The organism is Ornithinibacillus liuyingii, from assembly GCF_055550225.1.
On sequence record NZ_JBPWOS010000003.1, the window covers coordinates 1 to 115,343 of the forward strand.

111 protein-coding genes, 1 tRNA gene, 1 other RNA gene and 2 other annotated features (1 of these 115 running past the window's edge) are annotated in these 115,343 nt (G+C 35.4%); of the genes, 19 read left to right on the forward strand and 94 right to left on the reverse strand.

The annotated features are described in order from the left end of the window. Window positions 1–127: 127 nt before the first annotated feature. The gene (locus ACSKT4_RS04590; protein ID WP_465822891.1) at window positions 128–499 is read right to left on the reverse strand and encodes a VOC family protein; all 372 of its coding nucleotides are present in this window, start codon (window positions 497–499) and stop codon (window positions 128–130) included. 125 nt (window positions 500–624) lie between these two features. Continuing rightward, window positions 625–1,059, reverse strand: coding sequence for a VOC family protein (locus tag ACSKT4_RS04595; protein WP_465822892.1), 435 nt, complete (start codon window positions 1,057–1,059; stop codon window positions 625–627). Between the two features lie 342 nt (window positions 1,060–1,401). On the opposite strand from ACSKT4_RS04595, the gene ACSKT4_RS04600 reads away from it, so the two are divergent. From ACSKT4_RS04600 to ftsW, 3 genes are read left to right on the forward strand one after another with little or no spacing between them, the layout of a single operon-like run. Beyond that, window positions 1,402–2,010 (forward strand): helix-turn-helix domain-containing protein, encoded by a 609-nt coding sequence (locus tag ACSKT4_RS04600; RefSeq protein ID WP_211742495.1) that lies wholly within the window; start codon window positions 1,402–1,404, stop codon window positions 2,008–2,010. Then, complete coding sequence (gene rodA, locus ACSKT4_RS04605) at window positions 2,007–3,170, forward strand: rod shape-determining protein RodA (RefSeq protein WP_465822893.1); 1,164 nt, start codon at window positions 2,007–2,009, stop codon at window positions 3,168–3,170. Before ACSKT4_RS04600 ends, rodA begins: the two co-directional genes overlap by 4 nt. 27 nt (window positions 3,171–3,197) lie before the next feature. Then, on the forward strand, window positions 3,198–4,367 hold the full coding sequence (gene ftsW, locus ACSKT4_RS04610; RefSeq protein ID WP_246521651.1) for a putative lipid II flippase FtsW: 1,170 nt from the start codon (window positions 3,198–3,200) through the stop codon (window positions 4,365–4,367). An 82-nt stretch (window positions 4,368–4,449) separates the two neighbouring features. Here the strand turns inward: ftsW and ACSKT4_RS04615 are convergent, their stop codons facing one another. From ACSKT4_RS04615 to ACSKT4_RS04645, 7 genes are all read right to left on the reverse strand, one after another. Further along, complete coding sequence (locus ACSKT4_RS04615; RefSeq protein WP_211742494.1) at window positions 4,450–4,845, reverse strand: GyrI-like domain-containing protein; 396 nt, start codon at window positions 4,843–4,845, stop codon at window positions 4,450–4,452. 151 nt (window positions 4,846–4,996) lie between these two features. Continuing rightward, complete coding sequence (locus tag ACSKT4_RS04620) at window positions 4,997–5,509, reverse strand: HXXEE domain-containing protein (protein WP_465822895.1); 513 nt, start codon at window positions 5,507–5,509, stop codon at window positions 4,997–4,999. 33 nt (window positions 5,510–5,542) lie between these two features. Continuing rightward, a complete protein-coding gene (locus tag ACSKT4_RS04625; protein ID WP_465822896.1) occupies window positions 5,543–6,358 on the reverse strand; it encodes a lipid II flippase Amj family protein in 816 nt (271 codons plus the stop codon). A 78-nt stretch (window positions 6,359–6,436) separates the two neighbouring features. Then, window positions 6,437–7,231, reverse strand: coding sequence for a GNAT family N-acetyltransferase (locus ACSKT4_RS04630; protein WP_465822898.1), 795 nt, complete (start codon window positions 7,229–7,231; stop codon window positions 6,437–6,439). A 167-nt stretch (window positions 7,232–7,398) separates the two neighbouring features. Beyond that, on the reverse strand, window positions 7,399–7,842 hold the full coding sequence (locus ACSKT4_RS04635; protein ID WP_465822899.1) for a DUF5412 family protein: 444 nt from the start codon (window positions 7,840–7,842) through the stop codon (window positions 7,399–7,401). Window positions 7,843–8,275: 433 nt separating this feature from the next. After that, window positions 8,276–8,626 (reverse strand): hypothetical protein, encoded by a 351-nt coding sequence (locus tag ACSKT4_RS04640; protein ID WP_465822900.1) that lies wholly within the window; start codon window positions 8,624–8,626, stop codon window positions 8,276–8,278. A 352-nt stretch (window positions 8,627–8,978) separates the two neighbouring features. Beyond that, window positions 8,979–9,953 (reverse strand): peptidoglycan DD-metalloendopeptidase family protein, encoded by a 975-nt coding sequence (locus ACSKT4_RS04645; RefSeq protein ID WP_465822901.1) that lies wholly within the window; start codon window positions 9,951–9,953, stop codon window positions 8,979–8,981. 148 nt (window positions 9,954–10,101) lie between these two features. Between ACSKT4_RS04645 and ACSKT4_RS04650 the strand changes: the two genes are divergently transcribed. Then, complete coding sequence (locus tag ACSKT4_RS04650) at window positions 10,102–11,085, forward strand: DUF3231 family protein (RefSeq protein ID WP_186870528.1); 984 nt, start codon at window positions 10,102–10,104, stop codon at window positions 11,083–11,085. Window positions 11,086–11,684: 599 nt separating this feature from the next. On the opposite strand, the gene ACSKT4_RS04655 is transcribed toward ACSKT4_RS04650, so the two are convergent. The 4 genes from ACSKT4_RS04655 to ACSKT4_RS04670 all read right to left on the reverse strand — a co-directional run bounded on the left by ACSKT4_RS04655 (window position 11,685) and on the right by ACSKT4_RS04670 (window position 18,452). Then, a complete protein-coding gene (locus ACSKT4_RS04655) occupies window positions 11,685–13,214 on the reverse strand; it encodes a TniQ family protein (protein WP_465822903.1) in 1,530 nt (509 codons plus the stop codon). A 102-nt stretch (window positions 13,215–13,316) separates the two neighbouring features. Further along, window positions 13,317–14,435 carry a TniB family NTP-binding protein gene (locus ACSKT4_RS04660; protein WP_465822905.1) on the reverse strand — a complete coding sequence of 373 codons (1,119 nt, stop codon included), beginning with the start codon at window positions 14,433–14,435 and terminating at the stop codon, window positions 13,317–13,319. After that, the gene (locus ACSKT4_RS04665) at window positions 14,432–16,948 is read right to left on the reverse strand and encodes a TnsA endonuclease N-terminal domain-containing protein (protein WP_465822906.1); all 2,517 of its coding nucleotides are present in this window, start codon (window positions 16,946–16,948) and stop codon (window positions 14,432–14,434) included. The genes ACSKT4_RS04660 and ACSKT4_RS04665 overlap by 4 nt, the downstream gene beginning before the upstream one ends. 139 nt (window positions 16,949–17,087) lie before the next feature. Beyond that, complete coding sequence (locus ACSKT4_RS04670; RefSeq protein WP_465822907.1) at window positions 17,088–18,452, reverse strand: TniQ family protein; 1,365 nt, start codon at window positions 18,450–18,452, stop codon at window positions 17,088–17,090. Window positions 18,453–18,994: 542 nt separating this feature from the next. On the opposite strand from ACSKT4_RS04670, the gene ACSKT4_RS04675 reads away from it, so the two are divergent. Continuing rightward, complete coding sequence (locus ACSKT4_RS04675) at window positions 18,995–19,366, forward strand: hypothetical protein (protein ID WP_465822908.1); 372 nt, start codon at window positions 18,995–18,997, stop codon at window positions 19,364–19,366. A gap of 415 nt (window positions 19,367–19,781) precedes the next feature. On the opposite strand, the gene thrS is transcribed toward ACSKT4_RS04675, so the two are convergent. The 3 genes from thrS to ACSKT4_RS04690 all read right to left on the reverse strand — a co-directional run bounded on the left by thrS (window position 19,782) and on the right by ACSKT4_RS04690 (window position 23,820). Then, the gene (gene thrS, locus ACSKT4_RS04680; RefSeq protein WP_465822909.1) at window positions 19,782–21,701 is read right to left on the reverse strand and encodes a threonine--tRNA ligase; all 1,920 of its coding nucleotides are present in this window, start codon (window positions 21,699–21,701) and stop codon (window positions 19,782–19,784) included. A 56-nt stretch (window positions 21,702–21,757) separates the two neighbouring features. Next, window positions 21,758–21,987: a binding site (T-box leader), on the reverse strand. A 45-nt stretch (window positions 21,988–22,032) separates the two neighbouring features. Further along, window positions 22,033–22,260, reverse strand: a binding site (T-box leader). Between the two features lie 191 nt (window positions 22,261–22,451). After that, on the reverse strand, window positions 22,452–23,114 hold the full coding sequence (locus ACSKT4_RS04685) for an HAD family hydrolase (RefSeq protein ID WP_465822910.1): 663 nt from the start codon (window positions 23,112–23,114) through the stop codon (window positions 22,452–22,454). A gap of 13 nt (window positions 23,115–23,127) precedes the next feature. Beyond that, window positions 23,128–23,820, reverse strand: a complete 693-nt coding sequence (locus ACSKT4_RS04690; RefSeq protein ID WP_465822911.1) for a Crp/Fnr family transcriptional regulator — start codon at window positions 23,818–23,820, stop codon at window positions 23,128–23,130. Between the two features lie 300 nt (window positions 23,821–24,120). Between ACSKT4_RS04690 and ACSKT4_RS04695 the strand changes: the two genes are divergently transcribed. Then, window positions 24,121–24,315 carry a DUF7695 domain-containing protein gene (locus tag ACSKT4_RS04695; protein WP_465822912.1) on the forward strand — a complete coding sequence of 65 codons (195 nt, stop codon included), beginning with the start codon at window positions 24,121–24,123 and terminating at the stop codon, window positions 24,313–24,315. Window positions 24,316–24,456: 141 nt separating this feature from the next. Here ACSKT4_RS04695 and ACSKT4_RS04700 read toward each other — a convergent pair whose 3' ends face one another. From ACSKT4_RS04700 to secG, 12 genes are all read right to left on the reverse strand, one after another. Then, on the reverse strand, window positions 24,457–25,389 hold the full coding sequence (locus tag ACSKT4_RS04700) for a restriction endonuclease (RefSeq protein ID WP_465822913.1): 933 nt from the start codon (window positions 25,387–25,389) through the stop codon (window positions 24,457–24,459). 244 nt (window positions 25,390–25,633) lie between these two features. After that, window positions 25,634–26,413, reverse strand: a complete 780-nt coding sequence (locus tag ACSKT4_RS04705; protein WP_465822915.1) for a hypothetical protein — start codon at window positions 26,411–26,413, stop codon at window positions 25,634–25,636. A gap of 224 nt (window positions 26,414–26,637) precedes the next feature. Then, complete coding sequence (locus tag ACSKT4_RS04710) at window positions 26,638–28,458, reverse strand: ATP-dependent helicase (RefSeq protein WP_465822916.1); 1,821 nt, start codon at window positions 28,456–28,458, stop codon at window positions 26,638–26,640. A gap of 1 nt (window position 28,459) precedes the next feature. Next, window positions 28,460–30,457, reverse strand: coding sequence for an ATP-dependent nuclease (locus ACSKT4_RS04715; protein ID WP_465822917.1), 1,998 nt, complete (start codon window positions 30,455–30,457; stop codon window positions 28,460–28,462). 336 nt (window positions 30,458–30,793) lie between these two features. Then, window positions 30,794–33,826 (reverse strand): DEAD/DEAH box helicase, encoded by a 3,033-nt coding sequence (locus tag ACSKT4_RS04720; protein WP_465822918.1) that lies wholly within the window; start codon window positions 33,824–33,826, stop codon window positions 30,794–30,796. A 269-nt stretch (window positions 33,827–34,095) separates the two neighbouring features. Further along, window positions 34,096–34,456, reverse strand: a transfer-messenger RNA (tmRNA) gene (gene ssrA, locus ACSKT4_RS04725). 158 nt (window positions 34,457–34,614) lie between these two features. After that, entirely contained in the window at window positions 34,615–36,279 is a 1,665-nt protein-coding gene (locus tag ACSKT4_RS04730; RefSeq protein ID WP_465822919.1) for a M20/M25/M40 family metallo-hydrolase, read from the reverse strand. Window positions 36,280–36,339: 60 nt separating this feature from the next. Continuing rightward, complete coding sequence (gene smpB / locus ACSKT4_RS04735) at window positions 36,340–36,807, reverse strand: SsrA-binding protein SmpB (RefSeq protein WP_186870530.1); 468 nt, start codon at window positions 36,805–36,807, stop codon at window positions 36,340–36,342. 160 nt (window positions 36,808–36,967) lie between these two features. Then, a complete protein-coding gene (gene zupT, locus ACSKT4_RS04740; protein WP_186870531.1) occupies window positions 36,968–37,774 on the reverse strand; it encodes a zinc transporter ZupT in 807 nt (268 codons plus the stop codon). 324 nt (window positions 37,775–38,098) lie between these two features. Then, window positions 38,099–40,408, reverse strand: coding sequence for a ribonuclease R (gene rnr / locus ACSKT4_RS04745; RefSeq protein WP_186870532.1), 2,310 nt, complete (start codon window positions 40,406–40,408; stop codon window positions 38,099–38,101). Between the two features lie 40 nt (window positions 40,409–40,448). After that, window positions 40,449–41,195: an alpha/beta hydrolase gene (locus ACSKT4_RS04750; RefSeq protein WP_186870533.1), complete on the reverse strand. Its 747-nt coding sequence runs from the start codon at window positions 41,193–41,195 to the stop codon at window positions 40,449–40,451. Window positions 41,196–41,335: 140 nt separating this feature from the next. Next, a complete protein-coding gene (secG, locus tag ACSKT4_RS04755) occupies window positions 41,336–41,569 on the reverse strand; it encodes a preprotein translocase subunit SecG (protein ID WP_186870534.1) in 234 nt (77 codons plus the stop codon). A gap of 180 nt (window positions 41,570–41,749) precedes the next feature. Here secG and ACSKT4_RS04760 point away from each other — a divergent pair, with 180 nt between their 5' ends. Together ACSKT4_RS04760 and ptsP are read left to right on the forward strand one after the other, a co-directional pair. Then, window positions 41,750–42,691: an alpha/beta hydrolase gene (locus ACSKT4_RS04760; protein ID WP_186870535.1), complete on the forward strand. Its 942-nt coding sequence runs from the start codon at window positions 41,750–41,752 to the stop codon at window positions 42,689–42,691. Between the two features lie 99 nt (window positions 42,692–42,790). After that, a complete protein-coding gene (gene ptsP / locus ACSKT4_RS04765) occupies window positions 42,791–44,503 on the forward strand; it encodes a phosphoenolpyruvate--protein phosphotransferase (RefSeq protein ID WP_186870536.1) in 1,713 nt (570 codons plus the stop codon). Between the two features lie 89 nt (window positions 44,504–44,592). On the opposite strand, the gene ACSKT4_RS04770 is transcribed toward ptsP, so the two are convergent. Then, on the reverse strand, window positions 44,593–45,144 hold the full coding sequence (locus tag ACSKT4_RS04770) for an MFS transporter (RefSeq protein ID WP_186870537.1): 552 nt from the start codon (window positions 45,142–45,144) through the stop codon (window positions 44,593–44,595). 93 nt (window positions 45,145–45,237) lie between these two features. Then, window positions 45,238–45,666 (reverse strand): ArsR/SmtB family transcription factor, encoded by a 429-nt coding sequence (locus ACSKT4_RS04775; protein ID WP_186870538.1) that lies wholly within the window; start codon window positions 45,664–45,666, stop codon window positions 45,238–45,240. Between the two features lie 362 nt (window positions 45,667–46,028). On the opposite strand from ACSKT4_RS04775, the gene ACSKT4_RS04780 reads away from it, so the two are divergent. From ACSKT4_RS04780 to ACSKT4_RS04790, 3 genes are all read left to right on the forward strand, one after another. Continuing rightward, on the forward strand, window positions 46,029–46,583 hold the full coding sequence (locus tag ACSKT4_RS04780) for a TetR/AcrR family transcriptional regulator (RefSeq protein WP_186870539.1): 555 nt from the start codon (window positions 46,029–46,031) through the stop codon (window positions 46,581–46,583). A gap of 21 nt (window positions 46,584–46,604) precedes the next feature. After that, complete coding sequence (locus ACSKT4_RS04785; protein WP_186870540.1) at window positions 46,605–46,967, forward strand: DMT family transporter; 363 nt, start codon at window positions 46,605–46,607, stop codon at window positions 46,965–46,967. Window positions 46,968–47,074: 107 nt separating this feature from the next. Beyond that, the gene (locus tag ACSKT4_RS04790; protein WP_186870541.1) at window positions 47,075–47,482 is read left to right on the forward strand and encodes a YvaD family protein; all 408 of its coding nucleotides are present in this window, start codon (window positions 47,075–47,077) and stop codon (window positions 47,480–47,482) included. Between the two features lie 306 nt (window positions 47,483–47,788). On the opposite strand, the gene ACSKT4_RS04795 is transcribed toward ACSKT4_RS04790, so the two are convergent. The 12 genes from ACSKT4_RS04795 to ACSKT4_RS04850 all read right to left on the reverse strand — a co-directional run bounded on the left by ACSKT4_RS04795 (window position 47,789) and on the right by ACSKT4_RS04850 (window position 58,783). Continuing rightward, complete coding sequence (locus ACSKT4_RS04795; protein ID WP_343221476.1) at window positions 47,789–48,301, reverse strand: SGNH/GDSL hydrolase family protein; 513 nt, start codon at window positions 48,299–48,301, stop codon at window positions 47,789–47,791. Between the two features lie 29 nt (window positions 48,302–48,330). Beyond that, window positions 48,331–48,486 (reverse strand): hypothetical protein, encoded by a 156-nt coding sequence (locus tag ACSKT4_RS04800; RefSeq protein ID WP_246521645.1) that lies wholly within the window; start codon window positions 48,484–48,486, stop codon window positions 48,331–48,333. A 487-nt stretch (window positions 48,487–48,973) separates the two neighbouring features. Continuing rightward, window positions 48,974–49,534 carry a nitroreductase family protein gene (locus tag ACSKT4_RS04805; RefSeq protein ID WP_246521643.1) on the reverse strand — a complete coding sequence of 187 codons (561 nt, stop codon included), beginning with the start codon at window positions 49,532–49,534 and terminating at the stop codon, window positions 48,974–48,976. Between the two features lie 238 nt (window positions 49,535–49,772). Continuing rightward, window positions 49,773–50,744, reverse strand: a complete 972-nt coding sequence (locus ACSKT4_RS04810) for a nucleoside hydrolase (protein ID WP_186870543.1) — start codon at window positions 50,742–50,744, stop codon at window positions 49,773–49,775. Between the two features lie 225 nt (window positions 50,745–50,969). After that, window positions 50,970–52,259, reverse strand: coding sequence for a phosphopyruvate hydratase (gene eno, locus ACSKT4_RS04815; RefSeq protein WP_186870544.1), 1,290 nt, complete (start codon window positions 52,257–52,259; stop codon window positions 50,970–50,972). Between the two features lie 17 nt (window positions 52,260–52,276). After that, the gene (gpmI, locus tag ACSKT4_RS04820) at window positions 52,277–53,815 is read right to left on the reverse strand and encodes a 2,3-bisphosphoglycerate-independent phosphoglycerate mutase (RefSeq protein ID WP_186870545.1); all 1,539 of its coding nucleotides are present in this window, start codon (window positions 53,813–53,815) and stop codon (window positions 52,277–52,279) included. Then, on the reverse strand, window positions 53,812–54,570 hold the full coding sequence (gene tpiA / locus ACSKT4_RS04825) for a triose-phosphate isomerase (RefSeq protein WP_465822921.1): 759 nt from the start codon (window positions 54,568–54,570) through the stop codon (window positions 53,812–53,814). The genes gpmI and tpiA overlap by 4 nt, the downstream gene beginning before the upstream one ends. Window positions 54,571–54,600: 30 nt before the next feature. Further along, window positions 54,601–55,782, reverse strand: coding sequence for a phosphoglycerate kinase (locus ACSKT4_RS04830; RefSeq protein WP_186870547.1), 1,182 nt, complete (start codon window positions 55,780–55,782; stop codon window positions 54,601–54,603). A gap of 239 nt (window positions 55,783–56,021) precedes the next feature. Further along, the gene (gene gap, locus ACSKT4_RS04835; protein ID WP_186870548.1) at window positions 56,022–57,029 is read right to left on the reverse strand and encodes a type I glyceraldehyde-3-phosphate dehydrogenase; all 1,008 of its coding nucleotides are present in this window, start codon (window positions 57,027–57,029) and stop codon (window positions 56,022–56,024) included. A gap of 37 nt (window positions 57,030–57,066) precedes the next feature. Continuing rightward, window positions 57,067–58,095, reverse strand: a complete 1,029-nt coding sequence (locus ACSKT4_RS04840; protein WP_186870549.1) for a sugar-binding transcriptional regulator — start codon at window positions 58,093–58,095, stop codon at window positions 57,067–57,069. 153 nt (window positions 58,096–58,248) lie between these two features. Beyond that, the gene (locus ACSKT4_RS04845; protein WP_186870550.1) at window positions 58,249–58,500 is read right to left on the reverse strand and encodes a glutaredoxin family protein; all 252 of its coding nucleotides are present in this window, start codon (window positions 58,498–58,500) and stop codon (window positions 58,249–58,251) included. A 67-nt stretch (window positions 58,501–58,567) separates the two neighbouring features. Further along, window positions 58,568–58,783 (reverse strand): WYL domain-containing protein, encoded by a 216-nt coding sequence (locus tag ACSKT4_RS04850; RefSeq protein ID WP_186870551.1) that lies wholly within the window; start codon window positions 58,781–58,783, stop codon window positions 58,568–58,570. Window positions 58,784–59,180: 397 nt separating this feature from the next. Here ACSKT4_RS04850 and ACSKT4_RS04855 point away from each other — a divergent pair, with 397 nt between their 5' ends. Both ACSKT4_RS04855 and ACSKT4_RS04860 read left to right on the forward strand, forming a co-directional pair. Continuing rightward, window positions 59,181–59,516, forward strand: coding sequence for a hypothetical protein (locus ACSKT4_RS04855; RefSeq protein WP_465822925.1), 336 nt, complete (start codon window positions 59,181–59,183; stop codon window positions 59,514–59,516). Between the two features lie 62 nt (window positions 59,517–59,578). After that, window positions 59,579–59,779: a hypothetical protein gene (locus ACSKT4_RS04860; RefSeq protein ID WP_186870553.1), complete on the forward strand. Its 201-nt coding sequence runs from the start codon at window positions 59,579–59,581 to the stop codon at window positions 59,777–59,779. Between the two features lie 213 nt (window positions 59,780–59,992). On the opposite strand, the gene ACSKT4_RS04865 is transcribed toward ACSKT4_RS04860, so the two are convergent. From ACSKT4_RS04865 to ACSKT4_RS04925, 13 genes are all read right to left on the reverse strand, one after another. Then, window positions 59,993–60,847 carry an N-acetylmuramoyl-L-alanine amidase family protein gene (locus ACSKT4_RS04865; RefSeq protein ID WP_186870554.1) on the reverse strand — a complete coding sequence of 285 codons (855 nt, stop codon included), beginning with the start codon at window positions 60,845–60,847 and terminating at the stop codon, window positions 59,993–59,995. Between the two features lie 94 nt (window positions 60,848–60,941). Further along, window positions 60,942–61,220, reverse strand: a complete 279-nt coding sequence (locus ACSKT4_RS04870; protein WP_186870555.1) for a phage holin — start codon at window positions 61,218–61,220, stop codon at window positions 60,942–60,944. Window positions 61,221–61,260: 40 nt separating this feature from the next. Beyond that, window positions 61,261–61,479 (reverse strand): BhlA/UviB family holin-like peptide, encoded by a 219-nt coding sequence (locus ACSKT4_RS04875; RefSeq protein ID WP_186870556.1) that lies wholly within the window; start codon window positions 61,477–61,479, stop codon window positions 61,261–61,263. A 187-nt stretch (window positions 61,480–61,666) separates the two neighbouring features. Next, entirely contained in the window at window positions 61,667–64,447 is a 2,781-nt protein-coding gene (locus tag ACSKT4_RS04880) for a phage tail spike protein (RefSeq protein ID WP_186870557.1), read from the reverse strand. A 16-nt stretch (window positions 64,448–64,463) separates the two neighbouring features. Continuing rightward, entirely contained in the window at window positions 64,464–66,005 is a 1,542-nt protein-coding gene (locus tag ACSKT4_RS04885) for a distal tail protein Dit (RefSeq protein WP_186870558.1), read from the reverse strand. A gap of 10 nt (window positions 66,006–66,015) precedes the next feature. Next, the gene (locus ACSKT4_RS04890) at window positions 66,016–67,560 is read right to left on the reverse strand and encodes a phage tail protein (protein ID WP_186870559.1); all 1,545 of its coding nucleotides are present in this window, start codon (window positions 67,558–67,560) and stop codon (window positions 66,016–66,018) included. A gap of 102 nt (window positions 67,561–67,662) precedes the next feature. Further along, a complete protein-coding gene (locus ACSKT4_RS04895) occupies window positions 67,663–67,938 on the reverse strand; it encodes a hypothetical protein (protein WP_186870560.1) in 276 nt (91 codons plus the stop codon). 89 nt (window positions 67,939–68,027) lie between these two features. Further along, window positions 68,028–68,384 (reverse strand): tail assembly chaperone, encoded by a 357-nt coding sequence (locus ACSKT4_RS04900; RefSeq protein ID WP_186870561.1) that lies wholly within the window; start codon window positions 68,382–68,384, stop codon window positions 68,028–68,030. A 134-nt stretch (window positions 68,385–68,518) separates the two neighbouring features. After that, complete coding sequence (locus ACSKT4_RS04905) at window positions 68,519–69,037, reverse strand: phage major tail protein, TP901-1 family (protein ID WP_465822926.1); 519 nt, start codon at window positions 69,035–69,037, stop codon at window positions 68,519–68,521. Between the two features lie 456 nt (window positions 69,038–69,493). Continuing rightward, entirely contained in the window at window positions 69,494–69,985 is a 492-nt protein-coding gene (locus tag ACSKT4_RS04910) for a sigma-70 family RNA polymerase sigma factor (RefSeq protein ID WP_186870563.1), read from the reverse strand. Between the two features lie 162 nt (window positions 69,986–70,147). Next, complete coding sequence (locus ACSKT4_RS04915) at window positions 70,148–70,342, reverse strand: XtrA/YqaO family protein (protein WP_186870564.1); 195 nt, start codon at window positions 70,340–70,342, stop codon at window positions 70,148–70,150. Window position 70,343: 1 nt separating this feature from the next. Next, window positions 70,344–70,499, reverse strand: coding sequence for a hypothetical protein (locus ACSKT4_RS04920; RefSeq protein ID WP_186870565.1), 156 nt, complete (start codon window positions 70,497–70,499; stop codon window positions 70,344–70,346). Between the two features lie 24 nt (window positions 70,500–70,523). Then, window positions 70,524–71,405, reverse strand: coding sequence for a DnaD domain-containing protein (locus ACSKT4_RS04925; protein ID WP_465822927.1), 882 nt, complete (start codon window positions 71,403–71,405; stop codon window positions 70,524–70,526). A 515-nt stretch (window positions 71,406–71,920) separates the two neighbouring features. Between ACSKT4_RS04925 and ACSKT4_RS04930 the strand changes: the two genes are divergently transcribed. The 4 genes from ACSKT4_RS04930 to ACSKT4_RS04945 all read left to right on the forward strand — a co-directional run bounded on the left by ACSKT4_RS04930 (window position 71,921) and on the right by ACSKT4_RS04945 (window position 74,318). Next, on the forward strand, window positions 71,921–72,337 hold the full coding sequence (locus ACSKT4_RS04930) for a helix-turn-helix domain-containing protein (protein WP_255488148.1): 417 nt from the start codon (window positions 71,921–71,923) through the stop codon (window positions 72,335–72,337). Between the two features lie 164 nt (window positions 72,338–72,501). Then, entirely contained in the window at window positions 72,502–72,957 is a 456-nt protein-coding gene (locus ACSKT4_RS04935) for an ImmA/IrrE family metallo-endopeptidase (protein WP_186870568.1), read from the forward strand. 513 nt (window positions 72,958–73,470) lie between these two features. Next, the gene (locus ACSKT4_RS04940; protein WP_186870569.1) at window positions 73,471–73,872 is read left to right on the forward strand and encodes a UPF0715 family protein; all 402 of its coding nucleotides are present in this window, start codon (window positions 73,471–73,473) and stop codon (window positions 73,870–73,872) included. A gap of 119 nt (window positions 73,873–73,991) precedes the next feature. Next, window positions 73,992–74,318, forward strand: coding sequence for a hypothetical protein (locus tag ACSKT4_RS04945; RefSeq protein WP_465822928.1), 327 nt, complete (start codon window positions 73,992–73,994; stop codon window positions 74,316–74,318). A gap of 179 nt (window positions 74,319–74,497) precedes the next feature. On the opposite strand, the gene ACSKT4_RS04950 is transcribed toward ACSKT4_RS04945, so the two are convergent. After that, a tRNA-Arg gene (locus ACSKT4_RS04950) sits at window positions 74,498–74,573 on the reverse strand. Between the two features lie 255 nt (window positions 74,574–74,828). Between ACSKT4_RS04950 and clpP the strand changes: the two genes are divergently transcribed. Further along, window positions 74,829–75,416, forward strand: coding sequence for an ATP-dependent Clp endopeptidase proteolytic subunit ClpP (clpP, locus tag ACSKT4_RS04955; protein ID WP_186870571.1), 588 nt, complete (start codon window positions 74,829–74,831; stop codon window positions 75,414–75,416). 84 nt (window positions 75,417–75,500) lie between these two features. On the opposite strand, the gene ACSKT4_RS04960 is transcribed toward clpP, so the two are convergent. The 19 genes from ACSKT4_RS04960 to ACSKT4_RS05050 form a co-directional block, all read right to left on the reverse strand. Beyond that, complete coding sequence (locus ACSKT4_RS04960) at window positions 75,501–75,755, reverse strand: HPr family phosphocarrier protein (protein ID WP_465822930.1); 255 nt, start codon at window positions 75,753–75,755, stop codon at window positions 75,501–75,503. Window positions 75,756–75,859: 104 nt separating this feature from the next. Further along, a complete protein-coding gene (gene whiA / locus ACSKT4_RS04965; protein WP_186870573.1) occupies window positions 75,860–76,807 on the reverse strand; it encodes a DNA-binding protein WhiA in 948 nt (315 codons plus the stop codon). Between the two features lie 18 nt (window positions 76,808–76,825). Beyond that, a complete protein-coding gene (locus ACSKT4_RS04970) occupies window positions 76,826–77,785 on the reverse strand; it encodes a gluconeogenesis factor YvcK family protein (protein ID WP_465822931.1) in 960 nt (319 codons plus the stop codon). Window positions 77,786–77,788: 3 nt separating this feature from the next. Then, on the reverse strand, window positions 77,789–78,646 hold the full coding sequence (rapZ, locus tag ACSKT4_RS04975) for an RNase adapter RapZ (RefSeq protein WP_186870653.1): 858 nt from the start codon (window positions 78,644–78,646) through the stop codon (window positions 77,789–77,791). Window positions 78,647–78,982: 336 nt separating this feature from the next. Further along, a complete protein-coding gene (trxB, locus tag ACSKT4_RS04980; RefSeq protein WP_186870575.1) occupies window positions 78,983–79,933 on the reverse strand; it encodes a thioredoxin-disulfide reductase in 951 nt (316 codons plus the stop codon). Between the two features lie 78 nt (window positions 79,934–80,011). After that, on the reverse strand, window positions 80,012–81,022 hold the full coding sequence (locus ACSKT4_RS04985; RefSeq protein ID WP_186870576.1) for a tetratricopeptide repeat protein: 1,011 nt from the start codon (window positions 81,020–81,022) through the stop codon (window positions 80,012–80,014). A gap of 147 nt (window positions 81,023–81,169) precedes the next feature. Then, complete coding sequence (locus ACSKT4_RS04990; RefSeq protein WP_465822933.1) at window positions 81,170–82,831, reverse strand: glycerol-3-phosphate dehydrogenase/oxidase; 1,662 nt, start codon at window positions 82,829–82,831, stop codon at window positions 81,170–81,172. Between the two features lie 143 nt (window positions 82,832–82,974). Then, window positions 82,975–83,505 carry an acyltransferase gene (locus ACSKT4_RS04995; protein ID WP_186870578.1) on the reverse strand — a complete coding sequence of 177 codons (531 nt, stop codon included), beginning with the start codon at window positions 83,503–83,505 and terminating at the stop codon, window positions 82,975–82,977. 3 nt (window positions 83,506–83,508) lie between these two features. After that, window positions 83,509–84,144, reverse strand: a complete 636-nt coding sequence (gene ppaX / locus ACSKT4_RS05000; RefSeq protein ID WP_186870579.1) for a pyrophosphatase PpaX — start codon at window positions 84,142–84,144, stop codon at window positions 83,509–83,511. Next, on the reverse strand, window positions 84,119–85,078 hold the full coding sequence (locus tag ACSKT4_RS05005; protein WP_186870580.1) for a nucleoside recognition domain-containing protein: 960 nt from the start codon (window positions 85,076–85,078) through the stop codon (window positions 84,119–84,121). The genes ppaX and ACSKT4_RS05005 overlap by 26 nt, the downstream gene beginning before the upstream one ends. 26 nt (window positions 85,079–85,104) lie before the next feature. Further along, window positions 85,105–85,974, reverse strand: coding sequence for a prolipoprotein diacylglyceryl transferase (gene lgt, locus ACSKT4_RS05010; protein ID WP_211742461.1), 870 nt, complete (start codon window positions 85,972–85,974; stop codon window positions 85,105–85,107). A gap of 4 nt (window positions 85,975–85,978) precedes the next feature. After that, window positions 85,979–86,914 carry an HPr(Ser) kinase/phosphatase gene (gene hprK / locus ACSKT4_RS05015; protein WP_186870582.1) on the reverse strand — a complete coding sequence of 312 codons (936 nt, stop codon included), beginning with the start codon at window positions 86,912–86,914 and terminating at the stop codon, window positions 85,979–85,981. Between the two features lie 139 nt (window positions 86,915–87,053). Further along, a complete protein-coding gene (locus ACSKT4_RS05020) occupies window positions 87,054–87,413 on the reverse strand; it encodes a phage holin family protein (protein ID WP_211742460.1) in 360 nt (119 codons plus the stop codon). 357 nt (window positions 87,414–87,770) lie between these two features. Further along, a complete protein-coding gene (bshB2, locus tag ACSKT4_RS05025; RefSeq protein WP_465822934.1) occupies window positions 87,771–88,442 on the reverse strand; it encodes a bacillithiol biosynthesis deacetylase BshB2 in 672 nt (223 codons plus the stop codon). A gap of 27 nt (window positions 88,443–88,469) precedes the next feature. After that, window positions 88,470–88,823: a YojF family protein gene (locus tag ACSKT4_RS05030; protein ID WP_186870585.1), complete on the reverse strand. Its 354-nt coding sequence runs from the start codon at window positions 88,821–88,823 to the stop codon at window positions 88,470–88,472. Window positions 88,824–88,993: 170 nt separating this feature from the next. Then, a complete protein-coding gene (gene uvrA, locus ACSKT4_RS05035) occupies window positions 88,994–91,870 on the reverse strand; it encodes an excinuclease ABC subunit UvrA (RefSeq protein ID WP_186870586.1) in 2,877 nt (958 codons plus the stop codon). A 7-nt stretch (window positions 91,871–91,877) separates the two neighbouring features. After that, window positions 91,878–93,863 (reverse strand): excinuclease ABC subunit UvrB, encoded by a 1,986-nt coding sequence (uvrB, locus tag ACSKT4_RS05040; protein ID WP_186870587.1) that lies wholly within the window; start codon window positions 93,861–93,863, stop codon window positions 91,878–91,880. Window positions 93,864–94,245: 382 nt separating this feature from the next. Beyond that, window positions 94,246–94,443, reverse strand: a complete 198-nt coding sequence (locus ACSKT4_RS05045; RefSeq protein ID WP_211742457.1) for a helix-turn-helix transcriptional regulator — start codon at window positions 94,441–94,443, stop codon at window positions 94,246–94,248. 134 nt (window positions 94,444–94,577) lie between these two features. Further along, window positions 94,578–95,684, reverse strand: a complete 1,107-nt coding sequence (locus ACSKT4_RS05050; protein WP_246521639.1) for an MGDG synthase family glycosyltransferase — start codon at window positions 95,682–95,684, stop codon at window positions 94,578–94,580. Between the two features lie 97 nt (window positions 95,685–95,781). On the opposite strand from ACSKT4_RS05050, the gene ACSKT4_RS05055 reads away from it, so the two are divergent. Next, window positions 95,782–96,597: a metallophosphoesterase gene (locus tag ACSKT4_RS05055; RefSeq protein WP_211742456.1), complete on the forward strand. Its 816-nt coding sequence runs from the start codon at window positions 95,782–95,784 to the stop codon at window positions 96,595–96,597. Here ACSKT4_RS05055 and ACSKT4_RS05060 read toward each other — a convergent pair. The 19 genes from ACSKT4_RS05060 to flgK form a co-directional block, all read right to left on the reverse strand. Beyond that, on the reverse strand, window positions 96,590–97,138 hold the full coding sequence (locus tag ACSKT4_RS05060) for a YkoP family protein (protein WP_186870590.1): 549 nt from the start codon (window positions 97,136–97,138) through the stop codon (window positions 96,590–96,592). The genes ACSKT4_RS05055 and ACSKT4_RS05060 overlap by 8 nt on opposite strands. Window positions 97,139–97,276: 138 nt before the next feature. Further along, window positions 97,277–98,446, reverse strand: a complete 1,170-nt coding sequence (locus tag ACSKT4_RS05065; RefSeq protein WP_186870591.1) for a PDZ domain-containing protein — start codon at window positions 98,444–98,446, stop codon at window positions 97,277–97,279. Window positions 98,447–98,863: 417 nt separating this feature from the next. Then, window positions 98,864–100,339 carry a S41 family peptidase gene (locus tag ACSKT4_RS05070; protein ID WP_186870592.1) on the reverse strand — a complete coding sequence of 492 codons (1,476 nt, stop codon included), beginning with the start codon at window positions 100,337–100,339 and terminating at the stop codon, window positions 98,864–98,866. Window positions 100,340–100,529: 190 nt separating this feature from the next. Continuing rightward, window positions 100,530–101,876 (reverse strand): murein hydrolase activator EnvC family protein, encoded by a 1,347-nt coding sequence (locus tag ACSKT4_RS05075; protein ID WP_186870593.1) that lies wholly within the window; start codon window positions 101,874–101,876, stop codon window positions 100,530–100,532. Between the two features lie 114 nt (window positions 101,877–101,990). Then, window positions 101,991–102,884 carry a permease-like cell division protein FtsX gene (ftsX, locus tag ACSKT4_RS05080; RefSeq protein WP_186870594.1) on the reverse strand — a complete coding sequence of 298 codons (894 nt, stop codon included), beginning with the start codon at window positions 102,882–102,884 and terminating at the stop codon, window positions 101,991–101,993. Beyond that, the gene (gene ftsE / locus ACSKT4_RS05085) at window positions 102,874–103,560 is read right to left on the reverse strand and encodes a cell division ATP-binding protein FtsE (RefSeq protein WP_186870595.1); all 687 of its coding nucleotides are present in this window, start codon (window positions 103,558–103,560) and stop codon (window positions 102,874–102,876) included. The genes ftsX and ftsE overlap by 11 nt, the downstream gene beginning before the upstream one ends. Window positions 103,561–104,293: 733 nt before the next feature. Further along, complete coding sequence (locus tag ACSKT4_RS05090; protein ID WP_186870596.1) at window positions 104,294–104,647, reverse strand: c-type cytochrome; 354 nt, start codon at window positions 104,645–104,647, stop codon at window positions 104,294–104,296. Between the two features lie 162 nt (window positions 104,648–104,809). After that, window positions 104,810–105,908, reverse strand: a protein-coding gene (gene prfB, locus ACSKT4_RS05095) for a peptide chain release factor 2 (RefSeq protein WP_246521637.1) whose coding sequence is annotated in 2 segments (ribosomal slippage) — window positions 104,810–105,844 and window positions 105,846–105,908 — 1,098 coding nt in all. Because the reading frame shifts where the segments join, the coding sequence is not laid out codon by codon here. A 90-nt stretch (window positions 105,909–105,998) separates the two neighbouring features. After that, window positions 105,999–108,512 carry a preprotein translocase subunit SecA gene (secA, locus tag ACSKT4_RS05100; RefSeq protein ID WP_186870598.1) on the reverse strand — a complete coding sequence of 838 codons (2,514 nt, stop codon included), beginning with the start codon at window positions 108,510–108,512 and terminating at the stop codon, window positions 105,999–106,001. A gap of 262 nt (window positions 108,513–108,774) precedes the next feature. After that, window positions 108,775–109,323 carry a ribosome hibernation-promoting factor, HPF/YfiA family gene (gene hpf / locus ACSKT4_RS05105; RefSeq protein ID WP_186870599.1) on the reverse strand — a complete coding sequence of 183 codons (549 nt, stop codon included), beginning with the start codon at window positions 109,321–109,323 and terminating at the stop codon, window positions 108,775–108,777. Window positions 109,324–109,523: 200 nt separating this feature from the next. After that, window positions 109,524–109,877 carry a flagellar protein FliT gene (gene fliT / locus ACSKT4_RS05110; RefSeq protein WP_465822938.1) on the reverse strand — a complete coding sequence of 118 codons (354 nt, stop codon included), beginning with the start codon at window positions 109,875–109,877 and terminating at the stop codon, window positions 109,524–109,526. Then, the gene (fliS, locus tag ACSKT4_RS05115) at window positions 109,877–110,278 is read right to left on the reverse strand and encodes a flagellar export chaperone FliS (RefSeq protein ID WP_186870601.1); all 402 of its coding nucleotides are present in this window, start codon (window positions 110,276–110,278) and stop codon (window positions 109,877–109,879) included. The genes fliT and fliS overlap by 1 nt, the downstream gene beginning before the upstream one ends. A gap of 29 nt (window positions 110,279–110,307) precedes the next feature. Further along, window positions 110,308–111,840: a flagellar hook-associated protein 2 gene (locus tag ACSKT4_RS05120; RefSeq protein WP_246521636.1), complete on the reverse strand. Its 1,533-nt coding sequence runs from the start codon at window positions 111,838–111,840 to the stop codon at window positions 110,308–110,310. A 15-nt stretch (window positions 111,841–111,855) separates the two neighbouring features. Then, complete coding sequence (flaG, locus tag ACSKT4_RS05125) at window positions 111,856–112,203, reverse strand: flagellar protein FlaG (RefSeq protein WP_186870602.1); 348 nt, start codon at window positions 112,201–112,203, stop codon at window positions 111,856–111,858. 67 nt (window positions 112,204–112,270) lie between these two features. Next, window positions 112,271–112,498 carry a carbon storage regulator CsrA gene (csrA, locus tag ACSKT4_RS05130; RefSeq protein WP_186870603.1) on the reverse strand — a complete coding sequence of 76 codons (228 nt, stop codon included), beginning with the start codon at window positions 112,496–112,498 and terminating at the stop codon, window positions 112,271–112,273. 2 nt (window positions 112,499–112,500) lie between these two features. Further along, the gene (gene fliW, locus ACSKT4_RS05135; RefSeq protein WP_186870604.1) at window positions 112,501–112,944 is read right to left on the reverse strand and encodes a flagellar assembly protein FliW; all 444 of its coding nucleotides are present in this window, start codon (window positions 112,942–112,944) and stop codon (window positions 112,501–112,503) included. Between the two features lie 15 nt (window positions 112,945–112,959). Beyond that, a complete protein-coding gene (locus ACSKT4_RS05140; protein WP_186870605.1) occupies window positions 112,960–113,535 on the reverse strand; it encodes a DUF6470 family protein in 576 nt (191 codons plus the stop codon). A gap of 103 nt (window positions 113,536–113,638) precedes the next feature. Further along, window positions 113,639–114,523: a flagellar hook-associated protein FlgL gene (flgL, locus tag ACSKT4_RS05145; RefSeq protein ID WP_186870606.1), complete on the reverse strand. Its 885-nt coding sequence runs from the start codon at window positions 114,521–114,523 to the stop codon at window positions 113,639–113,641. Window positions 114,524–114,532: 9 nt separating this feature from the next. Further along, on the reverse strand, window positions 114,533–115,343 hold the 3' portion of the coding sequence (flgK, locus tag ACSKT4_RS05150; protein ID WP_186870607.1) for a flagellar hook-associated protein FlgK. It continues 662 nt past the right edge of the window; the window shows 811 of its 1,473 coding nt (coding positions 663–1,473); its start codon lies beyond the right edge, outside the window; the stop codon is at window positions 114,533–114,535.

Consider the following 115,343-nt stretch of genomic DNA (forward strand, 5'->3'; position numbering starts at 1 on the left):
ATCGTAATCACCAAGCTTATTTGTCATGCCAAAATTTATAATAAAAAACATTATTCTTTTTGGGCTAAATTTGTTGACTTTATATAGTTAGCCTCTTTCCTACGATTAGTCAAGTTATAGATTTTCTTTAATTATCATACTGTACACAAAACTTATTTCCGTCTAAGTCATAAAAGTGTAAAAATTTATTACCTAAACCATCATCCACTATATCTTCAACTTGTACTTCATTATTCATTAAATGATTATAAAGATGATCGATATTCGAAGTTTGAAAACCTATAACATTATGTACCTCACCATTTTTCAAAAAATTGGCCTTCGTATCCTCTATCGTTTCATTCAAAAAAACCATTTGGCCTGATGGTAGATTTAACTGTGCAAGCTTCTCCTCTTCTGAATTCCATATTAGCTCTAAACCTATTACTTCCGTATACCAAGCTATGGACCTTTGAATATCCTTGACAGGGATTTCATTAAAAAGAATTTGCTCTAACATCGCAACTATTCTCCTCCTTTAGCTATTCTTTAGGACATTATATTCATCATTTTTAAATAGACCTATTATTATGTTTTTCAAGATATGCTTAATATTTAACTTCTTTTATTTCTATCCGTATACTTCTATACTATTTCACGCATTGAACCTAATACGATGTTGTATCCATCAGGGTCTTCGATATATGCATTTTTAAATTCCCACTTACCATGCTTACCAATAAACGGTTCCACTGATATAGTTCCACCCTTACCACGTACTTCTTCAATAAAAGAGTCCAAATCGTCCCAGCTTATATGAATATATGTATCCCATCCGAAATCTGGCCCATCCCACTCTGTAGGATAATCAGAACGTTTTTTGGATATCGCGTTTGGTCGAACATCCTTTTCAGAATTAGATTGTTGGAGAATGACAATAAATTCATCTCTTTCTGCATGCCCCCAGTTATCCACCTTACACCCAAGAACATCACGATAATATCTCAGTGATCTTTTCAAATCAGAGACTAATCGCACTTGAATAGTTTTCCCTAAAATAGGTTTTGATCTTTCCTCCATCTCATCTTCCCACCATTCGGTTTTTTAGGTTTTCCAATTATTCTATCATTTACCGATTTACCTTGTTAAGATATCATTTCATATGCCTTCATCTTAATTAAATCAAATTATTCTAACAAATCAAAAGATCCATTCTCCCTATTGAATCAATTTATTTACTTAATAATATTCTTTATATCTAACTTTTTTCCTGCTTATAAATACTTTTTTTAAAATAATTATAGATTTATCTTAAGAAGCACAGATACTATTTCGAATTCATGTTCGTTGACAAATTGTCAACACTCTTTTAAATTTAATATATCGTATATAGCAATGTCACTCCAATTGAGGTGAGGACGAATGACAGAAGTGAATACTTCTTTACTTAAATTAAAAATTGAACAACAAAATATAAGTTTACGACAACTATCAAAAGAGACAGCTATTCATACATCAACCATATCAAGAATCCTAAGTGGAAAAAGAAAAGCAACACTAGAACATCTTCAAGCATTTTCCCGGTGTCTAGACATTCCATTATCAGAACTAATTCGTGAAAATAACAGTGACGAAGAGGAGATTCCAGGCTCCTTTTATCATATCCACTCGATTGTAAATGAAATGCAATTACCGATAGAAAACTTTACCTTTGATGCTTTAAAACAAAAATTAGCTATTTTCCAAGAAGAAAGTATGAAGGAATCCGGAAGAACGACGATATTACAGCAATTTAAAACGAAACTAGGCGAGCTAAATAGTCAAGGTCCTTTTATAAAGCAGCTTAAAGAGATGGAACAAATCTTTAAAGAACAAAAAGCAACAAGGAAGGATCTAATTCTAATAGGAAGTGCATTACTATATTTTGTAGCGTCCGTTGACATGATTCCTGACTATTTATTTCCAGTCGGATATTTAGATGACGCGTTTGTAGCACAGTATGTCATGCAACAGGTGTCAATAAAACAATGATGCGTTCAGTCAATAACAAAAAGTCATCAGTAGATTATATGATTCTAACCCTCCTTGTTGCTTTAGTTATTATTAGTGTCATCGCGATTTATAGTGGATCGGGACAATACACTAATAGTGATCCGTACTATTTTGCTCGTAGACAGCTGATGTGGTATATCGTTAGCTTCGGTATTATGATCGCTGTTGCCAGGTTCGATTATGAATTACTTGAAAAATGGGCTATATATCTCTATATATTTGGAGTTATGTTGCTTCTTTATGTGAAGTTCTTTGGTGTGACTACAAAGGGTTCACAAAGATGGATTGATTTAAAATTTATGGATTTTCAACCGTCTGAAGTTATGAAGATATTTATTGTCCTCTACTTGGCAGCTGTATTGAAAAAATATGGAACTGATAAATTATCATTTAAGAAAAGTATTCCAGTCGTCTTAAAAACGATGGTAATTACGCTTATTCCGTTTTATCTCATCTTAAAGCAACCAGATCTTGGTTCTGCTCTATTAATTGCAGTGACAGCTCTAGGAATATTATTTATCTCAAATACTAATTATAAGATAATTCTACTTATCCTATTTATGATGGTAGCCGGTAGTTCACTTCTATTCTATTTATTTAATTACCATCAAGAGTTAGTATCACCCTATCTGGAATCTCATCAAATGGGGCGTATCAATAGTTGGCTAAACCCTTCTGAATATACATTGAACTATAGTTATCAAGTTAAGAATGCCCTGGTCGGAATTGGCTCAGGTCAGTTTACGGGGGCAGGCTTTAATCAAGGGTACCAAGTACAAACTGGTCGTGTTCCTGAAGCACATACTGATTTCGTCTTCGCTGTTATTGGTGAGGAATTCGGTTTTGTCGGTAGTAGTATTGTTATTCTATTGTACTTCCTACTAATCTATCGAATACTATCGATAGCACTAAAAGCAAATAATGTATTCGGTTCTTATATTTGTGTAGGTGTCATTATATTAATAGCTTTTCAAGTCTTTCAAAATATTGGTATGACCATCAGTTTAATGCCAGTAACCGGTATTGCATTACCGTTTATAAGTTATGGAGGTAGTGCATTAATAACGAATATGATTGCACTTGGTTTAGTGCAAAGTATTAATAGAGAAACTAAGGAATATATGTTTTCATCAACATAATATGAATGATGTAGAAAGGAGTTAGCTTTGCAGTTTATTAAACGTATCGATTTATCATTATTTATAGCAGTGATTCTCTTTGTTATATTTGGGGTTGTCATGGTGTATAGTGCGAGCTTTCCCTACGCTACATTACGGTTTGAAAACCCCGAATACTATCTCTATCGACAGCTCTTTTGGGCAGGAATTGGCTTTATTCTCATGTTAGTAGCGATTGTAATCCCTTATAAAGCCTATGGTAAGCTAAGTGCTATTTTTACTCTCGCTACGATACTATTATTAATACTAGTCTTAGTACCACATATAGGTGTGGAGCGCAACTTCTCGCAAAGATGGATATCACTTGGTGGGATATTACTGCAACCAGTTGAATTTACTAAATTATCGATGCTGATCTATTTTGCCTATTTCTATAGTCGCAAAGAAGATCAGTTCGATAATTTCAAAAACAGTGTCTTGCCACCTCTGATTATGATAGCTATTGTATTTGGTTTATTACTTGCTCAACCTGATCTTGGCTCAGCTACGTTAATTTTATTTTCTTGCTGCTTAATTTTATTTTTTACAGAGATTCGTCTCCACCATCTGCTGTTATTAATTGGTGGTGCTGTCGTTAGTTTCGCTGCATTTGCGATTATGTCTCCTTACCGTCTACAACGGATCACATCATTTTTAGACCCGTTTGCGGATATTCAAGGAGCAGGTTATCAATTAATTAACTCTTATATCTCTATCCATTCTGGGGGGCTAACAGGATTAGGTCTCGGACAAAGTATTCAAAAGCTGGGCTACTTACCAGAGGCACATACTGATTTCATTATGTCCATTATTACCGAGGAGTTAGGTTTTATCGGTGTGCTACTAGTCATTAGCTTTTATCTTTTCTTTTTCATAAAAGGGCTTCTAATAAGCAAACGTGCCCCTAATTCCTTTGGAAGACTCCTTGCCATTGGGATTACACTACAAATTATTATGCAAATGTTTATCAACCTAGGAGCAATTCTAGGACTATTACCGATAACAGGGATTACGTTACCATTTATCAGTTATGGTGGATCATCACTGTTAATTAGTATGATTTCAGTTGGAATCCTATTGAATATTTCCAGTTGGTCAAAACAAGTGAACACACAACAAGCAACAAATTCAGGGCAACGTCTTTTTAAAGGAGAACGGAGCATGATTAGTCCGTATTAAAATCGCACGAGTATTCAAGTCGTATCTTGAATACTCGTTTTTTACATATTTTATATCACGTTTGTTCATATAGCTTCATTACTTATTGAACTGCTATATAGATTTCGATCTGACCATTTGGATAATATTTTTCAAAATCAAAAGAATAGGCTCTCTTTAATTCGCCTTTCTCTTCACGCTCCCATATCTCCTGCCATGCCTTCACTATGCCATTCTCATCTGATGTATCTACTGCAAATCGTTCATAATTAGCTTCTGGAATTTTAATCGTGGTATCACCTTCGCTACTTTCTATTGCAACAGTTAAAGTATAATCCCCCTTATAGTCACTCTCGTAATCAGAGTAAAGACCATATATAATGTCATCCTTATTTTCTAAAACCGTGGATGCCTCTTTCCACATAGTTGAAATTTTTTCCATCATGGCATCATCATTAAAATTATTCGTTCTAACACGCTTTACTACCGCTAAATACATAATACCTCTCCCCTCCGATTGTTTTATTACACGTATTATCTTCCAACCAAATAATAACATAATATTCCAAATTCAATACAATATTATGTTATATTGGACTCCTTAATTTAAAATCTATTAGTCCTATTTATTTCTATCCTAGTATACATGTTTATGATTTACTCCACTTCTCTCCAATACGATGACTAAGAAGGAATATTGGTATGAGTACTATCATCACTACTAGTGCACCGATAATCGAATTTAAAGCAAACAGATCGGTATTGTAAAAATGATAGAAAAATAAACTATAATACGGGATAATCAATAATACTGATGTGATAACTCCTGGCGTGTAGCTCTTTAAATACAAGGCTTGTAGAGGGTGGGTAAAAATGTTTAAAGCAAAAAGCAGGTTAACCCCCAAAAATAAGTAATCATACTGAGTCAATGCACTTATCATCACTAGGGAAGAGGTAAAAATAGAAAACACAAAAACAACGACCGCAAACTGAGCGGATGTAGTATCCTGATAATTCTTCAGTTCCTTTTGTACAAAGGAAGGAATCCTATCCCTAACCTTTGGATACGTTTTGCGAAACCATCTTTCAATGGTTATAATCTCCTCCAAATTATGAAGCATAAATATGATTAAAAATAATAAACTCCACACATAAATATCCATTTACTCCCCTCCAATCGTACAAATTTTCATATTTTATATCCATATTGCAAACCAGGCAACATAATTTGCCGCAGGAACAAATAAAAATTGAGCAAGAATGGTTCCACATAACTTGGAGCTTATCATCGTTAACGAGTAGCTCTTTAAATAAATATAACTACTTTCCTTCTTCATAACTCGATCTGCTAGCACGGAAGCTTTAGGGTCAATAAACAGTGTTAGGAGAATAGTCGCTATGCCATTAATAATCCCTGAGGACATTAATGCCGCTTGGGCATAATCATGCGGTACTATCATGGATGCATATATGGAAGACAGTACACCAATTGTAAATACAGCGGAAACAATGACATTCGTAACAAAAAGTCGCTTAGGAATCGTCTTATACGTAACCCCTTTTAGATAATGGAGTCTCGGTAACCTAAAGCATAATAATACTTTCTTTATTCCTCGAAGATTAATATGATTCATGAACAGCCCTATAATCGACCCTCGTTGGTTAGATAGTTGCACAATAGCTTTGGAGAAAATATTGATAAATGTTGGGAAAAGTAGGATACCTACTATTACCCCTACAGATGTTACACCAATTAGAATCCTATACTGCGCTTCTATAAATTCAAATCTATTTATTTCAGGGGCCTCAGCGATTAATTTTGCGGTTAAAGGCTGTTGAATCATTGTAGAGAAACGGGAAACAATCACTAATGTACTAAATAATGATATGGCCGTTGCAATCAGTTTTACTCTTGTTCCAGAAATTCTAGTAGAATAGGCTAACGTCTCAATCATTGTTATGATTAATAAAAAGATCGCTATAACCATAACTTTCCCTGTCATTAAATCCATAATATACTCCTTTAAATCTAGTATAACGTCATGCAAGCTAATTAGAACTTGATAGGATTAGTGTTTGTCTTCTAACCCTTAATCATTTTCTTGTATAGTACATGATTTCCTGCCATCAATAAAATAAGTATCATATGATTCCTTAAGTATGTAACCTAGCTTCTTTGCTAATTTAGCAGATTCCGAATTCGCTCCATCCCAGCTTGGGTAAAATCCTCTTTCTAGACAATCTAGTATTAAAGCAGATGCCGCTACTTTAGCTAATCCTTTCCTTCTGTGTTGTGGATGTGTAGCAATTTCAATCTCGATACCTTCATCATAAATACTATAAGATGTTGCTGCACATACAACTTTGCTTTCATGTAAAATTGCATAACCTATGCCTCTATTAATAAAATCTTGAATGGAATCAAATACACTAACGAAGTCTTCAGAAAGCTCATGGAATGCCGGTTCATTAGCTATATGAGTATCAACTTTCATTAATTCATATCTGGTTGGCAATGAAGACAATACGTTCTGTAAATGCATTCTATTAAAATGATTTGAGTTCTTTTCAAATCGGTACCGCTGAAACTTTTCCCAACCACTATGAATAGATTCGATACGATTCTTCCATTCCTCAGAATCCACAATTGCCAACGTGAATTCTGGTATATTGTAAAGCATTTCCTCGGCTTCTTTCGTATTGGCATCACCTGCAAAAAACACAAAAATCCCAACAGTTATTTGAGCAACCGTAGGATTCTCTAGGTTATCCACATAAGCCGTTCCCATATGACCTTGGAGACACGAGAGGATAATCGTACTATCAATAGGTGCAAACATCGTTTCTAGTTTATTTCTAACATCAGCATTTGCTTTATATATCATTCCATTCCTACTTCCTTAAACGTAATATTAAATCCACCCTTTTATTTTATCATATCAATAGGTAATTATTTCCTATTATTTTAAAATTATGTATACTTCTGTATACTGTCCTCCAACTAAATCAATACGCATATCCAATTCAATATTGCACTCGTTCATAAAAGGATTTAATTATGGTAGCAAGTCTCATATTCGTCCTTCATTAACAAACTTCTACAAGCCAAACCATTTTCGTGATAAATCTCTTTACCAATTTCTAATTGAATACTTCTATTCGATTCTGGATAATGAGGTTCATCATTTAGAATATATAAGGTGTTCTCATCTACCCATTCCATAGTAAACTCACTTTTTGCATCGCTATAGTAAACGGTTTGAACCTTATTCTTCTTCCCATTATGCGTAACCTCCACCCATACATTCACACCACCTGCTGCTCCACCATATGGCTCATAATAGGCATTAGCCGTATACGCTTCAGTTGGCGACGGAATAGGTCCAGGTCCCTTTTGAGTATGAGTTTTATCTATATAATTAAATGTAAAAAAGTATACTTCATATATATAAATGATAGCTACTAGGAGAAAACCTATACACGTTGCAATTAGCATTTTTTTCGGAAAGGCTTTCTTTTTCACTAGAGAATGTATCATATTCACACATAAGATTAAACATAAGATACAGGTTATGCTAAATACGATAGAGCCAATTAAAATAAGAATAAAAATTCCCCTTTCTATGGTTGATTGCCTAAAACAAATCTCATAACGATATTACTTTTTAATAAACACGTACAAAACTTGAATAGCATCATAATAAATATTACCATCCCGTTTAGTCGAATTATGTAAAAAATAGGTTAATTATTCCTTTCACCTATACTAGTTGTTGTGAGTATTCAAGGAGCAACTGTTCCAAAGGGAAGGTAATAACTTGAGAGGACACTGTTTAAACATTGGATAGCCGACTACTAAATATAGAGTTCGCTATTTCTGAAAGTAGAAATAAAGCCCAGCTGATTAAAAATCGCTGGGCTTTCTATCCTCATAACCTATTAGAAAAATCATTCGTACTACCTGCTACAGCAACAACTACATTTCTTGCACTTATCATCATGCCCATGCCTATTGCAATGATCATGATAGTTGTCCTCTTGGCATTTATGGTGGCTATACTCTTTCTGACATCCGCATGGATAATGGGTTTTCTTTCTGCAGCAGCAATCACCATCATATTTTTGCTTTTGACAGACAACACAAGATTGGTTTTTTTCATCACATTTATGGTGATAGTATTCCTTTTGGCAACTACATGAACCATGGGATTTGTTTCTGTAACAATCATCACAGCATCTTTGCTTTTGACTGTTGCAAGTGTGATTTTTTTCGTCGTCATATTTATGCTTATCATATTCTTTCTGACAACCACATAGACAATGAGATTTCTTTTTATAACATTCATCAAAGCGATATTTCTTCTTTAAACATTCACACATAATAGAATGATACCACATCAATTTCCCCTCCCTTCTTTACTATCATCCTACGCAGTAAAGAAGAGAGAATCTTGGACTAGTTTCGTAGTCACTACAATCATTTTATTAATGTGAGAGATAATACGATAGATTAATAGACCTTCCATGGATAAACGTAGAAAAGCCCAACCACTATTCGACAGTCGGGCTTCCGTAGTTAATTCTAGTTACTTGAGTTAGATATGTCCGTTGCTAAATTCACGTCACTTATTCTTACGCAATTACAGCACCAGTTGATGGATGTACGTAAATATTCACTTTGCCAAAATCTCTAGTTTGAATCGTTACAACGTGAGCTTGTGGTTTACCAAGTACTTCATATTGTAAACCACCGAATTTCCTAGGATTTAAAATTCCTTTCTCATTCCCTTTTATTGGTGCTTTATTTAAAGGATATACTCTCCATCTGGATATTGTTCTTGGTAGATATAGTGTTTCTTTCCTAGATGTACTATTTTCAGGCAGTTTAATCCTTTGACCAATTAATATCAAATTCCTTTGGCTAATGCCATTTAGCTTAGCAAGTGCATCTACGCTTGTATTAAACTTATTAGCAATCTTTGTTAACGTATCACCAGGTTTAACTACATACACAGTTTCAGATTTTGTATCATTATCTGTAGCATAATATTCTTCAAGATATTTAGTAGGATCATGCGTTCTTGCGATAGGGTCATCTATCCAACCCAGTGCAGGACTTGACTTTTTACGGACTTCGTAATGCAAGTGAGACCCTGTTACTCGATTCCCGGTTGCCCCTTGGCGTCCTATTATATCTCCTTGACTAACCCTTTGACCTTTACGAACTGCAACAGAATCCAGGTGTGCATATATATGTGCGCAACTATTCTTATCTTGGATGACTACCACTTTACCATAGCCTCCGACCCCTGTTCCAGACACCCCGTCAGCCGCATATAACACGGTACCTCCAACAAATGCTTCTAATGGTGCCTGATGAGCCCTTACTAGGTCAATACCACTGTGAAATACATTTATTTGCCCTGTAATCGGATCCGTTCTATATCCATATGGGCTTGTTATTCTAAAACCTAATTCTGCAAATGGCAAGCTTTCCACCTCCTTATTCATTTTATTTATTTGTTGATATTTTGATTGGTCGAACAATCCAGTTGTACGTAATCTAGTCATTGGACCATACTTTTTTTCTTGGATATTCCCAGTCACATAAAAAAATACTTGCTAACAATTCTCGTATAAAGGATGCTTCAGGTAGATACTTATTTAAAGGCGTCTAAAACGTTCAGTGAGGGTTACATAATTGTCGATAGGGAGGAAAAAATATACTTATAATAGAAAGTTGGAGGTTTATATAGTGACAAATAAAACTAAAATGAGCTCCGCAGAACTTGGTGCGCTTTGGATGACATATCATAAAAAAACGATGATATTGAGGATGCTGGAATACTTCATTGAAAAAGCTGATGATGAAGAAGCTAAAAATCTCATGTCAGGCTTGTGGGAACAACTTCATTCAAAGGTTACCGTAATGGAAACCATGTTTCAAAATGAGGGGGCGGCTCTTCCGGAAGGCTTTACCAAAGAGGATGTCAATCTAGATGCACCAATGCTATGGGAAAATGGCTTCGATATTTTGTTTAGCCGGATTTTAAAGGAAATCAGTACAGGGATGTACGCACTCCATTTATCCATATCCTATAAAGAAGACATTGTTCAATTTTACAAGCAGCTTTCTGAAATAACAGAGACTTATTATAATCAATTTACACAATATCTTCTTGAAAAGTCGTTTCTGCCCCGTCCTAATTTTATCACTATGCCAAAATCAATTGATTTCATAACGGATAATCAATATATGAAAGGAACTAACATTTTGGGGCATAAGCGACCATTAAATACTATTGAGTTCGGCGTACTCTATCGTGCGTTAGAAAACAATATAATAGGGACGCAATTAATGAAGGGTTTTGCACAATGTGCCAAAGATAAAGATGTACAAAAGTATTTCACAAAAGGAATGGTACTTTCCCAAGAAATTAAGAAAGAAATTGAAGGTATCCTTCTAAAAGATAATATCCAACCCCCTTCTTCATCAGGAGGAACCGTTACGAGTTCAACTATAGCTCCCTTTTCAGAAAGGCTTATGATGTTTTGCAATTTTCTCTTGGGTAGCTTTAGTTTAGGAGGTCAAGGCTTTAGTGCTACATTCTTGTGGAGAAACGACGTTACAACGAAAATAGGAGCGCAAGGCAAAGATATACTTGGATACACCAGGGAAGGTTTAGTGCTTATGATGGATAAAGGATGGCTTGAGGAACCACCTAAAATGGAGCTTTAAATCCATCTTAAGTAGCTTCCGTACTACAGGTGGTCAATCGGATAATAGAAAATTATTAAGAGGATTGCTACGTAGTATATGTGTTCTCTTGATGTTCCATTGCCAACAGAAGTAATGAATCTTATATTCATTATACTCTTACTTAAAAGTTCAATTACAGAGGAGCTCAATACATTACAACCGTTATATCAACTCCACAGTGATAGTGTACTATCTACAAAGATATGGCTTTTATAAATTTCCAAACCCCTGTTATTGTAAAAATTAGGAGGGTTATTTGTCTATTTATGTCTCATTCTCATTAATATAATCTTTCATATTTTAAAGACTTATGCTTGAAGTCACAATAACTGTGACAGAACCCATATAATTTCCTAAGCGTTACCCATAAAGTTTCCAACTCAACAATCACAAGGGTTTAATGCGTTTTAAAGGTATTAATTTTTTTATAAAAATAGGATTTAAAAATAGGAATGAGGTTAAATCGCTATAATTTTATACTTTAGGAAGCTTTATGAGTAATTTTTTTACTTTAGGAAATTTTATGGTTCATACTGTTATTCTGTTTTAACCATCCCATTCAGTACCCCTAGAATTCTCTATCTAATGGAGTACCCTAGTGAAGTTAGAGTTATTTTCCAAAGTTCATTTTCTACTTCTTTTACAAATAGGAATGGATGATTCATTCTTTGAATTATTTGATGCTTACTCGGATAGTTTCCTTCCAAATGCAGTTTAATTATAGTTTTTTCTATTTCGATTAAGATTTTTCCCTCTCTTTTTTCTTGAACTTTAGCATTATATTTTTGATTATTATTAATTACCATTTTCCATAAATCGGGTAGTTTTTCTTTTACCGTATTAGCAGACATGCCAAATTGTTTTACAACTTCATATGGACTTATATATTTGCTATTTTCCACAGCACCTTTTAATATTCCTTCAATTTCTTTTAGCTTATCCTCAGTCACTTTATTTTTATAATCATTATATCTTTCTTTTATGAAGTCACATAATGAGGGGCAGTGTCTCTTAGCTGTATTAACAGAAAAACCACTTTCTGTACATATTTTCCAAAGGCTTTTAGGAACATCTAAAGCAATTGCATCTTTTAAGCAATTTTCAATTTCTGACTTTGTGTATCTATTTTGGTGGCTAGATCGATTATTATATTTTTCAACGTTAATTGTTATATTGACTTTAGATCCAAATAATAAATCATAGATTGTACAGTTCAACTTTTTGCAAACTTTTATCAAATTGTTATTAGAAAGCTTTTCAGTGAAAGACTCATTATTATAAAGACCAACTTGCGCAACTCCTAAAAATTTAGAAAAGGAATTTAAGCTGTTAAAACCCAGTCTATCTCTTACAATTAATAGCATTTGACGCAAAGAATTTCTGATAGGGTAAGACTTTAGATAAGGAGCGTTTGCAAATAATTGTTTATAATATCTGATTATAAACTTTTCATTTTCGCTTAGCACCCTCTGTTCTGTGAGTCTATTCGAAATCCCTAACCATGTATGACAATATTTGCAGTAACCATTTTTATTTTTATCGCTTATAAATGGTAGCCTTTTCCCACATTCAGGGCATTTTTCGCATAAGGAAGTCCCATGAATATCACACTTATCAATATCAGACATATACCAAATTAAAGGTTCATATATAACATCCTCTTCTTTTTTCATATTATCTAGACAGTAGGGACACCATTTCTTATATTTCCCAACAGGATTACTTACAAAAATTTCCGACCAGTTAAGTAATGTCAAGAACTGAATATCCTTTCTTGCAGTTAATTTTTCCAATGCTTTTACAGTTTCTATACATGAAAATCCAAATCCATTAATATATGATAACGAATTGTACTTTATAGATGATTCTCCATACTTCTTTTTGAAAAACTCTTTATCAGTATACTCTCCAATCAATCTAAATAATGACGATACTTTAACATTATGTTCATTTGCCAACCTTGAAATATAGCTAGTAAGACTTTCAACATAAGGGGTCCCCACTCCAACTGGTTCCAAATTATATAAAACACTTCTTGTTGACAAAAAACGTTCAATTATATGAGTATCTTCTTCACTTTCTAGTAATCTATCTAAAATAGCATTCATAGTTGCATTCCCCTCACTTAATTTAAATAACAAAAACTGAGCAGTAGAAACCACTCAGTTTTTGATTAGTATTCTTCTCTTTATATGATTACACATTAAAAGTTAGCCAACAGCATCCCGTTCAGGATTTCTTTTTCCGGGCGTTGGATTACCCTTTCTTTGCTGTTTTGTTGTTTTGATTTCTTTTGTTCCTAATAATGCTTTTAATTCCTCTCTATCTTCTTTACTATATATAAAATTTAATTCACCACTATTAGCTTCCTTTGCTAATGTGAGTAACTTTTTAGTGTTCATAGCATTTTTTTCTAAGTTTTTAAGGGTTATAGTCTTTTCATTATTATCAATTGCTTCCGAAAGGCATCTTTGCAACCAGTTTTTTACGATGCCTGCACACCCTATAGAATTTTCATAAATATACTCATGAAGTTTCACTAGATTGGGTTCTTCTTTTAAAGGCAATGCTCTTTGGAATGAAAACAGCATATTTTTAAACATTTTAATTTCTTCGTCTTGACTATAGTCGTATCTTGGAAAGTGAATTTCATGAACCCTTCTAGACAATTGTCCATCTAGATTTATTACTGAATTAAGGTCATACGTACCAAATAGGACAATTTTTGTATTGGCCATATTTGATAAAGATTTTATTGAATTAAACTGCCTTTGCATTTTAACCGCTGTACCAACATCAAAAAAATGTTGTGCTTCATCAATTAGTAAAGCTTTAGTTTTTCTATATAGAAATGCATTTTCCAGAGATCGACGTAATTCTGGTGCAGTTTCAGCCTTTTTAGTATTTATTCTTTTCTTATTTGTATTTCCTAAAACCTTTTGAACATCTATTTTATAATCAATTAATGGTTCATTTAAAGATGAAAGAACACGATAATAAAAATCTTTCCAATTAAATTTCCCCAAGTCAGGATTCGGCAGCTCTATTCCAGTTATTGGAATTATACTTTTGTCCTGTTCCATATCTTCTACCATATCTTTTAAAACTGATTTTAATGTTTGCTCAAACAATCTAGACTTTCCAACTCCAGAAGGGCCAACAATCATAATTACGTTAAAATTCTCAGGTGAGTATATTGCTTTTTTTAATTCTATAAGTGCTTTTCCTAATTTTGGATGTGAAACGGTATAATTATTAAAGAAGTCGAGTCTTTTTTCTTTGGAATCTAGTAACAGCTCTTCACTAAATCTTCTATTAGCATTTTTCATATAGATAACTCCCCATAATCTACTAATTCATCTTCATCTATGTCCTCATCTACTCTGATTTCCTTTTTACTATAATCCTTGTCTATTCCATTTTGTGCTTCAACGATTTTAAAGTCTCTTTTTACTTCGGCAGCTTTGTTTTTTTCAACATTTAATTTTTCTTCTATTGACTCAGATTCTATGATAAATCTAGCAATCATTTTAGCCGTTATTGAGTTAGATCTTGAATATACGCTCTTTTTCTTTCTGATTTCTTCTGCAATTAATTTTATTTCTTTTTCAGTTTTTCCATTTAAATATTTATATTCCTCTGATAAACATTTGACCCATTTGTTGTTTATGAACGCATAGGCAACACCGATATTATATGGATCATACTTAACTTCTACCATTGTATTTTCAATTAGTGGATCTCGGAATTCATTACACCAATAATACGAATACAATAATTTTACACCTTGTCCCGGATGAACTTTACGTGTTTTTCCACTAGGAGAAGGTAACGTCATTAAGATAAATGTATCATTATAAGGAATATAGGTATTTGGTCGACTACCTGAAATTGCAATTGATTCCTCAAAAGCTTCTTTTGGCGTTTGACCAAGTGTTGGGTTTTCCATATTATCATGTACATCTTTGATCCAACTATCTATTCTTTCATGTAATAATTCAAGTGTCCATACAGCATGATTTTTTGGATTAACTGATTTAGTAACTTGTCTTACATTTTTTGTTATTTGAGTATTACCTTGTAAGTTATGAATAAAGAACTCGTTTGTTGTCCCAAAGACCCTTTCGACAACATTTCCAAATCTAGCTTTTGCTGCTGGTCTTTCTTTTTTATGAACTTTATAAAATGCAAGCAGGGACTCAAAATATACACTATTAAATTCTTTTCCTCCGTCAACCACAATATAATTGGGTAATCGATTATAATTTTTTACACATTCTCGAATAACCATCATACAGGAGCGATACGATGGTGCCTCGAACGTTAAATAGAAAGCAAGAATACGACGAGAAAAAGCATCAATCATTAATGTGAGCCACGGTCGGACTGACTCCTTTCCATTAATGTCTAATTCTATATCTAATTCGGTGTGGTCAATATGCGCTTGATTAAAGACTCGTTCTCCATGTTTTGGAGTAGTGAATTCCAGCTCAAAATAAAACTCTTCATATTTATAAGCTGCTCTTCTCCCTTTTCTATCTCTTTCCATATCATATTTAGAACGACGCTTAATCGCTTTCCAAAAAGCCTTATAAGATGCATCAGGTATTTTTAAGTCTTCACATTTCACTAAAAATTCACGGTAAACTTCTCTTGCGGATTTAGACTTGATGGTTGCATAATTATCAGTTATCATTTGTTCCATTAGATCCTTCGTTTCTTTAGGAAGTTTATCTTCTCGGTTACCTCTTTCTTTTGTTTTAGGTAAGAGACCAACAAAACCATTACCATATAATTCTTCTGCATCTTTATATTTTTTTACCCAATTTCGTACAGTTCTTTGTGTTACACTTTCTAGCTTCACTTCTTCTCCATTTAACACTTTAATCACAACTTCATATCTTTTATTTGCAGTTTTTAAATCCTTTTCATTTGCTTGAATAATTAATTCTGTAACCTTATCATTATTAGAAACATTTTTATTAATCCCTTCAATATAACCATCAGAAATTAATGATTCAAATACTTCGAGAGGCATTTCTTTATGCTCTTTTTCTCCATCTCGAAGTAAAAAGATAATGTTATTGCTTTGATCATAGTGTAGAATCTCCCAAACTGTATCTCCCCACAAGATCTTTTGACCGTTCTTTAATTCAATTTTACTCGAACTTTTACTTTTTCTTCTTGACTTTTCTACAATTGAGAACCCTTTAAACTGCTCTTTATTTAAATACACGGTTACATTTTCTGGTTCGGAAATTAAGTCATTATATAAGTCAATATAGATAGTATTATTTGCAATTAAGGCGTATATATCATCAGCAGTAAATTGTTCCTCTCCAAGTTGTATAAGTTCTAATAAAGTTAAACCCGGTGCTGATAATATGGACTCCTTTATCTTCAAGATCGTTGAATTTTCGAGTGTATGCTCATTGATAATATAATCTTCCAGAAATTCAAGATTTCGTTGAAGTATCCAATTAATCTCTGAATTCGATCGTACTAGAAAATCTAATTCAAACTGTGTAGCATAATCTTTTCCGGGTGCAAATTTCCATCGCCCATTTCTTCTAAAATATCTATCTGGTTTTTCCTGTGACTTTTTAATAAGTTCTTCCTCTGTTTTCCACTCAACCCAGTAAGCTCTTTCCTTTTCAATTACAAAAAAATCAGCGGTATACCAATAAGCCATTTTTTTATTTTTGTCTTTTTTACTTTGAAAATAATTAACCTTAATTTTTGGGGGCTGATCATAATATTCTAAAACATCATCATTAAACTCCATCATGTAGATGGCAGGCAATTCTACCTTATGGCTTTCAAATTGAATGGTAACCCCCATCTTTTTACTACTATATCTCCCACTAACATTATACCTACCTCCCCCTACCCGTCTTTCCGGAGGGGACTGTCTTATCCGTTGAATTTCGGATTTTGCCTCCTCCGTTAAATTCAATCTTGCAGCCCACTCTTCAAACTCACTAGGACTCATCATTGAAAAACTCCCTTCCTTTCTTCCCCTCATAACCACTTTGAATTAATAGAACCTTCCAATAGTCTTGCAAAACCTTTTCTTTTAAAACTCCTATCTTGTTAACCTTTTGTTCAATTTTCCTGCGGCTTGGATAAATTCCTTCATTTCTTAATTCATTGAAGGCTAATTTAATTTGTTCTTTTAAACTTTTAATTCTTTGCTCTGACCTTTCATTAATATAATCGTTATATCTTTTCGATATTTGTTTACAAAGATCTGGAAAATTCCTGTATAGCACTCGTCTATCTCTACCAACTATTTTTGCCACAGAATTCATCGATAAAGGAGTTTCCATTGTCGAAAGTTCTATCATTTTTTTCTCTATCACATCATAATTAAGTGGCTTTCGAGTGTGATTTGTTTTATTATTAATGACCTGCTTGTCATTAATTTGAAATATATTAGCATCCAATTTCTTAGATTTTAAGAGTAAATCTAAAATTTTTTTATTTATTTTAAAACAAACTTTTAGCACATTTTCTATAGATGGGAAGTTTATTCCATTTAACCAGTATCGGAGAGTACTCTTCGGAGTATTTAGATATCTTGAAAAACTTGCAACACTATTCTTGAAATATTCCTCATTTATAAAGTTCAATTCATTTATAAACCTACGTTTAAATCCCTTTATATCTATTTGATTTGGATTCAACGTAAGAAGTTCTTCCATATTTTCACAAACAAAAATTTCCCAGTTCATTTCTGCTTGATTAAATCTATTGGTTTCATCACCTTTGAACAATATAGAGCAACAGTTAGGACAATAGCCGGGAATCATCTGTCTGCGTAATATATCAACAGTTCTATTGCATACATGACATCGTTCAATTAAAAAACGATTATGTTCTTTGCAAATCTTTACCGGTTTTAATAGCCATATTAGAGGGTAATATATTACCTTTTTATCATTCTTCCAATTTCTAATACAGTCAGGACACCAAGCAAGCGAATCCTTTAATAAATTTCTTAGGGATATAAATTCTTTTAATTTAAGTAAAGTTAGATTGGATAAGTCATTTCTAGAGGTTAGCTTTTCCAATATCCCAACCACTTCAATTGCATTTTCCATATATCCATTTATGGTTTTTGCCCCTTCATAAAAGCGATTACCGCCATAATTGGAACTCCTTTCTAAATAATTTTTATTCATGTGTGGGAATACCATCTTATTGAATAAATGGCCAACTCTAATGTTGTGTTCACATGCTACTCTAATTATATAACTGCTTAGACTTTCAACTTGACCTGTACCTAAACCAATGGGTTCAATATTGTATAAAATACTTCTTGTGTGAAGGTTTAATTCATACACTGAATACACCTCATTCCTTTCATTATCTTCATTATTGACAGATCAAATCTTCAGTTATTCAGTTCCTCCTTAACAGGTCATTTTATGGTCATAAACAGTCGTTTCATGGTCATATTCAAAGTTAAAATTCATTTTATTTGATAAGATTTACATTGTTTATGTATTAGAGAAAGACTTAAATATACAAAATTCTGGGTATATTTAATCCTTATATGTTTGGATAGTTATTTATTTGGAAATCATAATATTGTTGTTAGTGCAATTTTTCAGTCAAAAAAGGGAGGAAGTTAAAACTTCCCCCCTTTTTTCCGTTTCCAATTCTAAGAAATTCCTATCTACTCAAAGAGTGTTGCTACTGGATTCCCCTATAAACAATATTTAGTTGTTTTACTGGATCATGAAATCAATTTATTATAAAAAGTTGACATCTAAAAATTTTTATACTTTTTGTGAGGGCCTGTTATACAAATATGTACACTGTTAATACTTAAACAACTTTAACTTTCCAATTAAATTGAGGTAAATAAGGAGTTGTGTACAAAGTGAATATTGAACATATCTTTAAGCATGGATCTTTTGAGGAATTTCAACATATAACAACTTTAAGGGAAAATCAGCTATACTGGTTAAATTATATTGTGGGTTCAATTGAAAAAAGGCGTGTAGCGGAAATTTTATTTGTTAAGGGAAATTCAGTTAAAGATGTAGAAGATGTTTTAATATTATCTGACGGTGAGGCTTCATTAATAAAAGAACATTTAAATAGATACGGAACAATTGATATAGATAATATAATAAGAGCATTAACTAAAATTTATCAAAGACAAACGTTAGAAGCAGTTATTGAACGTTTGTTAGATAAAAATTTTAAAAAAGGTGTTTTAGATGATGTTATACAATTGTTTAATGAATAAATTGCCGAATTTATAAGAATTCTAAAGGTATGTGGACACTCACACACTCTACTGGGAATTATGAAAAAGAAAAAATCCAACACTCAAAGCAAGTGCTGGATTTTTTCATGCTTTAGACATTTTATGAATGTCATTCTAGTTGCAATTCATAAGACAACTAATTAACGATTAGTATACATAATCCCCAATTATATTCCTCATTAAACATATTATTTCAGTAATTCTGGTATATCTAACTAAACTGTATTCCTTATAATCATTTAATATTTTGCAGTTTTATTTTTCTCCCATTTCTATAACATATTTGTAATGATATTCTAACCCTTTAAACGAAGAGAAATCCACTTTCAAAATTGCAACTCCATGTACAATCAAAGCCCACTCTGCATCTGTCATCTTTTTTTTCCTTGTTGAGTTAAAGTCTACGTTCCTTTATTTGTTGAATAACCTTATCTTTAAATTCATCTAATAGTTCACTCTTTGACTGCTGTTCTCCGTATTTTCTAATATTTATTGTATCTTCTTTCATTTCTTTATCCCCTATAACTACAATGTAAGGTATCTTTTGTATCTGTGCTTCTCTTATTTTATACCCAAGTTTTTCATTACGATTGTCAACTTTTACTCTCACACCCAATAGGTTAAGTTCCCTTTGAACTTTTAAACTGTAATCCATATGAACTTGTGAGACAGGTATTATCTGTACCTGTATCGGTGCCAACCATAACGGAAAAGCTCCTGCAAAATGCTCAATTAAAATTCCAAAGAAACGATCAATTGAACCAAAAATTGCACGATGTATGACAACTGGACGAACCTTTTCATTTCTTTCATTCACATAAGTAAGGTCAAATTTTTCAGGCATTTGAAAATCAAGCTGTATTGTTCCACATTGATGACTTCGTTTCAAAGCATCCTTTATATGGAAATCAATCTTTGGACCATAAAATGCCCCGTCCCCTTCATTTAATTGATAATCAATATTAAGATTATCAAGCACATTTCTTAATGCTGTTTCAGAAATCTCCCAAAGAGCATCATCACCTAGTGAATCTTCAGGACGAGTCGAAAGTTCAACCGAATATTCAAAACCAAAAGTTTGATAAACTTTGTCAATTAATCTAAATACCTGTGTAATTTCACTTTCAATTTGATCCTCTCTGACGAATATGTGAGCGTCGTCTTGGCAAAATGTACGAACTCTAAGCAGCCCATTTAATGCTCCGCTATATTCATGACGATGAACTTGACCAAACTCTGCCAATCTGATGGGTAAATCTCTATATGAGTAGAGGTTATTTTTAAATATGAGCATATGTCCCGGACAATTCATCGGTTTTAAAGCAAATTTTGTGTTATCTACGTCCGAAAAATACATATTTTCATGATAGTGATCCCAATGACCTGATTTCTCCCATAGTTTCTGATTCATCATGTAAGGTGTACGAACTTCATCGTAAAAAGCACTACTTTGTACTTCCCTAGAGAACTTTTCTAATTCATTCCTTACAATTTGTCCTTTGGACAAATAAAAAGGCATTCCCGGTGCTTCCTCTGAGAACATAAATAATTCTAGTTGTTTTCCTAACTTACGATGATCTCGCTTTTCTGCTTCAGCCAGAAAGCTCAAATGTTCATCCAGATCCTTTTTAGTTTTAAACGCAACTCCGTAGACTCGTTGCAAAACATCATTATTACTATCACCTCGCCAATAAGCACCTGAAACTCGTGTTAGTTTGATTGCTTTTATTAAACCTGTAGTGGGCAAATGCGGACCACGGCAAAGATCAATGAATTCTGCTTGTTTATATAAAGTAATTTTTTCATCTTTAGGAAGCCCTTTTAATATTTCAATTTTATATGGCTCATCGTTTTCTACAAATATACTTTCGGCTTCTTCGTAAGAAACCTCGATTCTTTGGATTTTGTAATTTTCACTAATGATTTTTTTCATCTCGTTTTCAATAGCATTTAATTCATCTAAATTCAAACTTTGCTCTAACTTCAAATCATAGTAAAACCCATCCTCAATAACAGGACCTATACCCAATCTTGCATTGCCATATAATCTTTTGACCGCTTGTGCTAAAACGTGTGCTGATGTATGACGTAATACATTTAACCCCTCTTCAGAATCAAGAGTTAAAATAGAAAGGCTTGCATCCTTTTTTAATTCATAACTCAAATCTACAAGTTGATCATTAACTTTCCCTACAACTGCTTTTTTTCTTAAACTTGAGCTAATTCCCTCGGCTACCTTCGCTACAGTAGTACCTACCGGAAATTCCTTTACCTGCCCATCTGGTAATTTAATTCTTATCATGTTTTCACTCATAGTCATTACACTCCTTTATGATTTGGTTAAATAAAAAAACACACTCATCCCTAATAAAAAGGGACGAATGTGTTGTGTTATCCGTGGTTCCACCCAAATTCCCATAAGTTAAATTATATTCTTATGGCTCTGGTGCTGTAACGTAGCATAAACGGTATTGGATACTTCGGTTCACCAATACAGCTCAAAGGTGGTAAATTACTTCCCTAAGTTAGGAAGATCGCAGCAATATTCTTCCCTCTCTGGAAACTGTAAAAGTAATTCATGTCCTTATCATCGCAATAATTTTATTTTTATGATTGTAAAATAAAAAAACGCACACATCCCTATAACAAGGGACGAGTGCGTTTTACTCGTGGTTCCACCCAATTTCCCATAAGTTATATAACAATAACGTATGGCTTTGGTGCTGTAACGTAGCATAGACGGTATTGGATACTTTGGTTCACCAATACAGCTCAAAGGTGGTAAATTACTTTCCTAAGTTAGGAAGATCACAGCATATTCTTCCCTCTCTGAAAACCGTAAAAGTAACTCATGTCCTTATCAGTGCCTAATATATTTCAAACTAATTAGATTTTTATATAATATTACAATGAATCTCTAAAAAAAGCAACAATCCAATTTAAACTCCTTTTCTTTATATATGTTTGTTACATTAACCTGCCCGCAATTTACTATAAATGATAAGCGATCCTTTGCTTCGTTTTGAAGAATCGCCCTCCGATTGTTGAAGAGTATTTTGAATAATTACATCCCAACTGATTTCAAATTTGTTAAATGGTATAAATCTTTTACTTCATGAGCGAAAAAGCTCGGTTCTTCTTTTAGCAATTGTTCCTTGGAATGACTACCCCAATTTACTGCTACTGTTTCACAGCCTGCAGCTTTCCCCATTTTTATATCGAAAATCGCATCGCCAACCATAGCGCATTCTGTAACTTTTAACGAATATCGCTCAACAATTTTTAAGATACCATCTGGATGTGGTTTGTAATGCTCTACTTGATCGGAACCGATCCAGTCTGTAAAAAAATGTTCTAACTGTAGCTTTTGTAAGTTTCTATATAATACATCTGTCTTTTTACTTGAAACAACAAATAGTAATAAGCCTTGCTTACGCAAAGTGCTTAATACTTCATCTATATGTGGGAAAGCGGTAATGGTTTGTTCCTCAAATGTTTTATAAGCTTGGCGAAAAAGTTGTAATAGCTTAGTAAATTGATCCTCGTTCAAAGTATGACTTGTCATTTCATGAAAAGATTGTTCAATCGGAATCCCCATATAATAATCGACCTCTTTTTTGGTCGGAATGGGCAATTCGCATTCTTTAAATGCCTTCTGTGTAGCCAAAAAACCACATTCCCCAGAATCGGCTAATGTACCATCAAAATCAAAAATAATTGCTTTCATAATTAATCAGCTCCTACTGCATTTCATATATATTTTGTTTCGCATATTTTAATAATTGTTTCGAGTCTATGATTTCGATAAATCCCGGTACCCGCTTGATAATACCGCACCTCTCAAATGATTGGATACATCGATTTTGGTGCCTAACTGTTATCCCTATAAATTCAGCAATCATCTTCAATTCGCTCTTTGGTATTAATGGGTTAATAAAAGCTCCTTGCTCATCATGGGAAATGGATGTTAAATAGCTAGCTAGCCTTACATCTGCTTCATGTAACAAATTAAAAGAGAGGATCGATGATTTCGTTAAAAATTTTCGACTTATTGATTGTAGCAATAATTCATTAAAGGTTGGATTTTCTCGCCAGATACGTGCCAATCTTAATGGTATTACAGCGATATGAACTGGTGTCACTGCTTCTACGGTATGTATTGTATCAACTTGTTGTACAAGCTCTAAATCACCAAATAGTTCAAGTGGTTTGTTAAATGTAACAATCAATTGTTTTCCTTCTTTTGAAGTGGTATAAATTTTTACCTTTCCCTTTACTAAAAAAGATAGAAAAGGCAATGTAAAACCTTGTTCATAAATACATTCTCCCGGAGAAAAGGATCGCCATTCAAGGACATCTGTTTCTATAGGAAACTTTTTATAAATTTGCTTTATGTATTGTGCAATTGCATCCGTATCATTCAAAAGATTCAATGAAATCAAACTCCAGTCTCACATTATCAATATACTTCATTTCAATAATAACAGAAAGGACATATGTCCATAAAAGTTAATTGTCAATTTGCTGAAGAATTGAATTTACTAGTGAAATGTTAATTAAGAAAATATAACCTCATTGTTGAATACCTGTTGTATTACTCACGCACAACATGCTACCCTAACATAATCAATTGATTTCTATATACATTCATGTGATACAGTATAAATACATACATCATTTATAATTTTAACAATATATTAAACTAAAATCTTATAAGGAAAGGCAGTTTGAGAATGCAAAAGAAATTAAAGAGAAACCGAATTCGTTGCAAACATTGTGATGATATTATTGAATCGAAAAGTACAAATGACTTTCAAAAATGTAAGTGCGGTGCAGTAGGTATAGATGGCGGGTTAGACTATGCTAAACGTATTTATGGTTCAAATCCAGCCGAAATACATTATGAGGAATTATCCGAATATGAATAATTAAAAAGAGAGGTCCGAAAATTGGTATATCCGCTGGATAGGTGAAAAAAGGAAAAAACCCAAGAATTCTAAATTCTTAACATTTCTTGGGTTTTTAGATTTAATAAATTTTACTTTTAATGACCATTATAGATTGAAACTTTAAGTAAGTTTATCCTTCATAGTATTTACATCAATGTAAATCCTCCCCATTGTTTGAGCTGCTTTAATTTTTCGGTCAAGAATTTCTTTAAAGGTAAACAAGCCTTCTAATACAAGGATTATGTCAGATCCATCAATTAAAATTGTATTTAATGCCTTCCCTCTTACTAAAGCATCAACTGAATCATTTGAAAATCCATTTATTGAAATAAATATCCCTCTCCCATATAATTTACCTTCAACTTTATGTGCAAATTGATATAAAGCATCAGATGCGGTTAAATTATCTTGCCATTTCGCTTCCAAGATATAGTTTTCTCCATCAAACTTTATAGTTCCATCAATCTGTTCACCTCTAAGCTTGATAGGATCAGATACAGTTAGAGATTCATAGATTGATAGACTTTTCAAAAAAGTCTCTAGTAAATATCCCCTTTGTTGTAGTGAGATACTTTTACCGGATGAATCCTTACCTTGATAAAGATTTATGAACTGATTATGTAACTCTTTTAGTGTATTTTTCCTCGTGTAAAATTCCTTTTCCTTTCTCTCACGGACTTCTCTTTGTTTCTTTAACTTAGAATCCCTTATTTCTTGTAACTGTTTTAAATGATTAATATTTCTTTTAGCTTCACTTTCATCTAACTTTTTCAACTTATTAAAAAAGTATGGGTCAAAATGATTCCAATCAACTAGTGCTTGAATCATACTTCTATATTGCCCTATCCCACCATCGACACGGTTATTCAGATTACCAAAAACCATATCAATTATTTGAGATCTGTTTAAACTTTCATTCACATTTTTCAGGTCATTTTTTGTACAACCATTATTAATAAAAAAATCAATAATATCTTTTTTAGGCCAAAATATAGATAAGATGCAGGTTCTCATAGAATCTGTTATGTCTTTTGGAAAAACAACTGTATTCATTTCAACACCTCTATACTTATATTAGCTCATATATTAGGAGACGAACCTTAATATTTCTAATTAAGAGATTTATAAAGAAATGTATTTCCGCTTTAAACTAACTTTACTCTTCTAATAGAAGTTTATATTAAGTCCTTATTTTAACTAAATAATCTTGATGGGCTTTAAGGCTATACTAGCATCAGTATTTATAAAATCTGCTATTTAGTCCATTACCTTACTTTAAGACTTACTTATTAAACCCTTACCATTTCAGACCAAATTTAAAAAAGCATATTAAGGAAATAACAAAAATCACTAGAAAAACAATAACGGTTAACTGGTTATATTGAAAGATTAAAAATAATAAAGAAATGAAAATTAAAATAATAGAGGTAATACTATTCTTCTTTAGCTTTTTCTTTAAGAAAAAATCAATGAAACCTACAGTAAATATGAGTAGAAACAGCATCGCTGTAAATCTTATAAAACTAAGTAAAATGTTCTCACCGCTTGATATTAAGATAAAACTTACCAAAGCTACAAATAGAGTAAAAAAAGCTTGTCCAATCGGAAATACAATATCCTTTAGCTTATTAAAGCCATAGTCTAATATTTCCATTCCAGACTTAACAGCATTAATTTCCTTATTTTGCTCACTATAATAAAGAAGTTGTTGATATAGTTTTTCTGATATTTTCTCTATTTTTTCTTTTTCATGTAAAGAACTATCATTTATAATCTCCTTTATATCTCTAATATCCGATGAATCCAATAATGGAAAACAATCAAATACGGCTAAGAAAAATTCCTGCCCTTTAGTAATGTCAGATTTGTATTGATAGGCAATAGCTAAGGCCTTACTTATATTTGTCATAGATATATTAGTTTTAGCAGTTTTTAAGTCCTTATTTTTTTGATATTGTACTTTAAACTCCTTATAAAACCATACAAATAAAGCTACAATTATTAACCAAACGGTGACTTCTAAAGGATTCATATTTGTGACTTCAGTAATACTTTGAAAAACCGTTTGTACGTCCAAAATTTCTCTCCCCCAAGTATCGTTTAGAATAGATTTCCATTTTTTAGTTATTAGATATTAATATCAAGGCATGTCGCATTATTAACAAAAAGCATCTCTACAGTTGCTTTATAGTTCACTTAATCAATTTGAAACAGAACGGGCAATTTTCTAGATTATCATTAAGATTATTGTATTTTCTATTAATAGTTTAAAAACTTTAATCTTTGTATGTTCCATTGATATCAATTTAATACATATTTTTGGATGTGTTCGTTTTGATATAATTCTTCCCAGAACATAGATGGTTTTGGATAAAATGTTTTTAAACCGTACTTAGTCATCCGGGTGTATTTTTTTGAACGTAGTAAATAACAAACACGTTTTGCACGTGAAACACAAACAAAAAACACTCGGCGGTCCTCATTTAACTTTTCAGGATTATTTTCATTTAAATAGTAAGGAAAAGTTCCTTTTTCCAAACCAAGCATTATTACAACCTCAAATTCAAGACCTTTTGAACTATGTCTTGTTGAAATTGTTACTTGATTTAGGGGCTTACCAAGATTTGAAAACCTTGTAATATCGTAGCCTTGAAAATCTCCATTTAATGAAACATTTAATAATGTTTTTAAATTATTTACCTCGTCAGGATAAATATCGGATTCATTTAGAATATTAAATAAATCTAAATTGGATATCATATATTTTAACCATTCATACAAAGACTGATTGTATTTAGCGCTGTTTTCTAATAGAGAATACAGTCTCTTTCTTTCCTTAATCACTCTTTCTGAAGATATAAATTGATTATTTTTAGTGAGTACTTGGATCCAGTAATCAACCAGATTATTAAATGATTCATTTGAATTTGTTGTTACCCAAGAAGCACATTTTTCTAACCAATTAACTATATCACTTCTATTAAAGTCAAATTTTGATATATAAAATGGGATGCCTCTTTTATCTAAAATACTGCTTAAAGCCTTTATTTGCTTTTCACCTTGGACTAGAACACAAATCTCTTCTAAAGGAATGCCTTCCTGCTGACAATCAGGAATGATCCTTTTGACAACCTCTTCATATTGATCATCCAATTCTTCTTCACAGGTGACAAAGTAAAATTCTGCCTCTTTATCAAATGATTTCCCTGATACATACTCTCGTCCTTGATTTAGTCCTAGAACTGATGCATTAATAATATCTTGATGGCTTCTATAATTTGTTCTTAATTCTATTGGCATAATATTAGGATTTAGATAGAGTTCATTTAAGTAGTCAGGTATTGCACCGTTAAATCCGTATATAGATTGGTCCGGATCACCTACTGCAAAAATTTTAATATTTGTTTTATGGAATAGAGAAAGCACCATTTCATGTAATGGTTTACCTAAATCTTGATACTCATCAATTAGTATCCAAGGAAATTTGGCCTCTAAGCATTTTCTTACATATTCCTCTTTTTGTATTAGTAATGTTGCATATTTGACAATATCAATAAAGTCAACTTTCCCCATAGCATGAAGACGCTTTTCATATTCTTTAGCAGCTTTTAGTGCAATATCGTAAGGTTCAACTGTAACTGAACTAATACCTTCAATACTTAAAGTTCTTTCCTTGTCCATATCAAGAATTTTAATATCTTTTGGATTATAATTTAGTTCTCTAACTATATCATTAAAAAGTTGATTCTTTTCTTTTTCTGATACAATTTTTAATGGCAAAGGAATTTCATAATTATATAAATGAGCAAATGGACTAATTACCTCTGCAATACAAAATGCATGTACAGTTCCTAAGAAAACATTGCTTCTTTTTACATACCCTAAATCAAACAGTCTATTCGTAAACTCCTTCACTGCTTCCCTATTATATGTTAAACAAGCTAAGCCTCTAGGATATTTAATCTTTTCAATCAACAGCCTCATGATTTTCAAGGTTAATACTGTAGTTTTCCCACTACCGGGTCCGGCTTTAACAACAGTACTGACGTTAGAATTAAAGGCTTTAAGCTGGTCTTCATCATTTTTAATCTGCTCAATTTTTTTTAGGTAGGTTGTATTCATATTACTCTACCTCATCTATTTTACTATATATTTGAAAAATCGCTTCTTCAATATAAGATGGGATATGCTCTTTTATACACATTAGTGATAGCCTTTGAGCATATCTACCTTTTCCTATTTCATTGTCACTATTTTCAATTTTCCTCAAGCAAGCCCAGTAATCTCCAGAATTTAGTTCATTTTTAAAGTTTTCTTTTTGCCGCTCTCCACCTGTAGTTAACTCATTAAATATACTACAAATAATATTTCTCCCTGCTTCGGATTTTGAACAAGAATCCATTATGTCTACTTCAATTGTATAGTATCCAACAAACATTCCATTCTTTACAAAAAGCTTCTCCTGTTCATCAAGTTCTTCTGGTATGCTAGAATCATCTATTTTTTTCAATTCTATTAATAAATTTCCAATTCGTTCTAAACCTAAATATCCATTTGAAGTGTGCGTGTCGTTAACCAACATATGATATTTTCTTTTCAGTTCATCTTTTTCCTTTACCCAAGCATAATAATCTCCATCTGTAATGCACACATACGGAATACCTAGTAAATCTAAAAACGCTACATAAGGTTTAAAATTAGTAGAATTGATATTACAGCAGATAATACCTTTTAAATCTAAAGGCATACCTAGTTTCTCTGCGAATGCAGGAATCAAATACTCCTCAGCTATACCTTCTACTAATATTACGCCCTTACCGAAATATATTTCTCCTCGTTTAACATCAATATATCGTTCAAGGTCTTGCATTTCTTTATTTGATAAATCTAAGTTAGCTGTTGTATTAATCATCGTTCCTTTTTTAGTTGTTCGTAAATGAACAATAGAATTCAATGGTGCAACAGATGTTATGTATGGTGAATGTGTTGTCATTAACACTGAAGTATTATTCTTCATTACATCTTTGTAAATGATTCTTTGAAATGTGGGATGTAAATGTGCTTCTGGTTCTTCAATCGCAAGTATTGTGAAACCTTCACTAGCCGAATGAAATTTATCCATAAAAGAATATAATTTAGTAATTAGTTGGTCCTCTATATTTTCTTTCAAAAAATAATTACCTTTAGAAGTAGATTCATAACATTCATCTAATATTTCACTTTCATTTTCTCTCTTTAATTCCATATATATCTCTTTTTTCAATAAGGTTGGAATGGTTTTATCCTGTAAAGATAATAGAATCAAAGAAATATAAAGTATATTATTTATTCCAAGACTTGTCTCACTAGTTGGTCTTTGTTTTTCTTCACCTATCATCAATTTTAACGTATTTAAAATTCTATTCGGATCGACATCAACTGTTTCTAATGCAACTTTAGAAAAGGATTCGTTTCCTAGTGTATTAATGAATCTATTATTTATTTGCTTCTCAAGATCGATTAATTCATCAATTGATAATATTTCATTGCTTTGTTCTTTTAGTTTTAGAGCAATATCTTCCAATTCATTTTTATCAATTTCATATTGCTTTAACAAATTATTTATCGGTGATTTTCTTGAATTCCTCATTTCACTTTCAACATCGCGTATAGCATTAATAACTTTAATATTCAAATACTTTCTATGATTATGTGTAAACTGTACTTCTGGACGATTACCTTGAAAAATTGTATATAAATACTCATTAGTTTCAGGAGAAGGAAAGAATAGATAAGTTAAACGTAACGTCGGTGGTTTATCTGAAATTGTTGCATCAGACAACATTGATAAAACTGTTGTATTGTGTTCATAACCTCGAATTTCAATCATAACTTCGACTATTTCACCATTTTTCATTGGATTATCTAATCCATCAAAAAAATCTGATTCGTTTAAATAACGATCTTCATCAGATAGTTTAGGATCCAAGATTAATTGAATCGCTCTTAAAAAATTTGTTTTTCCTACATTATTTTCACCAATGATAACTTGCTTATGACTTAAATTAACATCGATATCCTTAAAGTTCCTAAAATTTTTTATTTTTACTCTAGAAATATATGGTGATTTAATTGCACACATAATTTTCCCCCTCTTCTGATTTTCTTTTATTTTTATTATATCGTTTAATAGAATAATTTGTTGAATTTTAAGGAAAGGTTTATTTAAGGTCAGTAAAAATGAAAATTAACAAACACTGGTATCACTATAAAAAAGAAAGGACATTACACTATTGTAGGTAATGCCCTTATCACACAATTATTTTTCGCTAAATTGACCACATTCTAATGACTTATTTGAATTAAAATACCCTTTTAAAGCATAAATTCCCTAAAAATTGCAAACCTATGTATGAATTTACGAAATAAACCATTATGTTTCTACACAGATATTGTTTTCTCTTTATTCTTCTAAGAACTAACTTATTTGATTAAAATAAATCTTAAATTTTGCATTAGAGTTTTGAACTGCTGCCCATGTGGACATTAATAAATATTCTATTTGTATAATCTCCGGTTTTGGAATCCTACCGTTTTGCTTTTCTTTTTGGTATTCTTGCAATGAAAACATATCACCTAGCAATGCCCAAACATAAACATTTGAATCCTGATCCCGTGAAATCCTTTTGATTTTTTCCCATATTTTTTCAGGATGTTTTTTCCCGGTATTAACAATAATTCTGTTAGTCTTTACACAGTAACTATCAACATCCCAATCCTTATCCCAATTATTTAAATCTTTTGGCTTCCTATTACTTAAAGGATTTACATAATCTAAATTCTTAATTATTTGACCACATACATCCTGAAATGCAGATGCAGATAATTTTTTATTACTGGCCTTACAATGAATAAAATAAATCGACTTACTTTTTTCATTTAATCCTATAAAATCTGCAATTTCAGATTGTAAATCTGTACAAATCAAATAGTCTAGATTTCTTATAATACGGGATATTTCTTGAGAGCCTTTATTTGTAAGATCTAAATTTCTTGCATAATTAGAAACCAAATAAAATAATGAGTTATAATCCCATTTTGGTTTAGTTATTCTTAATCTATCTTTCTTATCTCTATAAAACTTTCCTTTTTCGTTAAGTTTTTTAATACCCTTCTTTGTTTTAAATTCTACAAGTATATCCAGTAATCTATTATCATCATCTTTAATTCCAATCTCATAAAAATCTCCTTTACAATAAACAGATTTACAATCCTTGGTTAATATTTGGAAGTTCTGAAGTTTGTTTAAATAGGTGATTAAATCTTCCTTTTTATCATCAATAATTATATACAGATTCCAGTTTCCAATTTTTTTTAATTTATAATTGTGTTTCGAATCATCAAATTCAACTTCAATTTCATAACTTTTTTCATTAACTTCTATATTAAACTTCCAATTTTCAATATCAAAGATTAGCTTTTCTAAGAATAAACTACTATTCTTAACATCATAAATTTTCTCCCTTTTAGACTCTTCAATATCAATTAAAATATTTATTGGTTCTATTACATCGGGAGTATTAGCTTTCGAACCATATCTCTTAAATATTGAAGGTTTAATCGTTGCTAATTTTAGTTTTTTTGATAAATAATTAATCCAAGAAATATATTCTTTCAAATAAAATAAATTCGATGAATCAGAAACTCTTGCATTGCTGAATCCTATATATCTTCCTCTTGCCTTATTATCATGTCCATTACTTACTCCATAAACAGTTGTTAAGAATTTATATTTATCAGTAATAGTAGGAGAAACAGCCCCCATATTTTCAGAAGACAACTTTTCCCGTTTTATATTATCTGAAATAAATCCATTATTAATTGTTAACTCTTTAAAAGTTGTGTTATTATCGAATAATTTTTGTAATCTATCTGCTGGAATCCTTTTATATTTTTCATGTATTTCATTAGGTATAATATTATTACTATCATAATAAAAAAGTAATTCCTCATTAATCTTCAACACGCTTATTCCCAATTTCGGTTCAATGAAATAATTATTTACTAAATAAGGAGAACTTCTAAAAATAGAATACAGAACAACAATTGTAAATATATTAGAATTTTTTAGTTCATATATAACCTTAGCGTTATAACCATTAATAAGATTATTTAATATATATGTATAGTAATTATCGATTCCTTCAAGTGGCTCTTCAATATAGAATACATTTGTTTGTAATGGTAATCGGAAATTGTCTATTAGTTCTTCATCTAATTCAGATTTTAAATAATTTACTTTTTCTAAAAACCTATTATTTATATGCATAACATTCGGTAGATAAGAAGTTATTTTATTAAAATAATCGTCATAATTAAAGTTAATCAAATCTAATTCTTCATTTAATTTAGATTCGTAATTTAAATATTCTTTAAATAACTTTTCTTGATTTACACTGCCCTCTCTATATATCACTAAACTCTCCGAAACTAAATCATTTTTCCGAATTATACGCCCAACTTGTTGAATTAGTGATCTTACATCGTTAAAAGAGTCGTAAATAGCCAATAATGAAAAATCGTTATCATCAATACCTTCAATAAGTTTATTTTGATGTATCCAGAATGTGGAAGGAATTTCTTTAGTATTAGGTACGTTTTTAAAAAGGCCAGCAACAACATCAGTTTTAAACGTATCATGAATTGCTGTTACGGTTTCACCTTTTTTATTTAAATAATCTTTAGCTTTTAAAATTTCAGATACATCTTTAAATCTAATTATTGTTTTGATTTTTTTGTTATTTTTTTCTTCCATTTGTTTTGTTAAATGTACAACTTTATTTAAAAATTCCTCTAAGGAATTAACTCCCTGATATTTGATAAATCTTGGGCTTCTAATTCTATTTTCTTCAATTGCTCTTTGAAATGAATAATTATAAACAAATTTTTTATCTAGATAAAAGTTATTATTATCGTTTCTTAAAGGAGTTGCGGTAAATAATATAACCTTTTTATTTAAAGCTCGAATAGTTTGCTGCCATTTTTTAGCGGGTTCTCTATGTCCCTCATCAAAAATTACCAAGCTTATTTTTTCCTTTAATTTTTCAAAATCCTTAAAGTGTTTTTCTCTAATATCATTAATGGTTTTTGCAGTGCAAATATAAATGGTACTTTTTTTAGTTTTTAACAAATCATTTATGTTACTTGGATATAGTTTTTCTACATTCTTAAAAGGTGCCTTTAGTTCAAACTTTGAAATAATTTTATCTTTCAACTCTTCTGTCAACTGGTCTGTGATGCCTTTAGAAGGAGATACAATCAATATATTTTTATGCTTTTTATAATAGTTAGAGATATAAGCAATAATTATTGTTTTTCCAGTTCCAGTCGGTAGCTTTATGAGAGCATTTTTGTTACTTTTGCTTTTAAGATATTTTTCAATTGTAAGTAGCGCTTCTTTCTGAAAAGAGTATAACTTCCGAAACAATTCAATGTGATTATCGATCTTCAACTTTGCTCATCCTTTGATATATAAAATTAACTCAAAATATAACAAATCAAATTAATTATACAGTTATCGACAACATTATACTAAAAATAACCAATAAATAAAAAAGGAAGAAACAACTGTTTCTTCCCTCGTATAAAAAGCTTTTCTTGAATTTGATATTAATGCATTGAACCATAAAATTTCCTAAAATAAAAGGAACCATAAAGTTTCCAAACGGAAATTTTATGGTTCCTGTCACAATAACACAAAAAAACCACCAACATATGTATTGGTGGAGACGGCGGGAGTCGAACCCGCGTCCAAAGGTATCGGCACTCAGGCTTCTACACGTGTAGTTGGTATATTATCTTTCACTAGCTCTTCAGCCTACCAACAGGCTTCCGAGTAGCTAGTCCGATTGATTTCAACGCTCATCCTCAGACTGCGGATAACCGTATAGCCCGCTTCAGTTGAGACCCTTCAATCCGCTTCACGGGCGAAAGCGGGAAGGATCCTTTAGAAGTGCTTACGCAGCTGCTAAAGAGTAATTGTTTTCTTTGCCAGTTATATTTAGGCGATAACGTTTTACGAGTCGTAACCTCGACGCGCAACCTGAGCTCGACCTACCCCTGTCGAATCCGTAACGTCCCCATAAAGGAAAACGCTCGGGTAATTACGAGCACAAATTATTATTCAATTATTAATCGCTTATTAGCGACATGATTTATTATAACATATCCAAAAACATTTTCAAGGGCTCAAAGGTGGGATGTTTTCCCACTAAGACTTACGTTTTCCAGTTCACAGTTCTACTCACTTAATACTTTGTCTATCACTAGCTTCGTCATATTCGGCACAATCTCCATCGAGTACGCTATTTCTACTCGTTCAAGCTTCTTATGAGCATCTAAGCCATAAGGACCGATATTAATCACCGGAACATTAATGTCTCTTATAGCATCATAATCTACGTAATGCTTCGTGCCCCATGCTGGATTATTATCCTTTACAGCCTTTATTCCAGCTTCATCATCGCTAATCGCCATAAAGCTCATGTCAGAGATATATGGAAAGAAGTTCTTCACCTTTATCGGTTGTTTATATACGGATTGAATGGTATGAACCGCTTCATCTATAGCATCATTCAATTTCTGTTCATTAGACGTTTTCCCTGTCAATTCAATTCGCGGATAATATAAGGAAGAATAAAATAATATAATGGTTGGATTCTTATCCTCCATCCACTTCCACGCTTCCTCAACCACTTTTAAAGCAAACATACGTGTATCGAGAGAATCATCATGAAGTAAGTTATTTTTGAAAACAGCCATTGCTTCTTTATACTTGTTACCATGTGCTTTGACTAACATTTCATCCATTTCTTCATAGAGGAGGACTCGTGGCTCCCACGGAACCCCGTCATTCCGTTTTCCTGACATGTTACAATACGTGTTATAGCTCTGTTCAAAAGCAGTTAAAGCATTTTGAAAAGCAATATGAGCTTGCTCCTTCAACAATTCAAGTGCTTCCTTTGGCGTCCAGGAATGGATGAAAAAGTTATAATATACAAACGCTCCTAAAGCCGTCTGTACATTATATGCAGCCTTTAAATCCATTTGTTTTAGGGCAACTGGTGGTAATGTATATTCACCATGTGCTTCATTACAAAGCTCGGGATTATAGCTAATCTGTCTCGTTAATTCGGATGCAATGAAATTAGGATCAATTCCCTCAAAGGCAGCACCGACATGGGTTTCAGCCCCAGTAATATAAAAGGATGGGAGCAATTTCCCTACGGTGCCTTTATAAATATAACGATTCGGATCCCCCTCATATAATGGCGATACAAAATCAGCATTTATCGCAGCAACATAATCAAACCCTTGCTCTTCTTTCCATTTATTTAATGTTTTAAGTGCAGAGAGAATACCATGTGAACCATCCTCTTCATCGCATTCTGCAATAAACACGAGGTTACCATTTAGCTTTTCCGGATGTTCAGAGAAATATTGAAGTAAATACAAATTACTTGCCAGTCCACTCTTCATATCAAGAGCTCCACGGCCAAATAACCATTCATCCGGAAGCAAATGCTCTCGGTCCTTAAGTGAAATCTCTTCATCCTTTAACCATTCCATCCATTCATCTGGTTGAAAAGCATAGTCTGCCTGTTGATTAAAATCCTCTACCCCAACGGTATCCATATGTCCCATCATGATAACTGTCCGATTACTATTTCCTTTTGTTCCTTTCACATAAGCAAGAACATTATGGCGTTCCATTTCATCGTCTATCGTTTTTTCAATTACTAAGTGATCCGGGTTTGCTTGATAATAAGGAAAAGATGCTATCATCGTGTATAAGGAATGAGCAATTACACGCTCGCCATCCGTATTCACAATACTTCGAATCGAAACAAGCTGCTTAGTTAAATGTAAGACTTCATCACGACATTTCATTAAAGAATATCCCATTCACTTTATCCCCTTTATAGTGTAAAACCATCAGTCACTAGTAAACTGATGGAAATATTCTTATCGATTATAGTCTTTTATTGCACGATCAATATCACGCTTCATTTGTTTCTTCTTTAAATCCTCACGTTTATCGTATTTCTTCTTCCCTTTTCCAAGTCCTATTAATACTTTTGCATAGCCATTTTTCAAATAGATCTTCAACGGAACTAGTGCATACCCTTCTTGCTGGGTCAAACCAATCAGCTTATCAATTTGCTTTCGATGTAGTAATAGCTTCCTTGTTCTAGTTGGATCATGATTGAATCGGTTACCTTGTTCATACTCCGAAATATGCAAGTTGATTAATTGAACTTCACCACGCTTATCGATTCGAGCATGGGAGTCCTTTAAATTCACACGTCCCGCACGCAATGATTTAATTTCGGTACCTTGTAGGACAATCCCCGCTTCATACGTATCTTCTATAAAATAATCATGTGATGCTTTTTTATTTTGTGCAATAACTTTACCTTCACCTTTAGGCATTGTTTCGCCCTCCTAAAACTACGTGCATCAATTTTACCAAATAATCCAACGTTATTCCAATAAGAAGGGAAGTAATCAGGTTATAAGCTTGTCCAAGCAAGCTGTAATAAAAACCCCAAAGGTACCAGCTTCGTACCTAGGGGCTCTATAGATTCACATGTTATAACAGTAAAAGACTTAATGCCATTAATGCCATACCACATATTACCCCATAAATGGAGACATGGGCTTCATCAAATTTTTTCGCTGCTGGTAATAATTCATCAAGCGAAATAAACACCATAATTCCAGCTACAGCTGCAAAGATAATACCAAACATCGTTTCCGTTAAGAATGGCATTAGGAATAAGAAAGCGACAATTGCTCCAACAGGTTCTGCAAGTCCGGAAAGAAAAGAATATTTAAATGCCTTTTTCTTATCATTTGTAGCATAGTAAATCGGAACGGAAACCGCGATACCTTCTGGGATATTATGAATTGCGATCGCTATAGCAATGGCAAAACCTAGCGTTGGATCCTGAATAGTCGAAACAAAAGTAGCAATACCTTCTGGGAAATTATGTATCCCAATTGCTACTGCTGTAAAAACGCCCATTTTCATCAGGTCTGGATTTTTTGTTACTGCTCCATTGGTCTTCATATCCTCCACTTTCTTTAATTCGTGTGGGTTGGAACCCGACGGCACAAACCGATCAATTAATGCAATCAGTAACATTCCCGCAAAGAAGGATACAACGGTTAACCATCGCCCTCCACTCTCACCTAATTCTGAAACAAGCGAATCTTGCGCCTTTACAAATATTTCAACCATGGATACATAAATCATCACCCCAGCAGAAAAACCTAACGCAAAAGATAAAAACTTCGTGTTTGTTGTTTTCGCAAAAAACGCTAGTAAACTTCCTATCCCAGTAGCCAAACCGGCCATTAACGTGAATAAGAAAGCAAGTATCACTTCATGTGGCATTTCAGTAGATCTCCTTTTCATAGTTGGACTACCTAATTTGTTTTTCCCTAGGGAAACATTTTAATATAGAAATATATTATTCGATGGATGATAAATATGCAATAAAAAAATTCAAAAATTTACAATAGACTAGTTTAGATTAATTCTGCACAAATGTATGATTTTCCTCAAACCCGTAATTTCACTTTTTTCTTTCAACTATTAGATCACATGTCTTTTAGTTATGCTGGCGCGAAAGATTCTTATACTTCCCTATCTGCTAAGAAAAAGACTAATTCTGCCAGTTAGACAGAATTAGTCTTTTAAATAAGACGTTATTTGTGCTTATTTTTTCTTTTTTGTTTTTGGCTTCTTAGATTTAGCAGGATGTTTGGAGGATTTGCCGTTTTTGGCAGGTTTTCCGGATTTACCCGGTTTTCCACTCTTACTAGATTTCCCTTTATTAGGACTTCCATTCCGGCCTTTATCTGATCTATGTGGCAGTTCCTTGTTTCCTTTCTTTCCTACTCCTACAATTTCAAAATCAATTGCATGCTCGTCCATGTTCACACTAGTGACGCGAACGTCAATTTCTTGTCCAATTCGATACACTTTACCGGTACGTTCACCGATCATGGCATAATGACGCTCATCAAAATGATAGTAGTCATCCGTCAAATAGCTTACATGAACAAGCCCTTCAATGGTGTTTTCTAATTCAACAAATAACCCAAAACTAGTCACAGAGCTAATAACGCCAGTGAATTCTTCACCAATTCGGTCCTGCATATATTCTGCTTTTTTCAAATCGTCCGTATCACGCTCTGCATCGACTGCTGTACGTTCTTTCTCAGAAGAATGTCTAGCAATCTCCGGTAGCTTCTCTTTCCAGCTGCCGATTGTCTTAGCGTCTAATGACTTTTCAATTAAATAGGTTCGAATTAAACGGTGAACAATTAAATCAGGATATCGTCTAATTGGTGAAGTAAAATGCGTATAAAACTCCGTAGCAAGTCCAAAATGACCGACACCTTGTGGATCATATTTCGCCTGCTTCATCGAGCGGAGCATAAGCTTCGAGATAATCATTTCCTCTGGTTCGCCTTCTGCATCCTCCAGCACCTTTTGTAAGCTCTGTGGGTGGATTTCATTTGCTGTACCTTTGACTTTATAGCCTAACCCACCTAAGAACTCAAAGAAGTGTTGTAGCTTACTTTGATCTGGGTCCTCATGAATACGGTGAATAAATGGTACATCCATCCAGTGGAAGTGTTCGGCAACCGTTTCATTAGCTGCTAACATGAACTCTTCAATTAACCGTTCCGCTACAGAACGTTCTCGAATTACGACATCAGTTGCCTTTCCTTCTTCATCCACTAATACTTTCGCCTCTTTAAAATCAAAGTCGATTGCACCGCGACCCATCCGCTTCGAGCGCAGAATGGAAGCAAGCTTTTCCATTTGCTCAAACATCGGTACTAGTGGCTCATATCGCTCTCTGAGTTCTTCATCTTGATCGACAAGTATTTTATTGACATCGGAATAGGTCATTCTTTCGGTTGTACGAATGACACTTTGGAAAATTTCATGATTAACTACTTTACCCGTTGAGTCGATTTCCATCTCACAGCCTAGTGTTAATCGGTCCACTTTCGGATTTAAGGAACAAATTCCATTCGACAAACGATGGGGAATCATCGGGATAACTCGGTCTACAAGATAGACACTTGTCCCACGCTCAAACGCCTCTTTATCAATTGGTGTTCCTTCTTTTACATAATAACTAACATCTGCAATATAAACGCCTAATTTATAATTGCCGTTATCTAATCTTTTCACCGTTACCGCGTCATCAAGGTCCTTGGCATCTGCGCCATCGATGGTCACGATTACTTCATCACGAAGGTCGCGTCTATTTTCTAGCTCTATAGGATCGATTTCATCTGGTGTATTAACCGCTTGTTCTAACACTTCAGGTGGAAAGTCCATTTTAATCCCATGTTTATATATAATCGAGATTATATCAATCCCAGGATCATTTTTATGACCAAGAATTTGAATGATTTCCCCTTCCGCACTCATTCGATTCTCAGGATATTTCGTAATACGAGCAATTACTTTATGCCCATCTACTGCTCCATTCATCTTACCTTTAGGGATAAAAATATCGTTTGGAATGCGTTTATCATCAGCTATAACAAAGCCAAATGCTTTGTTATACTCAAACGTACCAACAACCTCGGTAATAGCTCGTTCAAGAATCCGAATGACAACCCCTTCTGGTCGGTTTCCAGAAATATCCTGCTTTTCAATCCGCACTAATACACGATCATTATTCATTGCGGATGCTAAGTCCGAATGATGAATGTACACATCGGTTTCATTTTCATCATCTGGAATTAAGAAGGCAAAGCCCTTTGCATGCATTTGAATTCGACCACGGATTAAGTTCATCTTTTCTGGAAGGCCAAATCGATTCTTTCTTGTCCGAACAAGCTCACCATTGTATTCTAATTCATTTAACGCTTTTACTAGCTCTTTAAATTCGACTACATCCGTTATTTCCAGAATCTCTTCTAATTCTTCTACCGCTAAGGGCTTGGAATCATAGGTTTTAAAAAACGCGCGTACCTTTTCTACCATTGTTTCACTCATATGACACCCTCCTTCTCTTTCTACTCTTCGTTGTTGTATCTCATTGTGCCCAATCTAATGATTCTAAAAACTGATAAATATCTTCATGTAATTGCTCTTTCTCTTTATCAATTGTAATGACATGGCCAGATTCTTCATACCATTTAATTTCTTTTTGCTCTGCTTCCACATTCTCATAAATATATGTAGCACTGGCAGGATTAATCATCTTGTCTTGTCTCGCCTGAACAACCATGGTTGGTGTATAAATGGTGTCCACATTAGACTTAACATCCGTTATCAACTTACCAAGTGCTTCAAACATTGGACTAGAATTTTCCATTAAATAGGATACCTCATTTTGGATTGTTTCTTTATCTTTTCCTTCTAGTTGTTTATATTCCTTTGAAAAAACCTGGAAACCAGAAGTTAACTGCTTTTCATTGTCAAAAAACATCGGAGCACACATCGGTATAACCCCTTTTATATTTTGCGAATATGCAAGTTTTAAACTAAATACACCACCTAATGACAGGCCTGCAACTGCAATTTCGTTATAGCCTAAATCTTTAAGGTGTTGAAAGGCTTTCTGAACATCCTCCCACCATTGGTCAGGTCTTGTTTCAATTAATTCCTCAGGCGGAGCACCATGTCCACGATAAATTGGTGCATGGCTCGTATATCCTTTCTTCTCTAAAAAGCGTCCAAGCATCCGTACATCGGCTGTATGTCCAGTAAATCCATGTAATAATAAAACAGCTCTTGGTCCTGCTTCAAATGTAAATGGTTTTGGTTGTATTACTTTCATCTGACATAAACTCCTTCTCTATTCTTACTTTACCCTTTATACTATAACTTACACGAATTTGAGTAGAAAAACTAATCAATTATTCTAATCGATATACAGTAAAAAACCCTTACCACTTTTGTGATAAGGGTTGTCATCGACTATTGTAATACGTAAGCACTTAAGAAAGCTAAGACAAAGAATAATACTCCCGCTACAACAGTTGATCTGTGTAGAACAAGGTCAATTCCTCTAGCTTTTTGCTTCCCGAATAATTGCTCCGCTCCGCCTGAGATAGCCCCAGAAAGACCAGCACTTTTACCACTTTGTAATAGAACTAAGATAATCATAATAATTGCATCCAGAACTAATAGAAAATTCACAACACTTCCCATGTTACCATGGCACCTCCTGATCTTAAACAGACAGTTAACTATTCATACTTTAGCATAATTTCAAATACTTTATCAAGCTATTTTTATAAAAGTAGAATATATTATACATATAATAGCATTTCCTAAAAGATTAATCTATGATAAGCATATTACCAGATCATGTAATAGGGAGTGATTGTAATGAAAACGACTTTCTGGATGAAAACGGATGATAACGTAGAACTCTATGTCGAAAAATGGCATACCCCTGATAGACAACCGAAAGCCATTGTTCAAATAGCACATGGGATGGTAGAGCATATCCAACGTTATCATGATTTTGCTAGATATCTGCTAGAACAAGACATATTCGTCTATGGAAATGATCATCGAGGACACGGAAAAACAGGTCAAAGACAGGGGTTAATGGGCTATTTCGCTGAGGCAGATGGTTTTACAAAAACAACAGATGATTTGTTCACCATCACCAAGAAGATTCAGGAGGAATACCCAAATGTACCCATTTTTTTACTAGGCCATAGTATGGGTTCCTTTCTAGCAAGAAATTACATACAAATGCATAGTGACATTCTTCAAGGTGTAATTCTTTCAGGTACAGGCTTTTATCCATCGTTAACTACTAGTCTCGGTAAAGCTCTTTCAGCTCGGTTAAACCCTGTAGAGAAATCCCCTTTGATGAATAAACTTGCCTTTGGCGCATTTAATCGTAAAATTCATAACCCAAAATCCCCGTTCGACTGGATCTCACGAGATCCTGACGTAGTAAAAGCATATATGCAAGACCGTTTTGCAGGATATATACCAACAGCACGCTTCTTTTTCGATTTAATGACAGGCCTACAATTCATACATAATCCAAAGCGAAATGCTAATATACGTAAAAACCTGCCAATGCTATTTATTAGCGGTGAAGCAGATCCAGTTGGTAACTATGGTAAAGGAATTTGGAAAACTGTTTCCCTCTATACACAGCTTGGACTTGATAATGTTACAACGACACTTTTCGAGGGAGCACGACATGAAGTGTTGAATGAAATAAATAAAGAGGAAGTTTACAACATAATCCGACAATGGCTTTTACAAAATATGACAACTTATCCACCTAAAACGCTTTCAATTTGAACAATTTGTATACAAAAGTGTAATCGCTTGAAACCTAGGTATATTACGGTTAAAGTAGTTAAGTATAGTAAAAATTATTTGAAGGGTTGGTACAATCGTATGACAAACATCCATGGTATTGCTGCATCTTCTGGCATTGCAATTGCAAAAGCCTACCAGCTAGTAACACCGGACCTAACATATACTGCAGAGACTGTTGATAATCCAGAAAGCGAAATCAAGCGATTAGAAGATGCGTTAGAAATCTCAAAACAAGAGCTTGAGAAAATTAAGGCTCACACTTTAAAAGAACTTGGTGAAGAGCACGCAGAAATTTTCTCAGCACATTTACTAGTTCTAGGAGATCCAGAACTAATTAATCCAATTAAAGATAAAATTAAAAATGAAAAACTATCTGCTGAGGCCGCATTAGATGAAGTAGCTAAAATGTTCATCGAAATGTTTGAAAGCATGGACAATGAGTACATGCGTGAGCGTGCTGCTGACATTCGTGATGTAACCAAGCGTGTATTAGCACATCTTCTTGGCGTATCTTTCCCAAATCCTGCATTAATTGACGAAGAGGCTATCGTTATTGCTGGTGATTTAACACCATCTGACACGGCTCAATTAAACCGTCAATTTGTAAAAGGATTTGCAACCGATATCGGTGGACGTACATCACACTCTGCTATCATGGCAAGATCTTTGGAAATACCTGCTGTAGTCGGTACAAAAGAAGTTACAAAAACCATCTCCCAAGGTGATATCGTCATTATTGATGGAATCGACGGTAATGTAATTGTCAATCCAACAGAAGAGCAAATTAAAGAATACGAAGCAAAAAGTGAAAGCTTCAAAAAACAACAAGCACTTTGGGCAGAATTAAAAGATGAGCCTACCTTTACTTCTGATGGTGAACAAGTGGAGCTTGTGGCAAATATCGGTACACCTGAAGATGTAACTGGTGTTATTAACAATGGTGGAGAAGGTGTTGGTCTTTACCGTACAGAATTCTTATATATGGGTAAAAGTGATCTCCCTTCTGAGGACGAGCAATATGAAGCATACAAATCTGTTCTGGAACAAATGGGAGACAAGCCTGTTGTAGTTCGTACACTAGATGTTGGTGGGGATAAAGAGCTACCTTATCTTGACTTACCAAAAGAATTAAACCCATTCTTAGGCTATAGAGCAATCCGCTTCTGCCTAGAAAATGAACATGTTTTCCGTCCGCAATTACGTGCACTACTTCGTGCAAGTGTTTATGGAAACTTGAAAATTATGTTTCCAATGATTGCGACACTAGAAGAGTTCCGTAAAGCGAAAGCAATCCTATTAGAAGAAAAAGACAACCTTAAAAATGAAGGTCACGACGTGTCAGATAATATTGAAGTAGGTATAATGGTAGAGATTCCATCCACTGCTGTTATCGCAAAACAATTTGCTAAGGAAGTAGACTTCTTCAGTATTGGTACAAACGACTTAATTCAATATACAATGGCTGCTGACCGTATGAATGAGCAAGTATCATACTTGTATCAACCATACCATCCAGCAATCTTAAACCTTATCAATAATGTTATTGAAGCTGCACATAGTGAAGGTAAATGGACTGGTATGTGTGGAGAAATGGCAGGAGACCCAATCGCGATTCCTATCCTACTTGGTTTAGGGCTAGATGAATTCAGCATGAGCGCAACATCTATTTTACCAGCACGTACACAATTAAAAGGCATCTCTAGGAAGGAAATGGCTTCTTACAAGGACAAGCTATTAACTATGTCTACAGCAGAAGAAGTTGTTGCATTTATAAAAGAAAAAACAGAATAAAGATTTAAAAGCCCAGACATTGAGTCTGGGCTTTTACTATGTTAGATAGAATTCTATAATGAAGTCTATTCTTTCTCCCCTTATATAGACTATATCGCCTTGCTCTCAATATCAGGAAGTTTTCGTAAAACAGAACTACTTAACCAATACATGCTGAAGATAATCATTGTAATACCGCAGAATAATACAGCGATTTCTGGTGCGAAGGTATCACCGATAAAACCACCAATTAAAGCACCAACAGGCATTCCTAAAGATGCTGTACTACTTAACAAGGTAATTACTCTCCCTATAAATGCTGTCTCTACCTGTTTTTGTATAGCTGAAAATACAAGAATGTTTAGTATCCCAATAGAGATTGCAACTATACTGAATAAAATCATAGATGGGACTAAAGGTAAAGTTGCTGTACCGACCCACATAATACCAGTACCAATGTATGAAAATATAATGATTTTCCCGAAATCTAATTGCCTTAATTTAGGAGTAATAATCGTACCAATCATTATTCCTGTTGACAAGGCAGCTAGATAAAATCCATACATTGCTTCTGTCCCATTTCCTTTCAAAAGGGAGAATGCGGGTAAATTGGTTGTCATGATAGTCATTGCAATGTTAATAAAAGTTATAGAGAATATCATGTTAGGAATCAATGACTAACCCATTAACAAATATACCTGTCATTAAGATTAAAAAGTTTCTTTCCCGCATAAATGGCTTTATTATTCTTTTCATTATTCCTTCTCCTCCTCGTTAGATTCTTTTATAAGAAATTCAATGGAATAAGGTGATTGTTCTTCAGTATCTTTCTCTTTATGGGATAAATGTCCATATTTAAAGAACAAATTCTCTAATTCTTCACTTAACTGAGCCACAAGTTTTTTCGACAAGTAGATATTGGTAGTTCTACCATCCATATGCCCCGGTGGAGATACTTTCTCCGGATTCTTATATATTCTAGCTCGAGCTCTATAATATTTTTCTACAATCCCCTTTTCCATATTAATACTCTCAATTTCTAGAATATCGTGTTTTAAAAGCTGCTGAATATGATAGTAAACAGTCCCATGGTTTTTTCCCACTAAATCTGCTACTTGCTTAGGTGTCATCGGCTGTTCGTAAAGATAAGCTACTATTCTAGCTCGTAAAGGATTCGATAGCACTTTTTGTTGTTATCAATTAATTTCCACCACGTTATCATTAGCCAATTTTTTTCTGTCCATTGTGATCACCACTCCTAATTAATTTATATATTTTTTTCTGAAAAAACCTAAATCAAAAAAACATTATGGACCTTAATAAATCATTTATACGAAAGTGTCCGATTAAATTAGGAACATTCGTTTCGTTTCTTCAATTTTTCATAAGTTTATAGGATTGTTTAAAAACACTCCTCATTTTATTTCATTCTTTTAGAGAATTGTTGAAAAAAACTCCTAACTCAACTATTTATTTTTCAATAGAATCAATGTATAATAATTATGGTACTATAATATTACCATTAGTACCAAGGAGGTAAATAAGTATGCATGATAGAATAATCCAAGAAGCAATTAATCTGATTCATGAGAAAGGTTTTTCATTTACTATTAGTGACTTAGTTAGGAATCTAGGAACAAGTAAACGAACCATTTATCAATATTTCGATTCTAAAGATTCTATAATTGAAGCGATAATTGAAGAATTAATCTCTGAAATCAAACTGAAAGAACAACATATATACAATAATGAGGATCTCAGCTTGATAGAAAAAATCAGAGAATTACTTATCTGCATACCGGAACAATTTCAGATAATGGATTTTCGCCTATTAATTCAACTAAAAAAGCTACATTATAACCAATGGGAAAAATTAAATAATTTTATATCACATGAATGGGACATTGTAATAGAACTTATAGAAAGAGGGATAAATGAAGGGGCAATACGCAAAATTAATATACAATTATTCATAGAGTTGTACTTAGGTGCAATCAATCAGATATATGATGCGAAATTCTCCCTCAAAAATCGTTTAACAATGAGCCAAATATTAAATTCCGCTATAGATATTCTATTAAATGGTATCTATGTAGAATAAAAAGGAAGGGAAGAAGGAGCTTTGCATTGGATATATTTAAGTTTAGCAATAATATTTGAAGTTTCTGGTACCATTTCCATGAAAATTTCGGAAGGTTTTAGTAAGGTTATACCTAGTACCATGCTTATATTATTTTATATCTGTAGTTTAATCTTCCTGACATTGACATTAAAGGATTTAGAGGTTTCCATAGCATATGCTATCTGGTCCGGTATGGGTATTGTTATTATCACAGTTATAGGGTTTGTTTATTTTAATGAAAATATTAGTTACCTGAAAGTTTTTGCTATTGCTTTAATTATTATTGGAGTAGTGACATTAAATATGACTGAAGGTCAAAAAGCTCCTACCCATAAAGATATAATGGAGCATGAATCTAACTAATTTGGGGTTCTTGTGTTAATTGGAAACTTGTTTATGGGGTTGTAGATGAGGATTAAAATTCTGACCTACATAAACAAAAACTTAATCATATGATAGGCGGTATAGAAATGAAACTATTGAAACCTTTTTTCTTAGTTACAGATATAGGTTTTATTATTTATTGGTTTGCTACCTTTTTCCACCTAATACCTAAAAGTGTTGCTTTTAAAGATTACGATAACCCTATAATTATAGCGTGGAATTGGTCCTTTTTTCCACTGGATATACTTATTTCAATTACAGGTTTGTTCAGTCTGTATTTATATAAACTGAAAAAGGATTCTTGGAAGGACTATGCGTTAATTTCCTTAGTATTAACATTCTGTTCCGGTTTACAGGCAATAGCCTACTGGGCATTCATAAGGGATTTTGATTTAATGTGGTGGGCTTTTAATTTATATCTTATGATTTATCCATTGTTCTTTCTAAGAATGTTATTAATACAAAAGAATAGTGTTTCGTTCCAAAGGTCATGATTAGCCATCAGAGCATGTTTAACAAGTTATTACATTGGATTTAAATATTTCTAGATAGTGGTACTACCTTTTAAGGTATTGCTTAATTAAACAATTTATCCAAATAGCTCGAGGCTTTCCAAATTGTAGATCGAGGCTGTTGTTTTCATTATTTATCTAAGCTCCTAGTAACTGCATCTTCTTCATTTATATCACAGATAGTATAAACACAGCCCCTACATGACATAATCCTTACCTATTCATGAAGTGAAGCCTATTACAATATCATTTTTTTTCGTTTCATTAGAAATTAACATTGAAAAAACTCTATTCACTATTGTTTTCCGTATTGCCACTGTATAAAATTTGATCAATCAAGGATGTGTATTCTTCAGCCACTATCTTAGCGCCACGACTATTTAAATGAATGCCATCTAATGTCAAATAAAGACCTCGCTTAGTAGATAATCGATCAATTCGGGATGGATTTTTATAAAAGAGTACATCCTTCATTACTCTGATAACACTGGTACCAATGTATTCAGAGCTACTAACTTTAGATAGGTACTTCTCAAACACAGAATGCATATTTAAGAATGTAACAGTTGGATGTTTAGTAGAAATGGATTCCATAATAGTAGACAACCGATTTAATTCAATATTTGACGAGTTCTCTATATTCTCACCCACTATTGCCGGTGTTACAACAACCACATGTTTAGAAGCAGGAATCACATAATCTAATACTTTATTGAAGTAATCACTAAATTCTTGGTGATTTTCGGCTATAGGTTGGGCTTTAACCTTCAACAATTTAGTATAAACATCATTAACCCCGATCCAGAGGAATAGTAAGTCATAGTCCGTATCTAATTTGGATTTAGATAAACGTGTATATAAACTTTTAACTGATTTTTTCCAAGATTTGCAAAGGAGATTGACGGGTGCTTGCCTTCAAGTATAGTAATAAAAGATACTCCAGGGCGTCCTTCGGTTAAACTGTCACCAATTAGTCCTACTTTCATTTTAGTCCCTCCTTTTTTTTGTTCGTTTGTACAAAGTAATCATTTCTAACTCTTAGGTATCTAGCCATAATCCCACCGATACAGTACAATTATCTATATTACAGGCTTCAAACTCAGATAGATAAAATTGTTGCTTAGTACATATATCTAATTTTGCTTTCTCACTGTCGTAACGCGCTTAATTCACCCTCCTCTCAAATTGAATCAACGTTCTAATTTAATTATAAGTGATTTAGTTAAAATAAAGACTACTTTATAAATAATGGCCGGATTTTTGTATCAATTTACAAATTTAATTCCAAAAATGGATATAGTCACTCGTGTTATTTCGTAAGCGACATGTATTCTGTCCTAAAAGATAGTGAGTATAGACAGTTACAGTGAACAACCGAAACCTTAACTAATCTCATATTTACTTTTTTGGCACTCTCTTTCACTCAATTCAAACCTGATTTCTCTCCTGGTTCTTATTATCACTCGTTTCATATCAATCTATTATTTCCATTTTATGATCAATCGGTGTTCTCCCTTTGCTCTTTGGAACTTTCTTTGGATAGCCAATTTGCATAACTGCTGCGATTTTATCCTTTTCAATATCTAGTCCTATCTCATCATAAAAATTAGCGTCATGCATATATGGTGTAATAGTCCAGAGCATCCCTACACCTAATTCCCAAGCTGCAAGCTGAGCATTTTGAATAAATGCACACACTGCTGAGTATTCTTCTTCATACCGAACAGGATCATTCTCTTTTTCAAAATAGATAACGGCATGATGTGGAATTGCCATGAGGAATGATTTCATAGAAGCCATCGTTTTATCCTGGTCTTTTTTTAGCATTCCCATTCTTAAGTAGCTATTGAGAATAGACCAGATTAACATTTCTTTTCCTTTACCTTGAAAAAGCTTGATTCTCCATGGTTCCTTCATATAATGCGTAGGGGCATAGGACCCATATGTAAAAATCTCATTTAATAGCTTCATATCTACTTCTTTTTCCTGAAAAGAGTGGATACTTCTCCGATCCTTAATAATATCCAATACCATAATTTCCCCCATCTCTAACACAGATTGTAGTTTTATTATAAAGATAAATTATATGTTATGCTAATCCATTAAGAAAAGTACAAGGCCAAGGTTTAGAATGTACGAACGACTGATTTCTAGAAGATACAGTAACACGGTGAGCATGAGGAAGCCGCTGTAAAATCTAAGCGTCAGGTGTTAGGATACTTTGTTTATTGTTTCTTTTAAAAAGGAGTACTACAACAGTACTCCCAAAGAATTAAAATTGCTGCCCGGACATAGTCGTCATAAAATCAATGAAGAACCGCTTATAATCAAAGTCTACCGCAATACGATGTCTTTTAATCTCTTTCCCTGCTTCCTCTTCTAAACTTCCGAATGGACGGATATCGGCGATACTTTGACCACGTTCAGTCCCCTGAGTAGCCTGTACTATGTGGACAGGAAGCTCTTGAAAAGTAAACATATCCCCCCGATTTACCGCCATCAAGGTTAGTACATCATGTAATGGTGCACCTTGTACATTAGGATTTCTTTCCCTATAGTACTCATAATAGTAATCAATCATAGGTTTAACAATATCAATTGGCCCCACTTGGTCAATATAGTCTACCATTTGTTGTGTAGCTATTGCCCTTTCTGTAACATTTAATGGGATAATCGTCACATTATCCGCATAGGTTAAGACAATTTGTGCTGCTACTGGATCACCGTGAAAGTTCGCCTCAGACACCGCTGTAACGTTTCCTGGTACCCAAAATGCTCCACCCATTATATAGATTGCTTTTACTTTTTCCATTGTTAATGGATAGAGAAGATACAATGTAGCAAGTGAGGTTAATCTTCCAATATTGACAATGTTAAGTTCACCTTCATATTGGTCAATAATCCCTATAATTTCATAAAAGTTTTCCAGCTCTGGCAATGGATCCTCAGTTGTTGGAGGAGTAATTGGGCCCAACCCATATTCCCCATGAATCTCTGGTACAAAGTCCGGTAATTCGGCTGTCATTGGATTTTCTGCACCTGCTATAATTGGTGTATCTTGAGCTTCTTCTGTGACGACAATGGACTTTAAATATTGTACAGTTCTTAATGCATTCTCCCTTGGGATGTTCCCATAGTCTGTAACAATCCCCACAATCTCGATATCATCATTTATATACCCATATAAAAGTGCAGTAATATCATCTACCCCTATGTCTGCAAAAACTAACACTTTCTCAGCCAAATGTTATCGCCCTTTCTAAAAGCCTTAATTATTATAGCCTATTAAATACCGATTGTGTCCGTGACCAACTATTTTACGGTTTTTGAAGCATCGGGCATATTTTTACATAAAAAGCATCTGGTATTCCAAAAAAATAAACGCATTAGCTCTCATCCATTAGCTAATGCGTTAACTCCATTTACCTGTATAAAAAAAGACTGCGTCACCGCAGTCTTTTGCAAGTATTTATTTATTTTTCAAGTTATAAAATGCATTTAGTCCAGCATATTGACCCATGCCAGCTAATTCATCTTCAATACGTAGTAATTGATTGTATTTCGCTACACGATCAGTACGGGACGGTGCACCAGTTTTGATTTGGCCAGCGTTAGTTGCTACAGCGATATCAGCGATCGTAGCATCTTCCGTTTCACCAGAACGGTGAGATACAACTGCTGTATAACCAGCACGCTTCGCCATTTCAATTGCATCAAAAGTTTCTGTTAATGTACCAATTTGGTTTACCTTGATTAGGATAGAGTTTCCTACGCCTTGTTCGATACCTTGTGCAAGTTTTTTCGTATTTGTAACGAATAAATCATCACCAACAAGCTGTACTTTGTTTCCTAGGCGCTCTGTAAGTAATTTATGACCTTCCCAGTCATTTTCATCTAAGCCGTCTTCAATAGAAATGATTGGATATTTATTAACCATTTCTTCGTACCAGTCTACCATTTCTGCAGAAGTACGTGTTACGCCTTCACCTTTAAGAACATATTTACCATCTTCATACATTTCAGAAGATGCAACATCCATTGCTAATTTAACTTCTTCACCAGGCTTATAACCTGCTGCTTCAATAGCTTCAACAATTGTTTGTAGTGCTTCTTCGTTTGAGCTTAAGTTAGGAGCGAATCCACCTTCATCCCCAACAGCAGTATTATAGCCTTTAGACTTTAATACATTTTTAAGAGAATGGAAAATTTCTGCACCAGTGCGAAGTGCTTCCTTGAATGTAGGAGCTGCAACTGGCATGATCATGAATTCTTGTATATCAACGTTGTTATCAGCATGCTCTCCACCATTTACGATGTTCATCATAGGAGTTGGAAGAGTTTTACCATTAAATCCACCTAAATAGTTGTATAAAGGTACTTCTAGGAAGTTAGCTGCTGCATGTGCTACAGCCATAGATACTCCAAGGATAGCATTAGCACCTAATTTCCCTTTGTTTTCTGTACCATCAAGGTCAATCATTAAAGCATCGATAATGTTTTGACGAGTTACATCTAAACCGATTAATTCTGGTGCAATGATTTCATTTACATTATGAACTGCTTTTTCTACACCTTTTCCAAGATAGCGACCTTTATCACCATCACGAAGTTCTACTGCTTCATATTCACCTGTGGATGCTCCACTTGGTACCATTGCTGAACCGAAAGCTCCTGATTCTGTATAAACTTCTACCTCAACTGTTGGATTTCCTCGTGAATCTAATACTTCGCGTGCGTATACGTCTGTAATGTATGGCATAATTTTTTTCTCTCCTTTTACTTTTTAATCAGGGATGTCCCTGTCATTTCTTTTGGTTTTTCAATATCTAATAAATCAAGCATTGTCGGTGCTAGATCTGCTAGAATCCCGCCATCGCGTAATTCTATTTCATCCTTCGTAACAATTACTGGAACCGGATTAGTAGTATGGGCTGTCATCGGATTGCCCTCTAATGTAACGACTTCATCTGAATTACCATGATCTGCTGTAATAATAGCATGCCCACCTAACTCAATTATTTTGTCCACTACTTTTCCTAGACATTCATCTACTGCCTCGATTGCCTTAATTGTAGGTTCAAGCATACCAGAATGTCCAACCATATCTGGGTTAGCAAAGTTTAAGATAATGGCATTTACATCACCATTGTCTAATTCTTCTAGCAGTGCATCGGTTACTTCATAAGCACTCATCTCTGGTTTTAAATCATATGTTGCCACTTTTGGTGAATCAATTAGGATGCGCTTCTCTCCAGGAAACTCTTGTTCACGTCCACCACTCATGAAGAAGGTAACATGTGGATATTTTTCTGTTTCCGCAATACGAAGCTGCTTCATGTTATTTTGTGCTAATACTTCTCCAATTGTATTATCTAAGTTAGTTGGTTTGTAGGCAACAAATCCATCAATAGATTCACTGAATTGAGTAAGCATAACAAAATCTAAGTTTTTCGGAACTCCTGGTCCACGGTCAAAGTCACGGAAGTCTTCATTAGCAAATGTACGAGATATTTGGATTGCTCTATCCGGACGGAAGTTAAAGAAGATAATAGAATCCTCATCCTCAACCTTTCCAACTGGTTGACCATTCTCATCTGTAATGACAGAAGGAATGACGAACTCATCATAGATACCATTTTGGTAAGAGTCTTCTACCACTTCAAGTGGATGGTTATAACTTGGTCCCTCACCATAAACCATAGCGTCATACGCTTTTTTAACACGGTCCCAGCGCTTATCGCGGTCCATTGAATAATAACGTCCAGAAACGGTAGCAATTTCTCCTACGCCTAGCTCTTGCATTTTTTGTTCCGTTTGTTCAATATAACCTTTTGCTGTCTGAGGTCCAACATCACGACCGTCAAGGAATGCATGTACATACACTTTATCTAGACCTTGATCACTTGCTAGCTTCAGTAATGCAAATAAGTGATCAATATGGCTATGAACACCACCATCAGATAACAAACCAAAGATGTGTAGTGCTTTATTCTTCTCTTTGGCGCGATGGATCGATTTAAGAAAGGCTTCGTTTTCGAAAAAATCACCTTCACGAATCGATAAATTGACACGGGTAAGACTTTGGTACACGATACGTCCTGCACCAATATTTAAATGTCCAACCTCAGAGTTACCCATCTGACCTTCTGGTAGTCCCACCGCTTCTCCACTAGCCTTTAATTGATTATGTGCATACGTATTCCAGTAGCGGTCAAAGTTCGGTTTATTAGCTTGTTCTACCGCATTACCTTTTACCTCATTACGGATAGCAAATCCATCAAGGATTATTAATGCAGCTAATTTGTCTTGACTCATTTTGTACCTGCCTCCACAAGCTGTAAGAAGGAATCAGCTTCTAAACTTGCACCACCAACTAAAGCGCCATCGATATCAGATTGTGCTAATAATTCATCCACGTTAGAAGGTTTAACACTTCCACCATATTGGATAACTACAGCTTCAGCAGTTGCTTCATCTGTTAGTGATTTCACTACGTTTCGAATGTGTGTACATACTTCGTTTGCATCTTCGTTGGATGCTGTTTTGCCAGTACCGATTGCCCATACTGGTTCATAAGCAATGATAGTCTGTGCTACTTGATCGTTAGTAAGACCTTCTAGCGCCTTTTTAACTTGTGTTTCTACTAATGACATCGTTTCATTAGCTTCACGTTGTTCTAAAGTTTCTCCAACACAAACAATTGGAGTTAGACCATGGTTAAATGCAGCATGGGTCTTTTTATTTACTGTTTCATCAGTCTCCGCGAAATACTCTCGTCGTTCTGAGTGGCCAATAACTACATGGCTAACGCCTAAGTCTTTTAACATTACCGGACTTACTTCACCTGTAAATGCACCATTATCTTCAAAATGCATGTTTTGCGCACTAATCTTAAGATTAGTTCCTTTTGTTTTTTCCACTAAAGTTGCAAGATGTGGAAAAGGAGCACATACAATCGCTTCTACTTTTTCATCAGCAGGAATAGATTTTACAACTTCATCCACAAACTGTGTTGCTTCCGTAAGAGTTTTATTCATTTTCCAGTTACCTGCAATTACTCTTTTACGCATGGTATCACCTCTATTAAAGAATTGTGAAACTTATTTATTCGTTAGGGCTTCAACACCTGGTAGAACTTTACCTTCCATAAATTCCAAGGATGCTCCACCACCAGTTGATACGTGGTCCATTTTATCTGCTAAGTCAAACTTCTCAACAGCTGCAGCAGAATCTCCACCACCAATAACGGTATAACCTTCTGTTTCTGCTAATGCCTCGGCCACTGCTTTCGTACCATTAGCAAATACATTTAATTCAAATACACCCATAGGTCCGTTCCAAATCACTAGTTTAGAATCTTTTACGATTTGAGCATACTTTTCTCTTGTTTTCGGACCAATGTCAAGTGCTTCCCAATCTGAAGGAATTTCAGATGTGGATACGATCTTTGTATTAGCTTCCTCTGAGAAATCATCTGCAACGACTACATCTTCAGGTAACACAAAATTAACGCCTTTTTCTTCCGCTTTTTTCATAAATTCTTTTGCTAAATCAATTTTGTCTTCCTCAAGAAGGGATTTTCCTATTTCATGCCCTTGTGCTTTAACAAAGGTGTATGCCAGGCCACCACCAATAATCAAATTATCTACTTTATCTAATAGATTATCAATTACGCCAATTTTATCCTTAACCTTTGCTCCACCAATAATTGCCGTGAATGGACGGTCAGGATTCTCCAGTGCCTTACCTAATACAGAAAGTTCTTTTTCCATCAGGAAACCAGCAGCAGATGTAAGCTTTTCAGCAATACCTGCAGTCGATGCATGTGCGCGGTGTGCCGCTCCAAAAGCATCGTTAACATAAACATCAGCCATATTTGCAAAAGCTTCAGCTAGCGCAGGATCATTTTTTTCTTCTCCAGCTTCAAAACGCACATTTTCAAGAAGCAATAAATCACCATCTTGTAATCCAGAAATAGCTTCATCTACTTCAGATCCATAAACAGAATCGGTTTTTACAACTTCTTTTCCAATTAAATCACTTAAACGCTTCGCAACTGCGTCTAAACGTAGTTCATCTACAGCCTGACCTTTAGGACGACCAAGATGACTAGCTAAAATTACTTTTGCACCTTGCTCAGATAAATAGGTAATGGTTGGTAAAGCAGCTTTAATGCGTGTATCGTCTGTTACTTCTCCATCTTTCATAGGTACGTTAAAATCTACACGGCAGAAAACTTTTTTCCCTTTTAAATCAAGGTCTTTTACTGTTAGTTTATTCATTGGATTCCCTCCTTAAAAAGACTCCTATTCGCATGGAATTTTATACGAATATGCTTATTACGTCATACGTTAAATACTTTCCTTCCCACGAACAACATTACGTTGCCAGCGTGTGGGATAAAGATATGTAAGCTTTAAAATTGGTAGGTTTCCCTAGTCCTTGTTTCTTAACTCAGAGCGTACTAAAATTACATGAGAAAAGGAGGAGAATGTATTCCTCCACCTTTTGCCCATTTAACTTATAGTCCTTTTTGTCCCATGAAAGCAACTAGGTCAACAACACGAGTTGAGTAACCCATTTCGTTGTCATACCATGAAAGAACTTTAACCATGTTTCCTTCCATTACCATAGTTGATAGACCATCTAGGATAGAAGAATGTGTGTTTCCAACAATATCAGAAGATACTAGTGGAGCTTCACTGTATTCAAAGATTCCTTTAAGTTCACCTTCTGCTGCTTCTTTGAACGCTTGGTTCACTTCTTCAGCAGTAACATCTTTTTCTACTTCTGCTACTAAGTCTACCATAGAACCGTCTGGAACTGGTACACGAACAGCCATACCATTTAATTTACCTTGTAACTCTGGTAATACTAGAGAAACTGCCTTTGCAGCACCAGTAGTTGTAGGAATAATGTTTTCAGCTGCCGCACGTGCACGACGATAATCTTTGTGTGGTAAGTCAAGAATTTGTTGGTCATTTGTATATGCGTGAACAGTTGTCATTAGACCACGTTTAATTCCGAATTTATCGTTAAGCACTTTTGCAAATGGTGCTAAACAGTTTGTTGTACAAGAAGCATTTGATACGATATGGTGCTGACTTGGATCATATTGATCTTGGTTAACACCCATTACGATAGTTAAATCTTCATTTTTCGCAGGAGCTGAGATGATTACTTTCTTCGCACCAGCATCAATATGTTTTTGAGAAGAATCACGATCAACGAAGCGACCAGTAGATTCAACTACTACTTCAACACCAAGCTCGCCCCATGGAAGATTGCCTGGGTCACGCTCAGCTAATACCTTAATTTCTTTTCCACCAACAACGATGTTAGAACCGTTAACGGATACTTCTTCCTCTAATACACCATGTACTGAGTCATATTTTAATAGATGTGCAAGCATATTAGCATCTGTTAAGTCATTTACTGCTACGATTTCTACATCGTCTCTTTTTAGTGCTTGACGAAATACATTACGTCCAATACGACCAAAACCATTAATACCAACTTTTACTGCCATTGTATATTCCTCCTAAAATTCTATAAGTATTATTTATTTAAAGGGAAGTATCCCTTAAAATCTGTTCCGCAGCTGCCTCATCCGTAATGAGCACATTGCTTGTACCATGCTTGAAATAGGATTCGATTGCTTTAGCCTTCGATTTACCACCAGCAACGGTAACCACATGTTTCATCGACTCTAAATCCTCTAACTGCAATCCAACAGTACGCACCTTGTGAACAACATTACCTTGCTGATCAAAGTAGTAACCAAATGCTTCACTAACTGCATTTTCCTCTACTAGCTTTTCCCTTAATTCATGTGGTGTCTTTCGGCGCTCTGCCATCGTCAATGCATCTCCAATTCCATGTAAGACAATATCAGCATTTTTTATAAGCTGTAAGACTTCTATTATAGAAGGCTCCTGGATGATGTTTTGATAGGAAGAGTCACTAATTGGATCTGGGACATAAAGTAGACGATAATCTCCCTGTGCTTTACGGGACATTTGTGCCACAATCGTATTGGCTTGGTTTTCCATTTTCTCTCCAATGCCACCACGTGCTGGTACAAATAGGCAATTATTTTCTAATTCGAACGGTGTCATTACACTTGCAACAGAAGCCATCGTCGTTCCACCTGTTACAGCAATCGTAGCATTGGGCGATATAATCTTTTTAAGATATGAGACACAAGCTTTTCCCATCTCTTGTTTAACCCATTCTGCGTCATCACTGTTTCCTGGAACTACAATAACATTCTCTACTTGTAATGTTTCCTTAATTCGATTTTCTAAAACAGTTAAGCCCATTATTTCACTCATAAATTGATTGAGTTGTTCTAGAACCTTTTCACCTTGTTCCGTAACAAGCATACCCTTTGTCGTAACTTCTAATAACCCCTGTTCGTAAAGTAAATCAATTTCACTTCGAACCTGTCTTTCCGTTAATTGACTACTTTCCGCAAGACCTCTTCTACCAATAGGTTGATAGAGGTTTACCGTGCGCAACAGAGAGAATCTGGTTTGCATTACTTCTAACAAGTCAGGTATGAGCTTTTTCTGTAGGTCGAATATTTCTTTCATGACATTACCCCTTTAGAATCGGGAACAAAAATGTCCCACGCATTCTTATGGTGTCCCACATGTCCCAAAAAAATACACATAGTAGAATCCTATGTACATTATTATCATATCATAATGCGTAAAATATACAACCAATATGATTGTAAATTATCCTTATTTCTTTTGTAAATTCACATTCAAGGTTGTTTCAACCGAATTGTAGTCAATCTGTTCACAATTCAACTGAACTCCATTTATTTCGATTACTGGAATGGATAAATGATAGCTTTCTAACCATTCGTCATTTGTATAAATATCTCGTTTCTCGATTTCAAAATGATAATCCTGTTGGAACATTCCTAGTAATGCTTCAGCGCTATCACAAAGAGAACAGTTTTCTTTCGTGTAGAATATGACTTTTTCCATTAGGGCACCTTCTATATTTAACTTTTCTAAGACCATAGTATACAATACAAACCAATAAATCCAAAAATTATGCTCCTACATGGTTAGAAATTGCACCAGTAGATAATATATTGTCTAGTTTAAAGGTTCTTATTTTCTTACGCCAATAGCAATAAGCCAACATATAATCCTGGTTCATACTTAATACCCGAATAAAACGTTTAGAAACATTATTATGTCGATCGATATAGAAAATAATTATTTTCTCTTTGTTTTCCATTGAACGTAGAAACAGCCTCTTCATAGCCAAAGCCTCCCGATAGGAACGTTTGTTCTCATTATATCATTTAGAACATGTTGAAGCAAGGCTATGTTTTATAAAACTCTATAGCACTTAGTACTTATATAATACGTACTAAGTCATTTATAGAACGCCTATCCAAACGTCAATTTTAAATCTTTTTTATAGAAATCTACTAAACTAAAATGATAAAATAATATGCGATTATAAGTATAAAGAACTAATTATAATTCCCTAAACGCTAATTATTTTATTCAATAAAATATAATAAAGAGTGATATCATGCCAAAATCAAAAATTGCTGTAGCTTATGAGATAGTTTGTAGTTACCCTACAAGATTTAAATATACCAAAAGAATAAAGAGTCTGGGGAATTTTGAAGGAAAGAAGGGATTAGTCAATGACGACCGAAAGAATTCAAACTCATAAGAGGAGAATATCTTTTTTTGATGGAGGATTAGTACAGTACATCGGGTGGCGAATAGCAGGTTGGTTAGTTACTATTTTTACTTTAGGAATTTGCTATCCTTGGGCAGTTACAATGATTTATGGTTGGAAAATCAATCATACCGTAGTTGAAGGGAAAAGACTGAAGTTTAATGGTACTGCTATTGGTCTATTTGGGAATTGGATTAAGTGGTGGTTTTTAACAATAATCACGCTTGGAATCTATGGTTTCTGGGTGTTTATAAAACTAGAAAATTGGAAAGTAAAACATACTACATTTGAAAATTAAACCTAGATAACTACATTTAGTTGCCCATACTCTCTAATAAATTGTAGAAGATAGGTGTTGAAATGAAGTTCAAAAAACCAAAATCTCCTATTTCAAAAGTTAAATCTAGCGTAAAAAGGTCAGTGAACAAGACAGTTGTACCAGGTTATGGTAAAGGCGGAGCAACTGCTTTAAGTAATCCAAAGAAATACGTAAAGAAAAGACTGTTAGGACAACCACTGTCTAAAAAAAGGAAAAAAGGATTACTTTCATTGTTCAAATAGGAACCATTAAGGGATGCATTTAGTTGCATCCCTTAACTACATACCAAATACTCCCGTGTCGATTATCAACTTTCGGAAGAATCTTTTAAGTATCTAAGATTACAATTATGACTGACTAGTGAATACATATCTGAGAGCACTAGATTTATTAGAGAAAGCCCCAATTCTAATAACTGGGGCTTTTGATTACTTCTAGATTACACAGTAAATTACTTACCTAACTCTCAAACGGTCGCCTGGACGAATAACATCACTTGTCATTCCATTCAAGCTCTTAATAGCTTCAACTGTAGTATTATACTGTTGTGCGATACCCCACAATGTTTCCCCAGATTGGACAATGTGGTAAACTACCCCACCACTGACAATCAGAACCTGGCCTGGATAAATGGTATCACCTGTAAGACCGTTTAAATCCTTTAATTGTTGTACCGTCATATTATGGGCTTGGGCAATACTCCACAATGTATCACCAGGCTGTACTGTGTAAGTATTAGTTCCTCCATTATCTTTCCTTCTTAATCCAAAATGAGAAGCAATGGCATCAGCTAGTGCCTTCCCTGTTCGATCCATTACGATATCATCACGCATTTTGACAATATCAATGGTGGAATCCATAAACCCACCTTCAATTAGAATTGCTGGCATATTGGATTCACGAAGCATATGGAAGTTTTCCGATTTAATACCACGATCTCGTAAGCCCATTGCACCAACTATAGCCGGGTGAATTTTTCTTGCTAAAGCAAGACCAGTAGAAGAACCAGGATAATGGTAGGTTTCAGTACCAGTCCAAGTACCCCATTGACCTGTGTTAGCGTTGTGATGATAAGATACCAAAATATCTGCACCTTCACTATTTGCCTTATTCGTACGTGCTGTTAAAGATACATCGGTGTTCCCAGTTGGGTCATCTAAACGAATAATAATGGCATTTTCATATTCATTCAAATACCTAGTAGCTGCAACTACTACTTTGTTGTTGAAATACCATTCCCTTTCACCATCCGGAGTTCTTTTCCCCGGTGTATTCATACCATGTCCTGCGTCTAATGCGATTTTAGCCATAAACAATCTCCTCCTAATATTTTTTATATTAAAAAAGTGACTTGCCCATTTGGACTAGCCACTTATTTAATCCGTTAGTTTTTGTATCGTAATATTACACATCATCTCTCGGTTTTTGATATGTTCTTGCTTGTACACTATCACTTAAGCCCTTGGTTGTCGGATCAATCAGTGCATTCCAAACACTTACCAATACTAGTGCCAATACATATGGATTAGAGATTGCTTGTGCAAGAACATCCCCCATTATCACCCATGTAGTTAAATCCTCAAATTTAATACCTAAATAGCTGATAATGGGTAACAAGATTGCTAGAATAAGCTGGGCATAGAATACTGGATTACTAAATCTAACTTTCCAGTTAATCTTCAACCTTCATCACCTCCCCTCAGAAGGCGATAAAAAAGAGCCCTTACCGTGGTGGTAAACGCTCTTCAATATCATCCAGCTTAGTTATAACAATGTCATACTTCGTGCTAAATCCTTTTAATATTTCGTTTTGATCATCGATTGTTTGATAGAGTTGTTTCTCTCTTTCATTTGCCTCTTTTCTACTTGTATAAAAAAGCCAAACAAAAAGAACCGCAAATGGTCCTTGTGTAAGAAAGTATTGAATTAATGTTTCATCCATGGTTACCTCCTCTATTGTATGGCATAAAAATTAACCCCTTCTATACTCGAGTTAGTTCTTTAATCCCTCAACTAGTAAGATTGGGGATTGGGTATTACTGTAGATCTTTCTCAAAACAATAGCATGTTGTCAACCACTGCACTCTTAGAGTAACCAAAAGTGTCCAAAATTAAATAAGTACTTCCTTTTAATTAACTGCTAAGAAGGTTATTCCAGATAGTGACACGAAGGAGCCGCCACCTCTATTTAGAACAATTCTACCATCAGGGTATACATAGACTCTTGCAGAATCGGCCATACTATGGGCGCAAGAAAATATGAGAGTAGCTGATGGTCTATATCCGACTGGCAAGCGGGCGATAATAGTGCCCGAAGCCCCACTTTTGATAAGACCACTCACATGCACAATGCCATCTGCTGACTTTACAGCTTTAGCGATTTCAAAACTACCGCCATAGTTTTCCCAACCGTTGAGCAGACTAAGATTAGTAGTGGCAGAAGTGCCTATTTTACCTAGAACCTTCAAGTCCCTAACCGCCAGATCTCTGTATTCAGTGTCATTCGCATTCCTAACTTGTAATTGTTCCACTGCCCCATTTAGGAATTTAAGACCTATTTTGCCCGATTCCAGGAATCCATGATTTAAGAGTTCTTTAAATTGAAATGAAAATTTACTGTTAGAAATTAGGTCCGAGATGTCTAATCGCGTCGTTCTCATATTGGTATAACCACTATCCAACATAATACTGCCACCATTTCCATCATATAAGAATAGGATTGTCAATTCCTCTTGTGCGGAGTATATACCTTGTATATATGGCACTTTGCCTGAAGTATTAGGATTGAAATAAATTGTCTTAGTTCCTGCTCCATTGCCCATAAAAATATTGTCTCCCACTTTTAAATCGGTTGCTACCTTTATTTCAGTCTGTGACTCAATACTACCACCAGTAATTTTGACACCTGTAATTTCCCCACCAGTTACTTTGCCAAGTGTTGCCGATATGGCGGATAGCTCCCTGATATTTAAAGTGTCTGCATCGAATTGAGAGGTTGTCCAGGTATTACCATTCCATCTTTTGATAGCGATGATTTCAGTCATAGCCACATTGGTCTGGAACCAAGTAGTGTTAATAGCTGGATTGCTTGGTGGCATCGGTCCCATATGGGCTATTCCGTCTTTACCAGCTGGTCCTTGAGGTCCGATATCACCCTTAGGACCTGGGTCTCCCTTGTCCCCTTTGTCTCCTTTGATTTTCGTCCAGGTATACCTAGTAGGGTCGTTTGAGTCAGCTTTAACGAAATCAGTATAATTACCGATATACAATTTGTTAGAAGAGTCTGTAGTACTGAATCCACTGCGTCCATCAGCACTATTCGCATATGCCACATGGAAGTAAGGTGTTCTTCCGTCCTCCCCTGGTGGTCCTGGTACACCCTGTGAGCCATCACGTCCCTTAACTAATGTCCACTTATAGTGACTAGGATTGGTTGAGTCCTGTGAATTAAAGTCTACATACATACCAATATATTCTCTGTCTGGGTTGTTAGTGCTAAAATCAACAGTACCATCTGAACTATTAGCATAAGCTATGTGTGTGTAAGGGGTTTGTCCATCTTCACCCGGAGGCCCTGGTATTCCTTGATCACCTTTTGGCCCTTGTGGACCGGTATCTCCTTTTTCCCCTTTTATAGTTGTCCATTCCTGTAATTCCTCATCCCACAATTTCAATTGTGCTGGACTTTGGCTAGTATCAATCCACTTAGGGTGTTCTATTGGATTTGGAGGAATTACTTGCTCAGGAATTTGTTTTTCCGCAAAATCTTCTACAAAAAGATGTATAGAAAGTTCAGCTATCCTTACTTTCCTATCAATTTCATCACGAATAGCTTTCCAGTTATTTTGGACCTGTTCGACGGTATATTCTATAAAGTCTCCGAGCTCAACCTTTTTACTTGCTGGATTAAAGATATTCCGATTTTGCTTATAAATACGGGCTTCTACGAACAAGGGCGGATTAAACGTAGTATCTTTTATTTTTACAATATCACCAAAACGAATCCTTTTATTTTCCATTCTGGTTATATGTTCTAAATCTATGATATTGGCTTCATAGCTTACAATTGCGTTAATACGTTTTTTTAACTCGGCTTTACCAAGTCTAATAAGATTTTCCTCAGTCATATCACGGCCTTCGGATTGAGGTTCATATATACTTACTATATGCTGACCTCTGCGCCCCCATCGTTCTAGTGCTTCTTTATCCTCTACATACACTTCTAATCGTGTACCGTCTTCCATTTCAGGTCCTAAGCATAAGAGGGCTGTTACAATTTCACTGGAATCTTCCTTCCTTCTAATACCTTGAAGGTCTTTTCCGAACTCTACGTGTCTACCTCTCCATCCGCCTACTCGCTCAACTAAATCTACATATCTTTTAGTGATTCGATTGCTATTTATTTCAACCCTAAAGTCTAGTTCTAGTTCAAACTCTGTAGCTAGTTTTTTTAAAGCAGAAAATGGATCAGTGTAATTATCGAAAGAAATTGCTCGCAATCCTTTGTAAGCAACATTGCCCGCCTCTATCTCTGTACCGGCTAGAATTTCTCTAACATGTACTTCCGCTGACTGTTGGGCTGTTTTTGTAGGTGATACTACTTTTGCCCCTATCAGCTCTTGAAATGAAGCTAAAGCAGTTACATCAATAAGATTTACACCATCACTATCGCGATATCGATCAGTCAACTTAATAACAAATTCCCGGTACTCACCATCTTCACCGGGAATAACTAATCTGTTTTTATCTGTTAGATGTTGCGAATAACGTCTGTCAGCAAATGCAGTAAACTTAAATGTTTCAAGCATAGCTGACATATCACGTTCATGAATATTGTCAATTACATCCTGTTTATTTATCCAATCTAAAAAGTCATCAGTTTGACCATCTATTATGAAAATTTTAGTCAAAGCTTATCCTCCCTTCTTATCTATACCGTTTTCTATATCTCAGTAGTGTATCAAAGCTGTTAGGATGTACCACCAACTGATTCTCACCTTTTACAAGACTGATAAAGTCGGAGCCAAAATCAAGTAAATCATTACGTGGTTCTCCATTAATAAAAGCGTCACCGGTTAAACTGTCGAGAGTGATAATATCACCCTCGCCTGCAATAAATGGAACGCCATTTGTTTTCTGGTTGATTTTATCGATACTAATAGAGGATAAGCCAGTATTGGATCCTAGTATCAAGTGGTTTCCTACAGCACCTATATGAATGACTACTTGAGCTACTTGATTCGTATATTTGTTTTCACTATCTTCCCACTCCACAGTACGTCTTGCATGGTGTCGACCTGTAGATGTGTCAACTTTCGCTAAATAGCAATACCACTTGTTCCCTTCTCTTTCAATATGGACTTGACCAGAAAAGTTATTCCAAGTGCCAACATTATCACCATGTTCACTTATAATATATTTACCGTCAGTTAATCCACCAGCTCTAAACTCTGCCCGGGTATTAGCTCTCCCAGTAGAAGTATCTTTTAAAGCAACTTTGCAGACATCACGACCAAGTACATCCTTAAGATAAATTTCAACACGTCCGACCTGCCCTGCCTTACTATTAAAAAACCCTAAAAATGCTTTCATACGAAAATCTCTTAACGGCTCAGATAACGAGTGTTTAATAGCTGGACCATGCCAACTAGAACCTTCTCCGTAAGAATCTGCTACAAACCTACTATTCCTAGTTATGATATCTCCAGCAACAATCCCACCGTCAATATCACTATTAGAAGCATTTACAAATCCTACTAAACTGTCACCGTTAGAATAAAAAATTCTCTCATACTTTAAATAAGGAGTTTGGCTCTCTACATCTACTGGTCTCCCAAGCATGGTATAATTTGGGTAAACTTGATCCCCTATTTTATTCGGATTGCTGTTGTTTTGAATCATTGCAAACGTGATTGGTTCTCTTACTATAAATTCAACAATTGGAGCAGCATGTACTGTGCCATCATTAGTCACTGTGTGTACTTCTGATTCAAAATTCTCTGTTTGTTCAGGTCCGTATTTTAAAGGATCCGAACAAAGAAAAATAATCGTACCATTTAACGTGTTAGAATCTTCTTCTGGTAATTGATTTGACTGCATGGTTGCATAAAACAGAGCATCCTCATCAGTAAATGACAATTCCTTTTTGGAGCCCACTAATAATGAATTTAACTGGTCCAATCTTTTCCTTAATCCCTCATTGGTACGATCCGTTATTTTATACATGACAGTTATCTCACGAGGTTCTAAATTCGCTCCATCTTGCTCTATTAATCCATCCATTCCGGGAACAGCTACAGTATTAATTTTCTGATCTATATTACTTCTACCACTAACGGTCAGAGTTATGAAACTACCATCCTTGTCAGTAAGTAATTGATCGAGATTAAATGAATTAAATACTGTCTCGATTGACATGGAAGTGCTTTCTGTACCACTTCCTGCAACTGTATCTACAAATTTATACATAAAGCACCTCCTATAAAAATAGTTTCTTAACTTTTGTTTTTCGATCTTGAACGGAAGTTATGTCATCAACAAATCCCTCGAAGTCATTTCCACCGATTGCAAGATTAATATATGCCGGTTGTTTAGATACAAATATTTCACTGTTAATCGTGTGATTTAATTGTCCATTGGCTTGATGATTAATTCCAGCCACAACCCCACCAATATCCGTAATAGGCATTTCATCATTGATAGCAGTCGTCAAATCCGACATAGCTCTAACAGCAACCCGTTTTCCATTATCAATGGATTTCGCAATCGATTGTGGAATTTGTATTTTCATAATGTCCCTCAAAGCGCCCTCTTTCGCTGGACTAAATGGTAAAAAGTTACGGATTTTTTGTGTTACATTACCAATTGCATCAGTTACAAAACTAATTGCGCCCATAATACCATCTGCAATGGACGTAACAATATTTTTACCAGCTTCTAGGAACTTATCACCAATGTTAAATACAATATCTAGAGCTTTCCCAATTCCCTCTGTTACAGCATCTTTAACCGAGGTAAATGCACCAGTCACTGTATCAATTACTCTATTTAAAATATTTGATATAGCTTCTTTAATACTATTCCACACAGTTGTAACTATGCTTTTTACGGTATTTAGAATGGTTGAAATAATGCCCTTGATAAGATTAAATGCACCACTTATCAGGGACTTTATAATAGTTAAAGCTCCACTAAGAACCTGTTTCACTGCATCCCATAAACCAGACCAATTACCACTAAATAGAGCACTAAAGAACTGTATTATTCCCACGATAAAATCAGTAGCCCCGCTTATTACTCCTTGAATTACTTCCCAAACTGTAATAATAATCCCTTGTATGGAAGGCCAAATATCTTGCATTATATTGAAGATATTAGTTATAACCCCTTCAATTACACTCCAGATAACCTCTGAAACAAAACTAATGACATCCCAAATTTTATTCCATACACGTTGTGCTACTTCAAGTATCATTTCACCATGCTCATCCCAAAAAGCTACGAGCGCACCCCAAATTTCCTTCACCGAGTTCACGACCTCTTGAATTACAAGCGTCACAACTTCTGAAATGGTATTCCATACACTTGAAGCAACAGAAAGTAGTTTGTCGCCATTTTCGCTCCACCATTCAACTACATAGCCCCATATTTGCATAATAAAATCGCCGACTAATTGGACAATAGGCATAACTACGTCTTTAATATTATTGAAGGCATTAATCACTGCGTCCCTAAAACTATCATTTGTTCTCCACAGATAGACAAACACTGATACTAGCCCTATTAGTAATCCAATGATTATACCCATAGGGTTCATTAACCCTTTACTCAAATTAATAAAATTACTTAATGCGTCTGGAAATTTATTAAATGTATCGATTGAACTATCAATAACTGATACTGTATCACTTATTGATTTATAAATCCCTGTCAAGACAGCAACACTTTCTGGATTAATCTCTATATTCAAGGCAGAGAATGCATTATTAACAGTTAATGCCGCGCTCTTTACCTTGGAAAGCATACCTTCTATATTATTTGTTGTGTCATCAATACCTTTGGCAACTTTATCTATACCCGTTGCTTTTATAAAAGCTTCAAAGCTATATTGTTCAGCAATACCAATCTACCTCCTTCCACCATTAACCACGGCAGCGATTTGTGCCATTTTCCGTATTTGTGGAGTGATTTCACGTTTTTCGTCGTGTTCTACTTCTTTAATACGATTTTTGTAATCAAAAAAGTCCTCGAATCGTTTATAGATCGGGACTTGTTTTTTACCTTGTTCCTTTGTAAGTGTTACCTGATGATTTAACCATGCCTGTTGGTGCTTAACATACTCTTTATCAATTCTCGCTAGATTAAAAGCTTTCATTCTCATTTGATATTCGTAAATTGACATAATCTCAATCTCATAAAGAGATTGACAGCCTAAATAGCGAAAACAATTGATTATTATCTGCTCATACGTTCTTAATGATTGATTCTTGCTTACTTCGTTACTTTTGCGTTTTCCTGAAAATGCTTGATTGTTGACGCTACTACCTGAGACTTTCCCATTTCATGAATTAAATTGGTAAAAAGCTTCTCTAATCCATCGTTTTCTTCAGCATAATGTTCGACCGCTTCATCGATTTCATCTGATGAAAAACCAACATGAGCAGATGCCGCTTTAATTATCTCCGCTATAGCAACCGGATTACGTTGCTCTAAATTCATATAGGCAAAGTTTACTCCCATTCCAAATTCTAGACCTTGATAATCTACTTTATATACTTCATCTAATGATCTACAAAACTTTAATCCAAATTTTAATTTTACGTCTTTATTATTAATTTTAAAGTTCACGGCCAGTTCTCCTCTTTTGTAATTATAAGAGAAGGCTATACGCCCACTCTTATAATCCTATATTTTAAATTGCTATTGCCATTCAGCAGCTACTTTTTGTGCTTGTAAAAATATCATTTTTCTAATGCTTCCTCTTACTGTTGATCCCCTTCTGGAGTTGTATCTTGGAATGCATATTGAACAGCTTGTTGCTGTTCTTCCGTAAGTGTAGCAAAGCCAAACTGAGGTGTTAGTTCAATTGCAAAATCGCCTGAATAAGTTGCTTCATCTTCTGCACCATTTTCCGAACTCCAACTCGTCATGTAACCCTGACAATAGATAGCGGGATACTTTCCATCCTCGTTCTTTAGGTCCTCATCAACGGTAACTTCCCACAGTTCCATTTTGTCCCCTTCAAGCACCGCTTCCAAAAGCATAGTTGCTACAGGATCGTCTTTAGCCTGAATCGCTTCAATTCCTGTTACTTCGCTTTCTAACTCACTTAACTTCCTAATTGTTCCATCCTTTGTCATAATTGCTTCTGCATCTCGCGAAAAATCAAACGTATGACTAGTTTGAAATGATAATTTTGCTGCTTCTGTATTTGCCTCACTTAATTTACGAAAAAGAAGAATCTTATTCTTCCCTTCTAACATTGCACGTTTTGGATCCATTATATTACCTCCTAGATTTGTATACATTTTTACTTCAACCATAACGTGAAGTAATTGATTTCCTGCTTAGATTTCAGGAATCATGTTGACATTACTTGGTTGCATGAATTACTTGGCTCAGATTAGCTTAGTAAATTCAGATTTCCTTTCCCTAACTCCCTTAAATCATTCAATCCCTCCTACCCTATATACACACTCCACACTATTCCTATTCCACCGTATTGAAGGCTCCAATAAGCTTAGGAGACTTTGATAATCGCTCAGATAAAATATATAAAGCGTGTATATTCTATTTAATCCAAGAGCTTCATTTGAGAAAGCTCCTTTCACTTATTAAGAACTTCATACGACATTTGCACGACAAATCTTGCTCTTCGCACATTCAATATACTTTGTGTATAGTCTATTTAATCCAAGAGCTCCATTTGAAAAAGCTCCCTTCACTTATTAAGAACTTCATACGACATTTGCACGACAAATCTTACTCTTCGCACGTTCAATATGCTTTTGGACTGTACTTCTTCCAATATTTAATTCCTCAGCTATTTCCGCGAATGATTGCGCATAGACAGTGTGCAATAGAAAACATTGCCTCTGTCTCGGTGTCATCTCTGCTAGTATATTGAGAACCGTACTTTTTTCCTTCTCATCTAATTTCCGTTCTTGAGGAATTATCTCCAATGATGGAAACATGTCCATATCCTCTATTGCCATTCGTTGATAAGCTGCCTTTTTATCAATTCCTCGTATTTTATTTGGCTCTCGACCGGTAGACATCCAATCAATTGCTTCTTGAACCGTTTCAATCATGCTATTTATCTGTGTCTTATCTAACTGATCGAGCAATGAATCTCCTAGATTGTTTTTCATTTTGTATAGCTCTTGCTTGCTTTGTTCATACTCTAAAATTAACTTATCCGCCCAATTATCCTTTGTTTTTTCACCCATCTAATCTCCTCCAAACTCTTCATATGAATTTAAACAAAAAAGAGGCCACTAAACATTAGCCGTAGCTAATATTCAGTGTCCTCCAGCTTACTGGTAGAACGATTTATTCGCCGTTTTTAACTCTAGCAAGATTCAAAGAATCTATTTTTCAGCTTGTTTTATTCAAAATTCTTCCCCTTCATCAAACTTAATTCGCTTTACCTTCCCTTGATGTGTAACAACCTTTGTCTCACCATGTTCAGGTAAATAAGTAATTCTAGCCTTTCCTTGACTATAGACAACTACAAATGGGCTCTGACTTTCACTGATGTCCATGGTTAATACACCTCTCTTAATAGGAATATCTTTTAATCTCATATTATCTCCTCCTGTTCTTCCATAATAAAATTCTGTTCTCCCTTTCCAGCAGCTTAATTCTCTTTTTAGCCTTGTTGTAAAGGTTGAGATAAATTATTACCATAATGGCATAAACCATAATGGTTAGTAATAAAATCATAATTGATATTTCTTTCATATCGATTCCTCCTTTAAAATTGATTTAGCTACTCCCCGTACTTTTCCTATAATGGGCTAGCATAGCTGCAACTTCCTCTCGACTGGATTCCAGTTCTTTAGAAAAACGATTGGCGTTCCCCTTACGTTTTATGAACCAATCAGGTACAACTTCGCTTTGTACCTGTTTCGGATACATTATTTCCTCGGCCTTAGCCTGGTTGATATTCGTAATATTCTTTTTTACCCAGGATAATAAGATACTTTTGGCATAGCCCCAGTTAGGCTTATTTCTATTTAAGGATCTACTTAAAGCTTCGATTACCATTTCGTTTCCAAGGTTATTTACCCAACTTAGGATTTCTTCTGCAAGATGTGGACTTAAGTGTCCAAAATTATCTTGATAAAAGGCAATAGCATTTGAAGTAGTTGCACGCTTCTTTTCTTTATCTTTTTCTTGTTCTTCTTTTTCTTGATTTTCTTCTTCTTGTCCACTAATCGTTGACGCATCGTAGAACGAATCGTAAATTTTTTTAATTTCTTGCTTTTCGATTCGTTCTGCAACTAAGGATATTAAGGACTTGTCCTTTACTTGATTCAATTCTGATTTGACACAATCGATAACTGGTTTACCACCTCTATTGAAGTTATATTTACCCCAATTTCTTAATGCTATTTCTCTTGTAATCGGGTTATAAACAACAATTTCATGATGATTGATGAATCTATCTAACAGTGCGTTTATACTTTCTAAAGAATAGCCAGTATCAAATACCATTTGTTTTTTGGTTATCTGATATATACCAATTTGTGTCGTGTTTGCGTTCGTTAAGAGATATAGAAAAAAGTACTTATCCTCAGGTGTCATTTCCTCTACCACTTTAGGATCATCCCAGAACTCCGTATGCACCATTCTAAATCTAGCCATCTACCTCACTCCTCTATCTATACTTCTCACAAACTATCCTATTACTATTTTTTGGTTGTTCTTGAATCTCACAATCTAATTGTAGTTTCAATAAGATATATTTCGGCTAAGTCTACTGCTCTTGCTAATTTATAAGGTCTATCAAACATTCATAGTATGCGTACTATTGTTAATAGATGACATCTTTTTGTGTTGTTTTTTGACACATAACTTTTATGAAAATACTCTCCATTGATAATTAGAGAGTTGCTAACTATTTTGTATCGATTTAGTGTTAAGAATATACTCCCCCCACGTTGTGTTCTGACACATTTTCCTCTTTGAAAGCTATAAAAGCCTATTATAAATTGGCATAGTATGACCTCCTTTTTAGAAATGGGTGTCCCTACGTGTTGTATCTTGACACTAAGATAATCTATTTAGTGTTAAATGTCAACACATAATAGATTTTTCTTTATTTTTGTGTTGTTTTACGATACAATAACAAATAAGTCGAGGAACCAGTGGTGATAAGTATGGTAGATAATAATAAAATTGGAGAGTTTTTGAGGAATTATCGTAAAGAACATAACAGAATGTCTTTACGTGCTCTATCCGAAAAGACAGGTATCAGTTTCTCCCATTTAAGTAAAATTGAACGTGGAGAACACATTCCTTCTAAACCCACCTTGCGAGTATTGGCTGAGAAGCTAGACCTAAATTTGGATGACCTCTTCATAATGGCTGGGTTTGCACCTGAGAAAAAAATCAGTAGTTCCGATTTGCTTTATTCCAATCCGGATCCTGAAGAGCTTCAGAAGGTTAAAATCATCGATAAGATTACTAGCGAATTCCATGAAGCGGATTTGATGTTTAATGACCTTGCCAACATGACACCAGAACAATTAGAAGAGGTATATGAATTTATAAAATTTAAATTAAGTAAGAAATAAAGAAGATTAGATCGCATTAGAATCATATTTTTGAAAAATATCACTTACTAAAAAGAATAAAGTTAATTTCATACATGGACTTTTAAAGGGGTGCAACTTGCACGCCTAATCTTTTACTATAAAACAGAACATATATTCGTATTATTCAACATAGGGGGAATGAAATGTATACACATTTAGAAGATTATGTTTTCAACTTATATCATAATTTATCCATTAGCCGTCCTGAACAATTAGATATAGAAGAAATAGCCAATAAACTTGGGATTAATCTTTATTACAGTTCTTCTACCTATAGATATGGTAATAACATTATTCTTCAATATGATACTAAACAAAAACAATGGCAATTATTCGGGCATGAAATCTGTCATTATTTAAGGCATTTCGGTAACCAGCTGACCATGAAAAAATCCTTTAAGGACCTTCAAGAATGGCAAGCGAACCATTTTGCTTATCACTTTTGCGTTCCAACCTTTATGTTGGAAAAAATACACACACCTACTGTAACGGATATTATAAGCATTTTTAATGTTGAATTTGATTTTGCACTTAGAAGACTAGAAATGTATCAGAGTAAATTGAATTTTGATGGGAATGACTTATGTTTGGGTATGTAGTTAAGAAGAGGTTTGCAAACTTTATTTTTCTCAAAAAGGGCAAGGGGGGATAAGAAATACTTAATCCATTGCTTTTTTGACGCGATTAAAAGGGATTCGAACTCCCGGCAAACCTGGTACCGGAAACCAGGTAGGGTTAGTTAAAACTGAATGATATGGTGTGACAATACTGTCACACCATATCATTATTTGTTATATAATTCGATTTTGTATACGAACTGCCTCTTGCTAAGATTAAATTAACAATTAGTTAGAAAGGCGGGTTATCTAATGGAACAACTATTATTTATTGTGTCTATAAGTGCTTTAGGCTTATGCTTTTGCGTTTTCATTTCGGGGATTATTAATCATGGTTTACGTAATCTGTTTGAATCAAGATACACAAAAGTATCCACCTTATTGTTTGTTATTTATATACTTACCTTCATACCTTACCTAATAATTTCATCTATTTAAAATATGTATTGGTTCCTATATAATAGTTATAGTATGATAGAGATAGGGTGTGAAGGTATGAAAAAATTAAAGGACCTTGATCTGGATTTAGTTATCTCCTTCTCGATTCTTTGTTCTCTTCTATCAGCAGTGACTCTAGGTATACTGACAGTTGTAATAACTTTTCATAGCTTTGTTTTTGGTTATACAGTTATGTATACTATAATTTACTTCCTCTTTTACTTACTTTTTGCTTCTACGATCCAGATTATGCTTAGCTTGAAACCTAAAAAGTTTTATATCCCATACTTGCTAGTTTATGTTGTAGGCGCACTGGTAGCCTCTGCTATTGTATTCTTTTTAATGGATGATGTTGGTAACCCATTTATTATGACTTCGTACTATGTTATTAGTGGATCAGCTGCAATCATTTTTTGGCTATTTGACTCGATTATTTTACAGGGTGAAATAGATAATTAAGTAAGCTATCTTATTAACTGAGTAATTATTGATAGTGTTATTCATATTCTCTCCTCACCCCAAATTGAAAAAATGAACACCTCATATACATTATGCATATACTTAAAGGCCGTGAGAAAATGTCAAAATATGTCAAAATAACCTTTGTGATAACCCTAGTAATTCAAGCGATAGGAACTTTATATAGTACTTATAGTGCTTTTATCTATGGAAATCCTAAAAAAATTATAGAATCAGAAGAAATTGCAGTAGAGTATTTAAAAGAAGAAAAAGGATATCAAAACCCTGGTATACTAATGGTTAAAGGAAACTACAATTGGAAAGGAAGTTATGGAAAAAAATATGGAGGATTCATTATTTTAAAAGACAATAATGATATAGTATACAGTTATGTTATTCGGAATGATAAAATAATTGTACTGGATGATATACCTACAAAATATTAGCTTAGTCATAAAGATTGGTACCATACTAAGATATACAGGAATCGATAGTTGAAAGGATACAAGCATTACTACTAAGTCCGAGATTAGGAACTGAAACCCTAGAGGATACGCGGATGCCTGGCAAACTAAAAAGCAAGGGAAGAGTCGCCCTCTATCCCTTGCTTTTATTTTTTCTAAGACGCGCCCAGAGGGATTCGAACCCCCGGCAAACCTGGTACCGGAAACCAGTGCTCTATCCAGCTGAGCTATGGGCGCATAGTATTTAGTTAATCAAAAAATTGAACACATAGGCTATTATAACGTCTGTAGAGCTAATTAACAAGTATTTTTAGTTGAAAATGGTTTAATTCGTTCATCTGGCGGGCATGATGGAAAGTGTGCTTTTGACAATATAAACAAGATAAAATATTAGTCGAACGTTTTTGTTTGACCTTAATTGACCATTGTTATATGATAAAATTATCCAAAGATTGGATATATCCATAGGAAAAGATTAAAGGAGGAATTCCAATGAACTTAATACCTACAGTTATTGAACAAACAAATCGTGGTGAACGCGCATATGATATTTATTCCCGTTTATTAAAAGACAGAATCATCATGTTAGGAAGTGCAATTGATGATAATGTCGCAAACTCTATCGTCGCTCAATTATTATTCTTAGAAGCTGAAGATCCTGGAAAAGATATTTCCCTATACATTAACTCACCAGGTGGATCCATCACTGCTGGTATGGCGATCTATGATACCATGCAATTTATTAAATCTGATGTATCTACTATTTGTACTGGAATGGCTGCATCTATGGGTGCTTTCCTATTAGCAGCTGGTGCAAAAGGTAAGCGATATGCTTTACCTAATAGTGAAGTAATGATTCACCAACCACTAGGTGGTACACAAGGTCAGGCTACTGACATTGAAATTCATGCAAAACGCATCATTCAAATGAGAGAAAACTTAAACAAAATTCTTTCTGAACGTACTGGTCAGCCAATTGAAGTAATTAACCGTGATACAGAGCGTGATAACTTCATGACAGCTGCAGGTGCTGTGGAATATGGTTTAATTGATAAAGTGTTAGAGCGTAAACCAGAATAGGAAAGTAATAAGAGAGGGCATTCACCCTCTCTTTTTGCTGTCTATAATGTTATCTATTTCACATACTTAAATACGTAAAGGAATTTATTTCTTACTAACAAAAGATACCAAATGATCCAATGCTACTTCCTCATCTGATCCATCTGCAATTAATTTTATCGATTCACCAGTTGTAATCGCTAAACTCATTAGCCCCATGATACTCTTTGCATTTACTCGTTTGCCCTCTTTTTCCAAAAATAAATGCGCGGAATAGCGATTTGCTTCTTGCACAAATTGTGCAGCAGGTCTAGCCTGTAACCCCGTTTCAAGCTCAACTGTAACAACTCTCTCCACCATATATCCTCATCCTCCCCCCAAAGTAAGCGCAAACAGCATGATGTATAATAAAAAAATATTCATGATATTTTATTATATCATGAATATCCAAAATGACAATTAAGTTAAGACAAAATTTCGCCTTGTTTGATTTTTTCTGCAAATTCATCTATTTTCTTAAGTCGGTGATTAATACCTGACTTTGAAATTTTACCACTAGAAACTAATTCCCCTAATTCTTTTAACGATACGTCCTCATGTTGAACCCGTAACAACGCCACCTCGCGTAGCTTTTCAGGTAATGCTTCTAGTCCTACCGTTCTTTCGATCAATTTAATATTCTCAATTTGACGGAAAGCAGCACCAATTGTTTTATTTAAATTAGCGGTTTCACAGTTTACAAGTCTGTTTACTGAGTTACGCATATCTCTTACAATACGTACATCCTCAAACTTAAATAGGGCGTTATTTGCTCCAATAATACTTAAGAACTCGGTAATCTTTTCCGCTTCCTTCATATAAACAATAAATCCCTTTTTACGCTCCAGCACCCTTGCACGTAAGCCAAAAGAATTTAGTAATTCACATAAGGCATCATTATGCTCTTCGCTCGTGTTGGAAATTTCTAGATGGTAAGAAGAGGTCTCTGGATTATTAATCGATCCCCCTGCTAGAAATGCCCCTCGTAAATAGGCTCTCTTACAGCAATCTTTTTCTAAGTATTGGGGCGATATGTCTCGTACAAATGTATAAGAATCCTTCATAATGCCTAATTCTGTAAGCATTTCATGGACGTCTTCCTTTAGACGAACAATGTACACATTATTCTTCTTAAGTTTCATCTTCTTACGTACTAAAAGCTCTACCGGTATCGGTGAGAAGCTAGCTTTTATTAATGTGTAGATACGTCTAGCAATTGCTGCATTTTCTGTTTGCACATCTAATGTGTACCTAAAGTTGGACAAGGACACTGTACCGTTCATCCGAATAAGTGCCGCTAGCTCTGCATAAGAACAACAATCCTCAATCTCTGTAGCAGTTAGTTCTTTTTTAATTTCAGAAGCAAAGGACATTCTACTCCCTCCTTTACCTTATTTGTTTATTAATGAATACAATAGGGTAGCAATTTTTTTTGTGTCGTGACGAATCGTACCTTTGGAATAATCAATGATATCGCCATCTATTATCTCTAAGCCCATATCCAATAATCGTTCAATATCATATTCTACTGGCTCTGCCTTTTCTCCAGCATAGACATTACGAATCTTTGGATCAATCTGCTTTCTATTTACTACGACCGCATCAAGGACATGCTTGCCAACATGATCGGTAATGGCTTGTACATGATCACTTGCTGAGAAACCTGTCGTCTCGCCATATTGAGTCATCACATTACAGACATAGACGATTTTAGCCTTTGCATGCTGTAATGCCTCACCTATATGCGGAATAATTAAATTGGGCATGATACTAGTATATAAACTCCCTGGTGAAATGACTATTAAATCAGCAGTTTCAATTGCTTTAATTGCATTTGGAAGTGGTGTTACATCTTCCGGATTTAGGAACACTCGCTTAATTTGTTTACCAGATGTAGGGATATTAGATTCCCCTTCCACAATGGTTCCATCTTTCATCTCGGCACAAAGTTTAATGTTTTCATTGGAAATCGGGTAGATTTTCCCCTTCACATTTAACACTCTAGAAATCTCTTTTATTCCAGTATAAAAATCCCCGGTAATGGATGTCATCGCAGCTAATAGGAGATTCCCCATAGAGTGGCCAGATAAATCATTTCCATTCACAAATCGATGCTGAAAAAGCTGAATTAACATTGGCTCCACTTCCGACATTGCTGCGATAACATTGCGAATATCACCAGGTGCAGGAATTGCCATATCATTTCTAATTCTTCCGGTACTTCCACCATCATCGGCAACCGTAACTAATGCAGTTAATTTTATAGGGAGGCTTTTTAGACCACGCAAAAGAACTGGCATCCCAGTTCCTCCGCCAATTACCACAATCCGTGGTAGCTTCTGTTCTGTCATTATTTAATGGCCCTTTCTCTTCTCAATGTCTCGATGTGTGACATGTGTAATATAGTTAGCTGCTAATTTCTTTGCGAAATACTCTGCTAGTGCTACAGATCGATGTTGGCCACCTGTACACCCAATACCTACAACAAGCTGAGATTTACCTTCCTTCTTATACTGTGGAAGCATGAATTGTAATAAATCCAACACTTTTTCCTGGAATTTCTGTGTTTCCGACCATTTGAACACATAGGAGGATACATCCTGATTTAATCCTGTTAAAGGCTGTAAGTGGGCGACATAATGTGGATTTGGAAGAAAACGCACATCAAACACTAGATCAGCGTCAATTGGAATTCCATATTTAAAGCCAAAGGATACCATATTGACAGAAAAAATTTCCTGTTTTTCTTCAGCATAGTAATTAAGGATTTTCTCCCGTAATTGTCGTGGCTTTAAATTAGATGTATCAATCACACGATGTGCGCGACCTCGCATCTCGTCAAGAATTTGACGTTCTTGCTCAATACCTTTTAATGGTAAATCACCAAATGCTAAAGGATGGGAGCGTCGAGTTTCTTTATATCGTGTAACTAGCTGCTGATCTTTTGCATCAAGGAACAAAATATGTTCATCTAACCACTCTTCATCACTTAGCAGGTCGAGTGCTTCGAATAAGGAATCGAAAAATTCTCGGCCACGAAGGTCCATTACTAGGGCAACTTTATGAATATTGTTGGTTGAATCCCGCATTAATTCAAGAAATTTTGGTAGTAAGGCCGGTGGGAGATTGTCTACACAGTAATAGCCTAAATCTTCAAAGCTCTGAATAGCGACGGTTTTACCGGCACCAGACATTCCAGTTATAATAACCATCTTTGTCTCCTGTTCAACATTTGTCACTTGTATCACCTCATACCGTTCGCTTAGATTTTTATATATCTACATCTCGAATGTAGTTAAATTGTATACTACTATATCTATTATACATGTAATCAATTTAATGCTACAAGAATATGATTATTTTTCCTTTTTTTATATGCCATCCGCCAATTATCCTACGAAATAAAAAAAATGCGCAGATGATAAACATCTGCGCCAAAACTAATCTATCTATTAAAAAGGGGGTCAATTAGTTATTCTTATTGTACCCCATAAATGTTTCGTCCGTGTTACAGACACGTTAAGATGCTTTTACTTTCAAAATACATCCTATTTTTTCGCTTTAATTTTCTCTTCTAATTCTTCGATATATGCTTGTGCTGCTTGTGCGGCAATTGAACCATCACCAGTTGCGGTTACAATTTGTCTAAGTTTTTTGTCGCGAATATCACCAGCAGCATAGATTCCAGGTATTGACGTTTCCATATTATCATTTGTTACGATATACCCTTCCTCATTCGTAATACCAAGAGATTTAAATGGTTCACTTAACGGTACCATACCGATATATACGAAAACACCATCCGCAGGCTTTTCATATTCTTCACCTGTATGAACATCCTTCAACGTAACACTGCTCACTTTTCCATCAGGACCATTGATTTTTTCTACTGTTGTATTCCAAATGAAGTCTACTTTTTCATTGTCAAATGCACGTTGTTGAAGAATCTTTTGTGCACGTAATTCCTCACGACGGTGAATAATGGTTACCTTGCTTGCAAATTTAGTTAGGTAAACCCCTTCTTCAACAGCAGAGTCTCCACCACCAACAACAATCAATTCTCTTTCTTTAAAGAACGCACCATCACAAACGGCACAGTAAGATACACCACGACCACCTAATTCTTCCTCACCTGGGATACCAAGTTTTTTATATTGGGCACCCGTTGCAATAATTAGGGCTTTCGTTTTGTATTGTTTAGAACCAGCATGGATAATTTTGAAATCACCTTGGTCATCGACATTTTTTATATCACCGTATGCATATTCTGCACCGAATTTTTTCGCATGTTCAAACATTTTATTGGATAGGTCTGGTCCTAAAATATGATCATATCCAGGATAGTTCTCTACGTCTTCCGTGTTAGCCATTTGTCCCCCTGGAATACCACGTTCAATCATTAAGGTATCCAAGTTAGCACGAGATGCATAAAGAGCTGCCGTCATACCAGCAGGTCCTGCACCAGCAATAATTAAATCATATATTTTTTCTTCGGACATTAATAACGCCCCTTTCTGTTTCTATTCTTGGTCTATATAAAGGGTATAAGATTTACCTTTCCTCGTCTAATTAAATGCTCAAGATTCCCATGGCACTTCCTGTGGCGATAATCGTTGATGCCTTCTACAACCTTCCTCCCATATACTTAGCGCTTTAGAAGGTTCGCCTAAATGATAGATGGTCATACTATACCAACGATAATAGGAAATGTGACTTTTCACCACTGCTTTATCAAGCATTCGGAAACGTGTAAATGCTTCATTATATAATCCTGTTCGAGCTAAGGTCACTGCAATACGTAATTTTTGTTGTTCATGCATTGGATATATATTTAGTAATGCACGTATATGCTTTTCATATTCCTCCATATAGCCTGTCTCATAGTAAAATACAGCTAAGTTCGTATGGCTATATAAGCTATTTGAGTCTTCCTTAAATAATTCTAGTTCTTTTTCAATTGCTTCTTCTCTTCTACCGGAAAAGAATAGTGCAAACGTATATTCATGATGTGCTATCTTATGATCTGGAAATAGTAATATCATTTCCTCTAACAAAGCTAAAGCTTTATCCCACTCATTATTTTCTAAATGATGAAAAACGGTTTCTTGATATACGAGGAGTTCATCCTCTTCATCAAGCTCCCACTCATCTTCATCAAAATCATCATCAATTTCAATTAATTGCAATAATGCTTTCGCATCCTCGCTAAAATCACCATCTGGTTCTTTATCAAGATAAGACACTGCAAATTTTTTCGCATCATTTAAAAGTCCCAAATGGGCATAATTATTGGCAAGTAAATAATAACAATCTACATATTGATCTCCTGTAGACTGTAATACATTCGTTAGAATTTGATTTGCTTTATGAAAAGAGCCGGTTTCCGTATAGATGATTGACATTTGACATTGGTATAAAGGGTTATCTGGTGCAGCATCTACCGCCTTGGTGAGCCACTTTAATGCAATGTCAAACTTCCGCTTGCGAAATGATTCTACACCTTTCGCAAAGTAAAAATCACCTGTAGGGATAAAAGGGATAACATTGTTAGTCTGAGCTAATTTATTCTTTTTTTCTACTGGTTGCATGCATATCCCCCTATTTTTTCACATATCGTTGAAAGTATACCATAATTATTTGTGGAATAACATAGTTAGTTTCTGCCTATAAAACGAAAGGTTATCTATACTATACGCCCTTCTACCATCTCATATTTAGGTCCTTATCCAGAGGTACTATTCTTCAGGCTCAACCGCTTCTTTCAATAGCCGCTCTAACTCGTGAACAAAGTTGATTTTCCGTTCAGCCTTCCAATTCAGCTGCTTCCTCATATAGAGCATCACGTTTTCTTTATGCACTCTTACCCAATCTATATCAAAAAACAATGCACCTGTTCTTCTAATAAAGAAGTCAGTAGGTTTATAGACTAGTTCATATTCTAATCCATAACAAAGCTCGGCAAAAACGACCGCATCGATTCCTTCTTCGACTGCCTCTTGTTTCCTTGTTTCATATAAGTTAAAGACCTTATCCACATTTGCCCCATATCTCTTCACTAATTTTCTTGCTACTTTTTCCTCAATACCTAGCTTTACACCTTGCTTTACTTTACCCTTCATAAAATTTTGGAAGCCTTTAGACCCATTTACCTCTCCACCAGAAATAGGTAATGTTTTTGTTTCAGACTCCGAATAGATGATTCCAAGCTCGTCTTTTAATTGACTTACAACGGTATCTACTGCTTGCTCAGCCATTTTCCGATAGCCGGTCAATTTTCCGCCAGCCATCGAAATTAACCCTGATTTAGAAATAATAATTTCATCCCTACGTGAAATTTCCCCAGGCTTTTTTCCATCTTCCGCAATTAAAGGTCGTATACCAGCCCAACTTGATTCTACATCCTCCTCCTTAACACGAAGGGAAGGAAACATATAATTTATCGCACCCAATATATAGTCACGGTCTTCTTTCGTCATAGTTGGATGGGCTATTTCTCCTTTATATGTTGTATCGGTTGTTCCAACATATGTTTTACCATCACGAGGTATAGCAAATACCATCCTTCCGTCCAGCGTATCAAAATACACAGCCTGTTGTAATGGAAACCTCTCTTGTGAAAACACAAGATGGACCCCTTTAGTTAAATGAAGATGCTTGCCATGCTTAGAACCATCTAGCTCACGCAATTTGTCTACCCATGGACCGCATGCATTTATAACCTTCTTTGCATAAATAATATGGATTTCACCATTTATTTGATCCTCAGCCTTTACACCGATAACCTTGCCATGATCATCATAAATAAAAGAAATAACTTTTACGTAATTAATAGCATGGGCACCTTCTTCTACAGCCTTCTTGATAACTTCTATTGTTAATCGCGCATCATCTGTCTTATATTCCACATAGTAACCCGCTCCTTTTAACCCATCCTTTTTAAGCAATGGTTCCAGCTGTAAGGCCTTTTTCGGTGATAGCATCTTTCTTCGTTCGCCCCGTTTTACGCCTGCTAAATAATCGTAAACTCTAAGACCGATATTCGTTGTAAAGGGCCCAAACGTTCCCCCCTCATGAAAGGGCAGAAGCATCCATTCAGGAGTTGTAACATGTGGACCATTTTCATAGACGATAGCACGCTCTTTCCCTACTTCTGCAACCATCCTTATTTCAAATTGCTTTAAATACCGTAATCCTCCATGTACTAGCTTTGTCGAGCGACTGGAAGTACCTGCAGCAAAGTCTTGCATTTCTAATACCGCCGTCTTTAGTCCTCGTGTAACTGCGTCTAAAGCAATACCGGAACCTGTAATCCCGCCACCTATAACCAGTAAATCTAGTTCTTTTCTTTTCATTTCTTCCATAATTTCGTTTCGATGCACGCTTGAAAATTTCCCCATTACCGGTTCCTCCTTATAAATTGTATTACTAGTTCATACTATTAGTTCGTCTGTTACGTTTAGAATGACGAATAGAAAAAACAAAGAAAAAGTGAAAAACCTCAAACATCTTTAAAGTTTGTCTTTAGATGTTTGAGGTTTTCTTATTGACTGTCATCTGGGAGAGGTGCTTGCTGGCGCTTCTCCATCTCTTCTTTTGTATAAATAAGCTTCATCGGATTACCACCAACAAAAGCACCTGCAGGTACATCCTTATGTACTAATGTACCCGCTGAAACAATCGCGCCATCGCCAATTGTAACACCAGGAAGAATGGTACTATTGGCTCCTATCATTACTTCATCGCCAATCCGCACTTCACCAAGGCGATATTCTTTAATTAAATACTCATGAGCTAAGATTGTTGTATTATAGCCAATAACGGAATTGTTGCCAACCGTAATCTTCTCCGGAAACATGATATCTGGCATTACCATGAGCGCAAAAGCGGTATTCTTACCAACTTTCATGCGTAAAAAGACACGGTACAACCAATTTTTCATGCGTAAAAAAGGTGTATATCTAGCAACTTGAATGACGATAAAATTTTTAACAACCTTCCAAAAGGATACGGTTTTATATATTTGCCAAAGGGAATTATTCTCTTTAACAGAATGGCGCTCTGTATTTCTCATTTCTTACACCCCAATGATTTCTAATAAATCCTTCATATCCTGTAACATATAGGTTGGCTTACATTGATTTAATACTTCTTCTCCCTTTAATGACCAGGCTACCCCAGCAGTAAATACTCCTGCATGCTGACCTGACTCGATATCATGGGTATTGTCTCCTACCATTAATGTCGTATTTGCTTCTGCATTAAGATTCTCCATCGCTCGTAGGACTGGCTCTAGGTGTGGCTTAGCATGAGTGATATCATCTAAGGCAATAATCGTATTAAAATAGTCATAAATTCCTGTCAATTTCATTCCTCTTATTGCCGTTTTCCGCATCTTTGTTGTCACAATTCCGAGCTGTAAGCCATGTTTTTTTAACGCTTCTAAGGTTTCCTTAACATGGGGAAAAGCTTTTACATAGCTATCATGATGTGCCAGATTATGTTCACGGTATGTTGTAATCATCGCCTCTGCTTTATCTAAATCAATCTTTTCAAATGTTTCTTTAAGTGGTGGTCCGTTAAAGCTAACAATCTCTTCATGGGTAAATTCCAATCCAAATTGTTTGAATGTGTGGTAAAAAGACTCATTAATTAGATCATTTGTATCAATTAATGTTCCGTCTAAATCAAATAGTATGGTATGAATGTTCATTGGTGATTTCCTTTCTCTTACGCTGGTCCGATCGGTTCCAAAAGTATGCAATCGTCATGGTTAACACGATTGCCGTCACTAGCCTCATTACTAACAACGGCCATACAGGAATCCCTAAAGGAATGAAGATTAACGTGTCCTCCACTACTGCATGGCAGGATACCAGAAAAATTAACGCTAGTGTCATATCTTTTTTGGACACACCATCTTCCTTGACTGCTTGAATCATTAGTCCTGCACCATAGGCAAGCCCAATCGTCAATCCAGCTACTAAGGTCATGGATGTATTTTTTTCCATTCCTAATAGTTTTGTAATTGGGGCAAAGCCATTGGACAGCTTTGTTAACCATCCTTTTTCTCGCAAGTATTGCATAATAATCATAAGAGGTATAACGATTATAGCTAGCTGCACTACAGCAATAAACGCTGTGGTTACACCATGTAAGCCTATCTCTGTCCAACCAGTTAAGTTGGTCGGTTCCTTCGAAATGAATCCGTACTGGGCTATTTCTCCGCCACCATTCCAAACTAAATTAATGACTATCGCTGCAACTAACGCAAGCCCAATACGAACACCAACTATAATCCACCATTTAATTCCTACTTTGGAAGCAACTGCAGACTCAATGATAAGGTTATGAGAGAACGATAGCATAATCGCCATAATAAATACTTCTTTCACTGTAAAGTCAAAGGAAATTATGGCTGCGATACCAGCATACAAATTCAAGACATTTCCTAGTACAATCGGTACTGCCGCTTCCCCTGACAGTCCAACCAAGCCCATTAAAGGACTAATTTTGTCAATAACCCAAGGTAGTACAGGAGTAAATTGCAAGATAGTAATAATTAAGGTTATCGGAAATATAACCTTCCCTAGCGTCCAGGTTGTCTGAAGGCCTTGTTTAAGACCTCGCAATAATATACCCGACATCTACTGCTTCCCTCTCTCCAAAGCTGTTATTTTTTCTTCTTCTTAGCATTCCTTTTCTTGCCTAGATTTTTCTTTGTTTCAACATCTTGATATCGCTCTTTAACAGTTTTATAGCGATAAATAATAAATACAATCGCACCAACAATTAATAACACAGAAAGGAACTGTGCTGTTCGTAGGTTACCTACAATGTACAAGCTATCTGTACGCATTCCTTCGATGAAGAAGCGACCAACAGAATATGCTGCTAAATAAGTTAAGAATACGGTACCGCGGATTGGGTTTCGTCGACGTAACCACAGTAATAAAATAAGAACTACTATGTTCCATAATGATTCATATAGGAATGTCGGGTAATAATATGTCCCACCGATACACATTTGATCCATAATAAAATCAGGTAGTAGCGAATAATGTGTATCGATTACATTTTGGCTCATTATTGGGCCGCCATGCGCCTCTTGGTTCATGAAATTTCCCCAACGACCAATTGCTTGCCCTAAGATTAAGCTAGGTGCTGCAACATCTGCTAATTGCCAGAATGGAATTTTTTTCACACGAGCAAAAACGATTGCTGTTAATACGGCACCAATTAATGCTCCATGAATGGCAATTCCACCATCCCGAACTGCAAATATCTTCCACCATGGTTCCCCTACATAACGCTCCCACTCGAAAATTACATAATAGATCCTTGCAAATAGAATGGAAATCGGTATTGCAAAAACTACTAAATCAACAAATAAGTCTTTCTTCAGTCCAATCCGATCCGCTTCCTTCATAGCAATATAGAGACCTAGAAAAGCCCCAGTTGCAATAATAACCCCATACCAATAAATTGGTAAAGAACCTAATTGAAAGAAAACGCGATCGAGAGATGGTGCATCACAACTCATACGCTCACTCCTGTTCCTTCTCTTGTACAATCATTTTAGATAATCGTTCCGAAAACTCTTCAGCCGCATTCACACCCATACGTTTTAAGCGAAAATTCATCGCTGCCACTTCGATAATAACCGCCAAGTTACGTCCTGGGCGAACGGGAATGGTTGCTTTCGGTAATTCTACATCCATTATTTTCATCTTTTCTTCGTCTAATCCTAATCTGTCATACTGTTTCTTCGGATCCCAAATTTCCAAGTTAATTATCAATGATATTTTCTTATTACTACGTACGGCACCTGCTCCAAATAAAGTCATCACATTAATAATCCCAAGACCACGGATTTCTAATAAATGCTCAATTAATGGTGGTGAGTTACCAATTAGCGTATCATAATCCTCCTGGCGAATCTCGACACTATCATCTGCAACGAGACGATGTCCCCTTTTCACAAGCTCTAATGCAGTTTCACTTTTACCAACACCACTCTGGCCAGTAATGAGAACACCTACACCATAAATATCCACTAACACACCATGAATCGCCGTAAACGGTGCAAATTTTGCCTCTAAGAAGTTCGTTAATCTACTGATAACCCTAGTTGTCTTCCTCGGAGAATGTAATATGGGAACACCGGAGTTATTCGCTGCATCAATCATTACCTGAGGAATAGTCATCCCTCTTGTAACCACAATACCAGGGGTAATATCAGTACAAATCTTCTCCATACGGTCCCGCTGTTCTTCTTGACTCAAATCAAGAAAATATGTCATTTCTGTTTTTCCAATTAATTGAAGTCTTTCTTTCGGATAATACTTAAAATATCCCGTCATCTCAATGCCCGGACGAGAAATATCACTCGTTGTAATTTCTCTATGTATACCCTCTTCTCCAGCGACTAACTCTAAATTGAAGTTTTCGAGCAAATCTTTTGTACGTACAATTGTTGTCATTTACTTTTCCTCCATCAGAAGTCCTAACTGCTTCTAATTGTAGCATATTTTCGTATGTGGAAGGAAAAAAGATGTATCACCCAATAGTTGAAACCCAAAGAAAAAACATCGGTATCACTCCGATGCTTTACATAATTTATTATGAAGTTAAGGTATCTTTTACTACTCTGTTAAGCAATAAATTGATAATGGAAAGAATAACAGCAGCTAATAGCGCTGTACCAAATCCATCGATAACAAAAGAATCACCCATCACACCTTGTGTAATCATCAATGTCAACGCATTAATAACAAACAAGAATAGCCCTAATGTTAAAATTGTAAATGGTAACGTAAGAATGATTAAGATAGGCTTAACCACTACATTAAGCACTGCTAAAATTAACGCTGCTAACAAAGCAGTACCAAATCCCTCCAAATGGAAGGAATTAAATAACTGCGCAACCACAATTAAAGCAACAGCATTCAAAACTAAAGATAAAATCCCTCTCAAAAACAAAACATCCACCACCCTTCCTATCCGCACCATTATTCTATTCTATATAAAAATTGCTTCTCTTTCTAGTAGTTGTCCTCTTTTATAGTTTATTAATGGAAGTCGGAAATATGAATGGAATTGGAGTGGAGGGGTTGGGCGCATCTCCCTCGGGCTTGGGCTCATGTTCTCTAGGTTTAGGCGCAGGGGCTCTAGTTTTGGGTGCATCTTACCGAACTTCAGATGCATGTACCCTAATTTGGGCTCATCTTACTGATCTTCAGGTACATGTGCTCGTCACTCTGGCATGCCTTACTGTATTGTTCAAGTATCCTTCCTTCCAACATAGAATCCCCTGTACCATTTGTACAGGGGATTCTTTTAATATTTCCAAATATAAAAGGATTCAAAGCCAAGACGCTCTTTAGCTTGCTCTTTTAAATCGTCTGTCAAGTCGTCTGATTGATTCCAGCTGCGAATAACTCCGCTTGCTTGGGATTGGTGGCAGAGAATTGCTTCCATTTTTTTATCAAAATTATTGCGTACATCGTTGACAACATCTGGCTTCCCTAAGTCTTCTACATGTGTTCTTGTAATGGCCTGAGCCCAAACTGTAGGACGCTTTTCTGGATCCATTAACCGAACTGCTTCTACAGCAGCAGCACCTAGTGCATTATGATCAGGGTGTACTGCATGATCTGGGTAATGGGTAATGACAAGTGTAGGTTCTATTTCTTCTAAAATCCCTTTTAGGTGCTGGGCTACCTCATTACGCTCCTCGTACTCTAAGGTTTTATCCCGGTAGCCAAGAAGACGTAATTCCATATCTAAAACTTTGCAAGCTTCGGTAATTTCTTTTTTTCTAATCTCAGGAAGGGTTTCACGGTTAGCGAAAGTTGGGTTTCCCATATTTCGTCCCATTTCACCTAAGGTTCCACAAAGATAAGTTACTGGTACCCCTTGTTCACGAAAATTCACTATCGTCCCAGCTGCTCCGAATGATTCGTCATCTGGATGTGGATAGATAACAACAACATGTTTATGCTTTTCCATTTTGTTAAACCTTCTTTCTCCTACCATTTAGTAATGAAACGGTGTTTCACTAATTTGTAATGCAACCATTAGACGGCCTTCACGATCATGGCCTGCCATTAACAGTTTTTCACCCTCGTGCATAGTCCACTCTGTCAGTCCCTCTGCATAAATCCAACCGATATCCATCTTCAAACCAGCACGATAGGATTTACCATCACCAACAATTTTTGCTTGATTAAAACGCACCTTCGTATTACGAATATAAACACCAACATTATATGCTTTCTCATTAACATGACTTGCGTATGCGCCATTTGTTGTTTCTAAATGAATATAAACATCTTTTCCAACAAAGCTCTCAAGCTTTTCTTGGACTTTATCAAGCTCAATCGATTTCATCAGTCTTCCTCCTTACATTTCTACTTTTTACATTACCGAAACGAACAAGTCTCGTCAAAACATAAAGCTTACGAACAAATTAATCCATGATGGTTTTAGTCCAAAAGTTATCCTAGTTCAGCAACAATAAAAAGGACGTCCCACCTTCACGAGACATCCTTCGCTTTTCGTTATTTTGCACTCATCTCTTCTTTAGCTTGTAACCCTTGTCCTTGCCTTTTCTTATCGCGCTCTAATACTGGCTTTAAATAGTTACCTGTATAGGATGCTTCATGTTCGGCAATTTTTTCAGGAGTACCTGTTGCAATGATTTGACCGCCACCGGCACCGCCCTCAGGTCCAAGGTCAATTAGATAATCGGCAGTTTTAATTACATCTAAGTTATGTTCAATGATAAGAACCGTATCTCCATTTTCGACTAAGCGCTGAAGTACTTTTAACAGTCTACTAATATCATCGACATGTAATCCGGTTGTCGGTTCGTCAAGAATGTACATCGTCTTACCATTTGAACGACGATGCAACTCACTAGCCAGCTTAACCCGCTGTGCTTCCCCACCAGATAAGGTTGTAGCAGGCTGCCCCAGCCTTACATATCCTAGCCCAACATCCACAATGGTCTGGAGTTTACGCTTAATCTTTGGTATATTACTGAAAAACTCTAATGCTTCTTCAATCGTCATGTCTAATACTTCTGCGATGCTTTTTCCTTTATACTTTACCTCTAATGTCTCCCTATTATAGCGACTGCCATGGCACACTTCACATGGGACATATACATCGGGTAAAAAGTGCATTTCGATCTTAATGATTCCATCACCTTTACAAGCTTCGCAACGGCCACCCTTTACATTGAAGCTAAAACGCCCTTTTTTATAGCCACGGACTTTTGCCTCATTAGTAGAAGCAAATACGTCACGAATATCATCAAATACTCCCGTGTAAGTTGCTGGATTAGATCTTGGTGTTCGGCCTATAGGGGATTGGTCGATACTGATTACTTTCTCTAAATGCTCCAATCCCTTCATTTCCTTATGATCACCTGGTATTTGTTTACTGCGATTCAGTTCTCTCGATAATGATTTATAGATAATCTCATTAACTAATGAGCTTTTCCCTGAACCTGAAACACCAGTTACAACATTAAATAGACCTATTGGAATTTTTACCGATACATTCTTCAGGTTATTTTCCTTCGCTCCTACTACTTCTATAAAACGTTTATCCGGCTTTCTTCTCTCAAGTGGTACAGGAATATACTTATTACCAGATAAATACTGTCCTGTTAAAGATTTTTCGTTGTTTATTACTTCTTCAGGTGTACCGCTAGCCACGATTTGTCCACCATGCTCACCAGCACCTGGACCAATATCGATTAACCAATCTGCTGCTAGCATCGTATCCTCGTCATGCTCTACAACAATTAAAGAATTATCTAAGTCACGCATCCCTTTTAATGCCTCAATCAATTTATCATTATCTCGTTGGTGAAGCCCGATGGATGGTTCATCTAGAACATAAAGAACCCCTGTGAGAGCCGAGCCGATTTGGGTAGCAAGCCGAATACGTTGTGCCTCCCCACCGGATAACGTTCCAGCAGTACGGGATAATGTGAGATAATCCAGTCCGACATTATTCAAAAAGTCTAAACGATTATTAATTTCCTTAATTAATAGCTTAGCAATCTGTTTTTCTTTCTTACTAAGCTCTAATTCTTGGAAGAAATTCATGGCATCTGTAATTGAAAAATCTGTGACATTACTAATATGCAATCCATTCACCTTAACCGCTAATGCCTCTTCTTTTAAACGATGCCCCTTACAAGTTGGACAATGTTTCTGAGCCATATACTTCTCTAAACTTTCACGAACATAATCAGAAGAAGATTCTTTATAGCGTCGTGCAATATTATGGATGACGCCCTCAAATTCGATTAGACCATTACGTGTATGACCAAAGTCGCTCTTAAAGTAGAAATGAATCTTCTCTTTTCCACTTCCGTAAAGAATCTTATCTATCTGTTCCTTTGGAATATCTTTTACCGGTATATCCATATCAATATCAAAATGGTCACAAACACTTTTGAGAAGCTGTGGGTAGTATTGTGAGCTAACCGGCTCCCATGCAGCAATCGCATGTTCATTTAATGTTTTATTCCAATCTGGAATAACTAGATCCACATCGACCACAAGATTCGTACCAAGTCCATCACATGTCGGACAAGCTCCAAAAGGACTGTTGAAAGAGAATAACCTTGGTTCTAGCTCACCAATAGAAAAACCACAGATAGGACAAGCATGATTCTCACTAAAGATTAGCTCCTCTTCCCCCATGACATCAACTACTACTTTACCTTCCCCTAGGTTCAATGCCGTTTCAAGCGAATCACTCAATCTTGTTTCGATACCTGGTTTCACGATGACACGATCGACTACGACTTCAATCGTATGCTTTTTATTTTTTTCTAACTTAATATCTTCTGTAACCTCGCGCATCTCTTTATCCACACGAATCCGAACAAAACCTTCTTTTTTCAGCTTTTCTAAAACCTTGATATGTTCACCTTTTCTACCTGATACAACAGGTGCTAGGAGCTGCATTTTCGTTCTCTCCGGGTATTCCATAATACGATCTACCATTTGTTGAACCGTTTGGGAAGAAATCTCGATACCATGATTAGGACAAACTGGACGTCCGATTCTTGCATATAGCAATCGTAAATAATCATAGATCTCTGTTACCGTCCCAACCGTTGATCGTGGATTTCTACTAGTCGTTTTTTGATCAATCGCAATGGCTGGAGATAATCCATCAATCGTGTCCACATCTGCCTTTTCCATTTGTCCTAAAAATTGACGAGCATACGCTGACAATGACTCCACATAGCGTCTTTGCCCCTCCGCATAAATCGTATCAAAGGCTAGCGATGATTTTCCGGAACCAGATAGACCAGTTACGACTACTAGCTTATTTTTAGGTATGGATATATCAACATTTTTCAAGTTGTGTGCCCTTGCACCTTTAATATCAATCGTTTTACTTGGCATTCATCGGTCATCCTTCCGCTTTAAGTTCAAATAGTATATCTCTTAATTCAGCAGCCTTTTCAAAATCAAGCGCTTTGGCAGCTTCGCGCATCTCTTTTTCCATACTTTCGATAACCTTTTCTCTTTCTTTCTTCGTTAATTTGGCTAGGCTCTTTGTCTTCGTTTCATAGCCTGCCTCATCTTCTGAAGCTACTGTCGCCCTTATAACATCACGAACATCTTTTTTAATAGTTGTCGGTGTGATATGATGCTTCTGATTGTATTCCATTTGGATTTTACGGCGTCGCTCCGTTTCATCGATTGCTTTTTGCATCGAATCAGTAATCTTATCCGCATACATGATTACTTGGCCATTTGCATTACGTGCAGCACGACCCATAGTTTGGATTAGGGAGCGCTCTGAGCGTAGGAAGCCTTCTTTATCCGCATCTAAAATAGCCACCAATGAAACTTCTGGAATATCTAACCCTTCTCGAAGTAAGTTAATTCCTATAAGAACATCATATTTACCTACACGAAGATCTCGGATTACTTCAATTCGTTCAAGGGTTTTAATTTCACTATGCAAATATGCCACTTTAATTCCAATTTCTTTGAGATAATCGGTTAAGTCCTCTGACATTTTCTTCGTTAATGTTGTCACTAATACGCGTTCATTCTTCTCTGTACGAGTATTTATCTCCGCAATTAAATCATCGATTTGTCCATCAATTGGACGAACCTCGACTTTCGGATCTAGTAAACCAGTAGGTCGAATAATCTGCTCGGTCATCTTAGGAGTATGTTCTAATTCATAAGGACCAGGTGTCGCTGATACAAAGATAATTTGATTTACTTTATTATCAAACTCCTCGAACTTCAATGGACGATTATCTAAAGCGGACGGCAAGCGAAATCCATGATCCACAAGGACTTGCTTTCTTGCCTGGTCACCGTTATACATACCACGAATTTGTGGTAAGGTTACATGGGATTCATCCACGACAACTAAGAAATCTTTAGGAAAATAATCTAGTAGTGTATACGGTGTGGCACCTGCTTCTCGTAATGTTAGATGTCTTGAATAGTTCTCTATCCCCGAACAAAAGCCCATCTCACGCATCATTTCTAAATCGTAATTAGTTCGTTGTTCGAGTCGTTGTGCTTCTAAAAGCTTATTCTGTCCACGTAACTCTTCAAGACGTTCTTCCAATTCTTTCTCAATATTAGCAATCGCAAGCTTCAATTTTTCCTCGCGAGTTACGAAGTGGGATGCTGGAAAAATGGCAACATGTTCACGATCACCAATAATTTCACCGGTTAAAGCATCAACTTCACGAATTCTATCGATTTCATCACCAAAAAATTCAATTCTTATACAATGTTCTTCCCGTGAAGCGGGAATAATTTCAACGGAATCTCCTCGTACACGGAATGTTCCACGCTGGAAATCAATATCATTACGTGCATATTGTATATTGACTAAGTCTCTAAGTAATTGGTCACGGTCTTTTTCCATTCCCATACGAAGTGATAACACTTGTGCACTATATTCTTCTGGATTACCTAATCCATATATACAAGATACACTCGCCACAATTAACACATCATTTCGTTCAAAAAGGGCTGATGTCGCCGAGTGACGTAGTTTGTCAATTTCATCATTTATACTGGCATCTTTCTCAATAAATGTATCGGTGGAAGGGACATATGCCTCTGGTTGATAATAATCATAATAGCTTACAAAATACTCCACTGCATTATTCGGAAAAAACTCCTTAAACTCACTATATAATTGACCAGCCAATGTTTTATTATGAGCAATGACTAATGTTGGACGGTTAATCTCTTTAACCACATTGGATACGGTAAACGTCTTACCCGTACCTGTTGCTCCTAGCAATGTTTGATGGCGCTGCCCTGCAAGCACCTTCTCTACTAATTCTTTTATAGCATTTGGTTGGTCTCCCTTTGGCTCATATTTTGAAACCAGTTCGAACTTATTAAGTTCCATTGTCTCCCTCCGTCCTTAACCTTATTTCAGTGTACCATATTCTACCACTATATATCACCATAAAATGCGAACTAACATTCGTTTTTTTTGCTATATATACATACTAACTATTTTTCCCTAAGTATTCAAGAATTTAGACAAGGTACATCGTATAATTGATTTTTTTCTATAAAAAACCCGAACTACGCTAAGAAGTCATGAATTGAAATCTAAGTAGTTCGGGTTCTTTAAAGCTATATAAATATTATATCAGGGAATGGCTTCCGATAAGCTAGGTCAAGGTGTAGACTTTTACTTAATAGCTTTTCCCATTCATTATCAAGAGGTCTATAAAACTCATACAAATAGTACAACAGGAATTATAACTAACGAAACTAGTATGTTACTTCCTTTCACTTATAAATAATTCATCAACCTTAACTCCTAATACACTCGCTAAATCAAATGCCAACTGTAAGCTAGGATCATATTTGTCGTTTTCAATTGCATTAATTGTCTGCCTACTAACATTGCATAAGTCTGCAACCTTTCCTTGAGAAAGATTCATTTTTTCCCGAAATTCTTTAATTCGATTTCTCATCTTATTTTCACCTTCATATTCGACTATATGTCAAATAGTTTTTACATCCTTATTATAAAAACAGACGAAAAGGATGTAAAATATTCTTTACACCCCTTTCGTCTACCTAATAAAATTATAGACACGACTAAACTCTATGCCTTACAAATAGTTAATAATATTTCAGACAACGAATTTCTTTCTACATATTCATGATATAAGTTTAGATTTTCCTCGTACATAAGTTGTCTTTTGTTATCCTGGAAAAATTCCTTCACTTGCAACTCGATACTTCTTTCGAATGGGTTTATTTGATTAACGATGCCTAATTTAGCTAATTCCATTTCATTTACTTTTTCTTGACCAGGTAAGGCATTACAAGTGAAAATTGGGATTCGTTTCATTAAGCATTCACTAATTGTTACCCCTCCAGGCTTGGTAATAACTGCGTCAACTTGATTATATAGCTCATTCATTCTCGCTTTGCTATCCACATACCGAATGGGCTGGACATATGGGTGGTTCCATTCTGAAAGATCTTGATAAAGCTTTTCATTGTGCCCACATAAAACCGTGTATTTTATTTCCGGATGACTAGGGATTAGTTTGTCCATTGATGCTATCCCTAAACTTCCGCCTGTAATTAATACATGTAGCTTCCCATTACTTTTTTTCTGATAAGGAATACGGAATACTGGATGTACTGGTATTCCTGTTACAAAAATCCTCTCCTCGTCTACACCTAAATCTAATAAAAATTTCTTGACCGTTATGGATGGAACGATATGATAATCAATACCAGCAATCCCCCATACACGGTTAATAAAGAAATCGGTATACACATTCACTGTAATTGCATGTAACTTTCCTTTTTGCTTTAAAACACTAGCAATATTGGAAGGAAGACAGTGTGTACAGAATAAAATTCTTGGTTCTGTTTCTTTCATTAATTTCTTAAAAAACGCTATGAACATCGCTTCATATAAGCGCTGTCTAGATCGTTTTGTTTGATTTTTTACAGCAAGTCGATTATAAAGCACATCGTACGCTTTAGGGACCATTTTAATCCAATTTAAATACGTAGCAGAGACGAGTCGTTCTACTTTTCCAAAACTATACGATAAAATATCCACCTTTTCACAGTTGATTGATTTGACAGCACGCTCCAATTCCTCTATCACTGCGTCAGCAACATGATGATGCCCAGTCGGAATTTGCATAAATGGTAGTAATAATGCTTCGCTCTTTGATTTCGTATCCAATATATTCACCCTATCATAACGTTCAAATGAATCCCTTGATTTACCAATGAATCTAATCGTTTAACCATGTTATAATCATTTTCGGGGAGGAATTCATATGACATATATTATTTCTGCACTATTATTAATCATTATTGGCTTTCTCATATATAAAGCAAACCTAAATACGAAAGATATCCAAATAAATAAAATACAAATCTCCACTAAACATCGAACAAATCATTCTAATTTATCCATCCTACACTTGTCTGACCTTCACCTTGAAAATATCTCTATTACACCAAGTCAACTAGCTGCGAATCTACAGCATGAACAACCGGATATCATTGCACTAACTGGGGATTTTCTTGATAGAAAACGTACCCTACCCAAGTTAATACCATATCTTGAGGTTCTACAAAAAATGAAGCCAAAACATGGTATCTACGCTGTACTTGGTAACCATGATTATGTCCTAAAAGGGCAAAATTTATCAGATTTAAAATCGATTCTTACACAATACGGTTGTATCGTAATGCAAAATAGCTCTAAAACAATTACTATAAACGGTCAAAAGATTAATATAATCGGAATTGATGATTACTCAACAAATCGAAGCGACTTGGAAGAATCGTATCGTCAGGTGAAAGAAGGTCTTAAAATTGTCCTGACTCATGATCCAAACGTAGTTCTCGAAATGGATGATTATCCATTTGATTATTTATTAGCAGGGCATTTCCATGGTGGACAAATCCTTTATCCAAAAGCATACCACTTAGTGAAAATGGGGAAACTACCACGTTTAAATATGATAAAAGGATTGCATAGCCATAATGATTCCCCTTTTTATATTAGTGAAGGATTAGGCCAAACAGGTGTAAACATTCGGGTGGGCAGCCGCCCTGAAATCACTCTCCATGACGTTGCTATTTAACTTTAGTTCCATATCTATTAACTAGCTCATCCTTTGACATGAATAAGTACATGGGATTTTCATGATTGGATGAGCTAGCCAAATAATTAATTGGAGTAAAGGTTATTTTTTTATAATTTCTATATAATGGATTATGGATAAACACATTATCGAAACCTAATCGCTTTGTACCTTTATGTAGGGTAGTAATTCCTATTATTCCCTTTAACTCATCATAACGCTTATGATGTTTTACATAGTCTGCCAAAAGTGGCATAGCCCGTTTGACCAGATGGTAAATGTATACAGCACGCTTTGTGTCACTTTTTTCTGCATACAAATCATTCATGATTTTCACATTATGAAGGTGAATCTTAATTAGCAGGTCATTTTTATTAATTATAGTACCGTCCTTTAATATCGTACGTCTTCCTTTATATCGAGTAAGTCGTACACGAAATACCGTTCGATTCTGTTCCTGATCCTTTACATAGCGCAATCTAGTAAAGGAATAATACAGCGGATCAAATACATTCCAGAACCCTAATAGATAGCTTTTCATCCATACAATTATCCTTCCTGTACATATTTTGCCTTCTTAGTTTGGATGAAAATTAATAAAATTATTAGTGCTACCTAGACTTTTTATCTATTCTCTTTACACAAAAAACCGTACCCACTATGGATACGGTCTTCTATATTAGTTTGTTCGATATGGCTCTCCTGCGAATAGTAACCCTAGTTCATGGTGATCACCTTCGTACATGGCACTTTGAATAAAACGAACTTCACCATTGTGATCAAGTAATTCCACCTTAAAGAAAGAGCCTGTCTGTTGTAGTGCTTCATAAAGATCATCTTCACTTTGGATTCGATTACCATTTACTTTCATTACGGTCTCTCCAATTAGAATTTGTAAACGGTCAGCTGGAGAGCCAGGGATAACACCAAGAACTTTTAATCCATCGTTCGTATGATTGAAATAATAGCTTCTCGCATTATCTTTTGAGCGATGTCGGTAGTTAAGAACTTCCCTTCCAATGATTGCTATGATTACAGCAACAATCGTTAACCACGGTAAGAAGATACTACCTATTGCGATAGCTAGTACAAGTACAGCTAGGGCTAATAACTGTAGCGCAATCCGGTTCGCTGTCTTATATGGCATACTGCCTCGCACCACAAATTCAAACCCTAAAACAACTGGTATCAGGACTAAAGCATAATTCTCCCCACCGATAGACAGAAATGGCCAATAGGGTGCAAATGGTTCGATTAGTCCAGCAGGTACTAAAGCAAAAAACGGGATAATGGAAAACTTCTTAATTAAATGCTTACCAATCCAACTACCCCGAGCTCCTTTTTCTAATCCAAGGTATGTCTCATAGATCTTAATTCTACTTAGGAAATGTGCTTCTACAAATAAAAATAATGCTAATAAAATGGCAATTACTGAATAATTAACCTCCCCTAAGCTAGGGAGAAACGTAACGTTATCCGCTACTAAAGGAAATAACATCAAGACAAAAAAGGTAATCCCAAAGGTGTAACTTGGGGAAAGGAAAGAAAAACGTAATGTAAGACTTAATAGAATCGTAACGATACTTAGAATGATAAGCACATCATATGTAACTACCATACCTATTGCTATCGTTAAAACTGAATAAAATAGTCCGATAAAAATCGAAAACCCAATCGTTCCCTTCCACTCCGAGAAGATATCGAATACCTTAGTTCCAAAATCTCTTCTTTCCTGCTTGATTCTTCTTATGCCTACTAACGTAATGAATACAATAGACCAATATAAAAGTGGATTGAGAAAGATTTTTCCAATTCCTTTACCAAATTCCAATAACCAATCCTGTAACATTTGTGTTCACCTTCCCAATCTACAGTTCCTCTTAATAAGTTAATTATAACCTTATATATTCGTCATTTGTCGGTTTTTTTCCTGCTTTTACCGTATTAATTTTACAAGAGTGTTGAAAACATAATGATGTAGAATATAACAAGACTTGGACACACGTATAGAAGGTATAAGAAAACCGAATGATTAGCACAAACCTGCTCCGAAAATATACGCTCATTCCATGGTCGCTAGTGACCATGGAATGCCCCCTCGAAGGGAGCCTGCTACGTAGAATTGCTAGTAGAGACAGCTGCATCACTAGGTCTCAAGCGCGCTCTATCTTCCCGCAGGAGTCTAATTATATTTCCGGAGCTAATCTCATGCATCATTCGGGTTTTACATTTATTTCTTCATGGTGTCAAAGCCTTGGTGTAATAATTAATGTACCACTTCTAATGCTTTTTCTAATTGTAAATCATCTTCACCACTGCGGATTTTTTCAATAATGCTCGATTCCAGTGTTCCAGCTGTTTCTTGGTCTACTTCTCCTGTAACCGTTAAATCATGATCCTTTTGGAAGGCTTTAACTGCTTCTTCAGTTTCCTTACTGAAGTAACCGTCTGTTCTGTCTAATTCATAGCCTAAACCATCCAGCATGATTTGAATATTTTCAATTTGGCTTCCAGAGTGATCAAACGATAAAGGCTCATCTGTTACTTGTATTGGGGTTGTAAAATAATATTTCGGTTGTTCCACTTTCACAGTTGGCTCAACACCTGTTTCGTGAATCCATGTTCCTTTTGGTGACAACCATTTGAAGAAGGTTAATTTTACTGTACTTCCATCACCTAATGGAACGGCTTGCTGCACTGTACCTTTTCCGAAACTATTAGTTCCAACGACATCATAACCAATTTCTTTCATCGCCACAGCTAAAATTTCAGAAGCCGATGCACTACCTTCGTCTACTAAAACTGAGATTGGATAATCCTTTTTCTTATCTAATGTAGAGTAATAAGGTGTTTTATTTCCACTTTGATCTTCAATTTGAATATATGGAATATCCTTTGGAACAAATAAATCTAGGATCTCTTCAACAGAATTTAAGAGTCCACCAGGATTCCCACGTACATCAATAACTAATCCTTCCATTCCATCGTCTTCTAATGCTTTAAGCTGTGATTCAAAATCTTCTGCAGTTGTTTCAGCAAAATTAGTAATTTCAATTAGCCCTGTTTTCTTACCATCAACAGTTTTCATTTCAGAATAAACGGTTTCGATAGGGATGGTGTCACGAACAATGGTAATTTGGAAAGGTTCTGTCGTGCCCTGTCGCAAAATGGTTAAGACCACTTCTGTTCCTTTTTCCCCACGGATCTTGGCAACTGCCTCATTTAAATCAAGTCCTTCTAATGATTCTCCATCTACCTCTAGAACTTGGTCGTTTGGTCGAAGTCCTACCTTTTCCGCTGGGGAATCTTTAATAGGCGATACAATCGTCACCATTCCATTAACCATACTAACCTCAGCACCAATGCCTTCAAAAGAGGATTCAATTTGTTCATTAAATTGCTCCATTGTTTCAATATCCATATAGGAGCTGTATGGATCACCTAGTGTCGCAAGCATTCCTTGAATCGCACCCTCAATTAGTTGCTGCTCTTCAGCTCCCTCTAAGTAATTATCTTTAATCAAATGATAAGCTTGAGCCACTTTAGACCATTGAGCTGGTAGCTCATTATTTTCCTTTGCCCCACTAGCTTCATCTTGTTTATCACCATCAAGATTATTCTCAGAGATAATCGATTCTTTTTCACCTGCTTGTGCAATAGAAGCTCCCACATATGCTCCAATAAAACCTAGAAATAAGGCCCCAACCAGTATAAGCACAATATGTACTTTATTCAATTTCATGATATCACCCCAGTATTAGTTATATGTTAGGTAGTTATCTTAAACACCAAAAACGAAATTATTATCGTTAAGATTCAAACCTACTTATTCTATAATCATATCGAAAAAGCGTATTACACGCCAAACTTTTTATTTAAGAAGACAAGAAAAAAGCATTACACCTCATGTGTAATGCTCCTAACCTATACGCTTATGGTAAATAATCCATAGGATTTACATTATTCGTGTTAGGAGGATAGAAGCCTATCCATCCACCTTTATGCACTTCAAAGTGTAAATGTGGACCTGTGGAACGACCAGTTGAACCCATATAACCAATTAACTGACCTTGTTCTACGACTGCTCCATCTTCAACGGCAAAACCATTTAAATGGCCATATAGCGTTGTATAATCAACTCCATCAATCTTCGTAACAATTAATATATGGTTTCCATACGTGTCAGATAAGTTACCTCTTACGGCAACACCATTTGTAGCAGCATAAATCGGTGTACCAGTAGGGGCTGCAATATCAATTCCAAGATGATAGCTTACTTGTCCAGTAATTGGATCAACACGCTGGCCCCACTGAGATGAAAGCCTTCCTGAAGCTGGCCAAATGAAGGAAGAACTATTTACCGCTCCTGTTTCAGGGCTTGATAACTGGCTAAGGTTATTTTCTGCGACCTCTTTTGCTTTCGCTACGGCCTCTTCTTGTTTACGAATCATTGCTTGTTCATCTTCCAACGTAAACATGAATTCCTCTAACTCTTCATGCTCTTTCTCCAGTTGTGCTAGCAGACGCTTTCTTTCTGACTTTTGTTCATCTAGTTGACTTTGTAATGCAACTAGTTCTCTCTTTTGGCCTTCTAATGCTACCTTTTTCTGTTCAACATCACTTCGTTTTGCTTCGATTTCTTTCTTGTTCTCTTGAACCGTTACTTTTTTAGTTTCAACATCAGCCTTGTCTTTTTCTAATGATTCAATAATCGTTTTATCTTGGTCCATCATGATATTTACAGCTGCTGCTCTTGAAATAAAATCGGAAAAGCTTTTAGACCCGAGAATGACTTCTAAATACTTTATAGGACCACCATTCTTTTGAATAGAGCGAAGACGGTCTACTAGTAATGCTTCCCGTTCCTCGATACGGTCTAGTAATATATCAATCTCAACTTCTAACTGTTCAATTTGATTAGTTAAATTATCAATCGTATTCGTAAGTTCATAAATCTCATTGTTAGTAGTATCAATTTCACCCTGTTTGGTAGAAATAGCTTCCTCAGTATTTGCTAGATCCTGTTCAATAGAATCGATTTGACCTTGAACTGTATCCTGCTTATTTAAATTTTCTTGGATTTTCTCTTCTGTATCACTTTTATTCGTTTGTACTTCTTCTTTCTGTTCTTTTAGTTGCAATTGTTCCTTCTCAAGTTCCTCGATTTCTTGCTGGAGCTCCTCTTTCGTTTGAGCGAAAACCTGGTTTTCATCAATCAAGACGGACACAATGGCGAACAGTCCAATCAGTAAACCAGTTAGTGCTAACTTTTTTTTCATTGATCTTCCCCCTGTTACCAAGTAATCTAGAAAACTATTATTTCCGTATGTATAATTTATTGTGGAAAAGGTATAGGACCTTCCTTTGCCTTTTCCACACTGTTCAAAACACTATTAAACTTTCAAGAATTTGCGTACACTCATCAGACTTCCCCACATTCCAATTCCAGCACCTATCACTAGAATAATGAGCGCTAATTGCCATGCGAAGGGATTAAATGGTAATACTTCTACAAATCCGATTGTCTGCACCGTAGTTATACTAGATTCAATCCATTTATATCCACCTAAGACTGCAGAAATAGGGATGATTGATCCTAGTACACCTAGTAATAATCCTTCTATGAAAAATGGCCCGCGAATAAATCCATTCGTCGCCCCTACTAACTTCATAATTCCAATTTCTCTACTTCTTGCCATGATAGTTAATTTAATCGTATTGGAAATTAAGAAGATAGCTGTTAATACAAGACCAGCGATTAGAATAATACCTATTGTTCTAGCATAATCGGTAAATTTAAAGAGATTTTGTGCGACGTCTTCACCGTACGTAACAGAATCTACTCCATCAAGTTCGGCAATAGTTTTTGCAATACCTGTCGTCTCCTGTGGTTCATCAGCCTTCACAATATAAGCATGGTTTAATGGGTTATCTGATTTAAATCCACCCCAAACATCTCCACCTTCACCCATGCTATCAATCAAGCTATTAAGTTCATCATCTTTAGATGAAAACACTACACTTGCTACCCCAGGGATTTTTTCTATCTCTTTTCCTAATGCAATTACTTGTTCATCATCTGCAGCTAAATCAATGAGGACCTTCACAACGACATCTTCTTCAACTTTTTTTGCCATATGATTAAGGTTTAAGATTAAACCTAAAAATGCACCTACTAAAAGTAACGTAACCGTTACTGCTCCGACCGAGGCTACAGTCATCCAGCCGTTACGATATATGTTTTTTGCACCCTCACGAAAATGTCTTTTGATAGTTCTAGCTTTCATAGCCGTATTCACCTCGTTGCTCGTCTCTTACAATTTCGCCATCTTCAATTGCAATAACACGTTTTTTAATTGTATTTACGATTTCCTTACTATGGGTTGCCATGATAATGGTTGTCCCACTATTATTAATTTGCTCGAACACTCGCATAATTTCCCATGATGTTTCTGGATCTAAGTTACCAGTCGGTTCATCAGCAATAACAATTTTGGGGTGGTTTACAATTGCTCTAGCAATGGAAACACGTTGCTGCTCTCCACCAGATAATTCACTCGGATAGAAGCGGGCTTTATTTTTTAACCCTACTAAATCCAATACTTCCATTACACGTTTTCGAATATTACGAGGAGATTCCTCTATTACCTCTAGTGCAAACGCAACATTTTCATAGATTGATAATTTAGGAAGCAAGCGGAAATCCTGGAAGATAACACCGATATTTCGTCGGAGTAGTGGTACTTCCTTTTCTTTTACTTCACTGACGTCTTTATTGTTTATAAAAATTTGTCCCTTTGTCGGTTTTATCTCACGATACATAAGTTTAATAAAAGATGATTTCCCTGCGCCGGATGGTCCGACTATGTATACGAATTCACCTTGATCAATTTCGACATTAATTCCATTTAAAGCTGTCACACCGTTATCATACGTTTTATATAAATCCTTCATTAATATCATTTATAATCACCTTTATTATTATAGTTAGTCAAAAAGACTTATATTGTACAAGATTCTTTTACATTATAACATCAATCAACAACTTTTTTTGACAAAAAAATATTACATTTATATTTCAACGGTAAAATTTCTGGGAATATTGTAGGATTATGACAAGAAACATACTTTTTTATAGGTATAAAGTAGGATATCAAAACCAAAAGAGCACCGATAGCCCCTCTCTGTTACCTTTTTACCCTCTTCATTCCGAGAAAGGGCACTGACCCTATCTCTCTGTTACCTTTTTACCCTCATTCTTCCGAGAAAGGGCACTGATTCTATCTCTCTGTTACCTTTTTACCCTCTTCCTTCCGAAAAAGGGCACTGACTCTATCCCTCTGTTACCTTTTTACCCTCTTCCTTCCGAGAAAGGGCACTGACTCTATCTCTCTGTTACCTTTTTACTCTCACCCCACCGATAAAGGGCACTGACTTTATCTCTCTGTTACCTTTTTACCTTCTTCCTCCCGATAAAGGGCACTGTCTCTATTCCTCTGTTACCTTTTTACCCTCTCCCTCGCGAAAAAGGGCACTGACTTTATCTCTCTGTTACCTTTTTACCCTCTCCCTCGCGAAAAAGGGCACTGATACTCTCTCCATCACCCCCCCCAGTAAAAGTGCCGTTCTAAACAACAAAAAAAGCTTAAACTGAATCTCATCATTCAGCTTAAGCTTTGCTATTTTCATTATCAATTTATTTCTTCTCTGCTAGCCAATCAGATAGATGTTGAATTTCTTCATCTGAAAGCTTATTCGCAAAACCAGGCATTCTACCATTTGTACCGTTAGCAATGATATCTTGTAATTCTTCGGATGAAAATTCTGCGCCAATTTGTGTTAAATCAACACCAGCACCACCTGCAAGATTAGCACCATGACAAGCTGCACAGTTTGCTTGATAAATATCTTCTGCGGAGGCTACAGCTTCACCACCATCCGTTTGACCTGAATCATTTACTGCACCATTATCATCTGCTTCATTTTCTCCACCACATGCACCAAGTACGAATACTGTTCCAAATAATATTGCGAATAACCATTTTTTCATATTAAAAATCCCCCAATCATTGGAATATCTATACATCATTTAGTATATCCCTTCTAGTTAAATATACCAGCCACAAAATTGCCACATTTTGGCTAAAGATGAATATTCATCTAGTTTCACGCCAGTTTTTGACAATTTTAAGAAATTAATAATGTAATCTATTTATAATTGTGAACGTAAATAAGCATCAATAAACAAATCGATTTCGCCATCCATAACGGACTGTGTATTACCCGTTTCCATATTTGTACGATGGTCTTTCACCATGGAATATGGATGGAATACATAAGAGCGAATTTGACTTCCCCAACCAATCTCTTTTTGCTCTCCACGAATTGCTGCTAACTCCTGCTGTTGCTTTTCAATTTCTAATTGGTAAAGCTTTGATTTTAACATTTTCATTGCTGCTTCACGGTTTTTAATTTGTGAACGTTCATTTTGACAAGTAACTATAGTATTCGTTGGAATATGGGTAATACGTACAGCAGAGTCTGTTGTATTAATATGCTGTCCTCCAGCACCACTTGCACGATACGTATCCACCTTAATATCTTCCGAACGGATTTCAATGTCTACATCATCATTCATTTCTGGTGTTACATCACATGATACGAATGATGTATGCCTACGACCGGAGGAATCAAATGGTGAAATACGTACTAGGCGATGTACCCCTTTTTCCGCCTTTAGGTAACCATAAGCATTATGTCCCTTAATTAATAAGGTAACACTTTTTACCCCAGCCTCTTCACCAGGAAGATAGTCAATTGTTTCAACGGAAAAATTATGCTGTTCCGCCCAACGCTGATACATACGGAGTAGCATGCTTGCCCAGTCCTGTGATTCTGTTCCCCCAGCACCTGGATGCAGTTCTAGGATTGCATTGTTGGCATCATATGGCTCACTTAATAACATTTGTAATTCGAAGTCATTGATATCTTTTTTTAAGGAGCTAAGTTCCTCTTCTAATTCCGTTAATAACTCAGCATCATTTTCTTCTTTTGCTAGTTCGTAGGTTACTTCTAGGTCTTCATAGCGATTGTTTATCCCTTCGAAGCTATTTACAAAGTTCTTTAAACCGTTTGCCTCGTTAATCACTGTTTGGGCTGCGTTTTGGTCATCCCAGAATCCAGGAGCGGTCATGTCATGTTCTAATTCTTGTATTCGTGCCTTTTTGACATCTAAGTCAAAGAGACCCCCTAAATTCCGCTATGCGGTTATTGATTTGATCAAGTTCGTTTCTAATTTCACTAAATTCCATCATGTCACCTCTAAAAAATTTGTTATATCCAATTAATTAATACCCTCAAAACGGTCTGACTCCGGTTGGGGTCAGACCGTTTTAGATAGTTTATTTTCCGTGGCAGTTTTTATATTTTTTACCACTGCCGCATGGACATGGATCGTTTCTGCCTACCGTTTCTTTTTTCACATATGGTTTGCGGACTTTTTTCTTTTCTTCACCGCCGCCTGATACTGCTTGGGTGTTTTTCACTACTGCTTGTCGCTTTAGGTTATCTCGTATTTCAGCTTTCATAATATAACGGGCAACTTCATCCTCGATACTTTCTACCATTGCCTCAAACATGGCAAATCCTTCTAATTGATATTCACGTAATGGATCATTCTGACCGTATGCACGTAAATGAATACCTTGACGAAGCTGATCCATTTGGTCAATGTGGTCCATCCACTTCGTATCTACTGTTCTTAAAAGAATAACTTTTTCAAATTCACGCATCTGTTCTTCATCAAGCTCTTCTTCTTTCTGATCATAACGGGCGCGAACTTTATCCATAATTAATGCATGAATTTCTTCTGTTTCTAGCCCTTTCAGATCGTCTACGGATAAGGAATCCTGTTCTAACAAGTTACCCTGTACGTACTCAACAATAGCTTGTAAATCCCATTTATCTTCTTCATCATCTTGTGTATGAGTATTAACAACACGTTCTAATGAAGAACTTATCATATTCTCAATAATGGTACGTAATTCATTACCCTTCGCATCGATAACTTCAAAACGTTGTTTGTAAATAATCTCACGCTGTTCCCTTAATACATCATCATATGATAAAACATTCTTACGTGCATCATAGTTATTACCTTCTACACGTTTTTGTGCGGATTCGACAGCTCGTGATACGAATTTATTCACAATAGGTTGATCATCATCCATCCCCATCTTATCCATCATATTTCTTAGATTATCTGATCCAAATCGGCGCATCAATTCATCTTCCATCGATAGATAGAACTGCGACATACCTGGGTCTCCTTGACGACCAGAACGTCCACGTAACTGGTTATCAATACGTCTTGATTCATGGCGCTCTGTTCCTATTACAGCTAATCCGCCAAGCTCTAATACACCCTCACCAAGCTTAATATCTGTACCACGGCCGGCCATGTTCGTTGCAATTGTAACGGCACCCTTTTGTCCAGCTTGTTCGATGATTTCTGCTTCACGGAAATGGTTTTTCGCGTTTAAAACATTGTGTTTAACACCAGCTTTTTTCAAATACTGAGAAATTAACTCAGACGTTTCAACCGCTACTGTACCAACTAGTACTGGTTGTCCAGCTTTATGACGCTCTTTAATATCCTCGACAACAGCTTTAAATTTACCATTGACCGTCTTGTAAATCTTATCCGGGTGATCAGTACGAGCGATTGGTTTATTAGTAGGAATTTCAACCACATACATGTTATAGATGCTACGGAATTCTTCTTCCTCTGTTTTAGCAGTACCTGTCATACCAGCAAGCTTATTATACATGCGGAAATAGTTCTGGAAGGTGATGGACGCTAAAGTCATACTTTCATTCTGTATCTTTAAGCCTTCCTTCGCCTCAATCGCTTGGTGCAATCCATCACTATAACGACGGCCCTTCATAAGACGTCCAGTAAATTGGTCTACTATTACTACTTCGCCATCTTCTACTACATAATCTGTATCCCGATGCATCGCAACATGTGCACGTAATGCCTGTCCAATGTGATGTGTTAAAGTTACATGATTTAAATCAAATAGATTCTCCACATGGAAGTAGCTTTCCGCTTTATTAATTCCTTCTTCCGTAAGCTGTGTTCCTTTTGTTTTCTCATCGTACGTATAATCCTCATCACGCTTTAAGGTGGCAACAAATGCATTTGCTTGTGTGTATAAGGATGCTGACTTTTGAGCAGATCCGGAAATAATTAATGGTGTTCTTGCTTCATCAATTAAAATCGAATCGACCTCATCAATAATTGCGAAATTTAAAGGACGTTGAACCATTTGCTCCTTATACAGAACCATATTATCTCTTAAGTAATCAAAGCCAAATTCGTTATTCGTACCATAAGTAATGTCGGCTAAATACGCTTCTCGCTTTTCTTCTTTGGATAAACCATTTGTATTCAATCCCACTGTTAATCCTAAGAATTCAAATAATTGCCCCATTTGCTTCGAGTCACGATCTGCCAAATAATCGTTCACGGTAATGACATGAACACCTTTGCCAGAGATAGCATTCAAATATGCTGGCATAGTGGAAGCTAGTGTCTTACCTTCCCCTGTTTTCATCTCTGCGATATTCCCTTCATGCAATACAATTGCTCCCATTAACTGAACAGGGAATGGACGCATGTTAAGAACACGTTTTGATGCTTCACGAACTACAGCATACGCTTCAACCAATAAGTCATCTAAGCTTTCTCCATTGGCATAGCGTGATTTAAATTCCTCTGTCTTCTGTTGTAAAGCACTATCTGATAATTTCTCAATATCAGGTTCCAATGATTCAATTTGATCAACAATACGTTGGATTCGATTTAATTGTTTTTTATTCCCATCAAATATTTTTTTTAGAAAACCTGCCATCGTTACGCTCCTCAATCCTCATAGTGAACCAGACGTGTGTTACACATTCAACAACACTATTTACCTTTTATCATAAAAATATGATAATAGGTTCACCATTCATTTTATTCCTTCATCTACTATAATTTTTATTTATTATATATAATAAATAATAACACTACTTAATTGCATATGCCAACTACATACCTATGGGTTAGCACCATCCCTCTAAAAAAGATAAAAGGCGACCCACTGAAGGGATCGCCTGTAGGGATTATTTATATTAATGATTTGGTTCGATTAAACCATACTTGCCATCTTTACGACGGTACACCACGTTAGTATCACCTGTTACAGCATTCTGGAACACATAGAATGCGTGTCCTAACATATCCATTTGTAATACCGCTTCTTCAGAATCCATTGGTTTTAAATCAAATCGTTTTGTTTTTACAATTTCAATTTCATCGGAGTCTTCTACTTCGTCTAACTTTTCAGCCAAATTAGTCGCTACAAACTTCGGAGCGCCATTTTGACGGAATTTACGATTTACTTTTGTTTTATATTTACGAATTTGTCTTTCTAACTTATCAACCACTAAATCAATTGCAGCGTATAGATCAAGATGCTCTACTTCAGCTCTTAATAATAAACTAGTCATTGGAATTGTAACCTCAATACGCTGTTTGTTGTTGTAGACACTTAAATTCACATGTACATCTGATGTTAAGGGGCTCTCAAAATACTTTTCAAGCTTACCAATCTTCTTTTCTACGTACTCTCGAATTGCTTCGGTTACCGTAAGATTCTCACCGCGAATGTTGAATTTCATAAAGTGTCACTCCTTTTATACCTTTGTATATAGTATACTATACTTTCCCTTAAAATTCCTGCCTAAACATGTCCTTTTTTGTAAACCTAGCAGTTTCATATATGGATAATCCCCTTTAAAGACCTAGTCTCATGCGGTTTACACTAGATTTACAGTTAATTAAAAAATAGCTTCCAGAATAAAATCCGGAAGCTAATCTATTATTTGCGCTTATCCATAAACATGCCATCCATCGTTTGTACCTTATTATATGGATTGGTATATTGGCGATTTGAATTCTTTTGTTTCTTCACTTGTTTCATTTCCACCTTCAATCCTTGGAATAAAAGATCCATCTTTTCTTGAACTTCCTTATTCAAAGGCAGAAGCTTCTTTCCCATTTCCAGCTCCTCTTTCGTAAAAGGCTCTTTCGCTTCCTCCATATAACTTCCTCTTTGTAAAAGGAGGCTGTTTATCCCCTCAATGATAGCCTCTCTTTCATTGGAGGTTACGTCGTTAGCTAGTAGCTGCTGCATTTTAACTGTAATTTCGTAGATCGGTTGTACGCGATTCATTATACATGTTCACCTTGTGCATGTTGTTTTTGTCTTGTTTTTAAGATGACCTGTTTCCAAGTATCTCTAAAATCAACCACAAATCCTTCTACTTCTTGCAAAATACTAACATCATTTTTTAAATTTGCCTCCATAAGGCGATGATGGATGTAGTCATATAAAGGCATTATTTGTTGAGAGATTTCCACTTCTTGATCAAGAGTTACCATTAGTTCTTGAATGATTCTTTGCGCCTTTTGAATATTTGTATTTTTTGCTTCTATATTATTAGCTTGTATATCCTTCGTTGCTTGTTTAATAAATTTAAGGCAGCCATTATAAAGCATAAGCGTTAATTCACCGCCCGAGGCAGTATTAACAGCATTATTCTGATATGCTTGATATGGTTTATTTAAAGCCATAAGGTAGAACTCCTTTTATTAGAATTTGATTACATTCCACCGCCGAATTGAGATAACAGTTGCATTGATTGATTATTCAATCGAGCAATTGCTTGTTCCATAGCGCTGAATTGTCTCCAATAACGACTCTCAATCGACACGAGACGTTTCTCAAAATCAGATATTCTTGTATTTAAATCCTTAATTCGTTTTCCTAAGGAGTAGTTTTCTAATGTGCTTGTTGTTTTACCTGCCCGTTCTTCAACACGCTTCATCGTCGACTCAATAGAGTCTTCTAATCGGTTAATTAAGCCACGACTAGGGTCATCCTTAGAAGAAGTAGAATTTGAAAATAACTTAAATACACCATCTGGGTCTTCTCGTAAAGCTTTCTTCAATTCTTCTTCATTAACTTGAAGCTTTCCACCATTCATATAGTCCGCTGTTGTTGATATACCGATTTGCGTTAATGATGTAATTTCTCCACCTGTTTGAACATTAGTATACCAAGTCTGTCTCATAGAATGTAAGCCTGAGGTTAAGATAGAGTCCCCACGAAGAATACCACTCTTAGCCTTTTCCTCCCAAAGCTCGATTTGCCGATCATCCATTTCTGCCTTTTGAGCTTCTGTCAGCGGCTTGTAATCACGAAAACGTTCTTCTGTTTGCGATTTGTTTATTAAATCTACAATTTCATTATACTTGTCGACAAAATTCATGATAGAGTCGAAAGCCGCATCGATGTCATTTTCTACCGTAAGAGAAGTACTTTCCCCTTCTTTTGAAACACCTTTTAATGTTAACGTTAAACCATTAAATTCATAGGAATTATCTTTTGATTCAAAATCAAGTCCATTATAGGTAAACTTAGCATCTGTACCACCTTGTTCATTCTCAACATTGATTCCTAGTGTAGTAGAAAAAAATGAGTTTGATCCACTATCAAATACGATTTCAGGCCCCTGATTATTGTAGTTTCCAGTTCGGGTTGTTTCCAGAATGACTTGTTTAGCGGTGGCATCGTAGAACGCTCTCACATTGTTATCATCATTCGTTATACGTTTCAAAACGTCATTTAATGAGTCGGTTTCTGAAATCGAAAAAGTATGCGGAATCTCGTTACCATTCTCATCAAATGTAAAAAATGAAAAATCTTTACCAAATTCAATTGTGCTAGCAAGCTTATCCACTTGTTCTCCAAGTGGCTTAGATGGATCAAACGTTTCACCAGCTTTCACAATGCTACTTGTACTTCTATTAATAGCACTAGAAGCCAATTGCGACACTGTAATATTATATGACCCTTCCATCGTACCGGATGTAGCAGTAGCGGTTACCACACCACTATTAGAAGAACTTACTGCTTTTGATTTATATGTACTACTTAATTTCATATCAAAGATCAATTGATCCATTTGGTAAAGCTTTTGATAGATTTCACGATACCCATCACGTTGCCATTCTAACAATGTTCGGTCCTGCTGCATTTTATCTAATGGCATTCTCTCTGCCGACATCATTTTTTGTATAATATCATCCGTATTTATCCCTGATGCTAAACCACCAATACGCATATTATTCATTGCGTTTCACCCCTTTTATATCTTCTTATCAATTAAAAAACCCATATACTCTCCCATTGCTGCATACATATCCAATATCTTTTTAGGTGGAATTTCTTTGATCACTTCATCTGTGTTTGGATCAACAACGGTAACATAATATTCATTCAATTCTTCATGGAATTGAAACTTGAGACTAGTTTTTAATGGTTCAACAAAATCATTTAATTTTTCCACTGCTGTTTCTATCTGTTTCTTAGTGGGTTCTGGTTTCATTTTTACATTTAGTTCTTGCACAACAGTATTAGATTCTGCTAGTTTTCTATGGTTGTTTTCACTGCTTTGCAAGGATTTTGTTCCAACTGATACAGATTCTACTCGCATCCTCTGCAACTCCTTACAAATATTTCTTCTTATATCGGTTTAAATAGAATAAATGTTTAGCAATAGATTATGAATCATTTTTCTTACTTAGTAGATTGAGCAAATCCGTTGATACATTGGCTGCTTCATTATTCTGATTCTGTATTTCTATATAAATCTCCTTGCGATGTATTTCTACAGATTTCGGAGCAGTAACGCCAAGCTTAATTTGATCCCCTTCAATTGCTAACACTGTAATCTCTATATTATCACCAATTTGAATCGCTTCATTTCGCTTCCGTGTTAGTACTAGCATCACTACACCCCTTTTCCAGCTGTAGTAGGTTTAATGGATGCCTTGCTTTCATATTTATCTGTATTCAATATATACTGTTTACCAAGCATCTTTCTTTGATTAATAAGGACTGGCGCTTTAAGGTTAATGGTACTAGACTCAAAGGGAGCCTTTAAGGTTACGATAGATGCTATTAAAACATCCTCTTCACTGTGTATTTCTAAAGCTTCTATAGTAGAATCATCCAATTCAAGTGTATATTCACTATAAAATTGATACGGATTCGTGACGACAAATGCAAGTGTTTCAGACTTTACTGATTGTAAAAACTGAAACACTGGATTACCTGGGATATTTAGTAGTACAAATTCCTTCTCTTCTACAAATCCAGGGATACCAGATTGAAATTGTATAATTTGTTCTTTCTCAATTACCACATCACCAAGATATTTGGTTGGAATCTTCAAGTCAACCACCCTTTCCTATTGTTTATCAGTTGGAAATAGATTTATAAAATCGATGTCTAGTTCTGCATACTGGTCTAGCGAGACATCAACAGAACCAGGTGTATAGTTTAATTCCGGTTTGTTTACTTGAGTTTCGATAATCGGCTTGTTTGGTTTAATGTCAATTTCTACCTCTGAAGGCTGATAGTTAATTTTAACCGAGAATACGGATGGTATAAACTGAATACCTAATGGACGTTGTGGTCGATAAGCATTTTGAACTGCTTGACTAACGATAGGATTATTGTTATTTTCTATTTTCATCAGTTCCGTGCCTTGAGTTGCTCTTCTAGCCGTTCCTTCTTGCGCCCCCTGCATGCCCAACTGAGCGAATTCCTCAATCGATTGAGGGGCTGATTTAAGGTTCATATCTGCCCAGGCTTGAGTTTGATCTATCGTGAGCTTGGACGGAATTGTTCTCATCGATAGCTCGGCATGTGGTTGTTGTATAAACAAGTCTGCTTTCGGTTGGCGAATTTCTTGCTTAGCAGGCTGTGTCATCATACTGATTCTAGCCATTTGTGATTGCATCCTAATTTGTGGTAATTCCATTCCAATCCATCCCTCATTTTAAAAAATTTAGCACCGTAAACGAAATAGATTATTGGCATTATCAAAAAGAAAACCCTAAACCCTTATTCGGGTTAGGGCTTGTTTACCTTAGAAAATCAATTAATGTTGGTTGAATGACTCTAGAACCTGTTGATAATGCTGCACGGTGAATACTTTCTTGTGTAATAAGCTTCATAATTACTTCCTCAAAATCGATATCTTCATTTTTTGACATCATTTGTGTAGCAGAAATCTTTTGAGCACTGAGACGGTTTTCGATTAGATCTAAGCGATTCATTCTAGCCCCTAAATCCGCACGAGCATTTAGAACATTATCAATATTCTCATCAATAGAACCAATACTGGATTCAATCGCTGCCTGATCGATAGTTCCATCTTCCCCACCTAGAGCATTTATTAATTCATCTATTCTACTAAACGCTTCACTTCCAAAGATTTCATTAGCATTTACATTTGCTTTAATGACAATACCAGTAGATACTTCAATATTTACTGGACTAGAATCAATGTCCGTTATATTAGTAGGATCTTCAATTGGTTTAACATCTGTTTTCGTTCCATTAAATATATATTTACCATTAACACTTGTATTGGCAATATCAACCAGATGTTGCTTAAGTTGTTCAACTTCCGCTTTTATGTTCATTCTTTCTGCATCATCATACGTATCATTACTAGCTTGAACAGCTAGTTCCCGAATGCGTTGAAGTGCTTTTGTTGCCTGATCTAGTGCAGCGTCGGTATTGTCCATCCAGTTATGTACTTCACCTGTATTTCGTTGGAACTGTTCAACTTGTAATAACTGGGTACGATAGTCCATCCCTTTTACCGCAACAACAGGATCATCAGAAGGTCGGTTGATTTTTTTACCAGTAGTCAATTGATCCATATAGGTTCCCATATTAGCGTAACTATTCGATAAATTACGTAGCATATTATTGGATAACATTGATTGTGTTACACGCATTTCACATTCCTACCTTCCTACAATTCCCATATTATTAATAATTCGATCTAAAATTTCATCCACTGCTGTCATACTTCTAGCAGCTGCGTTATACGCATGTTGAAATTTAATCATATTCGTCATTTCCTCATCAAGTGAAACAGAACTTACTGACATTCGTTGTTCTTCCACTTGAGAACGAAGGATTACCGTATTTTTTGCCATCCGATTTGCTTCCTGTGCTGCTACCCCTAAATTACCAATCATACCTTGGTAAAAGCTCTTGATCGATTTTCCATTTCCAATTAAAGGATCATCATTATATACAAGATCAAACATTTTTGATAATTGTAATGCATTAGCTCCATTTCCGCTATCTCCATTTGAACTAGCTGCTACTAAATTAGGGTCATCTACTAAACTAGCAACTACTGTCATGACACCATCTTCACTATATTGGAAGAAATCCATTCCATCTTGACCATTCATATCTTTACCTTGAGCATGCTGTTCATTAAACTTCTCAACAAAAGTTTGAGCCAATTCATCAAGCTGCTTAAGAAGTGTTGCAAATGATACCGTGTTCTCATCTGAATTATTTTTTCCTAGTACATCATTTAATGCTTTTAATGAACCTGAAGGAAGTTCTACTGGAGCACCATTTAGTGTTATTTCATTCTCATCATTTAGGCCAAATTGTACTGGTTCTTCACCAGGTTCTAAAAGATAAATAGGAGTTGGATAAGACTGTCCATTATCTTGTAAAAGTTCAATTTTAGTTATCCCTTCCGCAATATCCAAGGCACTTTCTGAACTCGGAACTCGATGAACCTTTATATTC

Bases quoted from the DNA above. Each gene is read 5' to 3' on its own strand.
- ACSKT4_RS04830 (WP_186870547.1), bottom strand. From the start codon at position 55,782: ATGAATAAACTAACAGTAAAAGACCTTGATTTAAAAGGGAAAAAAGTT.
- ACSKT4_RS05045 (WP_211742457.1), bottom strand. From the start codon at position 94,443: ATGAGAAATCGAATTAAAGAATTTCGGGAAAAAATGAATCTTTCTCAA.
- ACSKT4_RS04660 (WP_465822905.1), bottom strand. From the start codon at position 14,435: ATGAAAAATGCTAATAGAAGATTTAGTGAAGAGCTGTTACTAGATTCC.
- ACSKT4_RS04800 (WP_246521645.1), bottom strand. From the start codon at position 48,486: ATGAAAGTAGGACTAATTGGTGACAGTTTAACCGAAGGACGCCCTGGA.
- ACSKT4_RS04945 (WP_465822928.1), top strand. From the start codon at position 73,992: ATGTCAAAATATGTCAAAATAACCTTTGTGATAACCCTAGTAATTCAA.
- ACSKT4_RS05065 (WP_186870591.1), bottom strand. From the start codon at position 98,446: ATGTTACAGGATTGGTTATTGGAATTTGGTAAAGGAATTGGAAAAATC.
- ACSKT4_RS05060 (WP_186870590.1), bottom strand. From the start codon at position 97,138: ATGAAAAGCTATCTATTAGGGTTCTGGAATGTATTTGATCCGCTGTAT.
- ACSKT4_RS04790 (WP_186870541.1), top strand. From the start codon at position 47,075: ATGAAACTATTGAAACCTTTTTTCTTAGTTACAGATATAGGTTTTATT.
- ACSKT4_RS04625 (WP_465822896.1), bottom strand. From the start codon at position 6,358: ATGGATTTAATGACAGGGAAAGTTATGGTTATAGCGATCTTTTTATTA.
- ACSKT4_RS04865 (WP_186870554.1), bottom strand. From the start codon at position 60,847: ATGGCTAAAATCGCATTAGACGCAGGACATGGTATGAATACACCGGGG.
- ACSKT4_RS04630 (WP_465822898.1), bottom strand. From the start codon at position 7,231: ATGATATATAAAGCAAATGCTGATGTTAGAAATAAACTAGAAACGATG.
- trxB (WP_186870575.1), bottom strand. From the start codon at position 79,933: ATGTCCGAAGAAAAAATATATGATTTAATTATTGCTGGTGCAGGACCT.
- ACSKT4_RS04780 (WP_186870539.1), top strand. From the start codon at position 46,029: ATGCATGATAGAATAATCCAAGAAGCAATTAATCTGATTCATGAGAAA.
- ACSKT4_RS04770 (WP_186870537.1), bottom strand. From the start codon at position 45,144: ATGATATTCTCTATAACTTTTATTAACATTGCAATGACTATCATGACA.
- ACSKT4_RS05120 (WP_246521636.1), bottom strand. From the start codon at position 111,840: ATGAATAATATGCGTATTGGTGGTTTAGCATCAGGGATAAATACGGAT.
- ACSKT4_RS04935 (WP_186870568.1), top strand. From the start codon at position 72,502: ATGTATACACATTTAGAAGATTATGTTTTCAACTTATATCATAATTTA.
- ACSKT4_RS04995 (WP_186870578.1), bottom strand. From the start codon at position 83,505: ATGAGAAATACAGAGCGCCATTCTGTTAAAGAGAATAATTCCCTTTGG.
- ACSKT4_RS04615 (WP_211742494.1), bottom strand. From the start codon at position 4,845: ATGTATTTAGCGGTAGTAAAGCGTGTTAGAACGAATAATTTTAATGAT.
- zupT (WP_186870531.1), bottom strand. From the start codon at position 37,774: ATGCCACATGAAGTGATACTTGCTTTCTTATTCACGTTAATGGCCGGT.
- ACSKT4_RS04750 (WP_186870533.1), bottom strand. From the start codon at position 41,195: ATGAAAGTAATACAACCAAAACCATTTACATTTGAAGCAGGACCAAGA.
- ftsE (WP_186870595.1), bottom strand. From the start codon at position 103,560: ATGATATTAATGAAGGATTTATATAAAACGTATGATAACGGTGTGACA.
- ACSKT4_RS04845 (WP_186870550.1), bottom strand. From the start codon at position 58,500: ATGGAAAAAGTCATATTCTACACGAAAGAAAACTGTTCTCTTTGTGAT.
- eno (WP_186870544.1), bottom strand. From the start codon at position 52,259: ATGCCATACATTACAGACGTATACGCACGCGAAGTATTAGATTCACGA.
- csrA (WP_186870603.1), bottom strand. From the start codon at position 112,498: ATGCTAGTACTAACACGGAAGCGAAATGAAGCGATTCAAATTGGTGAT.
- bshB2 (WP_465822934.1), bottom strand. From the start codon at position 88,442: ATGGAAAAGCATAAACATGTTGTTGTTATCTATCCACATCCAGATGAC.
- ACSKT4_RS04895 (WP_186870560.1), bottom strand. From the start codon at position 67,938: ATGTCAATTTACGAATATCAAATGAGAATGAAAGCTTTTAATCTAGCG.
- ACSKT4_RS04850 (WP_186870551.1), bottom strand. From the start codon at position 58,783: ATGAAGAGGCTGTTTCTACGTTCAATGGAAAACAAAGAGAAAATAATT.
- ACSKT4_RS04885 (WP_186870558.1), bottom strand. From the start codon at position 66,005: ATGTATAAATTTGTAGATACAGTTGCAGGAAGTGGTACAGAAAGCACT.
- ACSKT4_RS04920 (WP_186870565.1), bottom strand. From the start codon at position 70,499: ATGAAAGAAATATCAATTATGATTTTATTACTAACCATTATGGTTTAT.
- uvrA (WP_186870586.1), bottom strand. From the start codon at position 91,870: ATGCCAAGTAAAACGATTGATATTAAAGGTGCAAGGGCACACAACTTG.
- ACSKT4_RS04855 (WP_465822925.1), top strand. From the start codon at position 59,181: ATGACGACCGAAAGAATTCAAACTCATAAGAGGAGAATATCTTTTTTT.
- ACSKT4_RS04970 (WP_465822931.1), bottom strand. From the start codon at position 77,785: ATGACAGAACAGAAGCTACCACGGATTGTGGTAATTGGCGGAGGAACT.
- flaG (WP_186870602.1), bottom strand. From the start codon at position 112,203: ATGCGAGTAGAATCTGTATCAGTTGGAACAAAATCCTTGCAAAGCAGT.
- ACSKT4_RS04925 (WP_465822927.1), bottom strand. From the start codon at position 71,405: ATGGCTAGATTTAGAATGGTGCATACGGAGTTCTGGGATGATCCTAAA.
- ACSKT4_RS04600 (WP_211742495.1), top strand. From the start codon at position 1,402: ATGACAGAAGTGAATACTTCTTTACTTAAATTAAAAATTGAACAACAA.
- ACSKT4_RS04760 (WP_186870535.1), top strand. From the start codon at position 41,750: ATGAAAACGACTTTCTGGATGAAAACGGATGATAACGTAGAACTCTAT.
- secA (WP_186870598.1), bottom strand. From the start codon at position 108,512: ATGGCAGGTTTTCTAAAAAAAATATTTGATGGGAATAAAAAACAATTA.
- whiA (WP_186870573.1), bottom strand. From the start codon at position 76,807: ATGTCCTTTGCTTCTGAAATTAAAAAAGAACTAACTGCTACAGAGATT.
- ACSKT4_RS04685 (WP_465822910.1), bottom strand. From the start codon at position 23,114: ATGAAAGCAATTATTTTTGATTTTGATGGTACATTAGCCGATTCTGGG.
- ACSKT4_RS04640 (WP_465822900.1), bottom strand. From the start codon at position 8,626: ATGACGACGAAAAAAATCACACTTGCAACAGTCAAAAGCAAAGATGCT.
- ppaX (WP_186870579.1), bottom strand. From the start codon at position 84,144: ATGAACATTCATACCATACTATTTGATTTAGACGGAACATTAATTGAT.
- ACSKT4_RS04715 (WP_465822917.1), bottom strand. From the start codon at position 30,457: ATGTGTGCAATTAAATCACCATATATTTCTAGAGTAAAAATAAAAAAT.
- ACSKT4_RS05055 (WP_211742456.1), top strand. From the start codon at position 95,782: ATGACATATATTATTTCTGCACTATTATTAATCATTATTGGCTTTCTC.
- ACSKT4_RS05140 (WP_186870605.1), bottom strand. From the start codon at position 113,535: ATGGAATTACCACAAATTAGGATGCAATCACAAATGGCTAGAATCAGT.
- ACSKT4_RS05005 (WP_186870580.1), bottom strand. From the start codon at position 85,078: ATGTCGGGTATATTATTGCGAGGTCTTAAACAAGGCCTTCAGACAACC.
- ACSKT4_RS04860 (WP_186870553.1), top strand. From the start codon at position 59,579: ATGAAGTTCAAAAAACCAAAATCTCCTATTTCAAAAGTTAAATCTAGC.
- ACSKT4_RS05090 (WP_186870596.1), bottom strand. From the start codon at position 104,647: ATGAAAAAATGGTTATTCGCAATATTATTTGGAACAGTATTCGTACTT.
- gpmI (WP_186870545.1), bottom strand. From the start codon at position 53,815: ATGAGTCAAGACAAATTAGCTGCATTAATAATCCTTGATGGATTTGCT.
- thrS (WP_465822909.1), bottom strand. From the start codon at position 21,701: ATGAGTGAAAACATGATAAGAATTAAATTACCAGATGGGCAGGTAAAG.
- ACSKT4_RS04990 (WP_465822933.1), bottom strand. From the start codon at position 82,831: ATGGGGAAATTTTCAAGCGTGCATCGAAACGAAATTATGGAAGAAATG.
- flgL (WP_186870606.1), bottom strand. From the start codon at position 114,523: ATGCGTGTAACACAATCAATGTTATCCAATAATATGCTACGTAATTTA.
- rodA (WP_465822893.1), top strand. From the start codon at position 2,007: ATGATGCGTTCAGTCAATAACAAAAAGTCATCAGTAGATTATATGATT.
- ftsX (WP_186870594.1), bottom strand. From the start codon at position 102,884: ATGAAAGCTAGAACTATCAAAAGACATTTTCGTGAGGGTGCAAAAAAC.
- tpiA (WP_465822921.1), bottom strand. From the start codon at position 54,570: ATGCGTAAAAGAGTAATTGCAGGTAACTGGAAAATGAATAAAACTCTT.
- ACSKT4_RS04915 (WP_186870564.1), bottom strand. From the start codon at position 70,342: ATGAGATTAAAAGATATTCCTATTAAGAGAGGTGTATTAACCATGGAC.
- ACSKT4_RS05070 (WP_186870592.1), bottom strand. From the start codon at position 100,339: ATGAAATTGAATAAAGTACATATTGTGCTTATACTGGTTGGGGCCTTA.
- ACSKT4_RS04910 (WP_186870563.1), bottom strand. From the start codon at position 69,985: ATGGGTGAAAAAACAAAGGATAATTGGGCGGATAAGTTAATTTTAGAG.
- ACSKT4_RS04840 (WP_186870549.1), bottom strand. From the start codon at position 58,095: ATGAAAGAAATATTCGACCTACAGAAAAAGCTCATACCTGACTTGTTA.
- secG (WP_186870534.1), bottom strand. From the start codon at position 41,569: ATGGGAAGTGTTGTGAATTTTCTATTAGTTCTGGATGCAATTATTATG.
- ACSKT4_RS04940 (WP_186870569.1), top strand. From the start codon at position 73,471: ATGAAAAAATTAAAGGACCTTGATCTGGATTTAGTTATCTCCTTCTCG.
- ACSKT4_RS04805 (WP_246521643.1), bottom strand. From the start codon at position 49,534: ATGGTATTGGATATTATTAAGGATCGGAGAAGTATCCACTCTTTTCAG.
- ACSKT4_RS04635 (WP_465822899.1), bottom strand. From the start codon at position 7,842: ATGCTAATTGCAACGTGTATAGGTTTTCTCCTAGTAGCTATCATTTAT.
- ACSKT4_RS04620 (WP_465822895.1), bottom strand. From the start codon at position 5,509: ATGGATATTTATGTGTGGAGTTTATTATTTTTAATCATATTTATGCTT.
- ACSKT4_RS04655 (WP_465822903.1), bottom strand. From the start codon at position 13,214: ATGAATGCTATTTTAGATAGATTACTAGAAAGTGAAGAAGATACTCAT.
- ACSKT4_RS04985 (WP_186870576.1), bottom strand. From the start codon at position 81,022: ATGCAACCAGTAGAAAAAAAGAATAAATTAGCTCAGACTAACAATGTT.
- ACSKT4_RS05075 (WP_186870593.1), bottom strand. From the start codon at position 101,876: ATGAAAAAAAAGTTAGCACTAACTGGTTTACTGATTGGACTGTTCGCC.
- ACSKT4_RS04875 (WP_186870556.1), bottom strand. From the start codon at position 61,479: ATGGATGAAACATTAATTCAATACTTTCTTACACAAGGACCATTTGCG.
- hprK (WP_186870582.1), bottom strand. From the start codon at position 86,914: ATGACAACAATTGTACGTACAAAAGATTTGCTCGAAAACTTCAATTTA.
- ACSKT4_RS04905 (WP_465822926.1), bottom strand. From the start codon at position 69,037: ATGGATCCAAAACGTGCAATGTTAGAAGGGAAGAATAAGATTCTTCTT.
- rapZ (WP_186870653.1), bottom strand. From the start codon at position 78,646: ATGGTTATTATAACTGGAATGTCTGGTGCCGGTAAAACCGTCGCTATT.
- ACSKT4_RS04730 (WP_465822919.1), bottom strand. From the start codon at position 36,279: ATGGGATATTCTTTAATGAAATGTCGTGATGAAGTCTTACATTTAACT.
- gap (WP_186870548.1), bottom strand. From the start codon at position 57,029: ATGGCAGTAAAAGTTGGTATTAATGGTTTTGGTCGTATTGGACGTAAT.
- hpf (WP_186870599.1), bottom strand. From the start codon at position 109,323: ATGAAATTCAACATTCGCGGTGAGAATCTTACGGTAACCGAAGCAATT.
- fliS (WP_186870601.1), bottom strand. From the start codon at position 110,278: ATGGCTTTAAATAAACCATATCAAGCATATCAGAATAATGCTGTTAAT.
- ACSKT4_RS05030 (WP_186870585.1), bottom strand. From the start codon at position 88,823: ATGAAATCGATTGAGCTTGATAAAGTCCAAGAAAAGCTTGAGAGCTTT.
- smpB (WP_186870530.1), bottom strand. From the start codon at position 36,807: ATGCCTAAAGGTGAAGGTAAAGTTATTGCACAAAATAAAAAAGCATCA.
- uvrB (WP_186870587.1), bottom strand. From the start codon at position 93,863: ATGGAACTTAATAAGTTCGAACTGGTTTCAAAATATGAGCCAAAGGGA.
- ACSKT4_RS04665 (WP_465822906.1), bottom strand. From the start codon at position 16,948: ATGGGGGTTACCATTCAATTTGAAAGCCATAAGGTAGAATTGCCTGCC.
- ACSKT4_RS04930 (WP_255488148.1), top strand. From the start codon at position 71,921: ATGGTAGATAATAATAAAATTGGAGAGTTTTTGAGGAATTATCGTAAA.
- rnr (WP_186870532.1), bottom strand. From the start codon at position 40,408: ATGAGTGAAACAATGGTAGAAAAGGTACGCGCGTTTTTTAAAACCTAT.
- fliT (WP_465822938.1), bottom strand. From the start codon at position 109,877: ATGAATCGCGTACAACCGATCTACGAAATTACAGTTAAAATGCAGCAG.
- ACSKT4_RS04590 (WP_465822891.1), bottom strand. From the start codon at position 499: ATGTTAGAGCAAATTCTTTTTAATGAAATCCCTGTCAAGGATATTCAA.
- ACSKT4_RS04890 (WP_186870559.1), bottom strand. From the start codon at position 67,560: ATGCTTTCCAAGGTAAAGAGCGCGGCATTAACTGTTAATAATGCATTC.
- ptsP (WP_186870536.1), top strand. From the start codon at position 42,791: ATGACAAACATCCATGGTATTGCTGCATCTTCTGGCATTGCAATTGCA.
- ACSKT4_RS04700 (WP_465822913.1), bottom strand. From the start codon at position 25,389: ATGAATACAGTTGTTTTTCCAAAAGACATAACAGATTCTATGAGAACC.
- ACSKT4_RS04710 (WP_465822916.1), bottom strand. From the start codon at position 28,458: ATGAATACAACCTACCTAAAAAAAATTGAGCAGATTAAAAATGATGAA.
- lgt (WP_211742461.1), bottom strand. From the start codon at position 85,974: ATGAGTTGTGATGCACCATCTCTCGATCGCGTTTTCTTTCAATTAGGT.
- ACSKT4_RS04695 (WP_465822912.1), top strand. From the start codon at position 24,121: ATGCAAAAGAAATTAAAGAGAAACCGAATTCGTTGCAAACATTGTGAT.
- ACSKT4_RS04960 (WP_465822930.1), bottom strand. From the start codon at position 75,755: ATGGTGGAGAGAGTTGTTACAGTTGAGCTTGAAACGGGGTTACAGGCT.
- clpP (WP_186870571.1), top strand. From the start codon at position 74,829: ATGAACTTAATACCTACAGTTATTGAACAAACAAATCGTGGTGAACGC.
- ACSKT4_RS04595 (WP_465822892.1), bottom strand. From the start codon at position 1,059: ATGGAGGAAAGATCAAAACCTATTTTAGGGAAAACTATTCAAGTGCGA.